The sequence below is a fragment of the Bradyrhizobium sp. WSM2793 genome (assembly GCF_000379585.1).
Lineage (GTDB): Bacteria > Pseudomonadota > Alphaproteobacteria > Rhizobiales > Xanthobacteraceae > Bradyrhizobium.
In genome coordinates this window covers 1-113,448 of the sequence record NZ_KB902789.1, presented here as the reverse complement: position 1 = coordinate 113,448, position 113,448 = coordinate 1, and the positions used below count along the sequence as shown (strand labels likewise).

Annotated in this window: 106 protein-coding genes and 1 tRNA gene (1 of these 107 only partly in view); 37 read left to right on the top strand and 70 right to left on the bottom strand. The window is 64.3% G+C overall.

Features of this window, described 5'->3' with window-relative positions; all coding sequences use genetic code 11:
- The 4 genes in view from mmsB to A3AS_RS0122830 are tightly spaced (at most 22 nt apart) and all read right to left on the bottom strand, a layout consistent with a single transcriptional unit that may run on beyond the window.
- Nucleotides 1–700, bottom strand: the 5' portion of a protein-coding gene (mmsB, locus tag A3AS_RS0122845; protein WP_304489545.1) for a 3-hydroxyisobutyrate dehydrogenase. 209 nt of this gene lie to the left of the window's left edge; 700 of the gene's 909 nt are visible here — the first part of the coding sequence; its start codon is at nt 698–700; its stop codon lies beyond the left edge, outside the window.
- Between the two features lie 6 nt (nt 701–706).
- Nucleotides 707–1,774 (bottom strand): enoyl-CoA hydratase/isomerase family protein, encoded by a 1,068-nt coding sequence (locus A3AS_RS0122840; protein WP_018319882.1) that lies wholly within the window; start codon nt 1,772–1,774, stop codon nt 707–709.
- Nucleotides 1,771–2,916 (bottom strand): isobutyryl-CoA dehydrogenase, encoded by a 1,146-nt coding sequence (locus A3AS_RS0122835; RefSeq protein ID WP_018319881.1) that lies wholly within the window; start codon nt 2,914–2,916, stop codon nt 1,771–1,773. Before A3AS_RS0122835 ends, A3AS_RS0122840 begins: the two co-directional genes overlap by 4 nt.
- A 22-nt stretch (nt 2,917–2,938) precedes the next feature.
- Nucleotides 2,939–4,435: a CoA-acylating methylmalonate-semialdehyde dehydrogenase gene (locus tag A3AS_RS0122830; protein ID WP_018319880.1), complete on the bottom strand. Its 1,497-nt coding sequence runs from the start codon at nt 4,433–4,435 to the stop codon at nt 2,939–2,941.
- 102 nt (nt 4,436–4,537) lie between these two features.
- Here A3AS_RS0122830 and A3AS_RS0122825 point away from each other — a divergent pair, with 102 nt between their 5' ends.
- Nucleotides 4,538–5,446 carry a LysR family transcriptional regulator gene (locus A3AS_RS0122825; RefSeq protein ID WP_018319879.1) on the top strand — a complete coding sequence of 303 codons (909 nt, stop codon included), beginning with the start codon at nt 4,538–4,540 and terminating at the stop codon, nt 5,444–5,446.
- A 110-nt stretch (nt 5,447–5,556) separates the two neighbouring features.
- Here the strand turns inward: A3AS_RS0122825 and A3AS_RS0122820 are convergent, their stop codons facing one another.
- Together A3AS_RS0122820 and A3AS_RS0122815 are read right to left on the bottom strand one after the other, a co-directional pair.
- Nucleotides 5,557–6,174, bottom strand: a complete 618-nt coding sequence (locus A3AS_RS0122820; protein ID WP_018319878.1) for a TetR/AcrR family transcriptional regulator — start codon at nt 6,172–6,174, stop codon at nt 5,557–5,559.
- A gap of 64 nt (nt 6,175–6,238) precedes the next feature.
- Complete coding sequence (locus tag A3AS_RS0122815) at nt 6,239–6,772, bottom strand: PaaI family thioesterase (protein WP_018319877.1); 534 nt, start codon at nt 6,770–6,772, stop codon at nt 6,239–6,241.
- 152 nt (nt 6,773–6,924) lie between these two features.
- Between A3AS_RS0122815 and A3AS_RS0122810 the strand changes: the two genes are divergently transcribed.
- The 3 genes from A3AS_RS0122810 (at nt 6,925) to A3AS_RS0122800 (ending at nt 10,619) form a co-directional block, all read left to right on the top strand.
- Nucleotides 6,925–7,695, top strand: coding sequence for an enoyl-CoA hydratase (locus A3AS_RS0122810; RefSeq protein ID WP_018319876.1), 771 nt, complete (start codon nt 6,925–6,927; stop codon nt 7,693–7,695).
- Between the two features lie 318 nt (nt 7,696–8,013).
- Nucleotides 8,014–9,210 (top strand): acetyl-CoA C-acyltransferase, encoded by a 1,197-nt coding sequence (locus A3AS_RS0122805; protein WP_018319875.1) that lies wholly within the window; start codon nt 8,014–8,016, stop codon nt 9,208–9,210.
- Nucleotides 9,211–9,323: 113 nt separating this feature from the next.
- A complete protein-coding gene (locus tag A3AS_RS0122800) occupies nt 9,324–10,619 on the top strand; it encodes an MFS transporter (protein WP_018319874.1) in 1,296 nt (431 codons plus the stop codon).
- Here the strand turns inward: A3AS_RS0122800 and A3AS_RS0122795 are convergent.
- The 3 genes from A3AS_RS0122795 to A3AS_RS0122785 all read right to left on the bottom strand — a co-directional run bounded on the left by A3AS_RS0122795 (nt 10,616) and on the right by A3AS_RS0122785 (nt 13,922).
- A complete protein-coding gene (locus tag A3AS_RS0122795; protein WP_049814954.1) occupies nt 10,616–11,962 on the bottom strand; it encodes a carbohydrate porin in 1,347 nt (448 codons plus the stop codon). The genes A3AS_RS0122800 and A3AS_RS0122795 overlap by 4 nt on opposite strands.
- A gap of 54 nt (nt 11,963–12,016) precedes the next feature.
- Nucleotides 12,017–13,033, bottom strand: a complete 1,017-nt coding sequence (locus tag A3AS_RS0122790; RefSeq protein WP_020508724.1) for a transporter — start codon at nt 13,031–13,033, stop codon at nt 12,017–12,019.
- Between the two features lie 109 nt (nt 13,034–13,142).
- Nucleotides 13,143–13,922, bottom strand: coding sequence for an acetoacetate decarboxylase (locus A3AS_RS0122785; protein ID WP_018319871.1), 780 nt, complete (start codon nt 13,920–13,922; stop codon nt 13,143–13,145).
- 198 nt (nt 13,923–14,120) lie between these two features.
- Between A3AS_RS0122785 and A3AS_RS0122780 the strand changes: the two genes are divergently transcribed.
- Entirely contained in the window at nt 14,121–15,296 is a 1,176-nt protein-coding gene (locus tag A3AS_RS0122780) for a patatin-like phospholipase family protein (RefSeq protein ID WP_018319870.1), read from the top strand.
- Nucleotides 15,297–15,904: 608 nt separating this feature from the next.
- Here the strand turns inward: A3AS_RS0122780 and A3AS_RS47510 are convergent.
- Nucleotides 15,905–16,171: a hypothetical protein gene (locus A3AS_RS47510; RefSeq protein ID WP_157644352.1), complete on the bottom strand. Its 267-nt coding sequence runs from the start codon at nt 16,169–16,171 to the stop codon at nt 15,905–15,907.
- 184 nt (nt 16,172–16,355) lie between these two features.
- On the opposite strand from A3AS_RS47510, the gene A3AS_RS0122770 reads away from it, so the two are divergent.
- Entirely contained in the window at nt 16,356–16,781 is a 426-nt protein-coding gene (locus A3AS_RS0122770; RefSeq protein ID WP_026202266.1) for a DUF4440 domain-containing protein, read from the top strand.
- A gap of 156 nt (nt 16,782–16,937) precedes the next feature.
- Nucleotides 16,938–17,213 (top strand): DUF3303 domain-containing protein, encoded by a 276-nt coding sequence (locus tag A3AS_RS0122765; RefSeq protein WP_018319867.1) that lies wholly within the window; start codon nt 16,938–16,940, stop codon nt 17,211–17,213.
- A 293-nt stretch (nt 17,214–17,506) separates the two neighbouring features.
- Here the strand turns inward: A3AS_RS0122765 and A3AS_RS0122760 are convergent, their stop codons facing one another.
- Nucleotides 17,507–18,301: an IclR family transcriptional regulator gene (locus A3AS_RS0122760; RefSeq protein WP_018319866.1), complete on the bottom strand. Its 795-nt coding sequence runs from the start codon at nt 18,299–18,301 to the stop codon at nt 17,507–17,509.
- A 240-nt stretch (nt 18,302–18,541) separates the two neighbouring features.
- On the opposite strand from A3AS_RS0122760, the gene A3AS_RS0122750 reads away from it, so the two are divergent.
- The 5 genes from A3AS_RS0122750 to A3AS_RS0122730 all read left to right on the top strand — a co-directional run bounded on the left by A3AS_RS0122750 (nt 18,542) and on the right by A3AS_RS0122730 (nt 22,977).
- Complete coding sequence (locus A3AS_RS0122750; RefSeq protein ID WP_026202265.1) at nt 18,542–19,702, top strand: aminotransferase class V-fold PLP-dependent enzyme; 1,161 nt, start codon at nt 18,542–18,544, stop codon at nt 19,700–19,702.
- 29 nt (nt 19,703–19,731) lie between these two features.
- The gene (locus tag A3AS_RS0122745) at nt 19,732–20,640 is read left to right on the top strand and encodes an amino acid ABC transporter substrate-binding protein (RefSeq protein ID WP_018319864.1); all 909 of its coding nucleotides are present in this window, start codon (nt 19,732–19,734) and stop codon (nt 20,638–20,640) included.
- 62 nt (nt 20,641–20,702) lie between these two features.
- Entirely contained in the window at nt 20,703–21,497 is a 795-nt protein-coding gene (locus A3AS_RS0122740) for an amino acid ABC transporter permease (RefSeq protein ID WP_018319863.1), read from the top strand.
- Nucleotides 21,494–22,186, top strand: coding sequence for an amino acid ABC transporter permease (locus tag A3AS_RS0122735; protein WP_018319862.1), 693 nt, complete (start codon nt 21,494–21,496; stop codon nt 22,184–22,186). Before A3AS_RS0122740 ends, A3AS_RS0122735 begins: the two co-directional genes overlap by 4 nt.
- Before the next feature lie 23 nt (nt 22,187–22,209).
- The gene (locus A3AS_RS0122730) at nt 22,210–22,977 is read left to right on the top strand and encodes an amino acid ABC transporter ATP-binding protein (protein ID WP_018319861.1); all 768 of its coding nucleotides are present in this window, start codon (nt 22,210–22,212) and stop codon (nt 22,975–22,977) included.
- A gap of 52 nt (nt 22,978–23,029) precedes the next feature.
- On the opposite strand, the gene A3AS_RS0122725 is transcribed toward A3AS_RS0122730, so the two are convergent.
- The 6 genes from A3AS_RS0122725 to A3AS_RS43710 all read right to left on the bottom strand — a co-directional run bounded on the left by A3AS_RS0122725 (nt 23,030) and on the right by A3AS_RS43710 (nt 28,025).
- The gene (locus A3AS_RS0122725) at nt 23,030–23,524 is read right to left on the bottom strand and encodes a hypothetical protein (protein ID WP_018319860.1); all 495 of its coding nucleotides are present in this window, start codon (nt 23,522–23,524) and stop codon (nt 23,030–23,032) included.
- 357 nt (nt 23,525–23,881) lie between these two features.
- On the bottom strand, nt 23,882–24,628 hold the full coding sequence (locus tag A3AS_RS0122720; protein WP_018319859.1) for a CoA-transferase: 747 nt from the start codon (nt 24,626–24,628) through the stop codon (nt 23,882–23,884).
- Nucleotides 24,625–25,431: a CoA transferase subunit A gene (locus tag A3AS_RS0122715; protein WP_026202264.1), complete on the bottom strand. Its 807-nt coding sequence runs from the start codon at nt 25,429–25,431 to the stop codon at nt 24,625–24,627. Before A3AS_RS0122715 ends, A3AS_RS0122720 begins: the two co-directional genes overlap by 4 nt.
- A 56-nt stretch (nt 25,432–25,487) precedes the next feature.
- Nucleotides 25,488–26,702, bottom strand: a complete 1,215-nt coding sequence (acdA, locus tag A3AS_RS0122710) for a 3-sulfinopropanoyl-CoA desulfinase (protein WP_018319857.1) — start codon at nt 26,700–26,702, stop codon at nt 25,488–25,490.
- 56 nt (nt 26,703–26,758) lie between these two features.
- On the bottom strand, nt 26,759–27,334 hold the full coding sequence (locus A3AS_RS0122705) for a peroxidase-related enzyme (RefSeq protein ID WP_018319856.1): 576 nt from the start codon (nt 27,332–27,334) through the stop codon (nt 26,759–26,761).
- A 4-nt stretch (nt 27,335–27,338) separates the two neighbouring features.
- A complete protein-coding gene (locus tag A3AS_RS43710; protein ID WP_018319855.1) occupies nt 27,339–28,025 on the bottom strand; it encodes a TetR/AcrR family transcriptional regulator in 687 nt (228 codons plus the stop codon).
- A 191-nt stretch (nt 28,026–28,216) separates the two neighbouring features.
- Between A3AS_RS43710 and A3AS_RS0122695 the strand changes: the two genes are divergently transcribed.
- Nucleotides 28,217–29,692, top strand: a complete 1,476-nt coding sequence (locus tag A3AS_RS0122695; protein WP_018319854.1) for an FAD-binding oxidoreductase — start codon at nt 28,217–28,219, stop codon at nt 29,690–29,692.
- 998 nt (nt 29,693–30,690) lie between these two features.
- Here A3AS_RS0122695 and A3AS_RS0122685 read toward each other — a convergent pair.
- The 3 genes from A3AS_RS0122685 to A3AS_RS0122675 all read right to left on the bottom strand — a co-directional run bounded on the left by A3AS_RS0122685 (nt 30,691) and on the right by A3AS_RS0122675 (nt 34,947).
- The gene (locus A3AS_RS0122685) at nt 30,691–32,388 is read right to left on the bottom strand and encodes a GMC family oxidoreductase (protein ID WP_018319853.1); all 1,698 of its coding nucleotides are present in this window, start codon (nt 32,386–32,388) and stop codon (nt 30,691–30,693) included.
- A gap of 107 nt (nt 32,389–32,495) precedes the next feature.
- The gene (locus A3AS_RS0122680) at nt 32,496–34,055 is read right to left on the bottom strand and encodes an acyl-CoA carboxylase subunit beta (protein ID WP_018319852.1); all 1,560 of its coding nucleotides are present in this window, start codon (nt 34,053–34,055) and stop codon (nt 32,496–32,498) included.
- Nucleotides 33,985–34,947, bottom strand: coding sequence for an IclR family transcriptional regulator (locus tag A3AS_RS0122675; protein ID WP_026202263.1), 963 nt, complete (start codon nt 34,945–34,947; stop codon nt 33,985–33,987). Before A3AS_RS0122675 ends, A3AS_RS0122680 begins: the two co-directional genes overlap by 71 nt.
- Nucleotides 34,948–35,041: 94 nt before the next feature.
- Between A3AS_RS0122675 and A3AS_RS0122670 the strand changes: the two genes are divergently transcribed.
- The 4 genes from A3AS_RS0122670 to glsA all read left to right on the top strand — a co-directional run bounded on the left by A3AS_RS0122670 (nt 35,042) and on the right by glsA (nt 40,783).
- Nucleotides 35,042–35,263, top strand: coding sequence for an acetyl-CoA carboxylase biotin carboxyl carrier protein subunit (locus A3AS_RS0122670; RefSeq protein WP_018319850.1), 222 nt, complete (start codon nt 35,042–35,044; stop codon nt 35,261–35,263).
- Between the two features lie 168 nt (nt 35,264–35,431).
- Complete coding sequence (locus A3AS_RS0122665) at nt 35,432–36,598, top strand: TAXI family TRAP transporter solute-binding subunit (protein WP_018319849.1); 1,167 nt, start codon at nt 35,432–35,434, stop codon at nt 36,596–36,598.
- Nucleotides 36,599–36,838: 240 nt separating this feature from the next.
- Complete coding sequence (locus tag A3AS_RS0122660) at nt 36,839–38,914, top strand: TRAP transporter permease (protein ID WP_018319848.1); 2,076 nt, start codon at nt 36,839–36,841, stop codon at nt 38,912–38,914.
- A gap of 21 nt (nt 38,915–38,935) precedes the next feature.
- Nucleotides 38,936–40,783: a glutaminase A gene (gene glsA, locus A3AS_RS0122655; protein ID WP_018319847.1), complete on the top strand. Its 1,848-nt coding sequence runs from the start codon at nt 38,936–38,938 to the stop codon at nt 40,781–40,783.
- A 6-nt stretch (nt 40,784–40,789) separates the two neighbouring features.
- Here the strand turns inward: glsA and A3AS_RS0122650 are convergent, their stop codons facing one another.
- The 14 genes from A3AS_RS0122650 to A3AS_RS0122580 all read right to left on the bottom strand — a co-directional run bounded on the left by A3AS_RS0122650 (nt 40,790) and on the right by A3AS_RS0122580 (nt 53,627).
- Nucleotides 40,790–41,092 carry a nucleoside triphosphate pyrophosphohydrolase family protein gene (locus tag A3AS_RS0122650; protein ID WP_018319846.1) on the bottom strand — a complete coding sequence of 101 codons (303 nt, stop codon included), beginning with the start codon at nt 41,090–41,092 and terminating at the stop codon, nt 40,790–40,792.
- Between the two features lie 26 nt (nt 41,093–41,118).
- On the bottom strand, nt 41,119–41,646 hold the full coding sequence (locus A3AS_RS0122645) for a carboxymuconolactone decarboxylase family protein (protein ID WP_018319845.1): 528 nt from the start codon (nt 41,644–41,646) through the stop codon (nt 41,119–41,121).
- Between the two features lie 481 nt (nt 41,647–42,127).
- On the bottom strand, nt 42,128–42,487 hold the full coding sequence (locus tag A3AS_RS0122635; RefSeq protein ID WP_018319843.1) for a Zn-ribbon domain-containing OB-fold protein: 360 nt from the start codon (nt 42,485–42,487) through the stop codon (nt 42,128–42,130).
- A complete protein-coding gene (locus A3AS_RS0122630) occupies nt 42,484–43,620 on the bottom strand; it encodes a thiolase family protein (RefSeq protein ID WP_018319842.1) in 1,137 nt (378 codons plus the stop codon). Before A3AS_RS0122630 ends, A3AS_RS0122635 begins: the two co-directional genes overlap by 4 nt.
- Before the next feature lie 10 nt (nt 43,621–43,630).
- A complete protein-coding gene (locus tag A3AS_RS0122625; RefSeq protein ID WP_026202262.1) occupies nt 43,631–44,830 on the bottom strand; it encodes a CaiB/BaiF CoA-transferase family protein in 1,200 nt (399 codons plus the stop codon).
- A 126-nt stretch (nt 44,831–44,956) separates the two neighbouring features.
- Nucleotides 44,957–45,163 carry a hypothetical protein gene (locus A3AS_RS0122620; protein WP_018319840.1) on the bottom strand — a complete coding sequence of 69 codons (207 nt, stop codon included), beginning with the start codon at nt 45,161–45,163 and terminating at the stop codon, nt 44,957–44,959.
- A gap of 123 nt (nt 45,164–45,286) precedes the next feature.
- Nucleotides 45,287–46,456: an acetyl-CoA acetyltransferase gene (locus A3AS_RS0122615; RefSeq protein ID WP_026202261.1), complete on the bottom strand. Its 1,170-nt coding sequence runs from the start codon at nt 46,454–46,456 to the stop codon at nt 45,287–45,289.
- Nucleotides 46,457–46,517: 61 nt separating this feature from the next.
- Entirely contained in the window at nt 46,518–47,168 is a 651-nt protein-coding gene (eda, locus tag A3AS_RS0122610) for a bifunctional 4-hydroxy-2-oxoglutarate aldolase/2-dehydro-3-deoxy-phosphogluconate aldolase (protein ID WP_018319838.1), read from the bottom strand.
- 26 nt (nt 47,169–47,194) lie between these two features.
- Nucleotides 47,195–48,169 carry a sugar kinase gene (locus tag A3AS_RS0122605; RefSeq protein WP_018319837.1) on the bottom strand — a complete coding sequence of 325 codons (975 nt, stop codon included), beginning with the start codon at nt 48,167–48,169 and terminating at the stop codon, nt 47,195–47,197.
- A 24-nt stretch (nt 48,170–48,193) separates the two neighbouring features.
- Nucleotides 48,194–49,180, bottom strand: coding sequence for a D-erythronate dehydrogenase (gene denD / locus A3AS_RS0122600; RefSeq protein WP_018319836.1), 987 nt, complete (start codon nt 49,178–49,180; stop codon nt 48,194–48,196).
- 67 nt (nt 49,181–49,247) lie between these two features.
- The gene (locus tag A3AS_RS0122595) at nt 49,248–50,183 is read right to left on the bottom strand and encodes a carbohydrate ABC transporter permease (RefSeq protein ID WP_018319835.1); all 936 of its coding nucleotides are present in this window, start codon (nt 50,181–50,183) and stop codon (nt 49,248–49,250) included.
- Complete coding sequence (locus A3AS_RS0122590) at nt 50,176–51,093, bottom strand: ABC transporter permease subunit (protein WP_018319834.1); 918 nt, start codon at nt 51,091–51,093, stop codon at nt 50,176–50,178. The genes A3AS_RS0122595 and A3AS_RS0122590 overlap by 8 nt, the downstream gene beginning before the upstream one ends.
- Nucleotides 51,094–51,193: 100 nt before the next feature.
- Nucleotides 51,194–52,513 carry an ABC transporter substrate-binding protein gene (locus tag A3AS_RS0122585; protein WP_018319833.1) on the bottom strand — a complete coding sequence of 440 codons (1,320 nt, stop codon included), beginning with the start codon at nt 52,511–52,513 and terminating at the stop codon, nt 51,194–51,196.
- 46 nt (nt 52,514–52,559) lie between these two features.
- Nucleotides 52,560–53,627 carry an ABC transporter ATP-binding protein gene (locus A3AS_RS0122580; protein ID WP_018319832.1) on the bottom strand — a complete coding sequence of 356 codons (1,068 nt, stop codon included), beginning with the start codon at nt 53,625–53,627 and terminating at the stop codon, nt 52,560–52,562.
- A 202-nt stretch (nt 53,628–53,829) separates the two neighbouring features.
- On the opposite strand from A3AS_RS0122580, the gene A3AS_RS0122575 reads away from it, so the two are divergent.
- The 5 genes from A3AS_RS0122575 (at nt 53,830) to A3AS_RS0122555 (ending at nt 58,913) form a co-directional block, all read left to right on the top strand.
- Entirely contained in the window at nt 53,830–54,930 is a 1,101-nt protein-coding gene (locus A3AS_RS0122575) for a LacI family DNA-binding transcriptional regulator (protein WP_018319831.1), read from the top strand.
- A gap of 122 nt (nt 54,931–55,052) precedes the next feature.
- Entirely contained in the window at nt 55,053–56,882 is a 1,830-nt protein-coding gene (locus A3AS_RS0122570) for an IlvD/Edd family dehydratase (protein ID WP_018319830.1), read from the top strand.
- A 135-nt stretch (nt 56,883–57,017) separates the two neighbouring features.
- On the top strand, nt 57,018–57,749 hold the full coding sequence (locus A3AS_RS0122565) for an SDR family oxidoreductase (RefSeq protein WP_018319829.1): 732 nt from the start codon (nt 57,018–57,020) through the stop codon (nt 57,747–57,749).
- A gap of 17 nt (nt 57,750–57,766) precedes the next feature.
- Entirely contained in the window at nt 57,767–58,513 is a 747-nt protein-coding gene (locus tag A3AS_RS0122560; RefSeq protein WP_018319828.1) for an SDR family NAD(P)-dependent oxidoreductase, read from the top strand.
- A 7-nt stretch (nt 58,514–58,520) separates the two neighbouring features.
- Nucleotides 58,521–58,913 carry a GFA family protein gene (locus tag A3AS_RS0122555; RefSeq protein ID WP_018319827.1) on the top strand — a complete coding sequence of 131 codons (393 nt, stop codon included), beginning with the start codon at nt 58,521–58,523 and terminating at the stop codon, nt 58,911–58,913.
- A 2-nt stretch (nt 58,914–58,915) separates the two neighbouring features.
- Here A3AS_RS0122555 and A3AS_RS0122550 read toward each other — a convergent pair whose 3' ends face one another.
- Complete coding sequence (locus tag A3AS_RS0122550; RefSeq protein ID WP_049814956.1) at nt 58,916–59,827, bottom strand: DMT family transporter; 912 nt, start codon at nt 59,825–59,827, stop codon at nt 58,916–58,918.
- Nucleotides 59,828–59,917: 90 nt separating this feature from the next.
- Between A3AS_RS0122550 and A3AS_RS0122545 the strand changes: the two genes are divergently transcribed.
- The 3 genes from A3AS_RS0122545 to A3AS_RS0122535 all read left to right on the top strand — a co-directional run bounded on the left by A3AS_RS0122545 (nt 59,918) and on the right by A3AS_RS0122535 (nt 62,024).
- On the top strand, nt 59,918–60,781 hold the full coding sequence (locus tag A3AS_RS0122545; RefSeq protein ID WP_018319825.1) for a LysR family transcriptional regulator: 864 nt from the start codon (nt 59,918–59,920) through the stop codon (nt 60,779–60,781).
- A 75-nt stretch (nt 60,782–60,856) separates the two neighbouring features.
- A complete protein-coding gene (locus A3AS_RS0122540; RefSeq protein WP_026202259.1) occupies nt 60,857–61,537 on the top strand; it encodes a site-2 protease family protein in 681 nt (226 codons plus the stop codon).
- A gap of 64 nt (nt 61,538–61,601) precedes the next feature.
- Nucleotides 61,602–62,024, top strand: coding sequence for a hypothetical protein (locus A3AS_RS0122535; RefSeq protein ID WP_026202258.1), 423 nt, complete (start codon nt 61,602–61,604; stop codon nt 62,022–62,024).
- Here the strand turns inward: A3AS_RS0122535 and A3AS_RS0122530 are convergent.
- From A3AS_RS0122530 to A3AS_RS0122505, 6 genes are all read right to left on the bottom strand, one after another.
- Entirely contained in the window at nt 62,012–62,824 is an 813-nt protein-coding gene (locus A3AS_RS0122530) for an energy transducer TonB (RefSeq protein WP_018319822.1), read from the bottom strand. The genes A3AS_RS0122535 and A3AS_RS0122530 overlap by 13 nt on opposite strands.
- Before the next feature lie 9 nt (nt 62,825–62,833).
- Nucleotides 62,834–63,292 carry a TonB system transport protein ExbD gene (gene exbD, locus A3AS_RS0122525; RefSeq protein WP_018319821.1) on the bottom strand — a complete coding sequence of 153 codons (459 nt, stop codon included), beginning with the start codon at nt 63,290–63,292 and terminating at the stop codon, nt 62,834–62,836.
- A 3-nt stretch (nt 63,293–63,295) separates the two neighbouring features.
- Entirely contained in the window at nt 63,296–64,285 is a 990-nt protein-coding gene (gene exbB, locus A3AS_RS0122520) for a tonB-system energizer ExbB (RefSeq protein ID WP_018319820.1), read from the bottom strand.
- Nucleotides 64,282–64,971 carry a Fe2+-dependent dioxygenase gene (locus A3AS_RS0122515; RefSeq protein ID WP_018319819.1) on the bottom strand — a complete coding sequence of 230 codons (690 nt, stop codon included), beginning with the start codon at nt 64,969–64,971 and terminating at the stop codon, nt 64,282–64,284. The genes exbB and A3AS_RS0122515 overlap by 4 nt, the downstream gene beginning before the upstream one ends.
- Before the next feature lie 2 nt (nt 64,972–64,973).
- A complete protein-coding gene (locus tag A3AS_RS0122510; protein WP_018319818.1) occupies nt 64,974–67,373 on the bottom strand; it encodes a TonB-dependent siderophore receptor in 2,400 nt (799 codons plus the stop codon).
- 226 nt (nt 67,374–67,599) lie between these two features.
- Nucleotides 67,600–67,839, bottom strand: a complete 240-nt coding sequence (locus tag A3AS_RS0122505) for a hypothetical protein (protein WP_018319817.1) — start codon at nt 67,837–67,839, stop codon at nt 67,600–67,602.
- Between the two features lie 378 nt (nt 67,840–68,217).
- On the opposite strand from A3AS_RS0122505, the gene A3AS_RS0122500 reads away from it, so the two are divergent.
- From A3AS_RS0122500 to A3AS_RS0122490, 3 genes are all read left to right on the top strand, one after another.
- Entirely contained in the window at nt 68,218–69,399 is a 1,182-nt protein-coding gene (locus A3AS_RS0122500) for an efflux RND transporter periplasmic adaptor subunit (RefSeq protein ID WP_018319816.1), read from the top strand.
- Nucleotides 69,396–72,542, top strand: coding sequence for a multidrug efflux RND transporter permease subunit (locus A3AS_RS0122495; protein WP_018319815.1), 3,147 nt, complete (start codon nt 69,396–69,398; stop codon nt 72,540–72,542). Before A3AS_RS0122500 ends, A3AS_RS0122495 begins: the two co-directional genes overlap by 4 nt.
- A 65-nt stretch (nt 72,543–72,607) precedes the next feature.
- Nucleotides 72,608–73,174, top strand: a complete 567-nt coding sequence (locus A3AS_RS0122490; RefSeq protein ID WP_018319814.1) for an invasion associated locus B family protein — start codon at nt 72,608–72,610, stop codon at nt 73,172–73,174.
- A 210-nt stretch (nt 73,175–73,384) separates the two neighbouring features.
- Here the strand turns inward: A3AS_RS0122490 and A3AS_RS0122480 are convergent, their stop codons facing one another.
- From A3AS_RS0122480 to A3AS_RS0122440, 9 genes are all read right to left on the bottom strand, one after another.
- The gene (locus tag A3AS_RS0122480; protein WP_026202257.1) at nt 73,385–73,747 is read right to left on the bottom strand and encodes a DUF1428 domain-containing protein; all 363 of its coding nucleotides are present in this window, start codon (nt 73,745–73,747) and stop codon (nt 73,385–73,387) included.
- Nucleotides 73,748–73,915: 168 nt separating this feature from the next.
- Nucleotides 73,916–73,989, bottom strand: a tRNA-Gln gene (locus tag A3AS_RS0122475).
- A gap of 176 nt (nt 73,990–74,165) precedes the next feature.
- The gene (locus A3AS_RS0122470; RefSeq protein ID WP_084674888.1) at nt 74,166–75,299 is read right to left on the bottom strand and encodes an acyltransferase; all 1,134 of its coding nucleotides are present in this window, start codon (nt 75,297–75,299) and stop codon (nt 74,166–74,168) included.
- 16 nt (nt 75,300–75,315) lie between these two features.
- Nucleotides 75,316–76,287: a tripartite tricarboxylate transporter substrate binding protein gene (locus A3AS_RS0122465; RefSeq protein ID WP_049814951.1), complete on the bottom strand. Its 972-nt coding sequence runs from the start codon at nt 76,285–76,287 to the stop codon at nt 75,316–75,318.
- Nucleotides 76,288–76,347: 60 nt separating this feature from the next.
- Complete coding sequence (locus A3AS_RS0122460) at nt 76,348–77,535, bottom strand: iron-containing alcohol dehydrogenase (RefSeq protein WP_018319810.1); 1,188 nt, start codon at nt 77,533–77,535, stop codon at nt 76,348–76,350.
- Nucleotides 77,492–78,529 carry a 4-hydroxythreonine-4-phosphate dehydrogenase PdxA gene (pdxA, locus tag A3AS_RS0122455; protein ID WP_018319809.1) on the bottom strand — a complete coding sequence of 346 codons (1,038 nt, stop codon included), beginning with the start codon at nt 78,527–78,529 and terminating at the stop codon, nt 77,492–77,494. Before pdxA ends, A3AS_RS0122460 begins: the two co-directional genes overlap by 44 nt.
- Nucleotides 78,526–79,632 carry a four-carbon acid sugar kinase family protein gene (locus tag A3AS_RS0122450; protein ID WP_018319808.1) on the bottom strand — a complete coding sequence of 369 codons (1,107 nt, stop codon included), beginning with the start codon at nt 79,630–79,632 and terminating at the stop codon, nt 78,526–78,528. Before A3AS_RS0122450 ends, pdxA begins: the two co-directional genes overlap by 4 nt.
- A 2-nt stretch (nt 79,633–79,634) precedes the next feature.
- On the bottom strand, nt 79,635–81,074 hold the full coding sequence (locus A3AS_RS0122445) for an FAD-binding oxidoreductase (RefSeq protein WP_018319807.1): 1,440 nt from the start codon (nt 81,072–81,074) through the stop codon (nt 79,635–79,637).
- 24 nt (nt 81,075–81,098) lie between these two features.
- Nucleotides 81,099–82,019 (bottom strand): dihydrodipicolinate synthase family protein, encoded by a 921-nt coding sequence (locus tag A3AS_RS0122440; RefSeq protein ID WP_026202255.1) that lies wholly within the window; start codon nt 82,017–82,019, stop codon nt 81,099–81,101.
- A 103-nt stretch (nt 82,020–82,122) separates the two neighbouring features.
- On the opposite strand from A3AS_RS0122440, the gene A3AS_RS0122435 reads away from it, so the two are divergent.
- Together A3AS_RS0122435 and A3AS_RS0122430 are read left to right on the top strand one after the other, a co-directional pair.
- The gene (locus A3AS_RS0122435) at nt 82,123–82,974 is read left to right on the top strand and encodes an IclR family transcriptional regulator (protein ID WP_245283258.1); all 852 of its coding nucleotides are present in this window, start codon (nt 82,123–82,125) and stop codon (nt 82,972–82,974) included.
- Nucleotides 82,975–83,108: 134 nt separating this feature from the next.
- A complete protein-coding gene (locus tag A3AS_RS0122430) occupies nt 83,109–83,840 on the top strand; it encodes a DUF3750 domain-containing protein (protein WP_018319804.1) in 732 nt (243 codons plus the stop codon).
- Nucleotides 83,841–83,882: 42 nt separating this feature from the next.
- Here the strand turns inward: A3AS_RS0122430 and rnz are convergent, their stop codons facing one another.
- From rnz to A3AS_RS0122410, 4 genes are read right to left on the bottom strand one after another with little or no spacing between them, the layout of a single operon-like run.
- Nucleotides 83,883–84,788, bottom strand: coding sequence for a ribonuclease Z (rnz, locus tag A3AS_RS0122425; protein WP_026202254.1), 906 nt, complete (start codon nt 84,786–84,788; stop codon nt 83,883–83,885).
- Nucleotides 84,789–84,839: 51 nt separating this feature from the next.
- Nucleotides 84,840–85,823, bottom strand: coding sequence for an antibiotic biosynthesis monooxygenase (locus A3AS_RS0122420; RefSeq protein WP_026202253.1), 984 nt, complete (start codon nt 85,821–85,823; stop codon nt 84,840–84,842).
- Between the two features lie 14 nt (nt 85,824–85,837).
- A complete protein-coding gene (gene guaD / locus A3AS_RS0122415; RefSeq protein ID WP_018319801.1) occupies nt 85,838–87,235 on the bottom strand; it encodes a guanine deaminase in 1,398 nt (465 codons plus the stop codon).
- A 15-nt stretch (nt 87,236–87,250) separates the two neighbouring features.
- Nucleotides 87,251–88,468, bottom strand: a complete 1,218-nt coding sequence (locus A3AS_RS0122410; RefSeq protein ID WP_026202252.1) for a multidrug effflux MFS transporter — start codon at nt 88,466–88,468, stop codon at nt 87,251–87,253.
- A gap of 520 nt (nt 88,469–88,988) precedes the next feature.
- Here A3AS_RS0122410 and A3AS_RS0122405 point away from each other — a divergent pair.
- Nucleotides 88,989–90,470, top strand: coding sequence for an amidase (locus A3AS_RS0122405; RefSeq protein ID WP_049814955.1), 1,482 nt, complete (start codon nt 88,989–88,991; stop codon nt 90,468–90,470).
- A gap of 33 nt (nt 90,471–90,503) precedes the next feature.
- Here the strand turns inward: A3AS_RS0122405 and A3AS_RS0122400 are convergent, their stop codons facing one another.
- Nucleotides 90,504–91,109 (bottom strand): TetR/AcrR family transcriptional regulator, encoded by a 606-nt coding sequence (locus A3AS_RS0122400; protein WP_018319798.1) that lies wholly within the window; start codon nt 91,107–91,109, stop codon nt 90,504–90,506.
- Between the two features lie 198 nt (nt 91,110–91,307).
- On the opposite strand from A3AS_RS0122400, the gene A3AS_RS0122395 reads away from it, so the two are divergent.
- Complete coding sequence (locus A3AS_RS0122395; protein WP_018319797.1) at nt 91,308–92,549, top strand: efflux RND transporter periplasmic adaptor subunit; 1,242 nt, start codon at nt 91,308–91,310, stop codon at nt 92,547–92,549.
- Between the two features lie 166 nt (nt 92,550–92,715).
- Entirely contained in the window at nt 92,716–95,916 is a 3,201-nt protein-coding gene (locus tag A3AS_RS0122390; protein WP_018319796.1) for an efflux RND transporter permease subunit, read from the top strand.
- Here A3AS_RS0122390 and A3AS_RS0122385 read toward each other — a convergent pair.
- From A3AS_RS0122385 to A3AS_RS0122310, 15 genes are all read right to left on the bottom strand, one after another.
- Nucleotides 95,913–96,641 carry a sulfite exporter TauE/SafE family protein gene (locus tag A3AS_RS0122385; protein WP_018319795.1) on the bottom strand — a complete coding sequence of 243 codons (729 nt, stop codon included), beginning with the start codon at nt 96,639–96,641 and terminating at the stop codon, nt 95,913–95,915. The two genes, A3AS_RS0122390 and A3AS_RS0122385, sit on opposite strands and share 4 nt — an antisense overlap.
- Nucleotides 96,642–96,655: 14 nt before the next feature.
- Nucleotides 96,656–96,901, bottom strand: a complete 246-nt coding sequence (locus A3AS_RS0122380; RefSeq protein ID WP_245283257.1) for a hypothetical protein — start codon at nt 96,899–96,901, stop codon at nt 96,656–96,658.
- Nucleotides 96,828–97,064, bottom strand: coding sequence for a hypothetical protein (locus A3AS_RS0122375; RefSeq protein ID WP_245283256.1), 237 nt, complete (start codon nt 97,062–97,064; stop codon nt 96,828–96,830). Before A3AS_RS0122375 ends, A3AS_RS0122380 begins: the two co-directional genes overlap by 74 nt.
- Nucleotides 97,065–97,317: 253 nt before the next feature.
- Nucleotides 97,318–98,436 carry a helix-turn-helix transcriptional regulator gene (locus A3AS_RS0122370; protein WP_018319792.1) on the bottom strand — a complete coding sequence of 373 codons (1,119 nt, stop codon included), beginning with the start codon at nt 98,434–98,436 and terminating at the stop codon, nt 97,318–97,320.
- Between the two features lie 104 nt (nt 98,437–98,540).
- Nucleotides 98,541–99,659 carry a helix-turn-helix transcriptional regulator gene (locus A3AS_RS0122365; RefSeq protein ID WP_018319791.1) on the bottom strand — a complete coding sequence of 373 codons (1,119 nt, stop codon included), beginning with the start codon at nt 99,657–99,659 and terminating at the stop codon, nt 98,541–98,543.
- Between the two features lie 332 nt (nt 99,660–99,991).
- A complete protein-coding gene (locus A3AS_RS0122360; protein WP_018319790.1) occupies nt 99,992–100,240 on the bottom strand; it encodes a hypothetical protein in 249 nt (82 codons plus the stop codon).
- A gap of 119 nt (nt 100,241–100,359) precedes the next feature.
- Nucleotides 100,360–101,325 (bottom strand): AraC family transcriptional regulator, encoded by a 966-nt coding sequence (locus tag A3AS_RS0122355; protein ID WP_018319789.1) that lies wholly within the window; start codon nt 101,323–101,325, stop codon nt 100,360–100,362.
- Nucleotides 101,326–101,562: 237 nt separating this feature from the next.
- On the bottom strand, nt 101,563–102,714 hold the full coding sequence (locus tag A3AS_RS0122350) for a LuxR C-terminal-related transcriptional regulator (protein WP_018319788.1): 1,152 nt from the start codon (nt 102,712–102,714) through the stop codon (nt 101,563–101,565).
- A 304-nt stretch (nt 102,715–103,018) separates the two neighbouring features.
- Entirely contained in the window at nt 103,019–103,519 is a 501-nt protein-coding gene (locus A3AS_RS0122345; RefSeq protein WP_018319787.1) for a hypothetical protein, read from the bottom strand.
- Between the two features lie 90 nt (nt 103,520–103,609).
- Complete coding sequence (locus A3AS_RS0122340; RefSeq protein ID WP_018319786.1) at nt 103,610–104,056, bottom strand: MaoC family dehydratase; 447 nt, start codon at nt 104,054–104,056, stop codon at nt 103,610–103,612.
- Nucleotides 104,057–104,443: 387 nt separating this feature from the next.
- Nucleotides 104,444–104,866 (bottom strand): hypothetical protein, encoded by a 423-nt coding sequence (locus A3AS_RS0122330; protein WP_018319784.1) that lies wholly within the window; start codon nt 104,864–104,866, stop codon nt 104,444–104,446.
- A gap of 12 nt (nt 104,867–104,878) precedes the next feature.
- Entirely contained in the window at nt 104,879–105,100 is a 222-nt protein-coding gene (locus A3AS_RS0122325; RefSeq protein WP_018319783.1) for a hypothetical protein, read from the bottom strand.
- 141 nt (nt 105,101–105,241) lie between these two features.
- Nucleotides 105,242–106,060, bottom strand: coding sequence for a lytic transglycosylase domain-containing protein (locus A3AS_RS0122320; protein ID WP_018319782.1), 819 nt, complete (start codon nt 106,058–106,060; stop codon nt 105,242–105,244).
- 114 nt (nt 106,061–106,174) lie between these two features.
- Nucleotides 106,175–106,981, bottom strand: coding sequence for a shikimate dehydrogenase (locus tag A3AS_RS0122315; protein ID WP_018319781.1), 807 nt, complete (start codon nt 106,979–106,981; stop codon nt 106,175–106,177).
- A 5-nt stretch (nt 106,982–106,986) separates the two neighbouring features.
- Entirely contained in the window at nt 106,987–108,846 is a 1,860-nt protein-coding gene (locus tag A3AS_RS0122310) for an NAD(P)/FAD-dependent oxidoreductase (protein WP_018319780.1), read from the bottom strand.
- 176 nt (nt 108,847–109,022) lie between these two features.
- Between A3AS_RS0122310 and A3AS_RS0122305 the strand changes: the two genes are divergently transcribed.
- The 4 genes from A3AS_RS0122305 to A3AS_RS43705 form a co-directional block, all read left to right on the top strand.
- On the top strand, nt 109,023–110,648 hold the full coding sequence (locus tag A3AS_RS0122305; RefSeq protein WP_026202249.1) for a long-chain fatty acid--CoA ligase: 1,626 nt from the start codon (nt 109,023–109,025) through the stop codon (nt 110,646–110,648).
- Between the two features lie 106 nt (nt 110,649–110,754).
- Entirely contained in the window at nt 110,755–111,867 is a 1,113-nt protein-coding gene (locus tag A3AS_RS0122300; RefSeq protein WP_018319778.1) for a glycoside hydrolase family 172 protein, read from the top strand.
- Between the two features lie 31 nt (nt 111,868–111,898).
- Nucleotides 111,899–113,110, top strand: a complete 1,212-nt coding sequence (locus tag A3AS_RS0122295; RefSeq protein WP_018319777.1) for an acyl-CoA dehydrogenase family protein — start codon at nt 111,899–111,901, stop codon at nt 113,108–113,110.
- Between the two features lie 111 nt (nt 113,111–113,221).
- A partial coding sequence (locus tag A3AS_RS43705; protein WP_198293717.1) for a transposase occupies nt 113,222–113,448 on the top strand: 227 nt, incomplete at its 3' end.

Sequence of the window (113,448 nt, the reverse complement as noted above, 5' to 3'; positions counted from 1 at the left end):
GCGAGGTAGGCACCGGACCCGGCACCGGGCAATAGGTCGTCAGCGACCAGCACTGGCCCGACGAGGTCGAGGCGACGTCGAACAGCGCCTGGTGCGAGAGGCCGAGCTTCTCGCCGAGCGCGAAAGCTTCGCTCACCGCGATCATGGAAATGCCGAGGATCATGTTGTTGCAGATCTTGGCCGCCTGCCCTGCGCCGGCGCCGCCGCAATGCACGATCTTCTTGCCCATGTTCTCCAGCACGGGCTTTGCCGCCGCGAATGCGCTCTCCTCGCCGCCGCACATGAAGGTGAGCGTCGCGCCCTTGGCGCCGCCGGTGCCGCCGGAGACCGGCGCATCCACCGAGAGCACGCCGTGCTTGCCGGCGAGCGCATGCGCCTGCCGCGCACTCTCGACGTCGATGGTGGAGCTGTCGATGACCAGCGCGCCCTTGGTCATTGCGGGAAGGATTTCATTCCAGACGCCGAGCACATGCTTGCCGGCCGGCAACATGGTGACGACGACATCGGCGCCCTTCACTGCACCCGCGGCGCTGTCGGCGATGCCGGCGCCGTCGGCCTTGGCCTGATTGCGCGAGGCTTCGACGAGGTCGAACGCGACGACCTTGTGGCCGGCCTTGACGAGGTTGGCCGCCATAGGGCCGCCCATGTTGCCGAGACCGATGAATGCGATCGTGGCCATTGTCGTTTCCTCCGCTTCAATCGTTGATTAGTTGAACTTCAGCTCGTCGGCGCCGATCTCGGCGAGATACGGTGCAAGCATTTGCGGCGTCACATCCTCAATTCGTGGCGGCGACCAGATCGGGTTGCGGTCTTTGTCGATCACGGCCGCGCGCACGCCCTCGCGAAAATCATCGCTGCGGAACACCTCCAGCGCGGCGCGGTATTCGCGCACCAGGCATTCCTCCAGGCTCGACGCGGTGCGCGCCAGTCGCAACAGTTTCAGCGTCACCACCATGCCGCGCGGCGATTTCTCATTGAGCGTCTTCAGCGTCGCCAGCGCGAATTCGGAGCCGTCGCGTTTCAGGGCAGCAAAGATATCTTCCATGCGGTCGAAGCCGAACAATGCGTCGATAGCAGGCTCTTTTGCAGCGACCGGGCCCGCACTCTCACCGGTTGCAAAACTGTTGATGAGCTTGGTCACCTCAGCCGCGGTCACGCCCTGACGGAGCATGGTCAGCGTCTCGCGCAGCGCCGGCCATTTCGCCGCCGGCACCACGGCGTCGGCGAATTTCGCGTGGATCGCGTCGGGCCCGTTCATGGTCTGGCCGGTCAGGCCGAAGTAAGTGCCGACCTCGCCCGGCGAGCGCGACAACAGATAGGTGCCGCCGACGTCGGGGAAGAAGCCGAGCCCGACCTCGGGCATCGCCAGCTTCGTGCGATCGGTGACGATGCGATGGCTGGCATGGGCGGAGAGTCCGACGCCGCCCCCCATCACGATGCCGTCCATGAAGGCGATATATGGTTTTGGGAATTTCTTGATCCGGGCGTTGAGGATGTATTCCTCGCGCCAGAGGATCTTGCCGAGGTCGCCGTTGACCTTCGAGCTCTCCCAGAGCGTGCGGATGTCGCCGCCGGCACAGAGGCCGCGCTCGCCGGAGCCTTCCAGCACGATCACGGCAACGGCGGGATCGGCCTCGAAGCGGTCGAGTGCCTTGTCGATGTCGCGAAACATCTCCAGCGTGACGGCGTTGATGGCCTTCGGACGATTGAGCCTGATGATTCCGGCTGCGCCCTCGACGCGGGCAACGAGATCGCCCTCTTCCACTGAACTCATCGCGCGCCCTCGATCAGTTTGCGCGCCACGATGAGCCGCATGATTTCATTGGTGCCTTCGAGGATCTGATGCACACGCAGATCGCGCACGATCTTCTCAATGCCGTATTCGCTGAGGTACCCGTAGCCACCGTGAAGCTGCAGCGCATGGTTGGCGACCTCGAAGCCGACGTCGGTGCCGAAGCGTTTTGCCATCGCACACAGCATGGTGGCATCAGGGTCCTTGCGGTCCAGCGCCGCAGCGGCGCGCCACAGGAAGGTACGCGCGGCTTCCAGCTCGATCGCCATGTCGGCGAGGCGAAACTGCAGCGCCTGGAATTCGTCGAGACGCTTTCCGAACGCCTTGCGCTCCTTCATGTAGGCCCGCGCCTTGTCGAGCGCGGTCTGCGCACCACCCAGCGAGCACGCGGTGATGTTGAGGCGGCCGCCATCGAGACCGGCCATCGCAATCTTGAAGCCGATGCCCTCCTCGCCGAGGCGATTGGCCACCGGCACGCGCGCGTTCTCGAACATCACGGCGCGGGTCGGCTGCGCGTTCCACCCCATCTTGCGCTCATTGGCGCCGAAGGAGACGCCCGGCGTCTTGCCGTCGATGACGAGGGTCGAGATGCCGCCCGGGCCATCGCCGCCGGTGCGCACCATCGCGACCAGGAGATCGGTGCCGCCGGCGCCGGAGATGAACTGCTTCTGGCCGTTGAGAACGTAATGATCGCCATCGCGCACGGCGCGCGTACGCAGCGCCGCGGCATCCGAGCCCGCGCCCGGCTCGGTCAGGCAGTAGCTGGCGATCAGCTCCATGGTGCAGAGTTTTGGCAGCCATGTGTGGCGCTGGGTGTCGCTGCCGAAGGCATCGATCATCCAGCTCGCCATGTTGTGGATGGAGATGAAGGCCGAAGTGGTCGGACAGCCCGTCGCCAGCGCCTCAAAGATCAGTGCCGCGTCGAACCGCGTCATCGCGGATCCGCCGACATCGTCGCGGATGTAGATGCCGCCCATGCCAAGCGTCGCGGCTTCGCGCATCACGTCGACGGGGAAATGCTTCTCCTCGTCCCAGCGCAGCGCATGCGGCGCGATCTTCTCCGCCGCAAACGCCAACGCCATGTCGCGAACCGCGATCTGATCCTCGTTCAGAGCGAACTGCATATGAGCCTCGCTCTCAAGGGGATCACTTCATCAGCGGGATCGAGAACTCCGCGCCTTCCTTGACGCCGGACGGCCAGCGCGAGGTCACCGTCTTGGTTTTGGTGTAGAAGCGGACCGAGTCCGGACCGTGCTGGTTGAGATCGCCAAAACCCGACTTCTTCCAGCCGCCAAAGGTGTAATAGGCGATCGGCACCGGGATCGGCACGTTGATGCCGACCATGCCGACATTGACCTTGGCCGCGAAGTCGCGGGCGGCGTCGCCGTCGCGGGTGAAGATCGCAACGCCGTTGCCGTAGTCGTGATCCGACGGCAGCGCCAGCGCCTCCTTGTAGTCGTGCGCACGCACGACCGAGAGCACGGGGCCGAAGATCTCTTCCTTGTAGATCCGCATGTCCTTGGTGACGTTGTCGAACAGCGAGCCGCCGAGATAAAAGCCGTTCTCGTAGCCCTGCATCTTGAAGCCGCGGCCATCGACTGCGAGCGTCGCGCCTTCCTTGATGCCGATGTCGATGTAGCCCTTGACCTTCTCGACCGCCTCGCGCGTGACCAGCGGGCCGTAATCGGCGGACGGATCGATCGAGGTGCCGATCTTGAGGCTCTCGACCCGCGGGATCAGCTTTTCCATGAGACGGTCGGCGGTGGACTTGCCGACGGGGACCGCGACCGAGACGGCCATGCAGCGCTCGCCCGCCGAGCCATAGCCCGCACCGATCAGCGCGTCGACCGCCTGGTCCATGTCGGCATCCGGCATGATGATGGCGTGGTTCTTGGCGCCGCCAAAGCACTGGCAGCGCTTGCCGGTTTGGGCGGCGCGCTCATAGATGTACTGCGCGATCGGCGTGGAGCCGACGAAGCCGACGGCCTTGATATCGGGATCGTCCAGGATGGCGTCGACCGCCTCCTTGTCGCCGTTGACGACGTTGAGGATGCCGGCCGGCAGGCCTGCCTCGATCATGAGCTCGGCGAGCAGCATCGGCACGCCGGGATCGCGCTCCGACGGCTTGAGGATGAAGGCGTTGCCGCAGGCGATCGCGGGCGCGAACTTCCACATCGGGATCATCGCCGGGAAATTGAACGGCGTGATGCCGGCGACGACACCGAGCGCCTGGCGCATCGAATAGATGTCGATGCCGGGGCCGGCGCCTTCGGTGTATTCGCCCTTCATCAGATGCGGGATGCCGCAGGCGAACTCGGCGACCTCGAGGCCGCGCTGGATGTCGCCCTTGGCGTCCGGCACGGTCTTGCCGTGCTCGCGGGCCAGCAGCTCGGCCAGCTTGTCGTAGTCGCGCTGCACCAGCTCGACGAATCTCATCATGACGCGGGCGCGGCGCTGCGGGTTGGTCGCGGCCCATTCGGGCTGTGCCGCGCGGGCGTTCTCGACGGCGGCGCGGACCTCCGCCTTGGACGCCAGCGCCACCTTGGCCTGGACGTCACCGGTCATCGGCTCGAAAACGTCGGCGGTGCGGCCAGAGGTGCCCTTTACTTCCTTGCCACCGATGAAATGTCCGACTGAACGCATGGAATGATCTCCTTGAGGCCGAGCTTGATCGCTTTGACAAATCCTATCGACCTGCATTTTATAGGATTCAAGTCTGAGATAATGCACCATAGATGTGCGAAAATGCTGGATCAAGGCGCTATCGATTGGGACGACTTTCGCTTCGTGCTGGCCATCGTGCGGGGCGGCTCGGTCTCGGCTGCGGCAAAACAGCTCGGAGTGGACCATGCCACGGTGATCCGCCGCGTCGACCGGCTGGAAAAGCACCTCTCGGCTAAGCTGTTCGACCGGCGCAAGACCGGCTACCTCCTCACCGAGGCCGGCCAGCGCGTCGCCGACAGCGCGGAAGCGATGGAATCGACCATCGTCGCCAACCAGGAGCAGGTCGGCGGCTCCGTGGCGCGTCTGACGGGGACGGTGCGGATCGGCGCGCCCGACGGGTTCGGCACGGCCTTCCTGGCACCGCGGCTGGCCCCCTTCGCCGACCGGTATCCCGATCTCGATCTGCAACTTGTGGCCACCGCGCGGCTGTTCAGTCTCTCCAAGCGCGAGGCCGACATCGCCATCAGCCTGACCATGCCGAAGGAAGGCCGCATCGTCGGCCGCAAGCTGCTCGACTACCGCCTCGGCCTCTACGCCGCACCCGCCTATCTCGACCGCTTCCCTGCGATCACCTCGCGGCAGGATCTGCCGCAGCACCGCTTCGTCGGCTACATCGAAGAGCTCTTGTTCACGCCGGAACTCGATTATCTGCCGCAGGTGTCGCCGCGGATCTCCGCGCGCTTCCGCAGCGCCAATCTGATCGCGCAGCTCAATGCTACGCTCTCGGGCTTCGGCATCGCGGTGCTGCCGCACTTCATGGCGAGCGATTATCCGCAACTCGTTCCGGTGCTGCCCGAGGAGATCTCGATCACGCGGACATTCTGGATGCTGATGCACGCCGACAGCAAGGATCTGGCGCGGATCAGAGCGGTGGCGGATTACATCGGCGAGATCGTCGAGCGCGAACGGGCGCTGTTTGCGGGGCGGTAGCGACGATCCCGTAGGGTGGGCAAAGGCGCAAAGCGCCGTGCCCATCATCTCTCTTCGATAGCGACGAAGTCGTGGGCACGCTTCGCTTTGCCCACCCTACGGCACCTCGCCTAGGTCTTCACCTTCTTCACCGCCGCCGCCTTCGGCTCGCGCTTCGTGCCCTCCAGCGCACTGTCCCGGCCCACCTTCAACACCTCGTCGGACAGCTCGCTCGACCCGGCAATGCGGGCCAGCAGCATGGTGCCGGCCATCGTCGCCAGCGTCGCGACCGCCTGCTTGCGTGCGGCCTTGCGCGGCATGTTCGGAATGTTGTCCGCCAGCTGCTCGATCATCTCGTCGAGCTTGCCGGCAAATGCCTTTCGCGCCTTCGGGCTCTCGCGGGCGATCTCGGCACCGAGAGCGGGAATCGAGCAGCCATGGCCGGGATTGTCGCGATGCAGCGCCGACAGGTAGGCCTCCGCGATCATCGCCAGCCGCTTGTCCGGCGAAACCTCGTCGGTGATCTTGCGCCAGTGCTCCATCGAGCGGTCCATCGCATAACCGAACGCCTCGATCACCAGCGCCTCGCGGGAATCGAAATGCGCGTAGAAGCCGCCATGGGTCAGGCCTGCCTCCTTCATGAGGTCGGCGACGCCGATGCCATGGGCGCCCTTTTCGCGCAGCCGCACGGAGGCCTTCCTCACGATGCGGTCGTGGGTTTCCTGCTTGTGTTCCCGGGAGTAGCGCATGCGGTTCTCATTGAATGTCGATGGTCATCTCATAACACGCAAATGACGAAAAGGGTGCATTAATTCATGTTAAGTTGCTTCCGATCATGGAAAACGTTGCAGTTGCGTGCACCGCAAGGGCGCCCTTGCCGTCCCGGACGAAGCCTTCGGTGTAGCTGGTCTGCCGCCCCAGCTTGATCACCCTGCCTTCGGCCGAGATCAGACCCGAGCGAACCGAGAGCGGACGCAGGAAGGTCATTTTCAGGTCGAGCGTCACGGAGCTCTGCCCGGCTTCCAACCGGGTCGAGATCGCGCATCCCATCGCGGTATCGAGCAGCGCAGCTGCGGTCGCGCCGTGGATGAGGCCGATCGTGTTTTCGAGATCCTCGCGCGGCTCCAGTTCCATGACGATCCGACCCGGCTCGACCACCCCCACATTGAAGCCGATCAGTTTTGCAAAAGGCGGCGGCGGCAGCCGGCCGTCGCGAATGCCCAGCATGGCGTCCATGCCCGACAGGCCCATCGCGACTTTCGCGACCGGCGCCGGCACCTGCCAGTCCACCACGCGCTCGCGCCGCTGCGCGGGCGAAAACAGTTCGAGTTGGTCGGCTTCAGTCATGGGATCCCTTTTGTATGATATATGTCATACTATGCGACGGACTTCGCACTTGCAACTCGCCCCGCCCCGCTTGACAACAAGGACGTTTCGGCCCGGAAGTGGCACCGACCCGCGCGCCTCGCGCCGGTCCACGAAACCTTCGAGATGCCACGATGGAAATGCTCAACCACCACTGCGGCGTGACGCGCGATACGCGCGGGGTCGTTCATGTCGCGATCTGCAACGCCGGCCCGCTCAATATTCTCGGCTCGCCGGTGACCGACGCCGTGCGCGAAGGCCTGCAGCGGCTTGCATCCGACCGCAGCATCCGCGTCGTGGTGCTGCGCGGCCAGAGCGAGAAGAGCATGATCGGCGGCGCCGACATCAAGGAGATGGCCAAGCTCGAACAGAAATCGGCGGAGGCTTTCATCAGCCGCCTGCGCGATCTCTGCGAAGCGGTGCGCCAATTCCCGGCACCGGTGATCGCCCGCATGCCCGGCTGGTGCCTCGGCGGCGGCCTCGAAGTGGCGGCCGCCTGCGATTTCCGGATTGCCGCGCATGATGCGCATTTCGGCATGCCGGAGGTGCGCGTCGGCATCCCCTCGGTGATCCACGCAGCGCTCTTGCCGCGCCTGATCGGCTGGGCCCGGGCGCGCTGGCTGGTGATGACGGCGGAGAACATCGACGCAGCCACCGCGCTCGCCTGGGGGCTGGTCGACAAGGTGGCACTTGAGGGCGGACTGGATGCCGAGATCGAGCATCTCGTGAACGCACTGCTCGCATGCGGCCCCGAAGCGCTGCGCTCGCAGAAGGCGCTGCTGCGACAGTGGGAGGAACTGCCGCTGACGGAGTCCGTGAATCTGAGTGTCAAGGTGTTCGGCGAGTCGTTCCTCACGGACGAGCCGACGCGGCTGATGCAGGCGTTCGTCAACCGGAAGCGGTAGGCGCGCTGTGATGGGTTAGACTCTCTCCATTTCAAAGGCGTCATGCCCCGGCTTGACCGGGGCATCCAGTACGCCGCAGCCTCTCGGCTCAATCATAGCCGCCTCTGGAATACTGGATCGCCCNGTCAAGCCGGGCGATGACAGCGGTGTGTGTGGAACGACCAAGCTTCATCCGCACCCGGCCCAACCTCCCTGCCCGTCTCACACGACCAAATCTCATGCGAACCGCAAGTTTTCTCATCCCTGGCGCGGTTGCATTTTTTGCGGCGCATCATATGATGATCATAATCCTACACATCATCGCCAGGGAGTCCCATCATGGCCGAAGCCGCCGATCCCGTCGTCATCGTCTCCGCCGCCCGCACCCCGCTCGGCCGCTTCATGGGCGAGCTCTCGCCGCTTCCCGCGCACAAACTCGGATCGCACGTGATCGGCGCTGCGCTGGAGCGCGCAAGACTCGCGCCCGAGAAAGTCGACGAGGTCTTCATGGGCTGCGTGCTGCCGGCCGGACAGGGCCAGGCACCCGCGCGGCAGGCGGCGCGCGCGGCCGGGCTGCCCGACGCCACCGGCGCGACCACGGTCAACAAGGTCTGCGGTTCCGGCATGAAGGCAACCATGCTGGCGCACGACATCATTCGCGCCGGCTCGGCCGACATCGTCGTCTCCGGCGGCATGGAGAGCATGAGCAACGCGCCCTATCTCCTCGCCAAGGCGCGCGGCGGCTACCGCGTCGGCCACGACCGCATCATCGACCACATGATGATGGATGGCCTTGAGGACGCCTACGAAACCGGCCGTTCCATGGGCGATTTCGGCGAGGCCACCGCGGAGACGTACCAGTTCACCCGCAAGGACCAGGACGCCTATGCGATGGAGACGCTGAGCCGCGCCCGCAAGGCGGTCGAGGGCGGCGCGTTCAAGGCTGAGATTGCGCCGATCACGCTCGCGGAAAAGGCCGGTCCCCGCATCGTCGCCAATGATGAGCATCCGCTGAAGGTCGATCCGGCCAAGATCCCAGGCCTGAAGCCGGCGTTCCGCGCCAACGGCACCATCACGCCGGCCGCCTCCTCCGCCAATGCTGACGGCGCCGCGGCGCTGGTGCTGGCGAAGCGCTCGCTCGCCGACCGGGGCGGCCTTCCCGTTCTCGCGGAGATCAAGGGCCACGCCACCCACAGCCAGGAGCCGCAATGGTTCACCACGGCGCCGATCCCCGCGATCCGCAAGCTGCTCGACAAGGTCGGTTGGGCTGCCTCCGACGTCGATCTGTTCGAGATCAACGAGGCCTTTGCCGTGGTGGCGATGGCGGCACAGCGCGATCTCGGCATTCCCCGAGATAAGCTGAACATCAATGGCGGCGCCTGCGCGCTCGGGCATCCCATCGGCGCCACCGGCGCGCGGCTGATCGTGACGCTGCTGCATGCGCTCGAGGCGAACAACCTCAAGCGCGGTATCGCCGCGCTCTGCATCGGCGGCGGCGAAGCCACGGCGATCGCGGTGGAGCGGCTGGCGCGCTGACGCGCGGGTGTCCGAAATAGAGGGAAGTCTGTCATTTCAGACTTCCCTTCCCCGTGCCAGACTGGAACCATGACGCGAGTCCCACCGGGCTCGCCAAACCACATTGAGGCCCAATGATCTCGAACTGGCTCGCGGCAGCATTGTCCCGCCGCAACATTCATTACGGCTGGGTGATGGTCGGCGTGACCTTCCTCGCCGCGCTGATCAGCGCCGGCACGGTCGGCGCGCCCGGGGTGTTCATCGTTCCGCTTCAAAAGGAGTTCGGCTGGAGCACGGCGCAGATCTCCTCCGCACTGTCGATCCGTTTCATTCTGTTCGGACTGATGGCGCCATTCGCGGCCGCCCTGCTCAACCGCTACGGCCTGCGCAACGTCACGCTGGCGGCACAGCTCATCGTCGTCTCGGCGCTCGTGCTCTCGCTCGGCATGACCGAGGTCTGGCAGCTCGTCGCGCTGTGGGGCGTGGTGATCGGCATCGGCAGCGGCATGACCGCTCTGGTGCTCGGCGCAACCATTGCCACGCGCTGGTTCGCAGCAAGACGCGGCCTCGTCGTCGGCATCATGACCGCGAGCGTCGCCACCGGCCAGCTCGTGTTCCTGCCGCTGCTCGCAAGCCTCACCGAACGCTATGGCTGGCGGCTCGCGCTCGGGTTCGTCTGCATCATGCTTGGGGTCTCCGCGCTGGCCGTCCTGCTCGCGATGCGCGATCGGCCGAGCGATGTCGGCCTGCGTCCGTTCGGCGATGAGGGCACCGAGCCCCTGCCCGCCCCGCCCGTGAGCCACGGCTCGATCACGGGCGTGGCGCTCGGCACGCTGCGCGACGCCTCGAAGTCGACTGCATTCTGGATCCTGTTTGCGACCTTCTTCGTCTGTGGCGCCTCGACCAATGGTCTCGTCCAGGTGCACCTGATCCCGATGTGCCTCGATTTCGGCATCCCGCAGGTGCAGGCCGCGAGCCTGCTTGCGGCCATGGGCATCTTCGACTTCTTCGGCACCATCATGTCGGGCTGGCTGTCGGACCGCTATGACAATCGCTATCTCCTGTTCTGGTATTACGGCCTGCGCGGGCTCTCGCTGATCTTCCTGCCCTTCAGCGACTTCTCGTTCTACGGCCTGTCAATCTTCGCGATGTTCTACGGCCTCGACTGGATCGCAACCGTGCCGCCGACGGTGCGCCTCACCGCGCAAAAGTTCGGGCCCGAGCGCGCCAATCTGGTGTTCGGCTGGATCTTTGCGGGCCACCAGCTCGGCGCCGGGACCGCCGCCTTCGGCGCTGGTCTCTCGCGGACGGTCTATGAGAGCTACCTCCCCGCGTTCTTCATCGCCGGCGCGCTCTGCGTGTTCGCCTCGCTGATCGTGCTGGCGCTGTCGCGGCAGCCGAAACTACAGCCGGCGGCGGCCTCGGCCTAGTACCGGAGCGTGGAGGTGACGCCGAACACCGCGGCGTCACCGATCCGCGAAACGCCGCTGGGATCGTTCGGGTTCTGAATTCCGCCCGAGGGGCGGAACACATATTGGAAATATGGCGCGATCAGCCAGCCCGGCTTGACGTGCGCCTCGTAGATCATCTCGATCAGTGTCTCGTTGCTGCGCACCGGGCTGCGGATGCCGGTGAAGGCCTGCGTATCGAAGTCGAGATTGCGCGCGGTGTTCGAGATCCGCATGTAGGCCATCGCCACGCCGAAGCGGTCGAGCGGACGGCCCGGCGTGAAGCCGACGAAGCCGATACCGCCGTCCATATAGAGATCGATCAGATTGCGATCCGGCGGGCTGTAGGCGATGCGGCCGAACGCGGTGATGCCGGGGAGCGAGGCCGACGTGCTGGTCTCGGTGACCTCGGGCGGGCGATAGAGCACCTGTTCGATCACGGCGAAGATGCCGTAATTGCCTTTGAGCCTTGCAGGAATACCGCTGCCGCCGGCATCGGCGATCGACATCCCCTCCGCCGTCAAGCGCTGGCTGTCGAACGAGCCGTAATGCTTCCACGCGCCCGGCGTGAAATTGCCGGCGAGCGGGCGGCCGCCGATATCGATGGCGTAGTTGAAGCGGACCTGCCCGATCACCCATGGCGGATCGTTGATGCGAAATGCCAGGCCATGATGGTCGCGCAGTTGCGGATCGACATCGCCGGGCCCTGACGGATCGCCGTTGAACACCGCACCATACGCGGTGATCTTGTCGGTTAGCGCAGCCTTGATGCGAATGCCGGGTACGGCGATCGGCGGCGCCGGGCCGCCGGCCGGAAGGTTGCTGGCCTTGATCGCCGGCCAGCCGAAGGTGCCGTTGACGAAGAGATCGTCGGTCTGGCTGTCGAAGAACTCGACATCGGCGGCCTGCTGGCCGGCCCGGATGTTCAGGCGGTCATTGAAAAAGCTCTGCTCGAAATAGGCATTGTAGAGCCGCTGGTCCGGCAGCGCCTCGATCTCGCTGATGGTGGCGAGGTTCATCACGTAGTTGCGGGAAAGGCCCTGGCCGTAGATGATGAAGGCATTGGCGTAAAAGCGGCCACCGGTCCAGCCGACCAGCTTGTCGAGGTCGGCATCGACCGACAGATCGAGCCGGCCGAAATGGATGGCGCCGCGCTTCACGCCGCCGGCGGCATTGGCGATATTGTCTGCGATATAGGTGGCGCCGAAATTCAGGCCCTTGCCGGCAAGGCCGTCATGCCACGCGTTGAACCATTTGGGAAACAGCCATGCGGCCGCGCTCTCGTCCTTGGCGCCGGCGCGCGCGCTCGTCGCCGTGCAGGCCATCGCAATCGCGGCCGCTACGGATATTTGGGTCGCCCAACTCACGATCGACACACGCTACTTGAAGATACCAGTGCGCCTCATGAAGAGATAGGCCGCAGCAACCGAGGAGGCCATCAGCACCGCTGCCCAGATGAATCCGCTCTCGACGTCGGTCAACGGCAGGCCCTTGGTGTTCATGCCGAAGATGCCGGTGATCAGCGTCGGCGGCAGCAACAGCGAGGTCACGATCGAGAGGGTGTGGAGATGGCGATTGCTCTCCTCCTCGTTCTTGAACCGCAGCTCCTCCTCGAGCAGGCGGCTGCGTTCGCGCAGCTCGACGATGTCGTGATCGAGGCCATCGAGCCGCTGCGCGAGCTTGCCGGCCTGGATCCGCAACGCCGGCGACAAATGATCGGTGTTCTTCTGATCGAGACGGTGAAACAGCGTGCGCAATCCCGTGAGCTGCCGATGCAGCCGCACGCAGGTGCGGCGCAGACGGCCGAGGTTGCGGCGCATCTCGGGCCTGGCGTCATCGGCGAGGATGCGCTCCTCGATATCGTCGATCTCCTGGCCGAGCTTGTCGGCCATCCGGTCCAGCGTGTCGGCGACCTCGTCGACGATCTTTTCGAGCAGATGGGCGACGTTGTCGACGCGGTAGCCGCCTTCGAGCACCCGCCGCGTGGCGTCCGCCGAGCACAGCGCCTGGTGGCGGCCGGAGACCAGCAGCCGCTCGGTCATGGCAAAGCGGAGGAACGCGGTCTCCTCCGTCGCGCTGTCGATCTCGCGCACGAGATCGGAAAATACGCCGTAGACGCAGTGGTCGATGACGTGAAGCTGCTGGAAGGTGTCGCTCGACAGCAGCAGCTCGCGCGCCAGCGGCGGCAGCTGCGACGCTCCGATCCAGGGCCGTGCCCGCGCGTCAGTCAGGTTGAAATGCAGCCAGAGCCGGCCGTCATGGCTGAACTCGATCGGCTGGTCGATCGGCAGCGCCTCGGCACTGCCGTCGCTGTGCAGGCGAAAGGCCCATACCAGGCCGGGAATGGCGGGATCAGTGCTCGATAAGGCGCTGACAAGCTTTGCCGGCTCAGCCATGGCCAACCCCAACCATCAGCAACTGCCCCATTCCGGACGATGGCTGACGGCATCTTCCGGACCCAGGCGGTACTCAATTACGCCAGTGTTACAGTTTGATGATGCCGCCCTATTCCGCCGCCAGCCCGGTCGCGGCCGCCTCGGCTTGCCTGATGTAGTCGTGCACGACGCGGCCGAACGGCAGCGTCAGATCGGCGATGTAGTGATGCGCGCCGAGGCAGCGGCGCACCGGGAAATCCGCGACCGGCGCGTTGACATGCGGCACCAGATGCAGCCGGCCCGGCCCCATCCAGGAGCCCTTCGGCACGATGTCGACGAGGTTGATCGCGACCAGCTGGCAGACCTCGAGACGGCCGTCGACGCCCGGGATCATCTTCAGATTGATCTGCGTCTTCGACAGCGTGGCGCGGGTGAGATCGCCGTTGCCGGCCATGCTCTCGTGCTTGTAGCCCATGGTGCCCATGGCGACGAGCTGGCCGGCATATTCCAGCGTGCCCGTCAGCGTGTCCTTGACGATCTCGAGCTTGGGATGTGCGTACTTCTTGGGAAAGCCCCAGATCTCGCGGCCGGCGGCGATCGGCGGATCGTCGTCCAGATACATCTGCGAGACGAAGTTGACGTCCTCGCCGTTGAGGCGCGCGGGGATGACGAGGCCGGATTCGGTGTAGCTGCCGAAGCCGGAGGAGTCAGGCATTTTGATCCATTCGTAATGCACGATCGGCTGGTCGATCGGCTGCAGCGGCTCGGGCAGGCCGGCGCGGATCAGCTCCGGATCGGTCTCGTAGGTGATGACAAGGAATTCGCGGTTGACGAACCGATACGGCCCGGCCGGATAGCTCGGCCCCGCCGCCGGCATTGACGGAAGTCTCAGCACGTCTTCGCTACGCATCGCAGGTCTCCTGTGATCCTGATCGGCGGCAATTGCTAGCGATCCTCATTGACTGCGATGTGAAGCTTTTCCGTCAGCCGCACGACCCCTGCCGTTGCAGCGTGGTCGGTCTGCGTTGCCGGCGCTGCATCGGTGCCGGCTTGTCATCACGCCGTCACCACGGGACGCAATCGTCTGGCGCAAGCAGGAGGCATCGCCATGGACGCCCGCACGTCGCAACCGACATATCAGACACATCAGGCGCCCTCGCGGGGCTGGCGGCCCGAGCGCTGCGATCGCGTCGCGCTGGTGCTGCAGGGCGGCGGCGCGCTCGGCGCCTACCAGGCCGGCGTCTATCAGGCGCTGCACGAGGCGGGCATCGAGCCCGACTGGGTCTGCGGCGTCTCGATCGGCGCGATCAACTCCGCCATCATCGCCGGCAACAAGCCGGAGAAGCGGCTCGAGGCGCTGCGCATCTTCTGGGAGCGCATCACCAACCGCAAGATCTGGCACTACACCCCTGACGGCGACGTCTTCCGCCAGTGGCGCAATCTCACGAGCGCCTGGATGACCTCGGCGATGGGCCAGCCCGGCTTCTTCACCCCGCACCAGGTCAATCCCTGGTTCAGTCCGGTCGGCGCGCGCACCGCGACCAGCTATTACGACACGATGCCGCTGAAGGAGAGCTTGCTTGAGCTGGTCGACTTCGATCTCATCAACGAGAAAAGGGTTCGCTTCGCGGTCGGCGCAGTCAACGTGCTCTCGGGCAATTTCATCTATTTCGACAATTCCCATGACGAGATCGAGCCGGAGCACATCATGGCCTCCGGCGCCCTGCCCCCGGCGCTGCCGATGGTGCGGATCGGCACCGATCATTTCTGGGACGGCGGCATCGTCTCCAACACACCGCTGCAGCATCTGCTCGACCAGGAGGATGCGCTCAACTCGCTGGTGTTCCAGGTCGACCTGTTCAGCGCGCGCGGCGTGCTGCCGCGCTCGATCCAGGACGTGATGGCCCGCCACAAGGACATCATGTATTCCTCGCGCACGCGCCACAACACGGACGTCTATCGCCGCACCCACAATCTCAAGGTCCTGCTCCACAAGGCGCTGGCGAAGCTGCCGGACGAGCAGCTGTCCGACGAGGAGCGCAAGCTGAAGGCGAGCCTGTGCCATATGCCGGAGATCGCGATCCTGCATCTGATCTACCAGCAGAAGGCCTATGAGGGCGACGCCAAGGACCACGAATTCTCGGGCACCTCGATGCGAGAGCACTGGACCAGCGGCTACGAGGACACCAAGCGCACCCTGAAGCGCCGCGACTGGATCAAGATGCCGGAGGAAGGCATGGGCCTCGTGGTGCACGACGTGCACCGGGAGACGGAGAGCGCGTAGGAGCGCTCGTGTCCCGGACGCGCTGCAATGCGTAGCATTGCTGCGCAGAGCCGGGACCCAGACACTGCGCGGTCCGTCGCAACATAGGCCTCGGCTCTGCAGCCGCATCGTCCTTCTGGACGATGCTTTGCATCGCCAGGGGGACGCCGCGCTACGTCCGGGGCACGAGACTGCCCATAAAACATGATCCATTCAGAAGACACACCGTCGCATTCTCGCGGCTCATTTCGCCCGAGTTTTGACTCTCTTTGTTGCCCTTCTTGTTCAGAAAGGGCGCAGGGAAGGCCGGGCGCCGGCTGGCACCCGCGGTCCCGTGTGCAAGCAAGACGCGCACGGGGTGGACTACAGGTGTAGCCGGGCCACCGGCCTTCCCTGCGCGAATGGCTTTACGGCTTATGTCGCGCTCTCCCCGGGGAGCGATGCACTATTGCCCCCGTCGCCTTGCGGATGACTGATGTACGAACCCGGTTGGGCCGCAACATCACCGCAACACTTGACGCACAGACCCCGGGCGTCAGGACCACACGATTTTGCCGTCCGCGCACATCCCCGTTCCTGTCCCCGATGGCTTGCGTGCGCTCACCATCGAGGCCGAACCGAGGACGCCGTCAGCGCCGTGTCGTATCGCGCGTGCTGCTGCTCACGGGATTCCCGCCCTGCAGCCAGCCCAGCGCGCCGACGCCGTCGCGGCCACCGCCTCCCGGCCCGCGTCTCGTGACGATCGCGAAACGCCCCTTGTGGCGGGCGGGATGGGCCATTGATACGACATATCCGAAATTCGGTAAATAGGAATGTTTTTGCGTCGAGGGATTGACAGGGTGTTTTGCCCGACGGGCGGCGGGCGCGCGCCTGGTCAAGCGTTCGAGCCGCGACATGGAGTGCTCGTCAGGTCAATTGCCCGTCAATTTCCACTGCGCAGCTTCGTCAATGGGGCTGACGGTAATTCTCCGGAATTGCCGTTGCGCCTGCCCCGGTCTGGGATGGGCCATTCAATGCATCCACTTCGAGACAACACGACTGCCCCTGTATCTGTATCGTACATTGAGTCTGGAGATGATCATGCGCAACATTGCATCGGCGATTGCAATCGTGATCGCGTTGAGCGCGCCGGCTTTGGCTCAGAAGGCCGAGATCGAAGCAAACAACGCGAAATGGATAGAGATGTTCAACAAGGGAGATTTTTCCGGGATTGCGTCCCTCTACAGCGCCGATGCGACCGCGCTCCCGCCCGGCTCCGCGATGGTGCAGGGCCGACCAGCCATCGAGGTCATGTGGAAAAGCATGGCTGAACAAGTGAGCGATCCGAAGCTCACAACGGTGGATGTCAAGCCACTCGGTTCTTCCGCGGCCCGTGAGATCGGCACGTTCGTCCTGAAGACCAAGGGATCGACACCGCAGGAAGTGACCGGAAAGTATGTCGTCGTCTGGGAGAAGGTCGGAGACGACTGGAAGCTCGCCACCGACATCTGGAACGACGGCAAGTAGCCGTCTTACCTCCAAACCAGCGCTTGGGCAGGAAGCAGGAGCAATCAAACCGACGCGCGTGTTCATTCGGCGTTGTCATTCGATACGCAGGCGCTATCGTGCGCATGCGGCGCAGCCGCGACATTCATCCGATAATTCTAGTCATGGGAGAATCGCATGAAATTCATAACCACCTGGAGCGTACCTCAAGGCACCTTCAATGCAGCCGTCGCCCGCTTTCTCGAGACCGGTGGCGCACCACCCGAGGGCGTCAAGATGCTGGGTCGCTGGCATGGCATGAACGGACAGGGATTTGCGATCTCTGAATCGAGTGATCCAAAAGCCATGTATCGTTGGCTCGCGCAATGGTCTGACCTGCTCCCGTTGACCGTCACGCCCTGCCTTGAGGACGGAGACGCGGGCGAGGTGATGGCGTCGCTCCCCAAGCGTTGATCATCAATACTCACGTCGCTGCCGCCGCTGAAACCGGCGGTGGTGACGTGCTCGACCGTGGTGATGTCGCCGCTAAAGCGCGATGCGATTAGGATGAATCGTCATCGCGCTTTAGGTTGTTGTTTGAGCATGATCTTTTCGGAAAACCGCTGCGCACTTTTCCGGCTCATGCTTTAGCGCTCAGACAGGGGCCGAATCTCCCGTTGCTCGAGGCGGTCGATTGGCGCGCGGCCGTTCGTGCTGGCCCAGCCATCATGAGGAGAACCAGCGCGCCAGCGAGACCGCTGATACCATCATTGGGCACTTGCGCCATCATCGTCCTCAACCTGCAGAATGGTCTCCGACAGCAGGGCGGCTGCCTTTTGAAGCGGCGCGATGAACCGGTCCAGTTCGACGAAGCTCACGCGCGCCACCGGCACTGAGACGCCCAGGCAAGCGATCAATTCTCGATCGGGTGACAGAATGGGGACGGCGCACCCCACAACGCCCTTGACGTATTCTTCGTTTGTCTTGGCCCAGCCCTTCTGCCGCGTATCCTCGAGGGTCTTCATCAGTCCGTGGACATCGACGATCGTCGTGTCCGTGTATCTGGTCAGAGGGAGTGCGCGGCACAAATTCGCCCTCGTCCGCTCAGGCAGTCTGCTCATGTAGATCTTTCCGGTCGACGTGCAGTGTAGCGGCGCCGCTTCTCCCGGATTGAACTGAAGGCCTTGCGGCTCCGAAACGCGAACGCTGTCGACATAGGCAACGACATTGTCGCGGACGACGCCAATCTCGCACTGTTCGCCGATCTCTCCCGCAACCGCCCGAAGCACCGCGTGCCGTCGCGCGGTGCGGAAGGCCGCTCCGATGACGGTCGCGGACAGTGTGACGAGCTGGTTTCCGACAACGTAACGCTTGGTCCCCAACGCCTTCTGAAGCAGTCCGCGGCCCTCGAGATTTCCGATCAACCTGTGCGCTGTCGGCAGCGGCAGCGAGAGAGCCTTTGCGATCTCTGCCGCCGAGACGGCTTTGCGTTGGTCGGCAACGTGCCGAACGATCGCGAAGGCACGATCCAATGGCCCGTCCTTCTGAATGCGCTTCGTCATTCTCCCCCTCCCGGCCAAATTCGCTTGCGAGATCAAGATCAACGCCACATATTATCATTTTTCGGAATAAAACATATTGAAAAACGACAAATATGTTTGTCGAAACTCCTAAAGCTCATATTCTCGGCGCGGCCGGTGACTGACCAGAAATTGTGCAACGCAGTCTCGCCGTTCCCAGAATCTCGCTCCGCCGCTTGGTCGAGAGCCAAGTCGCTGGCGGGGCGCCAACAGGAGATGTGCATGTCTCGTCACTACGACGTGGACGCCGTGAGGAAGGAATTCCCCGCTGTCGAGCGGATGGTCTATCTGGACTCCGGGTTTCAAACCCCGCTTGCACGCCCGGTGAAGGCCGCCATCGAGCTCTTCCTTCGCGAGGGCTTCGAGACGGCCGGACCGAAGAGCGTCTGGCTCGACCGGGTGGAGCAGACCCGCGCCAAGGTCGCTCGCTTCCTCGGCGTGACGGCGGATGAAATCGCCTTCACGAAAAACACATCGGAAAGCATGAACGTCGCGGCAAACGCACTGCCGCTTCGGGCCGGTGACAATGTCCTGATGATCCACGGCGATCATCCGAACAACGCCTACGCATTCCTCCATCTGCAACGGAAGGGCGTCGAGGTCCGCTTCATCCCGATGACTGACGTCGTCGATGCCGACAGCTTTGCGCCTTTCATCGACGAGAACACGCGTGCGATCTCGATGTCGCACGTGACCTTCCACGCCGGTCACCGCTTTGACATCGAGAGCGTCGGCGCGATGTGCACCAGGAAGAAGCTCTACTTCGTGGTGGACGTGATGCAGGCAATCGGCGTGGTGCCGGTCAACGCGACGGCGATTGGCGCCAGCTTCATCGGCTCCGGCAGCCACAAGGGGTTGCTGGTTCCGCAAGGACTCGGGCTTCTCTATTGGGACAAGACGCTCAAAGAGCTGGAGCCGGCCTATCTGGCGGCCGCGAGCCTCGCCGAGGTCCCTGATGATCTCATCGCGCGTGCCGACAGAATGGCGCCCTCGCCCGCCGCCAGGCGCTTTGAGCTCGGCAACTTCAATCTGCCCGCGGTCCATGCGCTGAGTGCTTCGCTCGACATGATCGAGCAGATCGGGGTCCAGAACATCCAGAACCACTGCTTCGACCTCGGCGATCACCTGATCACGCGCCTGGACGAGATGGGCGTCGGCCTCGTTGGCCCGCGCGAGCGCAAGCATCGCGCTCCGCACATCTACGTCATCGCCCTGCCGGCATCGGACTGGCTTGGCCATTTCGAGGAGAACGGTGTGCGCGTGTCGCCCGAACGGGATGGCATTCGCGTCTCACTCGGCATGTTCAACACCGCCACCGACATCGATCGCCTGATCGACGTCATCCGCCGGCGAGGGCTCGGACGCCCGTCCGCCGCAGCTTGACCTCGAGAACCGATGGGAAGGGAAAAACCATGAAGACGCTTGTTCAGATGCTCGGACGCCTCTCAGGACTCCTGGCCGTACTCCTGGCCGTCAGCCCAAGTCCCTCCACGGCAGCCGACAGCCCGACGCTCGATAAGATCAAATCCAGCGGCGCAATCACGATCGGCCACCGCGAGGCTTCCATACCGTTCTCGTACCTCGGGCCCGATCAGAAGCCCATCGGCTTCTCGCTCGATCTCTGCGCGGCGATCGTCGATCGCATCAAGGAGGAGCTGAAGTTGCCCAACCTCAAAGTCAACTACACGCCAGTGAACTCCTCGAACCGGATTCCGCTGATCCAGAGCGGGACCGTCGACATCGAGTGCGGCGGAACCGCGAACGACAAGAAGCGGCAGGAACAGGTCTCGTTTTCGGTCGCGACGTTCGTCAGCCAACCGCGATGGCTCGTCAAGGCCACCAGCGGCGTGAAGACCGCCGGCGACCTGAAAGGCAAGACGATTGTCGTCACCCAAGGCTCCAACGCAGTCGGTTTCGCGCAGAGCGTCAACGCTAGGGAGCAACTCGGCCTCAACATCGTCCAGGCCAAGGACCATGCGGAATCCTTCCTGATGTTGAACACCGGCCGTGCGGCCGCCTTCATGGAGGACGATATCCTCCTCGCCGGGCTCAAGGCTGCCGCGCCAAATCCGGACGCGCTCCTGTTCCTTCCCGAGGGCTACGCAAAGATCTACTATGGATTGATGTTCACGAAGGGTGATGCCGGCTTCAAGGGCCTCGTCGACGACGTCCTCTCCAAGCAAATGGCATCCGGCCAGTTCGAGAAGACCTACGCGAAATGGTTCACCAAGCCGATTCCGCCCAAGGGTGAGAACCTCGCATTCCCGCTCACGGACGAATTGATGGCGCGGATCGCGCATCCCAGCGATGCTGTCGACTGATTGACGGAGCTGACCGTCCCGCACGGAAATCCTCGTTCGCACCTGCAACCTGAGGGCTCGCGATGTTCGGAGTGCTTTTTGAACAGACGGCGGACGGCCAGCGCTATATCGACTGGCTTCTGTCGGGTCTCGGTTGGACGTTGGCCCTGGCCTTCTTCGGTTGGTGCATCGCCTTCGGCATCGGTGTAATCGTCGGCGTGGGCCGCACGGTGCAGAATCGCTTCTTCTCCGTCCCGGCCCGGCTCTATGTCGAGATATTCCGGAACATCCCTGTCCTGGTGCAGATGTTCCTCTGGTACTTCGTCTTCCCGGAGGTCGTGCCCAGCGCGCTGGGCGATGCCATCAAGCAGATCCCGCCACCCTGGGCGTCGTTTTTCCCGGCGCTCCTCTGCCTCGGACTCTACACGGCGTCCCGAATAGCCGAGCAGGTCCGGGCGGGCATCGAAGCGCTCCCAAGGGGACAGATCGAAGCGGCCAACGCTCTCGGCCTCAATGGCTATCTCACTTATCGATACGTCATCGTGCCGCAGGCCTTGCGCCTCATCGTGCCGAGCCTCACCAGCGAGGTGATGGGCATCTACAAGAACACCTCCGTCGCCCTCACGATCGGCTTGATGGAGCTGACCGCCCAGGCGCGCCAGATCAGCGAGGCCACGTTCCAGACATTTACGGCATTTGGCGCAGCGACGATCATCTACCTTTGTCTGGCGCTGGTTGCCTATCAGGCCATGACCCTCATCGACAAAGCCGTCCGCATTCCGGGCAGCGCTCCCGTCAAGCCCGGGACTGACGAGGATCTGGCCTCTGAGATGCGGCAAGGCGGCACCCTGTCCAACGCCATGGAGGTCGTGAAATGAACACCCTCGATTTCTCGATTGTAACGCAATCGTGGCCCTATCTCTGGTCGGGCCTGCTCTTCTCGCTTGCGCTCACGGCCGCCGCATTCGTCATCGGCATGGTTCTCGGAACCTGCCTGGCGCTCGTTCAGCATTTCGAGATTCCAGTGTTCGCCCAGATCATCCGCGGCTACGTTGCGGTCATCCGATCGATTCCGCTGATCCTCGTCCTGTTCTGGTTCTTCTTCCTGGTGCCGATCGTGCTTGGGCACCTCAGCGGCAACGGCCGCCCGATTCCGATCGGCGCCACCTATACGGCCTTCATCACCTTCGGCCTGTTCGAGGCCGCCTACTACTCCGAGATCATCCGTGTCGGGCTGCGAGCGGTGAACAAGGGCCAGTTCGAGGCCTGCCAGGCGCTCGCGCTGTCCACCTACGACACCTACCGCCATATCGTCCTCCCGCAGGTCCTGCGCGTGGCCAGTCCGATCATCCTCAGCCAGACGATCATCCTCTTTCAGGACACCTCGCTCGTTTACGTCCTTTCGCTGACGGATCTTCTGGGCGCCGCTTCCAAGCTTGCGCAGCTCAATGGCCGCCTCGTCGAAATGTACCTCGTCGTCGCAGTGGCCTATCTCGCCATCAGTTCGGCAGCTTCCCAGTGTGTCGCTGTCCTTCGCAAACGATACGCGCTCGCCACATCGCGATAACGCCTCTAGTCCGGGAGACGAACATGCATCGAGAGACCTCCAGCAATGCCGCACAGCCCGGTGCAATCGTCGTCGTCGAGAGCTTGGTGAAGCGGTTCGGCGCATTCACCGCGCTGAACGACGTCAATCTCAGGGTCGGCAAAGGCGAGAAGATCGTGCTGTGCGGACCTTCGGGCTCCGGCAAGTCGACGCTGATCCGCTGCATCAACCATATCGAGAAGCACGACGGAGGCCGGATCATCGTGGACGGCACCGAACTGAGCAACCGCCTCGCCGACATCAACAGCGTGCGCTGCGAAACCGGGATGGTGTTTCAGAGTTTCAACCTGTTTCCGCACCTCACGGTCGCCGAGAACTGCATGCTGGCCCCGATGAAGGTTCGCGGCGTTTCGCAAGCAGAAGCCCGCGATCGCGCACTGGGCTTGCTGCGGAAGGTTCGCATTCAGGATCAGGCGGACAAATATCCTGCACAATTGTCAGGCGGCCAGCAGCAACGCGTTGCCATCGCCCGAGCGCTGTGCATGCAGCCCAAGATCATGCTGTTCGACGAACCGACATCCGCGCTCGATCCCGAGATGGTCAAGGAAGTGCTGGACACCATGGTCGAGTTGGCGCGGGACGGAATGACCATGGTCTGCGTGACACACGAGATGGGCTTCGCCCGCGAGGTTGCCGACCGTGTGGTCTTCATGGATCGCGGAAGCATCGTCGAGGAGGCAGATCCGGAAACCTTCTTTCGGGCCCCTCGCACGGAACGAGCGAAGGGCTTTCTGAACCAGATCATCCACTAAAGGCGCGATGAGATCAGGATGAATCGTCATCGCGCTTTGATTTAGTGTTTGGCTACTTCACATCCTTGTTCAATTCGATCGCGACTTCCGCCATCCAGGAGCCCGGTGCCTCCATCAGGAAGGACTGATGGTTGCTCCTGGTCTGGATCGTCACCAGCGCGGCCACCGTATTTCCCTCTATTCGAGCCTCGATGAGGCCGTCCTTGTTGGTGCCGTAGACCTTGCCGCCCTGCCGGTACTCGCTCTCGAACCAGTTGCCGGAAAGCTCCGTCCCGCTCTGCTCGATGTTCGCGGACAGGACCATCTTGTACGCATCGCTCGCGCAGCGCAGGTCGAGTGTCAACGACCGCCCCGGCCTGGTCACGTTGTACGCCACCTTGCAGCGAACCTTCTCACGCGGACCGTCCGACGGCTTCATGGTGCCGATGCCCGACCAGGCACCGGCCAGGCTGTCGAACACCGGCTCTGCGCACAATGGGCTGACGCCGCCAAGCACGAGGCAGGCCACGCCGATGCCCGTGCGCGCCGCCGAAAACTTCAATCGCATTCCATCAATCCCGATCTGAAAAGTCCGAGCGCGTTCTACGCCCGAACAGTCGCGGGAAGTTGTCGAAGATGTATAGAAACGTTGCAGAGATTGTCCGAACGTTGCCGCAATCGGCATTTTGGTACTTGGCGACCTGAGCGCGCGCCTCGCCCTTCGAGACGACCGCTTTCAGCGGTCTCCTCAGGATGAGGCTAAGCGGCATCGGAGCCCGTTGAGAGTGCTGCCGCACACTCCGTCCTCATCCTGAGGGCCCGCCAACGGCGGGCGTCTCGAAGGATGGCCACAGAGAAGTCGCCAAAGGCGCTTGCCCTGCCTGCAAGCGGGAGAGAGTCGCGGCAGATCGGAGCGAAACCCGCCTCACCCCGGACCGGGCATATTGCCCGCGAACTGCGGATAGCACTCCCGCAGCTCCTCGCGAATTCGGCCCCGGATCAAGGACAACGTCGCCTCGTCCGGCAAGGGCGTCGTGACCTCGCATTGCTCGTTGTCATACGAGAAGCCCGTCGTGCCTCGAATGTCGCGCCAACCATATCCCGGATGGCTGCTCTCAAGGCGAAAACGTCCCGCCTCCCGGTCAAAGGAAAACAGCGCCGCATTGGTCAGCAGCGCATGAGGACCGCCTCGCCGATAGACCGTCTCGTCGGTAACGCCAGGCGCAGAGACGAAGTCCACGCGCTCCACCAGGGATCGCAGGCTGTGCTCCTCACGGAACAGAATGACCCGCGGCACCAGGAAATACAGATAGGCGGAGCCGAATGAGCCGGGCCATCTGACCGGATTGTTCGGATAGTCGCCGGTGCCGACAAGGTTGACGTTGCCCCGGCCGTCGATCTGGCCGCCACCGAGAAAGAAGGCGTCGAGACGTCCCTGCGCGGCGCAATCGAACAGCTCCTCGGCACCGCCGGTGAAGGAATTGTGCTTGACCGACCCGAGGATCGAGACCTGCACGCGCTCCAGCCCGTCACGCTGGTTGAGCGCACGCAACAGCATCGCTCCCGCCGCCGGTATCGGCGAGGATTGACCGACCGCAACATGCCGCACGCCTTTCAGCAACCGCGAGATCGTATAGATCATCAACTCACGGCTGGTGCACGCCTCGCTCATGCCGCGCTCCCTAGGCCCCGAATGTAGGCGTGGAAGCCCTCCGGCGAGCGCGCCGCGCGCGCGTATTTCTCGATTTCCTGCCCGTCCCTGGGATATTCGGCGTAGAGCCCGGTCGGCCATCCACCCTTCTCGAGCTGGGCCACCGCGCTCACGTAGATTGCGGGCAGCACGCCCGCGGCCATGTTCTCGTCGTCGAGCAGCGACACTTCGGAGATTCGCTCGACGGTCACGAAGGCCTTCTTCGACGCGTGGGCCAGCAGCATTGTTTCGCGCCGGCGCCCAAGCCTGACGTTGCCGAACCGGTCCGCTTCAGGCGCGTGAAACAAGGCGATGTCGGGCTGGATCGCCGAGACCACGACGATCTTCTCAGCGTCATCGAACGGATTGGACGTCACCTTCCAATCGTCGCGCTTCTCCAGGACGTCGCTGCCGATGATGCCGCGGATCGGCATGAACGGCACCCCCTTCTCCGCGGCCGTTAACCCTGCGAACACCGCCGGACAAGTGGCATCACGCAGGCGAATGGATCCGTCGCGCACAGCCCGGCTGAAACAAGGCGCGCCGCCCGCTTCGCCGAGACTGACGGCGCTCGTCTCCAGCGTCGCCACGGCGCCGGCGCCGATCAGCATATCGACCTGCATGCCGCCGATCGGTGCGCAGACCACATGGAGATCGCGAATGCCGCGATCGATCAGCATCCGAACCAATCCGGGGGCCGCGGCGTAATCGTCCGGCGCCAGGCCGAGCTTGCACCCGGAGGGTATCATCTCCGCCATCTCTCGCGGCGTTACGAAGTCTGTCATGTATTCACCTCTTCCTCGGGTTCCCATCAACACGCCGCGTCGCGCACGATAGCGCCCTAGTCCTTTGCCGCAAGGTCCCTTGATACGACGTAGCCATCGCGCGTCTGCGGCAGCTTCCAGCCCAGGACCTTGCTGGCAACCAAGGTGCGCAGCACCTGGGCCGTGCCGCCGCCGATCGTGAACATGCGGACATCGCGCGCCATCCGTTCGAGCGGAAAGTCGCGCGAATAGCCGCGGGCTCCGAACACCTGCAGCGCGTCGTTGACGATCTTGATGGCGGCTTCCGAGGCGAAGATCTTCGCCTGAGCGGCAAGCATGGGATCGGGGAATGCGCTGCCGCCCGGCCCCCGTGAAGCCGCCGCCGCGTGCAGCATCAGGCGCGATGCGGTCAGTTGCGTCTGCATATCGGCGAGCATCCAGTGCAGCCCCTGAAATTCGCCGATCGGCCGGCCGAACTGCTCGCGCGTCTTGGCCCATGCGATGGCGTGCTCCAGTGCGCCGGCCGCAATCCCCATGGCAACCGTGCCGGCGCCGACGCGCTGGCTGTTGTAGGCATTGATGAGGTCGGCGAAGCCGCGCTTGAAGCCCGACGGCGGCAGCAGCACCATGTCCGGCGTGATCTCGAGGTCCTCGAACACGAGCTCGCCTTCGGGCATGCCGCACAGCCCCATCGTCGTCTCGCGCTTGCTGACGCGGAGCCCTTCCGCCTCGCCGCGCACCGCCAGGAAGCCGCCGACGCCCAGCTCCTCTCCGCTCTCGTCGAACACGCGCGCAAAGATCAAATGGAGACGAGACACTCCGGCGCCGGTGATCCAGTGCTTCTTGCCGTTGAGCACATAGCGGTTGCCGCGCTTGTCGGCTCGCGTCGTCATTCCGCTCGCGTCACTCCCCGCGTCGGGCTCGGTGATGCAGATGGCCGGCTTGTCGCCATCCAGGACGAGATCGGCAGCGCGCTTTTTCTGCGCGTCGGTGCCGTAGGCCATCACGGTCGAGATGGCGCCCATGTTGGCCTCGACCACGATGCGCGCAGACACGGTGCAGGACCGGGCGATCTCCTCGATGACCAGCACCGTGTCGAGGAAGCTCCGACCCTGGCCGCCATAGTCCGGCGGAATGGTCATTCCCATGAAGCGCTCGGCCTTCAGCGCCTCGACGACGTCCCATGGATATTCACGCGACCGGTCGATGTCGGCGGCACGTTTGCGGATCGTCTCGTTGGAGAGCGCAGCAGCCCTCTCCTTCAGCGCCAGCTGCTGGGATGAGAGCTCCATGTCCGTTCTCCATGTCCGCGGACGAGCGTACTTGCCGAACAGGTCAGTCAGCCCGATCAGCCGCGTCCCATGTTATAGAATTCCGGGTTCGGACGCATGCTGGTGACGTTGGCAAGCCGGTTGGAGAGGCCGAAGAAGGCCGAGATCGCGGCGATGTCCCAGATGTCGTCTTCCGTGAACCCGTGCGATTTCAGCGTGGCGAAATCGGATTCGGAAACCTTGTAGGCCTCGGTCGAGACGCGCACGGCGAAGTCGAGCATCGCCTTCTGCCGGTCCGTGATATCCGCCTTGCGGTAATTGACCGCGACCTGATCGGCAATCAGCGGATCCTTGGCGCGGATGCGCAGGATCGCGCCATGCGCGATAACGCAATACTGGCATTGATTGAGGTTGCTGGTCGCAACCACGATCATTTCCCGCTCGGCCTTGCTGAGGTTGCCGGGCTTGTCCATCAGCGCGTCGTGATAGGCAAAGAACGCGCGAAACTCGTCCGGCCGGTGCGCCAGCACGAGAAAGACGTTCGGAATGAAGCCGGACTTCTCCTGGACGGCGACGATGCGGGCGCGGATGTCGTCTGGCACGTCGGCCAGATCAGGGACAGGGAAGCGGCTGACTGCAAGTGCCTGGGTCATGGCGTTATCCTCGGTACTCGTCGATGGAAGTTGGTACGATCACGCGTTCCTTGGCCTGGATCATCGCGAGAAATCCTCGCGCGAAGACGTCGAGTGCGTCGGGGCGTCTTTCCAGCTTCGCCCGCAGCACCGCGCCCTCCCAGCCGATCCAGAAGAAATGCGCGAGGCTGTCGCAATCGGCGTCTTTCGGAATGTGGCCCGCCTGCTGCGCCGCGCGGAGGCAGCGGGCGGTCCGGGCTTCCCAATCCCTGAGAACGGCAGCGAGGCGCTTTCGGAACGGCTCCGGCAGCGCCCCCATCTCCTGCCCGAGATTGCCGACGAGACAGCCACGCCGATAACCGTAGCGAGCCATGCCCGACCGCGCGTCCGCGATGAAATCGCGCAGGCGGTCCAGCGGAGCCCGCGCTGCATCGTCGAACCATCGATCCAGCTTGCGGGCGAAATAGGCGGCGTAAGCATCGATCAGCTCGAGGCCGAAAGCCTCCTTGCTGCCGAAGTAGTGATAGAACGAACCCTTCGGCACGTCCGCGGAGTCCAGGATCTCCTCGACGCCGACGGCGCTGAATCCCTTCTCGGTCAGAATCGCAACGCCCGTGCGCAACAGACGCGCGCGCGGCGCGTTCGGCTGCGACTGGTCCCTGGGAGGACGGCCCCGCCGGCGCGGCTCTGAAACCGAGGCTGCTCTGTTCATGAAGGTTTATTAGACCGATCGTCTTGTCAAATCAACCCTCTTCCTCGCAAGGCTCAGATCTCCCGCGGACCGCCTTCGTCACCGGCTGCAGTTCGAGACATCTTGCCGTTAGACTCCCTGCGCCAAACGTGGACAATACCCGGGCACGTCACGTGCGCAGTGCACACCAAGATGCGCCAGGGGAAACGAAAATGCCGACTGCCTTCCCGTCGTCCGAACCCGCTATTCCAACCGCTCCCTTGACTGCCGAGATGCGCGATGCGTTGCGCGCCATCGTGGGTGACAAGGGCCTCATCGAAGATGAGCACGGCAAGCAACCGTTCGTGACGGATTGGCGGGGATTGCTGGTTGGCGGTGCCGGCGCCGTCGTCCGTCCTGGCAGCACCGAGGAGGTCGCGAAAGTGGTCCGGCTTTGCCATGAGCACGGCGTCGCCATCGTGCCGCAGGGCGGCAACACCGGCCTGATGGGTGGGGCGACGCCCTGGCCTGCGCACACCGGCATCGTGTTGTCGCTCGGCCGCATGAACCGCGTGCTGGACGTCGATCCCGTCGGCTACGCGATGACGGTCGAGGCCGGCTGCGTGCTGCAGACGCTTCAGGAGACGGCAAGCCGGCACGACAGGTTCTTGCCGCTCAGCCTCGGCGCCCAGGGCTCGTGCATGATCGGCGGCAATCTGTCGACCAACGCCGGCGGCGTGCAGGTGCTGCGCTATGGCAATGCCCGCAATCTCGTGTTGGGGCTTGAAGTCGTCCTGGCAAACGGCGAGGTCTGGGACGGATTGCGCGCGCTCAAGAAGGACAACACCGGCTATGACCTCAAGCACCTCTTCATGGGCGCCGAAGGCACGCTTGGCATCATCACCAAGGCCGTGCTCAAGCTGTGGCCGGCGCCGAAGGACGTCTCTACATCATGGCTGGCGATCCGCGATCCACGCGCGGCCCTTGAGATCCTGTCGGAAGCGCACGCGGCATCCGGAGACAATGTCGGCTCTTGCGAGCTGATGAGCCGCAGCGCGATCGACATGGTGCTGCGTCATATTCCCGGCACCCAGGATCCTCTCAAGGCCGACACGCCGTGGTACCTGCTGCTGGAATGGTCGTCCTCGCGGGCGCGCCAGGACGGCACTGAGGGCATGTCCGGGAAAATGGAGCGGTTTCTCGCCGATCAACTCGAGGCCGGCCGCGTGCTCGATGCGGTGATCTCCCACACGGTCAGTCAATCGCGCAACATGTGGCGCATCCGCGAAAGTGTCGCCGAGGCCTCCCGGGCCGAAGGTCCGGGGCTCAGCTTCGATGTGTCGGTGGCGATCTCAGGGATTCCGGAGTTCATCGCCAAGGGCACCACGGCGGTGCTCGACATTCTCCCGACCATCCGGCCCTATCCTTTGGGACACATCGGCGATGGCAATCTGCATTTTTCGTTCATGGGGCCGACCGGCATGGATCAGCAGACGCTGACCCAATACAAGGGCGCCATCACTCGGGCCGTGAACGATCTCGTCACCTCGATGGGCGGCTCGATCTCGGCGGAACACGGCATCGGCATCGACAAGCTCGACGAGCTCAGCCATTACCGCTCGAAGACCGAGCTCGACATCATGCGAACCATCAAGCGCGCGCTCGATCCGCAGAACATCATGAATCCCGGCAAGGTGCTGCGGCTGTGACCGACGCTGCGCCCCGCGTCAACGATCGATCGAGCGTGGGCAGGTCGCAACGAAGTTGCGACCTGTCCGCGGTCTTGTCGAGAGTGGTGTCCGCGACCCTCAAGCCGCCGAACCGCCGCGCGGATTCACGATCGCGTACCCTCGCAATGAACGTGCGTGGATTCGCGTAGCGTGTCCGCCCGAGTTGGCGTCATAGGCCATCCAGACATCGCCTCCGAGGTGCTGCTCCAGAACGAAAACGTGTCCTCGGCGCGCAGCAACCATTCCCGGCGCGGGTGATGTCCGCGGAAAGCGCAGCCAATTGGCCGCAAGATTCAATTCCGGCACGATACGACCGAACACGCGCAGAGCCGCGCCGCAGCCGCAGAAGGACGAAGGGCAGCCTGCCGGACGACCGCCGACAACGCGAGCCCCGGAAACACCGGAGACGGTCGCCGGCGTGGCGGCGCCCCCTGCGTCAGTCACTGTCAGCTGCGTCGAGCGGTACGCTTGCAGTGACGGCGTGGAATTCAGTGAGGATCTGGAAGCTAGTGAGTATCTGGAAGTTAGTGAGGACCTGGAAGTCCGCTCGCGCTGCATCTGCGAATACGAGAAGTCGCAGGGCATGGTGACATTGCATTCGGAAGCATGATGAATGCGATAAGGTCGCGCTTCCGAAGGGATAGAGCTCAAGGCAACGAAGAGGTACGCAGAAATTACTAGCCTGTACATTGCAGGACTCCAAAATAGAGTGGTCCTGCCCCAGGCAACGAGAAACCAATAACAGTTTGGCTGAAATGGGCCTAAAGAGCGGCTGAAAATGGCTGCATCTGCGCGACGCTGTCTGCAATCATCATAGCCTACAAATAGCGCCCGAAATGATTAACTCGCAGAGAACGAATGAACGCTCGGCGGGTCCAACGCACCGCATGCAATCAAGTCCGGTTCGTATTCGTCGTGGATTTTGCGGCAAGCTCTCCTCGTCACTGCGCTGCCCCTGATCGGCGCGACGCCGCTATTCACTGCATCATCGCTGCTGCGATCTTCTCCGCCGACATCAACACGGGAAAGTTGGTGTTGGCGCATGGCACCACCGGAAAGATCGAGGCGTCGACGACGCGCAGGCCCTGGATGCCCTTGACGCGGCCCTGATTGTCGACCACCGCCATCGGATCGTCGGCGCGGCCCATGCGGCATGAGCAGGAGGCGTGCCACACGCCGATCGTCGCCTTGCGCACGAAGGCCTCCAGCGCGTCGTCGTCGTTCATCACCTGATCGAAGGTGAAACCTTCGACCACGAAATTGTCGATCATGTAGTGGCGCAGCGCCGCCGGCCCGTCCATCAGCGTCGCGGCGATCTTGGTCAAGATCCTGTTCTTGGTGTTGACCACGCCGATCTTGCGGACCTTGTCCGTATAGGCGGCCGGGAACGGCTTGTCCGTCACCGCCTTGACCACGTCGCTCATCTGCACCGCCGCCATCTTGCGGAAGCCGCTCATCAGGCGATCGAGATCGCGCCGGTCGGACAACAGGTTGAACTCGACGATCGGCTCTGCCGACGGATCGCGCGAGGCGAGCTTGACCTGTCCGGTCTCGGAATAGGTCTTGTTGACGAAGGTCAGCAGCGAGCCGATCTGCTCGCCGACCGCATGCCAGGCCGACTTGGAGAGCAGGACGACGAACATGTCGCCCTTCGGCACGCCTGCGAGATCGGAGGAATAGCGCAGGCCCAGCTGCATGTGGCGCCTGGTGTGCTCGTTCATGCGCGCGCCGCGGCGGACAAAGGACGACAGCGAGATCGAGGGATGATCCATCAGGCGCTGGCCGACGCCCGGCAGTCCCATCAGCACAGGAATGCCGAGATCCTTGAGGTGGCCGACCGGCCCGATCCCGGCGCGCAACAGATGCGCCGGCGAATGGATGGCGCCGCTGGACAGAATGATCTCGCGTCCGCGGAATTCCTGCTCGCGTCCGTCAACCATCGCTTTGACGCCGACGCAGCGCGTGCCCTCGAACAGCAGCTCGCGCACTTGCGTGTTGGTGGAGATGGTGAGATTGGCGCGCTGGCGCGTGTCGCGATCGAGATAGCCCATCGCGGCGGAGACGCGTTGTTCGGCCTGGTTCGAATGCGTCACCGGGAAGAAGCCGTCGACGAACTCGCCGTTCTGGTCCGGCAGGAATCGGTGGCCGGCCTGCTGGAAAGCATCGGCGAACGCCTGCGAATGCCGCGTCCAGTGCTCCCTGGGGATGCGGCGGACCGGGATCCGGCCATCCTTGCCATGGTACGGTCCGTCGAAATCGAGGTCGCGCTCGACTTTCTTAAAGAAGGGCAGCACGTCGTTCCAGGTCCACCCTTCGGCGCCGCGCGCGTCCCATTCGTCGTAATCGGTGGGGGCGCCGCGGTTGGCCATCTGGCCGTTGATCGACGAGCCGCCGCCGAGCACGCGCGCTTGCTCGTATTTGCGCAAGGGAGGCCGGCCCACGTGTGGGTTGTTGTGGCTGACGACCTGCGTCGTGACCTTGAGCTCGGTCCAGTGGAAGCGCGGATCGAAATAGGCCGTGCCCGGATAGCTGTCCCTGATCTCGGCCGGCTCGTTACCGGGCGGCGTGTCCTGGCCGGCTTCGCACAGCAGGACCTTGTTGGCACTCTTCGCGGAGAGCCGGTGGGCCAGCACGGACCCCGCCGAGCCGCCGCCCACGATAATGAAGTCATACACGATTGGCGCGTCCTCTTGTTCTTGTTCGGGGAACGTAGCGCGTAATTGTTTTGAGGTCACGCCATCGCAGCCGCGACAGGATTGTCGCGCGGCAGCGATGGCCAATATCAAGGCCTGATCGAAAAGTTCTCCGGCGGCCCCGGCTTTCGCAGCGGCTCGGCGAGGCGCGCGAACTCGCACAGCAGCGACCTCGTCTTCCGGGGATCGATGATCTCCTCGACCCAGAACTTTTCGGCCGAGCGGAACGGAGAGCGCAGCTTGTTGAGGCGCGCCTCGATCTCCTTCAGCTTCTCCGCCTTGTCCTCGGCCGCGTCGATGTCGGCGCGATAGGCGGCCTCGATGCCGCCTTCGAGCGGCAGCGAGCCCCAATAGGCCGACGGCCAAGCGTAGCGGATCGAGAAGCGGTCGGCCGGCTGATGCACGACACCCGCAACACCAAACGCGTTGCGCAGGATCACGGTACACCAGGGCACGGTGGTCTGGTTCACCGCAGCCATGGCGCGAACGCCGTGGCGGATCGTGGCCGCCTTCTCGGCATCGAGACCGATCATGAAGCCCGGGCAATCCATGAGATAGACGACCGGCAGATGGAAGGTCTCGGCGAAGTCGACCCAGCGCACCACCTTCTGGCAGGCATCCGCCGTCCAGGAGCCGCCATAGTGAAAGCTGTCGCTGGCAAGCAGCAGCACCGCCCTGCCCTCCAGCCGCGCAAGGCCGACGATGACAGGCTTGCCGAAATTCTTGCCGATCTCAAAGAACGAGCCCTTGTCCACGACGGACTCGATAATGGGGCGCATCTTGTAGACCTGCTTGCGGTTGCGCGGCACCGCATTCATCAGCGCCTCTTCGCTCCGCTCCGGATTGTCGGTGCAGGGCAAGGTCGGCGGCAGCTCGTAGACCGACGACGGCAGATAAGACAGGAAACGCCGCGCGCAGGCAAAGGCCTCTTCTTCCGTGTCGACGGCATGATCGACCGCGCCGGCGCGGGTCTGGATGTCGGCGCCGCCGAGCTCCTCCTTCGAGAGGTCCTGCCCCAGCGCCTTCACCACCGGCGGCCCCGCGACGAACATCGCGGACTTCCGGGTCATGATGGAATAGTGGCTGGCGGCAAGCCGCGCGGCGCCAAGGCCTGCGACCGAGCCGAGGCCGAGTGCGACCACCGGCACGCGCGACAAATTCTCCGTCGTGAACCGATACCAGCGCGTGCCGCCGATGCCTCCAGGCAGATTCGCCGCGCCCTTGGTCTCGATGGTCTTGACCGAGCCGCCGCCGCCGGAGCCTTCGATGATGCGGACGATGGGCAGACGGAAATCGTGCGCCATCTCCTCCGCCATCAACGGCTTTGCCGAGATCGACGCATCAGCCGAACCGCCGCGCACCGTGAAATCATCGCCGACCACGACCACGGTGCGGCCGTCGACGCGCGCACGGCCGAACACGCAATTCGCCGGCGTGAGCTTTTTCAAATCGCCGCTGGAATCGTACTCGCCGATGCCGGAGACGGTACCGATCTCGTGAAAGCTGCCTTTGTCGATCAGCTTGTCGATACGCTCCCGAACAGTCAGCCGGCCCTGGTCATGCTGTCGCTTGACCTTGTCAACGCCGCCCATCTCCCGCGCGAAGGCTTCGCGCCGGGCGAGCTCGTCGAGTTCCGGCTTCCAGTTCATTCACTCCCTCCGAATGGATCGGCTTGTTATTGTTATGCACGGCCATTGCGACCGGTTTACGCGGGAAGGCATCGCCCTCGGAGCCTTCCATCAGGCTGCCGAGCGAGCGACCGAGCGTAAGCATCAGCGGCGCGACTTCGTCATGCAGACGCTGCTCGTCATACATCGCCGAGAGCAGGCCGATCGTGATGACCACGAAGGTCTGGTACTGCGGCGACCAGATCGGCACCGCGAGGCCGTTGATGTGCGGGCTCCACAAGCCGCAGGCCACGACATAGCCGCGCTCTCGCAACATCTGCCGGTTGGCCTCGATGCGGGGCTTCAGGATCTTCGCGGCCTCGGGCGCCTCCCGTTCGAAGTCCGCGATGAAGGCATCGCCGATCTCCGGCGCCAGCGCTGCGGTGTAGGCCGCGCCCGCGGCGGTCGAGGCCATCGAGATGCGACTGCCGGTGCCCTCATGCAGGCCCAGCGCAGAGGGCGAGCGTGCGAACTGGAGATAGACCAGATGAAAGCGGTCGGGCACGACGAATCCCACCGTGCCCGGCAGCTGCTCGGCGACTTCCTGGAGCCGCTGGCGGATCATGCTGCGCAGCTGCGCGCCCTTCATCATCGAAGCGCTCATCGCAACCGCGCTCGGGCCGATGCGATATTTCTGATCGCGCGGCAGATAGACGAGCTGGCCCATCCGCGTCAGCGTATGCGTGAGCCGCGACACCGTCGAGCGCGGCAGGCCGCAGCGATTTGAAATCTCGAGATTGCCGAGCCTTGCCTCGTGGCCCTCGAAGCATCGCAACACGTCGAACGCGCGCGAGACCACCTGGATGACATCACCCTCACCGGCATCGCCAGCGAGCACGCCTTGCCTACTCAACCGCTCCGATCGTCGTCCCATGTGTTCCCTACCGTTGTTCCGCTCTGCGGAATTAAATTCCACTTGCAGACGACGCTACCTCAGGCATTTTGCGACGACAACAAAAAGGGATGGCATGCCAGAAATTAAGATCGTCACGGAGGTCGCCGGGCGCGTCTGCGCAACTCCCGTGCAAGTTGGAGGAACCATTGCGGATGGCGATGAAATTGTAATCGTCGAAGCAATGAAGATGGAATTACCGGTGCTCTCGCCTGCAAGCGGCACGATCACATCGCTTCTCGTCAAGCTCGACGACGTCGTTGCGGAGGGACAGGCGGTCGCGATTGTCGCGTGCTGACGGCGTTATCCGTCGCTTCCGCGGCAATCTGTCAGTCTCGTTCCCGCATGCGCGGTACGGCGTTGCCATCGCCCGACGCGGGTGACATGATCCGTCGCAAACAAAACTCTGTTTCAAACAAAGAACGAAAATCTTCGCGGCAAACGCGAAAGATCATTGGAGGGAAACATGCTTCGTGGGCTGCTCGTGCTCGCGCCTGCCTTGGTGGCGGGCATCTCTTTTGCGTCTACACGCTATTCGTTCGCCGAAGACATCAAGCTGCCGGCGACGTTGACGTTCACCGCCTATGACACCGGAACCGCCGGCTTCAACATCGCGGTCGGCGTCGGCAAGATGATGAAGGACAAATACGGCACCGACGTGCGCGTGCTGCCCGCAGGCAACGACGTTGCCCGTCTCGCGCCGCTGCGCGCCCAGCGCGCGGCATCCTCGGCGATGGGATCCGGCACCTACTTCGCGCAGGAAGGCGTGTTCGAGTTCGGCGCGAAGGAATGGGGTCCGCAGCCGCTTCAGATCCTGCTTTCGAGCGTCGACTGCAATTGCGGTTCGCTCGGCGTCGCCGCCGACACCGGCGTGAAGGAGCTGAAGGACCTCAAGGGCAAGCGTGTCGGCTTCGTGGTCGGCTCACCCGCGCTGAACCAGAACTCGCTCGCCGTGCTCGCTTTCGCCGGGCTGACGCAAAAAGACATCAAGGCCGTCGAATTCGCAAGCTACGGCGCGATGTGGAAAGGGCTGATCAACAACGACGTCGATGCCGCATTCGGCACCACCATCACCGGCCCCGCCAAGGAAGCCGAGACCTCGCCGCGCGGCCTGATCTGGCCGCCGCTGCCTGCCAAGGACAAGGAAGGCTGGGCGCGAATGCAGAAGGTCGGATCGTTCTTCTTCCCGCAAGTGGCGACCTGCGGGGCCGGCATCTCGCCGGACAAGCCGGTCGAGCTCGGCAACTACCCCTACCCGATCTTCGTCGCCTATGCCTCGCAGCCGGCCGACCAGGTCTATGCGATCACCAAGGCGATGATCACGAACTACGACGCTTACAAGGATTCGGCGCCCGGTGCCGGCGGGCTCGCGGCCGACCGCCAGACCAAGAACTGGGTGGTGCCGGTGCATCCCGGCTCGGTGAAGGCACTGAAGGAAGCCGGACAGTGGAGCGACGCGCAGGAGGCGCACAACAACAAGCTGATCAAGCGGCAGGAGGTGCTGGCAGCCGCGTGGGCCGATTACGGCAAGTCCAACCCGCCGTCGGACGACAAGGCGTTCCTCGATGGCTGGATGAAGGCGCGCGCAACAGCGCTTGCGAAAGCCGACATGCCGAACGGGTTCGAGGATTAGCGCACGATGTTGTTGGGCTTGATGGCCGCCGCGCGAGAAGTGCGCTCCCTCTCCCGCTTGCGGGAGAGGGTTGGGGAGAGGGTATCTCCGCAGTGGGATTCCCCCAGAGGAGACAGCCCTCACCCGGCGCTGCGCGCCGACCTCTCCCGCAAGCGGGAGAGGTTGAGGAGCCCGCGGCTTGATCGATTCAACCAACGGCCATTCGCTTAGTTAGTTACCAGCCCACACGCGGGATCGACGATGTCTTCTGTTTCCACCTCCACTGCCCCGCAAGACGAGACCAAGCGGATCGTGTTCGACGATCCCCATGGCGCGGCCGGCAACATGCAGGAGGCCGAAGTCACGCGCGTGCGCACCTTGCGCGGCGCCTGGCGCTGGACGCTGGTCGCAGCGACCGCGGCGACGATCCTGCTCTGCATCAACCAGCAGTTCTCGCTGCGCTTCTTCATCGGCTACACCCAGCTCAACACGGAGTATTTCTATCTCCTGATCGCGTTGATGCTGCCCTTCACCTTCCTGATCTTTCCCGGCACGGAGCGCGCGCCGCTCGACCGGATCCCCTGGTACGACCTCGTCTTGTTCGTCGCGACTTTCGCCGCAGCGCTGCTGCTGATGTCGAACGTGCGCAAGGCGGCGGAGGCCGGCTGGGAGTTCGGCGGCGCGCCGAACAACGTGATCGCGGCGGGGCTCGTGATGTGGGCGATGCTGATGGAGGCGTTGCGGCGCACCGGCGGCTGGAGCCTGCTGTTGAGCGTGCTCCCCTTCACGGTCTATCCGCTATTCGCCGAATCCAGCTGGCTCGGCCCGTTCCGCGGCACGCAATCGACGCTGGAGCAGGCGACCGCCTATCACGTGCTGTCGGGCGAGAGCCTGCTCGGCATTCCGATCCAGGCCTTCGCCGACACCGTGATCGGCTTCCTCGTGTTCGGCACCGCGCTGATGATGACCGGCGCCGGAAAATTCTTCATCAACCTTGCCTTCGCGCTGTGCGGCACCTTCCGCGGCGGCGCGGCCAAGGTCTGCATCTTCGCCAGCGGCCTGCTCGGCATGATGTCGGGCTCGATTATCTCCAACGTGCTGACCGCCGGCACCATGACCATTCCCGTGATGAAGAAGAGCGGCTTTCGCGCCTCCTATGCCGGCGCGATCGAGGCCTGCGCCTCGACCGGTGCGGTGCTGGCGCCGCCGGTGATGGGCGCGACCGCCTTCGTGATCGCGCAGTTCCTCAATGTCAGCTACGCCGAGGTCGCGGTCGCCGCGATCATCCCGGCCGTGCTTTATTATGTCGGCCTGTTCATGCAGGTCGACTCCTACGCCGCGCGCCACGGGCTGAAGGGAATTCCGCGCGCCGAGCTGCCGCGGATCATGGATACGATCAAGGACGGCTGGTACTACGTCTTCGTCATCGCCCTGCTGATCGTGATGCTGCTCTACTTCAAGCGCGAGAGCCATGCGCCATTCTACGCGACCGCGCTGCTGCTGGTGCTCAACCAGTTCTTCTCCAAGGACACGCGCTGGACCTTTGCGACGATCGGCAAATTCCTGGAGGTCAACGGCCGCACCTTCGTCGAGCTGGTCGGCATCCTCGCCGGCTGCGGTCTCCTGATCGGCGCGTTCTCGATGACAGGCGTGGTGTCGAGCCTCGCCAACGACCTCCTGCATATTGCCGGAGACAATCCCTTCCTGCTGCTCGGCATGTGTGCGCTCACCAGCCTCATCCTCGGCCTCGGGCTGACGACGACGGCCTGCTACATCTTCCTCGCCATCCTGGTCGCGCCCGCGCTGGAGAAGCTCGGGCTGAACAAGATGGCCGTGCACATGTTCATCTTCTATTGGGGCATGCTGTCGTCGATCACCCCGCCGGTCGCGATCGCGTCCTTCGCGGCCGCCGGCATTGCCGGCTCGCCGGCGATGAAGACGGGCTGGGAATCGATGTGGGTCGGCAGCATCATCTATTTCATCCCGTTCTTCTTCGTGCTCAATCCGGCGCTGGTGCTGCAAGGGCCGAGCCCGTATCTCGCCGGTCTCGGCCTGATGGGACTTGCGGCGTTCGGCACGCTGTTCATCTGCGGTGGCATCCAGGGCTATCAGCCCTTCGTCGGTGACCTCCGCCGCGCCGGCGCGCTGGAATGGCCGATCCGCGTGCTGCTGGTGATCGGCGGCTTCGTGGTGGCGACACCGGGCGGCGGGATCATGCCGCTGTCGCAGATGCAGGTGACGCTGCTGGGCCTTGCCATCCTTGTGCCCACGGCGTTGCTCGCCCTCCTGCTGGTCCGGCGGCAGACCGTGGTTCCGAACGGGTTGCGCGTGCCCTGATTGCGTTGCACAAGAGAGGCGATGACCCCGCTCTCGCCTCTCGCCGCCGCCTGGACCCGCTCGAAGCCGCCCTTGCTGCGGTTTCTGGACAATTGCCTCAACGAATTCTCCGCCGAAACCTCGGGCAGCGTCGCCAACTACATTCCCGAGCTGAGCAAGGCTGATCCTGCCTATTTTGGCATCAGCCTCGCGACACTGGATGGCCACGTCTACGAGGTCGGCGACTCCAGGGTGCCCTTCACCATCCAGTCGATGTCAAAACCGTTCGTGTTCGCGCTGGCGCTGGACCTTCTGGGCGCAGGCCGCGTCGAGAGCGCGATCGGCGTCGAACCGTCGGGCGATCCCTTCAACTCGATCCGGCTTAATTCCGAGAACCACCCGTTCAACCCGATGGTCAATGCCGGCGCGATCGCCTGCACCGGGCTGATTTACGACAGCAAGGGCGCAGATGCCTTCGAGCAGATTCGGCTCGCGCTGAGCCGCTTCGCGGGCCGCGATCTCGCCGTCGACGAGGCCGTCTACGGCTCGGAGAGCCAGACCGGCGACCGCAACCGCGCGATCGGTTATCTGCTCAAGACCAACGCGGTGATCTCCGACAACGTTGCAGCCGTGCTCGACGTCTATTTCCGGCAATGCGCGGTGCTGGTCACCGCGCGGGACATCGCGGTGATGGCGGCGACCCTCGCCAATCGCGGAGTCAATCCGGTCACGGGCGAGCAGGTGCTGACGCCTTACGCCATCTCCCGCACGCTGTCGGTGATGACCTCCTCGGGCATGTACGACTATGCCGGCGAATGGATCTACCGGATCGGCATTCCCGCCAAGAGCGGCGTCGGTGGCGGCATCCTCGCCGCGCTCCCCGCCCGCCTCGGGCTCGGCAGCTATTCGCCGAAACTCGACAAGCACGGCAACAGCGTGCGCGGCATCAAGGTCTGCGAGGCGCTGTCCTCGCACTACGATCTGCACATGCTCAACCGCAGCGACGATGCCCGCAACGCCGTCATCGCCGACTACGATATCGGCAAGAGCCCGTCACGCCGCGTGCGCCGGCCGCAGGAGCGCGAGATTCTCGCCGCGCATGAGCAGGAAGTGCGGATCATCGAGCTGGTCGGCACGCTGTCGCTGTCCGCGGTCGACTACGTCTCCCGGCGGCTCGCTGCCCGGCCCCGCCCCCAATTCGTGATCTTCGATCTGCACCGCGTCACCTCCACCACGCGCGCCGGCGCGCGGCTTGTCGCCGAAGCGTTCGCGGAGCTCGCCGCACTGAATGTCACGGTGGTGCTGTCGGGCGTCAGGCGCGCATCCAGGGAGTGGGACACGTTGCGGGAATGGACGGCCGAGCTGAAGAACGTCCGCGACTTCTACCTGCTCGACACCGCGATCGAATGGGCCGAAGACCAGATCGTCTACCGCTACGGCGGCTCGATCGACTTTCATGAGACCACCGAGCTTGCCGAGCAGCCGCTGCTCGAGGGCCTCGGCGAGGACGAGCTGGCGGATCTCGCCTCGATCTGCACCATCCGCACCTATCAGTCCGGCGCCAAGATTCTCACCACCGGCGATCGCACCGATTCCCTGTTCTTCCTGCGCAGCGGCGCCGTGCACGTCACGCTGCCTGACGGCGTGCGGCTCGCGACGCTGACCGCGGGCATGGCGTTCGGCGAGATGGCGCTGCTGGAGTCCACGCGCTCGGCCGACGTCTTCGCCGACATGGCGGCGACCGCCTATGAGGCTCCGCTGCAGGAATTCGAACGCTTCCGCCAGCAGCACCCGCACGCCAGCGAGCGCATCATGCGCAATCTCGCCCAGCTCCTCGCCGATCGCCTGATCGTGGCGAACGCGAAGGTGGATATTTTGACGTCGACGTGAGCGAGCCTACCGGCTCGCCGCCTCGCTCAGCCGCCGCTTGATCTTTGCCGCGCTCCTTTCGAGCAGCTCGGACGGTTTCTGGCCGGTCGTCGCGCAGAGGCAGGCCCAGTAATAGATGACGTCGCCGAGCTCATCGACGAGGCCAGCCTTGTCGAGCCAGTCATCGCGCAACAGCTTCTTGATGTGCTCGGCGACCTCGCCGGCTTCACCTGCGAGGCCGAGACCGAGATAGGACAGCCGCTCGTTGGACGGATGTTCATCGACTTTCGCAACGCTCGCGGCCCAAACCGCATATTCATCGATCGTCATTGGCATCCCTCGCCGCGGTGCTTCGATCAGCCCACCACTTCGGTAACGGGCTGGAGATCGATCTCGAACGTCTCCAGGAATTTCGAGGTCATGATGTAGAAGCCGACCGAGAGCTGGAGCTCGACCAGCGCGGCCGGCGTCAGCTTCGCTGCGATCGCCTTGAAGGTCGCATCCGTCGGCTTCCTGAGCTTCACGATCTCGTCGGTGAAGGCGAGCGCGGCGCGCTGCACCTCGTTGAAGCACGTCGCCGCCTGCCAGTTTTCGAGCGCCTCGTTCTGCGCGTCGGTGACGCCGACATTCTTGCCGATCCGCTTGTGCGCGACGATCTCGTACGGCGCCTCGCACAAGATTCCGGTGCGGGTGATCGCAAGCTCGCGCACGACCGGATCGAGCTCGCCCTTGTGACGGATGGCGCCCCCCAAGCGGCAGTACTGCTCGAAATAGCTCGGCGAGTGCGCCATCATGCGGAAGATGTTGGCGTTGCGGTTCTTGTCGAGAATTTCGCGGGTGCGGTCGGATGCCTTGGACGGGTCGCTGTAGCTGATGCGGGCCATGATTTTCCTGAAGTTTTCCCTGATTTTTTGATGCTTTTTGTCGTCGTCCGCGCAAGTTCCCAAAGACTCTATTCGCGCGAGGACGCAGGAGCAACATTATCGAGTCAAATTGCCGCCGCATTGCTGATCGACCCTGACACAGTCGATATTCGCCGCGTGGGGACAAATCGCGGTGAGTACTCGCAAATGGGGTGTTCCGAGTCAAACAATTGGCCATCGGGTGCGCTAGCCGCACAACGATGAGTCACGCCCAAGTCTAGGGAGAAAAAGGCATGAAGGAAGCCACCAAGGGGGCGGCCTCGGGAGCGCTCGCGCATATGCTGGCGGTGACGGCGATGCTCGTCATCGCCAGCATCTTGTTCTACGGGCGTTAGTTGGAGTTTTAGAGTTTTCGTCATTCCGGGGTGGCCCCTCGCACAGGCCAGGCCCAGAATACCCGTTCCAGGCTCGGTCCATGACCGCCCCCGAATGACGAATCCCGTTACATTTCCTTCGTGAAGAACGGCACGAGCTCCCCGGCGAACGGTTTGAAGCTCGCAACGACCGAGTCGCCGATGGCGAGTCCGTTGTCGCCATGCGCCATCATGCGAAAGCCCTCGGCGCAATCGACCAGCAGGATGTTGTAGGGCACGTGTGCGCGCGTCTCGGGTGTGGCGGCGCGGCAGACCAGCGAGGTGGCATAGACCCTGCCCTTGCCGCTGGCGCGCTGTTCGTGCGGATCCGATTCGCCACAAGCCGCGCAGAAGGCGCGGTGGAAATACTGCACATGCCCGCATGAGTTGCAGGTCTGAAAGGTGATGGCCGCTTCGCCCTTGGTCCAGTCTGCCAGACGCCCGCTCATCGCACTCGCTCCAGGAACATGCTCACATGCGACGACAGCACGCCGCCGTCGCCATGGAGCAGCGCAATCGAGGCGTCGCGCACCTGGCGGCTCGCCGCCCGCCCCGTCATCTGCAAATGCGCCTCGACCAGATGCGCCATGGCGCCGCCGACGCCGCAATGGCCGTAACTGAGCAGGCCGCCATGTGTGTTCAGCGGCATCGCGCCGTCGCGGCTGAAATGGCCTGATCGCACGCGGGCTGCGGCCTCACCGCGGCCGGCAAGGCCGAGGTCTTCCAGCAGCATCGCGAGTGTGATGGTAAAACTGTCGTAGATCGCGGCGTAGCGCACGTCGGAGATCGCAAGGCCCGTGGCCTTCTTGGCGCGGGCGATGGAGATCTCGGCGCCGAGTTCACTGAGCGCGGGCGCGGCCGTGACATGCTGATGGGTATGCGCCTGCGCGCAGCCGCGGATGCGCACGCCCGCCTCCCCGGTCCGCTCGCGGCTGATGACGAAGGCGGCGCCGCCGTCGGACACCGGGCAGCAGTCGAGCAGCTTGAGCGGCATCGCCACCGGCTTCGAGGCCATGACGTCGGCGACGGTAATGGGGTCGTGGAATTGCGCACCGGGATGGGTGCAGGCGTGGGCGCGCATCAGCACCGCGAATTCGGCGAGATCCTCTTCGGTCACGCCATATTCGTGCATGTACCTGCTGGCGACGAGGCCGTAATAGGCGGGAATGGTCGGCCCCAGCGGCACCTCGTAGTCGGGATGGCCGACCTGCGCCAGCGCCTGGATCGAGGCATCACGGCTCTGCCCGGTGAGCCGGTTCTCGCCGGCGACGACGAGCACGTTGCGCGCGACGCCCGAGGTGACGAGGTGATGCGCCAGCATCGTCATCGCCAGCCCCGTGGCGCCGCCGACCTGCACGGCGTGGGCGTAAGCGGGGCGGATGCCAAAGTGCTCGGCGAACACGGTCGCCAGCATGATGTGCGGCGAGACGGTGGAATAGCCGCAGAGGATGCCGTCGATGTCCGCACGCGTCAGCCCGGCATCGTCGAGCGCGGCTTGTGCCGCCTGGCTCATCAGGTCGAGCGAGGACGAGCCTTCGTGCTTGCCGAAGGGCGTGAGGCCGACGCCGGTGATGAAGCTCATGGTGCCTCCCCTACTCCGGCACCGACCGCGTAACACCGTCTCGCACCATGGCGGCGATGTCGTCGGCGGAGTATCCGATCCCGCGAAGAATCTCCGCGCCGTGCTCGTTGAGCCGCGGGGCCAGCCGCACCGGCTCGGCCTCCGTCTCCGACCAGGTCGCCGTCACCTTCATGCTGCGGATCGGCCCCTCGGTCGGATGGGTCACGACGGGGAAGAAATTCGTCGCCGCCAGATGCTCGTCGTGCAGGATCGAGGCGAGGTCGTGCATCGGCATCACGGGGACATCGGCCTTGGTCAGCAGCTCGATCCATTCGGCGGTCGTGCGCGTCTCGAAGATGCGCGCGAGCTCGGCATAGACCACATCGATATTGGCGGCACGGCCGGCGAAGGTCGCAAATCTGGGATCGGCGCGGAGGTCGTCGCGCGCGGTCGCCTTGAAGAAATTGTCCCACTGCTTGTCGTTGTAGACGATGACGCTGAGATAGCCGTCCGAGGTCTTGTAGGGCCTGCGGTCGCGCGAGAGGTGGCGGGCATAGCCGCCCTTGTCGAGCGGCGGCTCATAGGTGAGACCGCCCATGTGATCGCCCATGACGAAGCCGGCCATGGTCTCGAACATCGGGATATCGACCCGCTGGCCGCGTCCGGTGCGGTCGCGATGCACGAGACTGGCGCAGATCGCGCCGACGGCGGTAAGGCCGACGATACGGTCGACCAGCGCGTTCGGCACATAGCGCGGCACGCCGTCCCCGGTCTGCGCCATCAGCGCCGGCAGCGCGGTGGCGCCCTGGATCAGATCGTCATAGGCGGGCTTTGCGGCATACGGGCCATCCTGGCCAAAGCCGAACACGCCGGCATAGACGAGGCGCGGGTTGATTTTCGAGACGACGTCGTAGCCGAGCTGAAGCCGCGCCATCGCCTGCGGGCGGACGTTGTAGACGAGAACGTCGGCGTCCTTCAGCAGTCGCAACACGGCCTCGCGGCCCGCCGGCTTTTTCAGATCGAGGCAGATCGAGCGCTTGCTGCGGTTGGTGTTGAGGAACACCGGGCCCATGCCGGCGTGGCGCATCGGGCCGATCAGGCGGGTGACGTCGCCATCGAGCGATTCCACCTTGATGACGTCGGCGCCGTAATCGCCGAGCATCTGGGTCGCATAAGGCCCCATCAGCACGGTGGTCATGTCGATGACCTTGATGCCCTTCAGCGGCCCCATCATTCGCTCCCGATTGCGCGGGGGCCAGGCGCGGCCCCGCGATTTCGGTCCAGCTAAAGGCAGCAAAGCCGCGCGCACAAGGGCGGCCGGCGTATGGCCGCATGCGCCGCGCGGTGATATCGGCGGCTATTTCTTCTGGCGGGATTCGCGGATCTTGAGGAGCCGGTCGAGCTCTTCGTTCTGCTGGTTGATCCGGTCGGCGATGCGCGACTCGTTCTGCTCGCCTGAAGCGGCCGCGGCCTGCTCGATGAGCTGCCGTATATTGTCCTCGAGGATCGCAATTCGACCGTTGAGTGCGTCCATCGACAGCGAGTCTTCGTAGTCAGTGCTCATGATGCTCTTCCGCCAATCAATCAGGAGCCATAGGGTGGGCCAGGCGAAGCGGGCCCACCATGATCTAACGCAAGGAAGATGATGGGCACGGCGCCTTCGCGCCTTTGCCCACCCTACGAGAGCCTACTTCAGCGGCTCCAGCACCGAGACGTAGTTGGCGACAGCGGCGCCGCCCATGTTGAAGATGCCGCCGAGCTTGGCGTTCTTGAGCTGCATGCCCTCGGGCGCCTGGCCTGCGAGCTGCATCGCGGTCATCACGTGCATGGAGACGCCGGTGGCGCCGATCGGATGGCCCTTGGCCTTGAGGCCGCCGGACGGATTGACCGGCAGCTTGCCGTCCTTCAGCGTCCAGCCTTCCTTGATGGCGCGGGCGCCCTGCCCCCGCGGCGTCAGGCCCATCGCTTCGTATTCGATCAGCTCGGCCACGGTGAAGCAGTCATGGGTCTCGACGAAGGAGAGATCGGACAGCGTGACCCCCGCCTTTTCCAGCGCGCGCTGCCAGGCGACGGTGCAGCCCTCGAACTGGAGGATGTCGCGCTTGCTCATGGGCAGGAAGTCCTGGGCGTGCGCGGTGGCGCGGAAGCCGATCGACTTGGCCATGCCCTTGGCGGTCTCGGCGTCGGCCAGCACCAGCGCGGCGGCGCCGTCGGAGACCAGCGAGCAGTCGGTGCGCTTCAGGGGGCCGGCGACGTAGGGATTCTTCTCGCTCTCGGCGCGGCAAAAGTCGAAGCCGAAATCCTTGCGCATCTGGGCGAAGGGATTGGCGACGCCGTTCTTGTGGTTCTTGGCCGCGATCAGCGCCAGCGCGTCGGACTGGTCGCCGTATTTCTGGAAGTAGGAGCTGGCGATCTTGCCGAACACGCCGGCAAAGCCGCCGACGGTGTCACCGTCCTCGGGCAGGTAGGATGCCTTCAGCAGGTTCTTGCCGATCTCGGGCCCCGGGGTGCGCGTCATCTGCTCGACGCCGACGACCAGGACGATCTTGGCGGCGCCTGCGGCAATCGCGCGCAGGCCCTGGTGCACGGCGGCAGAACCGGTGGCGCAGGCGTTCTCGACCCGGGTCGCCGGCTTGAAGCGCAGCTTCGGGTCGGCCTGGAGCACCAGCGAGGCGGTAAAATCCTGCGGCGAGAAGCCCGCGTTGAAATGGCCGAGCACGATCTCGTCGACATCGCCGGCCGAAATGCCGGCATCGGCCATCGCCTCATTGGCGACGCGGGTGACGAGGCTTTCGACGGTTTCGGTGTCGAACTTGCCGAACGGCGTATGCGCCCATCCGACGATGCTGGCGGTCATGGTCATGTCTCCCTGAGGTCTCTCTTCCTGAGCTAAGTCTTAGCGCAGGGATGGCAAGACTTCACGCGGGTTTCAGGGCCTTGAGGGTGCGCTGGCAGATGGCAGTTATGCCGGCCCAGTTCCCGGCCTTGATCTCGGCCGTCGGGCACAGCCAGGAACCGCCGACTGCGACCACGTTGGGCTCGGCGAGCCAGCTCGCCGCATTGGCCTCACCGATGCCGCCCGTCGGGCAGAACCGCACGTTCGGGAACGGGCCGGCGAGCGAACGCAGGCCCTTGATGCCGCCGGCTTGCTCGGCCGGGAAGAATTTTGCAACGTCGAGGCCGTGCGAAAGCGCCAGCATCAGTTCGGACGCCGTGGCGATGCCCGGCGCGAACGGCAGCGAGCTGTGGGCTGCGGCCTTCAGGAGATCGGGGGTCAGGCCCGGGCTGATGCCGAAGGCGACGCCGAGCTTCTCGACACGGGTGAAGTCGGTGGGATTGAGGATCGTGCCGATGCCGACGACCGCCTCCGGCACTTCGGCCATCATCGCCCGCGCCGCCTCGATCGCAACCGGGGTGCGCATGGTCACCTCCAGCGTGCGGACGCCGCCGGCGACCAGCGCGCGCGCCAACGGCACGGCATCCTGGATGCGCTCGATGGTGAGCACGGGAATGACGGTCGCCGCCTTGAACAGCGCGGCGAGATGGTTCTGTTGGGCAGTCGTGGTCATAGGTCTCGATCTTTACTTGGTCGCTTCTACTTGGTCGCCTGGCGGGAGGTCGCCGGCCGGTGTCGTTTCTTCGGCGGCATGGCATAGCCCGGAATAATGGCGCCGGAATAGCAGATCACGAGGCTGGCGAGGCGATGCCCGGCCCGGGCGGCCTCGACCGGATCGGAACCGGCGAGCCGGGCCGCGATATAGGCCGCGGCAAAGCTGTCTCCGGCCGCCGTGGTGTCGACGACGGGGCTGGTCATGGGTTCGGCACGGACCTCGCTCGTTCCGCCGGGGAAGCGCAGCAGGCTCACGGGCTCGGCGAGCCGGAACACCAGCTCGGGCGTCGGGATACGTGCCATCAGCTGATCGTTGCTCTCGCCGGGATAGAGCGCGAGCAGATCCTCGGTGGAGGTCAGCACGATGTCGGCGGCGGTGAAAGCAGCCGCAAATACCTCGCGCGCGACGTCGCGGTCCGGCCACCCCCGCGCGCGAAAATTGGTGTCGAACACGAAGCGGGTGCCGAGCAGGCGTGCGCGCTTGATTGCAGCGAACAGGCGCTCGCGGCCGGGCGCATCGTAGATCGAGAGCGTGATCGCGGAGAGATAGACGATGTCGTAGCTCATCAGCGAGTTGAGGAGTTCATCGGTCTCTGGCAGGCTCATCAGCTGCCGCGCCGCCGCGCTGTCGCGCCAGTGAAAGAACTGGCGCTCGCCCTTCGCATCCAGCTGGATCATGTAGAGGCCGGGCAGCTTGCCGGCCAGCCGCACGACACGCCTCGTGCCGACATTCTCCGCGTTCCAGGCCGCGATCATCTCGTCGCTGAGGCCGTCATCGCCGAGCGCGGTGAAATAATCGACCTTGACCTCGAGCCGCGCCAGATAGACGGCGGTGTTGAGGGTATCACCGCCGAAGCCGCGCGAATACAGCCCGCCGCCCTGCCCTTGCCCGGCAGACGCGCCGCCTTGCGCCTGCCTGAGCTCGACCATGCACTCGCCGATGCAAGCAACGCTCGCCATCACCAGGGCCCGCTCAGTCAGAGATCATGCGACGAAGTTGCCGCCGAGCTCGTCTTCGATGTGAATGCGGATGATGTCGTCGAAGGTCTTCTCGGCAGTGGTGAAGCCGAGCTCGAGCGACCGCTTCGCATTGAAATTGCGCGGCCAGCCGCCGACGATGCCGACGATGAAGGGATCAGGCTCGCGCTTGATGCGCGCCGCGACCTTCTCGCCCGCAACCCGCTTCAACGCGGCGATCTGCTCGCCGACCGTCGCCGACAGGCCCGGCATGGTCAGATTGCGGCGCGGGCCCACCGCGGCGAGATCCATGGTGCCGGCGTGCAGCAGGAATCCGACCGCCGAGCGCGGCGTGGCGTGCCAGTGGCGGACATCCTCGGAAACCGGGAGCACCGCTTCCTTGCCGGCCAGCGGCTCGCGCAGGATATTGGAGAAGAAGCCGGATGCCGCCTTGTTGGGCAGGCCGGGCCGGATGCAGATGGTCGGCAGCCGGATGCCGATGCCGTCGAGGAAGCCGCGGCGCGAATAGTCGGCCAGCAGCAATTCGCCGATCGCCTTCTGAGCGCCGTAGCTGAGCAGCGGGGTGTGGAAGAACTCGTCGCCGATCGCATCCGGGAACGGCGCGCCGAACACCGCGATCGAGGACGTGAACACCACGCGCGGCTTGTAGCCGCCACCGACCAACCGAATGGCATCGAGCAGCATTCGCGTGCCATCGAGATTGATGCGGTAACCCTTGTCGAAATCGAGCTCGGCCTCGCCCGAGACGATCGCGGCGAGATGGAAGATCACGTCCGGGCGGCCGGCGATCAGCTTTTCGGCAGCGCCCGGCACGGCGAAATCGCCCGACACCGTCTCGACGGGGAAACCAGCCTTCTCGGGCTTCTTCGGCTCGACCACGTCATGCATGGTGAGCTTGGTGATGTCGCTCTTGCCGAGCCGGCCGTCACGCAACAGCCGTTCACACAATTTGCGGCCGACCATGCCGGCGGCGCCCAGAACCAGAACGTGCAAGAGCTTAACTCCTTGGTTATTGGCCGGAGCGCGCAGCCTCCGGCGCGCTCCGTGGCAGACCCCGCGATTATTCCTTCACGGCGCCGGTCATCGCGGACACATAATGCTCCACGAAGAAGGCGTAAAGGATGACGAGCGGCAGCGAGCCGGCCAAGGCTCCGGCCATCAGCGAACCCCAGCGGTAGATGTCACCGTCCACGAACTCGTTGACGATCGCGACCGGCACCGTCTTGTTGCTGGTCGACTGCAGGAAGGTCAACGCGTAGATGAACTCGTTCCAGCATAGCGTGAAGCAGAAGATGAAGGCCGAGATCAGGCCGGGGATTGCGAGCGGCAGAACGATCTTGACCAGGATCTGCCAGCGGCTCGCCCCGTCGATCAACGCGCATTCCTCGAGCTCGAACGGGATGGTCTTGAAATAGCCCATCAGCAGCCAGGTCGAGAACGGGATCAGGATGGTCGGATAGGTCAGGATCAACGCCAGCGGCGAGTCGAACAGCCCGTACTGGAACACGACGGTGGCGAGCGGGATGAACAGGATCGACGGCGGCACCAGATAAGCAAGGAAGATCAGCCCGCCGACGAGATTGGCGCCCTTGTAGCGCAAGCGCACGATGGCGTAGGCAGCCAGCACCGACGCGATGATCGAAAGCACCGTCGCGCAGACGGCCACGTACATCGTGTTCCAGAGCCAGTACGGGTAGTAGCTCTCGAACAGCAGCTTGTGGAAATGCTTGAAGGTCGGATTCCAGGTCCAGAACGGGTTGTACCTGTCGAGATCGAGCAATTGCTCGTCCGGCTTCACCGAGGTCAGCGCCATCCAGTAGAACGGGAACAGCAGAACGATGACGATGATCGCGAGCGGCAGGTACAGCGTCACCATCCGGCGCGGCACCGACTGCAGATAGCTCATGCCCTCGCTGTGATCGTCCTTCGCCACCGTCGGAGAGGATCCCGATAGCACGGCCTTGAGATCAACGGACCTGGTGGGCAGATCAGTCATTGTTCTCTCCCTGCTGCCATTTCCTGCGCTGGAGGCCGAACCACGAGACCATGATTGCGGCGAGCAGGAACGGGATCATGGCGCTCGAGATCGCGGCGCCCTCGCCCAGCTGCCCGGCGATGATCGCGCGCTGGTAGGACAGCGTCGCCATCAGATGGGTGGCGTTAACCGGTCCGCCGCGCGTCATCGCCCAGATCAGCTGGAAGTCGGTGAAGGTGAACAGCACCGAGAAGGTCATCACGACGGCGATGATCGGCGTCAGCAGCGGATAGGTGATGAAGCGGAAATTCTGCCAGCGCGTGGCGCCGTCGAGCGTTGCGGCTTCATAGAGCGAGGGCGACACCGTCTGCAGGCCGGCCAGCAGCGTGATCGCGACGAACGGCACGCCGCGCCAGATATTGGCGAAGATCACGCAAATGCGTGCCCAGGTCGTGTCGCCGAGGAAGTTGATGTTCTGGTCGATCAGGCCGAGATGCCTCAGCGACCAGGAGATGATGGAGAATTGCGAATCGAAGATCCACCAGAACGCCAGCGCCGAGAGCACCGTCGGCACGATGAAGGGGATCAGGACCATCGCGCGCAGCATCGCCTTGAACGGCATGTTCTCGTTCAGCAGCAACGCGAGATAAAGCCCGATCGCGAATTTGAGGGCGCTGGCGACGAAGGTGTAGAGCAGCGTGTTGAACACCGACAGCCAAAAGATGGAATCGTCCCACAGCCACTCATAGTTCTCGGTAGCGACGAAATGCCCGACCCTGCCGATGCGGGTGTCGGTGAAGGACAACCAGATGCCTAGGCCCAGCGGATAAGCCAGGAAAAAGATCAGGAAGGCCATGGCCGGCACCATGAACCAGAAGCCGAGCCAGTTGCGATTGTGTTTGAGCTGGGTCCAGGCGCTGTCCTCGCTCATCTGAGGCTTGGCCCGGGGAATTGCGACATCAGCCATGCCCGATATCCCTGATCGAAATGTTGACGAGCGGGCGGCCGAATGGCCGCCCGCCCCGTGACGCTCAGCGGTAGATGCGCTTCAGCTGGCGCTCGGCTTCCGCCATCGCGCCCTTCGCATCCTTGGTGCCGGTGCAGTAGTTGGCGAACATGTCGACGACGATGAAGTCGGCGATGGCCGTCGCCGCCTTTTCGCCGACCGAACCGATACCGGCCGCCGGCAAAGTGCGCTTGGAGGCCTGCGAGAACACGGCATTCTTGGGATCCGCCGTCCAGATCGGCGCCGACTCATAAGCGTTCAAGGTCTGCGTCAGATAGCCCTGCGCGCCGTCCAGCCACTTCTCGTAGTTCTCCTTCTCCAGCATGAAGGCGACGAAGGCCTTCGCCGCATTCGGATATTTGGTGAAGTTGAAGGCGAGGATCGGCAGCGCAAGCTGCAGCTCGGTCGGCTTGCCCACCGGCCCGACCGGCCAGAGCGCGTGATAGGTGTCCTCGGCGAGCTCCTTCTTGCTCGCATCGGTCTTGGCGGCGACGTAGATCGAGATGCCGTTCGCCGTGCAATAGAGCTCGCCGGCGAGGAACGCCTTGTTGTTGGAGGAATCGTTCCAGGACGCGGTGCCCGGGATGAAGGCATCGTACAGCGACTTGCAATATTCAAGCGCCTTTGCCGTCTCCGGCGAATTGATGATGATCTTGTCGTTCTGGTCGACCGTGTAGGCGCCGTGGCCCCACAGCACCCAGTGCAGCCACGAATTGCCGTCGCCCGAGGCGTGCCCGAGAGCGAAGCCGGCCGGCGTGTTGTTCGCCTTCAGCGCCTTGCACATCTCGAGGAAGCTGGGGAAGTCCTTCGGGAATTCCTTGAACCCCGCCTTGTCGAGCGCCGACTTGCGGTACGTCATGTAACCGCCGTTGGTGGCGACGGGAATACCGAGCCAGTCGTTGCCCTGCTTGCAGGTCTTGGCGGCCGCATCGGTCCAGCCGCCGTATTTCTTGCCGAGATAATCGGCGACGTCGTTCATCTTCAGCACTTTGGTGGGGAACAGCTGCGGCAGCGTGTGCAGGCCCCAGGCGAGATCGAGCCCTGAGCCGGTATTGGCCGCAACCGAAGCCTTCGGCTGCACGTCCTCGAAGGATTCGCTGAACACGTTCATCTCGGTGCCGGTGGCAGCCTTGAACGCCGCGACCATCGCGTTGAACGCATCGTCCTCAGCCGGCACGAAGCGCTTCCACCGCATCACGGTCAGCTTGGCGCCAGGCTCCGCCTTCCAGGGCGCGCTCTGCGCCCAGGCCTTGGCGAAATCGAACAGTGCCGGCCCGGTCAGCATGCCGGTCGCAGCCAGTGCCGTTCCGCCTTGAAGCAGAGTCCGGCGGGTAAAGTCTTGCATGTCGTCCTCCCTGTGATGCTTTTTATTGTCTTGACTTAAACTTACGCTACGCGTTCAGGCGCTTTCCCGTCGCCTCATCGAACAGATGCACCAGTGACGGGTCCGGCTTCAGCCGGACCTTGTCGCCCGGGTTGAACTGGTGGCGTTCGCGGAAGACCGCGACGACCTGCTCGCCGCCGATCTTGGCAAACACCTGCGTCTCCGAGCCGGTCGGCTCGACCACGATGATCTCGGCTTCGGCGCCGTCGTCGGCAATGGTGAAATGTTCGGGCCGCACGCCGTAGACTGCGGGACGGCCGTCGGACGCCGCGGGCGCGGTCTTGAGCGGCAGCTTGACGCCGTTCGGTCCCTCGAAGGTCGCAACGCCGTTGACGCGCACATGCCCCTTCAGGAAGTTCATCGCGGGCGAGCCGATGAAGCCGGCAACGAACTGGTTGTCGGGCTTGTCATAGAGCTCGAGCGGCGTGCCCATCTGCTCGACGATGCCGTCATGCATGACGACGATCTTGTCGGCCATGGTCATGGCTTCGATCTGGTCGTGGGTGACGTAGACGGTCGTCGTCTTCAGCCGCTGGTGCAGCTCCTTGATCTCGGTGCGCATGGCGACGCGCAGCTTGGCGTCGAGGTTGGACAAGGGCTCGTCGAACAGGAAGACCTGCGGGTCGCGCACGATGGCGCGGCCCATCGCGACGCGCTGACGCTGGCCGCCGGAGAGCTGGCGCGGATAGCGATCGAGCAGCGGCGACAGCGCGAGGATCTCGGCGGCGCGCTTGACGCGCTTGTTAATCTCGTCGGCACCCGCATTCCGCAGCTTCAGCGAGAAGCCCATGTTGTCGGCGACACTCATGTGCGGATAGAGCGCGTAGTTCTGGAACACCATCGCAATGTCCCGCTCCTTGGGCTGGACATTGTTGACGACGCGGTCGCCGATCGAGATCGTGCCGGAGGTGATGTTCTCGAGACCGGCGAGCATGCGCAGAAGCGTCGACTTGCCGCAGCCGGAGGGGCCGACCAGAACGACGAACTGGCCGTCCTCAATCGGTACAGTCACGCCGTGCAGGACTTCAAAATTGCCGAACGATTTCCGCACGTCGCGGATTTGCACAGACGACATCTAGCTCCCTCCTCGAAAGTCCACGGCGCCTCTAGCGCCGCGACCGTCTTGTTTTTTCAGACTTCACCGAACTCGGCCCGATCTTAGCGGGCAACATTGTCGGCAGTTTGTGCGGTTTTGGCAATTTGTCTTTGGTTAGTCGTTGCTGGTAGCGCTGTCAACGTTCCTTTGTTTGCGGGACTGACTGTGTTAAGAGCAGCAAATGGGTCGAAAACGCACCAAGTCAGGCAAGATCCGGCTGGCGGAAGTCGCCGAGCTTGCCGGCGTCAGCCCGATTACGGCGTCCCGCTTCTTCCGTAATCCGGAGGCCCTCTCGGTTGCCAAGCGGACACGGGTCGAGAGCGCCGCCAAGGAGCTCGGCTATGTGCCGAACCTTGCGGCCCGCGCGCTGGCCTCGCAACGCACCGAGGTGATCGGTGTCTTGATCCCCTCCCTCACCAACAACGTGTTCTCGGACGTGCTGCGCGGCATCTACGACGCGTCCGAAGGCAGCCGTTACTCGATCCAGCTGTCCAACACGCGCTACAGCATCCTCCAGGAAGAGAAGCTGCTGCGACTGTTTCTGGCGCAGAAGCCGGCCGGGCTGATCGTCACCGGCATCGACCAGACCACGGAATCGCGCGCCATGCTGGAGGCCGCCGATTGCCCGATCGTGCAGATCATGGAGATCGGCCCCGACCCGGTCGACATGATGATTGGCTTTTCGCACTATGATGCAGCCCGCGCAGCGGTTGCACACCTGTTCGAGCAGGGCCGCCGCAAGATCGGCTTCGTCGGCGCGCGCATGGACCCGCGGGTGCAGCGGCGGCTGGACGGATATGTCTCGGCGATGAAGGATGCCGCACTGTTCGAGCAGCGCCTCGTCGTCACCACGGCGACACCGACCTCGGTGACGCTGGGCGGCGCGCTGTTCACCGATCTCCTGGCGCGCGAGCCGAATCTCGATGCGGTGTTCTGCGCCAATGACGACCTTGCGCTCGGCGTGCTGTTCGAATGCCGGCGCCGGGAGATCGCTGTCCCCGAGCAGATCGCGATCGTCGGCTTCAACGACCTCGAATTCATGGCCTCCGCCGTCCCCACCCTTACCAGCGTGCGCACCAACCGCTACGAGATGGGCAAAACGGCCGCCACCATGCTGATCGAGGCGATCGACGGACGGCGCCCGGAGCAGCCGGTGCTCGATCTCGGCTTCCGGGTGATCGAGCGGCAAAGCTCGTCGCCGCGCCATTCAGACAGCCGGCCGACCGTCTCGGGCGTGGGCGCGGCGAACAAAATGGTAGCGTTACCAAGTAGCCATGACTAGTATCGCATTTGTGAGGAAACGACCCGCCAGCGGGCCAGCGATCCGTCATTCGCGCGGTTGGGCATCGCACAAGCCGACACCCTAGGACGGACGCCAGTGCGTTTGCATTGCAGGAGAAACCAATGACAAAAAAACCGACCAATGGGCATGCGCCCGCCGGCAACGGCTCCCGACGCCATCTTCGTTCCCAGGAATGGTTCAACAACCCGCATAATCCGGGCATGACGGCGCTCTACATGGAGCGCTACCTCAATTACGGCCTCACCCGTGCCGAGCTGCAATCCGGCAAGCCGATCATCGGAATCGCCCAGACCGGCAACGACCTCTCTCCCTGCAACCGCCATCATATCGAGCTGGCCCACCGCGTCCGCGAGGGCATCCGCGAGGCCGGCGGCATTGCGATGGAATTCCCGACCCATCCGATCCAGGAGACCGGCAAGCGCCCGACCGCCGCGCTCGACCGCAACCTCGCCTATCTCGGCCTGGTCGAGATCCTCTACGGCTATCCGCTCGACGGCGTCGTGCTCACCACCGGCTGCGACAAGACCACGCCGGCCTGCATGATGGCGGCTGCGACCGTCAACCTGCCCGCGATCGTGCTGTCGGGCGGCCCGATGCTCAACGGCTGGCATGCCGGCGAGCGCACCGGTTCGGGCACCATCGTCTGGAAGTCGCGCGAGCGGCTCGCCGCGGGCGAGATCGACTATGAAGAGTTCATGGAGATCGTGGCCTCGTCGGCGCCGTCGGTCGGCCATTGCAACACCATGGGCACCGCCTCGACCATGAACGGTCTTGCCGAAGCGCTCGGCTTCTCGCTGCCGGGCTGCGCGGCGATCCCCGCGCCCTACCGCGAGCGCGGCCAGATCGCCTACGAGACCGGCAAGCGCGCCGTCGAGATGGTCTGGGAAGACCTCAAGCCCTCGGACATCCTGACCCGCAAGGCGTTCGAGAACTGCATCGTGATCAATTCGGCGATCGGCGGCTCGACCAACGCGCCGATCCACATCAACGCGCTGGCCCGCCACATCGGCGTCGAGCTCACCATCGAGGACTGGCAGAAGGTCGGCCATGACGTGCCGCTCCTGGTCAACATGCAGCCGGCCGGCTTCTATCTCGGCGAGGAATTCCACCGCGCCGGCGGCGTGCCTGCGGTGGTGCGCGAGTTGATGAAGCACAAGCGCATCCATGAGGACGCCGTCACCGTCAACGGCCGCGGCATCGGCGAGAACTGCAAGGACGCGCCGGTCCCCGACAACGACGTGATCTGGGCCTACGACAAGCCGCTGGTGAAGGACGCCGGCTTCCTGGTGCTGAAGGGCAATCTGTTCGATTCCGCGATCATGAAGACCTCAGTGATCTCCAAGGAATTCCGCGATCGCTATCTCAGCAATCCGAAAGACCCCAACGCATTCGAGGGCCGCGCCATCGTGTTCGAGGGTCCGGAGGACTATCACGAGCGGATCGACGACGCCTCGCTCGATATCGACGAGCACTGCGTGTTGTTCATCCGCGGCACCGGGCCGATCGGCTATCCTGGTGGAGCCGAGGTCGTGAACATGCAGCCCCCGGCAGCGCTGATCAAACGCGGTATCCTGTCCCTGCCCTGCATCGGCGACGGCCGCCAGTCCGGCACCTCGGGCTCGCCCTCGATCCTGAACGCCTCGCCGGAAGCTGCCGCCAATGGCGGGCTTGCGGTCCTCAAGACCGGCGACAAGGTCCGCGTCGACCTCAACAAGGGCAGCGCCAACATCCTGATCTCGGACGAGGAGCTGAAGAAGCGTCACGCCGAGCTCAAGGCCAATGGCGGCTTCAAGCATCCGCAGAACCAGACGCCGTGGCAGGAGATCTATCGCAACACCGTCGGCCAGCAATCGACCGGCGCCTGCATGGAGCTCGCCACGCGCTACCAGAACGTCGCCGGCACCTTTGGTGTGGCGCGGGATAATCACTGAACTGGGCACCCGTAGCCCGGATGGAGCGTAGCGAAATCCGGGTTCACCATCCGCGAACGCAGGATCCCGGATTACGCTGGCGCTCCATCCGGGCTACGGCGTCACGGCAATGAGGAAATCGAGGAGAACAAGAAAATGGCAGACCGCCTCAAGGGCAAACGCGCCGTCGTCACGGCTGCAGCCGCCGGCATCGGGCGCGCATGCGCCCTCGCATTCGCGCGTGAAGGCGCAACCGTCATCGCCACCGACATCAATGAAGCCGGCATCGCCGGCCTGACCAAGGAAGGCATCGCCGAGGTCGCAAAGCTCGACGTCCGCAACACCGCCGACGTCAACGCCTTCGCCAAGCGTATCGGCAAAATCGACATCCTGCTCAACGCGGCCGGCTTCGTGCACCACGGCACCATCCTGGAATGCTCGGAAGAGGATTTCGATTTCTCGTTCGACCTCAACGTCAAGTCGATGCACCGGACCATCAGGGCCTTCCTGCCCGACATGATCGCGGGCGGCGGCGGCAGCATCGTCAACATCTCCTCCTGCGCGGCCTTGAGGCCGCCGGCGAACCGCTACGTCTACAGCTCGTCGAAGGCGGCAGTGTCGCTGCTATCGCGTGCGGTCGCGCTCGATTTCATCACCAAGGGCATCCGCTGTAACTCGATTTGCCCCGGCACCGTCGAGACGCCCTCGATGCTCGACCGCGCCGCCGCGCAGGGGCCGCAAGGCAAGGAGATGTTCATCTCCCGCCAGAAGATGGGCCGGCTCGGCACCGCCGACGAGATCGCATCCATGGCGGTCTATCTCGGCAGCGACGAGAGCGCCTTCACCACCGGCGTCGACCTCGTCGTCGACGGCGGCTACATGCTCTGATCCCAGAGGCACCCGGCATGAACAAGATCGACCTCAACGGCCGCGTCGCCATCGTCACCGGCGGCGCGCAGGGTTTTGGCCGCGCTATCACCGAGCGCCTCACCGCCTCCGGCGCCAAGGTCGCGATCTGGGATTTTGATTCCGTGCTGGCCGAGAAGACGGCGAAAGAGATTGGCGGCGAGACCAAGGTCTTCAAGGTCGACGTCACCGACACCGCGGCCGTCGAGCAGGCGCGCGATGCGACGCTCGCCGCGTTCGGCAAGATCGACATCCTCGTCAACAATGCCGGCATCGCCGGCGTCAACAAGCCGGTCTGGGAAACCGACCTCGATGAATGGCGCAAGGTGCTGCGCATCAACCTCGACGGTCCCTTCATCGTCTGCAAGGCGATCGTGCCCGCGATGCTCGAGCAGAAATACGGGCGCATCGTGAACATCGCCTCGATCGCCGGCAAGGAAGGCAACCCGAACGCCTCGCACTATTCGGCGTCCAAGGCCGGCCTGATCGCGCTGACAAAGTCGCTCGGCAAGGAGCTCGCCGCGCATGACATCCTCGTCAACGCGGTGACGCCGGCCGCGGCCAAGACCGCGATCTTCGACCAGATGACGCAGCAGCATATCGACTTCATGCTGTCGAAAATTCCAAAGGGACGCTTCGTGCTGGTCGAAGAGCTCGCCGCGATGGTGGCCTGGCTCGCGTCCGAGGACTGCGCCTTCTCGACCGGCGCGGTGTTCGACATCTCGGGCGGACGCGCAACCTATTGAGGGCAGCATGATCCGGGAAGGCGGATGCCTGTGCGGCGCGGTCCGGTTCAAGGCGGAGGGCGAGCCGCTCAACGTTCGCGTCTGCCATTGCCGCAACTGTCAGAAGGCGATGGGCTCGCCCTTCTTCGCCCGCGCGCAGTTCGACCAGCGCGCGCTGAGCGTCGAAGGCGAGACGGAGCGCTATGCGTCGTCGGAGAACATCGACCGCGTGTTCTGCAAACGCTGCGGCACCCGCCTGTTCGCCTGGCGGCGCAACGGCACGCTGGCGGGCGTCGCCCTCTCCGTTTTCGACGACCGCAATGCCTTTGCGCCGACAGAGCACATCTGGGTCTCGGAAAAGCCCGCCTGGCTGAAGCTCGACGACGGCCTGCCACAACATCCGGGAACGATCCCGGCGTGATGTCAGGCTTGGCCTGACGCAGACGCGCTTGCCGCCGGCGCCCGCCGGCCCGTTGTCGTCGCGATCCAGATCCCGCCAAACACCGCGACGATGCCGGCCGCCAGATTCCAGCGCAACGGCTCGTTCAGCAGCCAAGCGCCGATCAGCGACGCCGTGATCGGGTTGACCGTCACCGAGATCGCGACACGCGTCGGCGTCGTCCGCTCCAGCGCGAAAGCCCAGAGATAGAAGGTCAGCGCCGCGCCGAATGCACCGAGATAGAGAGCCGCCAGCCATTGCGGCGCGCCGAAGCCCGCGACCGGCGCAAAGCTGCCGCGGATCCAGGAGAGCAAGATGAGGCAGGCAGCGCCCGCCGCCATGCTCATGGTGGTGAAGGCGATCGGGCTGGAGCGCCGGATCAGTGGCTTCGACCAGATACCATACAGTGCCATGCACAGTGCGGCCGCCATCATCAGGAGGTCACCGCGCCAGGCGCCCGGCGGTGCCGAGGTCAGGTCGGAGAGAAGCGCTACAGCAACACCCAATGTCGCAATCACCACGCCGATCGATTTTCGCCAGGTCAGCGCTTCGGCACCGAGCGCGGCGCCGATCACGAGGGACAACAGCGGCAGCGTGGATAAGGCGAGCGCCCCGCGCGCGGCAGTCGTGAAGATCAACGATGCATTGAACAGGATCGGAAACAAAGCGAAGAACAGCATGCCGAGCCCGATTGCGGCGGCCCAGTCCCCTCGCAGTGGCCAGCGATCTGCGCGCAGCAGCGTCAGTGGTAACAGCAGGAGAAAGCCGATGCCGAAGCGGAACGAACCGATCGCCAGCGGATCGAGGTTGCTCACGAGATAGCGCGTGGCGCCGATCGAGGTGCCGCCAAGACCGCTCGACAGCACGGCCGCCAGAACGCCGGAGATTTCGCCCACGCTTCCTCCCGTCGATACTTCGGAAGGCAGCATACGAGGCACGCCGAAACAGGGAATGGAATTTCCGTGATGCTGGGATAAGTTTTCGTCATGAGCGCACCCGATCTCGATCCCGAGCTGCTGAAGGCGTTTCTCGCGGTCGACGAGCATCGTTCGTTCACGCGCGCGGCCGATGTGCTCAATCGCACGCAATCGGCGGTGAGCGTCCAGATCAGGCGGCTGGAGGAGCGGCTTGGCACCAAGCTGTTTCAGCGCACCAGGGCTGGGGTCGTGCCGAGCGCGACGGGCGAAGAGTTGCGCGCTTATGCGCGGCGCATTCTCGCACTCAACGCGGAGGCCGTCGGGGCGCTCCGCGCACGCAAGGCCGACGCCGTCGTCCGTCTCGGCGTGATGGACGATTACGGCACCATCGTCATTCCGCCGCTGCTGGCGAGCTTTGCCAGGCACCATCCTCTGGTCCGGGTCGAGATCGAGACGGGACTGACCGCGACGATGCCGGCGCGGCTCGGCGATGCCTACGACCTCGTCATCGCCATGCATCCGCAAGGATGCGGCGATGGCGAGTTATTGAGGCGCGAACAGGCGGTCTGGGCCGCCGCCCCATCCTATCGGACCGCGGCGCAGTGTCCCCTTCCCATGGCGCTCTACCCGCCGGGCTGTCTGTTTCGCCAGTGGGCTGCGGAAGCGCTCGACGCCGCGGACCTGCCCTGGCGTCTCGCCTATGTCAGCCGGACGCTCGCTGCGGTCGAGACGATCGCGGCTCAAGGTCTCGCAGTGACGGTGGTAAAGGCCGGGACCTTGCCGCCGAGCCTTCGTGCGCTGTCCGATCGTGACGGCATGCCGCCGTTGCCGGCGGCGGAGATCCGCCTCCACCGCGCGAACGACCTGTCGACCGCAGGCGCCCACCTGGCGGATCATTTGCACCGGGCAATTTCGGAATTGGGCGCCATATAACGCTAGATCGTGATGGATTGTGGCCCTATACGGCCTGCTTTGCGAAGCGCGCAGGCAAACCAGGACGGACGAGCCGTGAACATTTCTTTTTATGACCTTTCCGTCTGGGTGCTGCCGCTGGTGCTCGCCATCACCTTCCACGAGGCCGCGCACGCCTTCGTCGCCGACCGGCTTGGCGACAACACAGCCGCACAGCTCGGCCGCGTCAGCTTCAACCCCATCAGGCATATTGACCCGTTCGGCACCCTGATCCTACCGGCGATGCTACTGTTCGCGCACTCGCCGTTCCTGTTCGGCTATGCCAAGCCGGTGCCGGTCAACTTCCGCAAGCTGAACAACCCCAAACTGGACATGGTCTGGGTGGCATTGGCGGGGCCTGTCACCAACATCCTGCTGGCGCTTGCAGTGGCCCTCGCCTTCCACGCCCTGCCCCTTGTCCCCGCAAGCTCGGCGAAATGGGTCGCCGACAACCTCAAGAATGCGCTCATCATCAACGCCATCCTCGCGGTCTTCAACATGATGCCGATCCCGCCGCTCGATGGCGGGCGCGTTGCGGTCGGGCTGTTGCCGCGCCCGCTCGCCATGCCGCTGGCCCGGCTCGAGCCGTTCGGGATGCTGATCCTGATCGGCCTGTTGATCCTGCTGCCCCTTGCAGGTTCCCAGTTCGGTCTAAATCTTGATGTTATTTCAGTAATACTGCGAACGTTGACCGGTTATGTGATTCAGGCTGTTCTGTTCCTGACCGGCAATGCGTAGTTGAACAACCGCACCCGAACTTTAAGCCGAAGGGCCAGAGGCCGACTTGGTCAAAGCTGCCGATATGCTGATCGCGCGACGCGCGGACACCCGCGCCCGCGCCGATTTTGCCACCTGGAAGATGATGGCCAAGCTCAATGGGGCGTCCGCGCTCCCACCGGAGGCCCAGGAGTTTCTGGCGAGCTACCAGAACCTGCTGGCGCAGATGAGCGAGGGCGAGGCCACCGAGGCGACCATCGGTGCGATCTACAAGGCCTATTATGCCGAGATGGGCGGCGCGGGAACGGCACCCGACGTCCGCCCTCGCCCGCCTGAAGCAGTGGCGGACAATGTTACCGCTTTCCGCCGCCCGGCACCGAAGCCAAAGACGACCAGCTTTTTCGGGGCTGGCGCGGCAGCTGGAACCCAGAAACGGCCGCTCCCGGTGGCGCTGATCTTCGCCTGCCTCGTCGTCGTCTATGTCGGGATCCGGCTCTACTGGCGCTGAGCCGTCTTCTTCTTTTTCGCGTCGGCCGGCGTGAAGATGATATCGACGGTCCGCTCGAACCGATCCTCGGTCAGCCCAGCAGGCGGCTGCGGGATCGGATCGGACTTGCGGACAATCGAGACCGCGGCCGCGTCGTAGGCTGAATCCCCGGATGACTCCACGACATCCACCGACAGCACGTTGCCCTTCCGGTTGATCGCGAAGCTCACCTTGACCTTCTGGTTATTGGGCTGCTTGCCTTCCGGATTGATCTTGTGCAGCGACAAATGCGCGCTGATCTTGCGGTTCCAGTCGGCGGTCAGCCTCAGGATGTCCTTGCCGATGCCGATGACGGGCGCCAGCGCCTTCTCGGCCTCGCGCGCGTCCTCCTCGAGCGTCTGCCGTGCCGTCGCAACCGATTTCGGCGAGGCCTCGGCGGCCGGCGTTTCGACCGCCTGAATCTTCGGATCGTCTTCCGTCGGCTTCTTCGCGTTGTTCTCGGTCACGACGCGATCGGGATCCTCGACCTGCTGCGACTGGTCCTTTGGAAGCTCCGTCTCCTTGGTCTCGGCCTTTTGCTCGGGAAGCGCCTGCTGCTCCTGCATCGCTTCGCTGTCGGGCCCGGGCGGCAGATCGGTTTCGGGCGCCTTGGGCGATGCCATCTCCACGGCGAATTCCGCACCGTTCGCACCTAGGCCGTCGCCGTCCTCGTCAGCACGCAAATGAGCCAGCGCGAGCGCAGCACCGCCCAGATGGAGCACGAGCGCGGCCACCGCCGCCAGGATCCAGAGCTTCCGGGATGGTCTGTGTTCGTCCGACATAGCGGGCCTCTAAGGCTGAGCGGCGCCTGCCGCAGGCGCTCCCGGTGCGCCTTCCAGCGCCACCAGTTTCACCCGCGTATAGCCGCCTGAGCGCAGGAGCTCCATGACGCCCATCAACTCCCCGTACGGCACCGAACGATCGGCGCGCAGGAAGACGTACTTGTCCTTGCTCATGTCGGACAGTCCGTCGAGCGTCCCGATCAGCTCGGCCCGGTGAACGGGGTTCTCCCCGAGGGCAAGCGTCAGATCGGGCTTGATGCTGAGATAGGTCGGCTTGTCCGGCTTCTTCTGCGGCGTCGCGCTCGACGTCGGCAGATCGATCGGCAGGTCGACCGTGGAGAGCGGAGCTGCGACCATGAAGATGATCAGCAGCACCAGGATAACGTCGATGAACGGCGTGACGTTGATGTCATGCGTTTCCGAGAAATCGTCGTCGTCGCCGTCGTTGTCTGCGAGCGAAACGCCCATGGCTCACTCCGCTGCGCGCGAATGCACGCTGCCGTGGCTGCGGTCGAGATCGCGCGAGAGCAGCCGCGCCGCTGCACCCGAGGCGCGGCTGACGAGCTCGAGATAGCCCTTCGTCACGCGCGAGAAGTGATTGTAGATGATGACGGCGGGAATGGCGGCGACGAGGCCGATCGCGGTGGCGAGCAGCGCTTCGGCGATGCCGGGCGCGACGACGGCGAGGTTCGTGGTCTGCGACTTCGAGATGCCGATGAAGCTGTTCATGATACCCCAGACCGTGCCGAACAGGCCGACGAAGGGCGAGGTCGAGCCGATGGTCGCGAGCACGCCCATGCCGATCCGGATCCGCCGCGCCTCGGCGCGCACGATCTCGGAGAAGCTGGAGGCTGCGCGCTCCTTGATGCCGGCGTCGCTGGACAGGCCGGCCGACATCCGCGCCTCGCGCAGGGCCGCCGTCAGGAACGACGGCAGGATACCTTCCTTGGCTCCGAGCGCCATCTGCGCTTCGGCGAGGGAGCGCGTCTCCGCAACCTTCTTCAGCGCCGAACGAAGCTTGGAGGATGCGACCGACAGCTCGATCGACTTGGCGATGAAGACGGTCCATGTCATCAGCGATGCGAAGGCGAGCCCGATCATCACCGCCTTCACGATGACGTCCGCCGACATGAACATCACCCAGGGCGACAATTCCTTCATCGCCGGCGCGATGCCGGCCGCCGCGTCGGACCTGGCATCAGGCTTGGCGGTGGTCGAAACGGCGGCCGCGGAGGGCGCCGTCGGAGCAACCGGGGTGGCTGCCGTCGAAGCCGAAGGCGCCGGGGCCGCTGGCGTGGTGGCCGCGGGCGCCGCCGGAGCCGGAGCGACCGGGGCCGGCTGAGCCGTCGACTGCGTCGTTGCCGAGGGGGGTTGTGTCTGGGCGGAAACGGGGGATGCGAGCCAGGCGGCCGCCAGCATCAAGGCTGCGGCAAGGCTTGCTTGGAAGGTCATGGTCTTCATACTTCGGCCCAGTAGCGAATGAGGTTGTGATAGATACCCGTCAATTTGACCGTTTCGGGATCGTCACGCCCGAGCCGGTCCACCAGCGCCTGAATCGCGGTGTCGAGGTCGAAGATCATGCTCCGGGCTTGATCGTCCCGTATCATGCTCTGCAGCCAGAAGAAAGACGCAACCCGTGTTCCCCTGGTCACCGGCGTGACGAGGTGGAGGCTGGTCGAGGGGTAGAGCACGCAGTCGCCGGCTGGCAACTTGACTTCGTGCGAGCCGTAAGTGTCCTCGATCACAAGTTCGCCACCGTCGTACTCTTCCGGCTCGGCGAGGAACAGCGTCACCGAGAGGTCCGTGCGGATGCGAAGGCCGGTCAGACGGTCGCCGCGGATCGCATTGTCGACATGCAGGCCGAAATGGTGGCCGCTATCCGCCGCATAGCGGTTGAACAGCGGCGGGAAGATCTGGAGCGGTATAGCCGCCGCGATGAAGCGCGGGTTCGATGTCAGCGCCGAGATGATGCGGTTGCCGAGTTTTCGCGCGACTTCGCTATCGGGCGGCAATTGCTCGTTGCGCTTGACCATCGCCGACTGCGCGCCGGCGGTGGACCGGCCATCCTCCCATTCGCTGGCGTCCATGATGCGGCGGAAATCCGCCACATCATCCTTGCTGAGAACGCCTGGCAGGCACGTCAACATGATCAGAACTTCGCTGTCGTCACGACATAGAACGCGCGCCCGGGCGCGACCGCTACGAACGGTACGTTGCTGCGATAGAACGAGTCGTAATAGAGCTTGTTGGTCAGGTTCTGCGCGTAGAACTTCATGGTCCAGTTCTTGTCGATCTTCTTCTCGACGAAGGCATCGAAGCGCCAATAGCTCGGCAGCTCGTTGGTGTTGGCCGCGAACGTGCCGCCGTAAACCTTCGAGCGGTACACCGCCTGCCCGCCGAGCTCCCAGCCGTCATCGAACTTGTACTTGGTCAGCATGCTGAACGACTGGTGGGCAATGTTGGCGAGCTGCAGGCCGAGATTGGAGGCAACCCCGCTCTGGGTGACCTTGGACTGCATCAGCACCAGGCCGCCGAAGATGCTCCAACGATCGGTGATCTTGCCCTCGGCTTCGATGTCGATGCCCTGGATCCTGTAGGCAGCGCCCGAGGTCAGCAGGCCGTTGACGGTCTCGCGCGCGTTGTCCTTGGTGGTCTGGAACAGCGCGCCGGTCACCAGCAGGTGGCGGTCGGCGAGTTCCCATTTGGTGCCGACCTCGATCGCCTTGTTGCGCTCGGGCCCGAGCAACAGGGTCGAGTTGGGCGGAACGCCGCCGTAATCGGTGCCGGTCGCGTCAAGCTCCGAGCCGAACGGATTGGCCGAGGTCGCATAGGCTGCATAGATGCTGCCGATCGACATCGGCTTGTAGACCAGGCCGACGTTGTAGTTCACGAGATCCGCGTTCTGCTTCACGAAGCTCGAATTGTTCGACGCGCTCTGGCTGTAGCCGTCGTAGCGCACGCCGCCATTGACGATGATCGTGTCCTGCCAGTTCGCGGTGTCCATGACATAGACGCTGCTGGTGTTGACGCCGTAGCGCGTCGGGTTTCCGAGGAGTGACGGAATGCCGAAGGGAATGTTGGTGTATTGCGGGGAGTAGAGATTGACCCCTGTCACGGCACCGTTGCTCGTGAAGGGCGAGCCGGACAGCTCCGACGCGAGGCCGGCGTAGCGGTCGATCGAGATGTTCTCGTTCGAATATTCGACGCCGAACACGGCGGTGTGCTTGACCCCGCCGGTGTCGAGCTTGAACGTGGCCTCGTTCTGGTTGGCCCACACGTCCACGGTCTGGTAGCGGCTCTGCGCGCTCGCCGTCGTGGTCCAGAGCAGCGGATTGGGGCTGGTCGTATTCGGATTCTGCGGCAGCGTGCCGATATAGTTGAGCACCGAGTGCTCGCCGCGCACCTTGCTGGTCAGCGTGATGGCCTCGTTGACCTTGTACTCGATCGTGCCGGTACCGAAATCCTGCCGCGCCGTCTGGAAGTCGCGATTAAGGAAGCCGTACCAATTGCCGCGCGGAATGCCGGCCGAGGTCACCGGCACATTGCCCTGCTTGTAATAGGGCACGCCGAAATCCGGTAGGCCGCTGAGGTCGGTGTGGACGTAGTTCGTGGTGATCTTGATGTCGTTGGTCGGGGTGTACTTGGTCGAGATGAAGGTGCCCCAGCGATTGTCGGTCACGTAGTCGCGGCCGGCGACGTTGGCATCCTGGAACAGGCCGCCGGTGCGCACCGAGAAGGTCGGGTCGATGACCTGGTTGACGTCGAGCGTGACGCGCTTGGTCTGATCGGTGCCGAACTCGGAGTCCATGCGCTTGAAGTTGACGTCGCCAGCCTGCTTGGTGACGATGTTGATGGCACCGCCGGCAGTGCCGCGGCCGGCGTAGGAGGATGCCGGCCCGCGCAGGATCTCGATTTGCTCGGTGAAGAAGTTCTCGCGGATGGAAACCGCGGGATCACGGATGCCGTCGATGAACACGTCGTTGCGCGCATCGAAGCCGCGGATGAAGAAACGGTCGCCGAACGCGTTGCCGCCCTCGCCCGAGCCGAGCGTCACGCCCGCGGTCGAGCGCCCGATTTCCTTCAGCGTCGTCGCGTTCTTGTCTTCGAGCACTTCCTTGCTGAGCACCGTGATCGACTTGGGCGTGTTCAGCATCTTCTCGGGAAACTTGCCGCTGGCCTGGACGTGGTCGACCTTGTAGGGCGCGGCCGGATCGGCATAGGGATTGCCGTCGGGAGCGCCTGACGGCGTGGTCGGCGCCGTCTGCTGTGCCGCCTGCTCGCGCTGCGCGGCGCGACGAATCGCATTGCGGGCGCGGACCTGTTCCGGCGAAGGCTTCGACGACGTTGGACGCGGACGTTCGACGGGAGCATCGACCGTTACCGGCGGCAGGTTGGACTGCTGCGCCTGCGCGCCACTCGACACCGACGCCACCGCGATCAAGCTCGCAACTGCCGAGACCTTCTTGCCGGAAACACCTGCGAACTTTTCATCCACCAGACCGAATGCTGCGACCGAACGCAACGACTTCGGTGCGACCACCTGCCCCATTACCAAACGCCCCATCTTCCTGTTCGCTCATTCACTTTGACGAACGATGAGTTGTTGGTATCGGCCGCAAAATAGCGGGTCAATGCGAGCGCCTCGCAAGAACCCTTGAATCGGTCCAGTTCAAAACAATTCTAAACTACAGTTTGAAATCGTTCTAAACTGATATTGGACTCGTTCTAAAAGACCGCGCGCCGAATGCCAGGCAATCGATGGCTCGCTCACAGCATCAATCGCTGCTCGGCGGCTTCATCAGCGAAAACAATTCGTCGACGGTTTTCAGCGCAACAGCGCGCACGCGATCGGTTGAGTCCATGCCGGCGATGTTGACGCCGTTCACGACCGCTTTGATCTCGTCCCGGAAGTCGGTGAGGAAGCGCAAGGGATCCCGCTGCTCATTGGCGACACGCGCGATCAATCCCGTGATCAGAATCTGACACGCGATCAGCTTGCCGTTCAGCTCGTCCATCCTGCGCTCCCGTTGTGGCGGCGCCGATATGGACGATGCTGAAATTCCTGACAACCGAAACAGCTTCCGCCCGACTTAGAACCATTCTTGTTACCGATACCGACCGGCGGCTCGACCCAGGCGCCATTCGGCCCGAGCACACCGTCCGGGAGTGCTGCTTGAGGTGTGTTCGCCGATCGCGCCTGCCGGGAAAATGCAGCACTGCACACCGCCGCGCCAGACCACTGCCCAGACAGTGCAAAGCTTTCCAATTGTTTAGGATTCTCAACTGATAGTGCTGTTTACACTGGAACTTGGCGTGTATTATACAAACGCTCTGGAACCCTACGATTGCCCCATAATTCGTAGCTGAGGGCACAAGAGCCGACACGAGACGATATGAAAAAGTCCCGGCCGATCCTCTGGATTCTGATCATCGCGGCCGTGGCCTCCGCGGGTTACTATGGTTGGCAGAAATTCGACGCCTCCCAGGCTGGAAAAACCCAGACCGCCCAGAAGGGTTCACCGCGCCCGCCTGCCGTCCCCGTCAGCGTTGCCCCGGTTCAGAAGGTCGATTTCCCGGTCTATCTGACCGGTCTCGGCACGGTTCAGGGGTTCAACACCGTGCAAGTCCGCACCCGCGTGGATGGCCAGATCGACAAGCTCGCCTTCCGCGAAGGCCAGATCGTCCAGCAGGGCGAGCTTCTGGTCTCGATCGATCCCCGTCCCTATCAAGCCACGCTCGACCAAGCCAAGGCCAAGAAGGCGCAGGACGAGGCTAGTCTGGCCAACGCCAATCTCGAACTTCAGCGCGCCACGAAGCTCGGCGAATTCGCGACCGCCCAGCGGGTCGACACCCAGCGCACGACCGTCGCCCAGCTCACCGCCCAGATCGCCGCCGATGACGCCGCGATCGCCAACGCCCAGACCCAGCTCGACTACACCCAGGTCAAGGCGCCGATCACCGGCGTCGCCGGCCTGCGCCAGGTCGACATCGGCAACATCGTCAACGCCTCGACGCAGACGGGCATCGTCACGATCTCGCAGGTCGAACCGATCTCCGTGATCTTCACCGCGCCGGAAGACCAGCTGCCCTATATCACCGAAGGGCAGAAGAGCGGCGCGCTCAAGGTGATCGCCTTCACCACCGACGGCAAGAAGACGCTGGCCGAGGGCAAGCTTGCGGTCATCAACAACCAGGTCGATACCAGCAGCGGAACGATCCGGCTTAAGGCGGTGTTCGACAACAAGGACCACACGCTGTGGCCGGGCCAGTCGGTCTCGACGCGGCTTCTGGTGCGGACGCTGAAGGATGCGACCGTGGTTCCGGATGACGCGGTCCAGCATTCGACCAACGGCCTCTACGCTTATACCGTCAATCAGGACAACAAGGCCGAGGTGCACAAGGTCAAGGTCACCTACGCTATCGATGGACATTCGGTCATCGAAGAAGGGCTGAGCCCCGGTCAGCAGGTGATCACCGGCGGCCAGTTCAAGGTGCAGCCCGGCAGCCTCGTCTCGACGGCGGTGGCGAGTTCGAACCCGGCCCAGAACGCCCAGAACAAGGTACGACAGGAATGACCGAGGGCGGGATTTCGGCACCTTTCATCCGTTATCCCATCGGCACCTCGCTGCTGATGGCCGGCATCCTCTTCGTCGGTCTCGTCGCCTATCCCCTGCTCCCGGTCGCACCGCTGCCGCAGGTCGACTTCCCGACCATCCAGATCACCGCCAATTTGCCGGGCGGCAGTCCCGAGACGATGGCTTCGTCGGTGGCGCAGCCGTTGGAGCGGCAGTTCGCCCAGATTCCCGGCATCGCGCAGATGACCTCGACGAGCTATCTGGGCACCGCGTCGATCACCATCCAGTTCGATCTCAACCGCAGCATCGATGGCGCTGCCAATGACGTGCAGGGTGCCATCAACGCCGCCAGCGGCCAGTTGCCGAAGAATCTTCCCTCGCCGCCGACCTACCGCAAGGTCAACCCGGCCGATGCGCCGATCCTGCTGCTGTCGGCGACATCGGAGACGTTGCCTCTGACCAGCGTCAGCGACGCGGTCGACGCCCAGCTCGCCCAGCAGATCAGCCAGCTCTCCGGCGTCGCCCAGGTCTTCATCGGCGGCCAGCAGAAACCCTCCATCCGCGTCCAGGTCGATCCCGCGAAGCTGGTCGCCAAGGGCCTGTCGATGGAGGACGTACGCAGCCAGATCGCGATCACCACGGTCGACAGTCCGAAGGGCAATATCGACGGCGAGAAGCGCGCCTACACGATCTACGCCAACGACCAGCTCACGCACGCGAAGGACTGGAACGACGTCATCATCGCCTATCGCAACGGCGCTCCGTTGCGAATCCGCGACATCGGCCAGGCGGTCAGCGCCGCTGAAGACGCCAAGCAGGCGGCCTGGGCCAACGGCAAGCGCGGCGTATTCCTGGTGATCTTCAAGCAGCCGGGCGCCAACGTCATCGAGACCGTCGATCGGATCAAGGCGACCCTGCCCCGCCTCGTGGCGGCGATCCCGCCCGCCATCAAGATCGAGCTCATCAGCGACCGTACCACGACCATCCGCGCCGCGGTCGAGGACGTCCAGTTCACGTTGCTGCTGACCATCGCGCTCGTGGTCATGGTCATCTTCATCTTCCTGCGCAGCTTCTGGGCCACCGTCATTCCCGCCATCACGGTTCCACTGGCGCTGCTCGGCGCCTGCGCGCTGATGTGGGTCGTCGGCTATTCACTCGACAATCTATCGCTGATGGCGCTCACCATCGCGGTCGGATTCGTCGTCGACGATGCCATCGTGATGCTCGAGAACATCACGCGATACATCGAGGAAGGCGAACCGCCGATGGCGGCCGCCTTCCGCGGCTCGAAGGAAATCGGCTTCACCATCGTGTCGATCAGCATCTCGCTGGTCGCGGTGCTGATTCCGCTGCTCTTGATGGGCGGCATCATCGGGCGCCTGTTCCGCGAATTCGCCGTCGTGCTGGCGATGACCATCTTCGTCTCGATGTTCGTGTCGCTGACCCTGACGCCGATGATGGCTTCGCGCTTTCTGCGCGCCCATGGCGAGGTGCGCCACGGCCGCTTCTATCAATGGAGCGAGCGCGCCTTCGACGCGATGCTGCGCGGCTACGAATACATTCTCGATCACGCCCTGGCCTGGCGGCGCACCACGCTGGCGATCTTCTTCGCCACGCTCGGACTGTCGATCTATTTGTTCGTCCTGATCCCGAAGGGTTTCTTCCCGCAGCAGGATGTCGGCCTGATCACGGCGACTTCCGAAGCCTCGCAGGACATTTCGTTCAAGGAGATGACCCGGCGTCAGGAACAGCTCGGCAAGATCATCCTCGCCGATCCCGATGTTGCCAGTGTCGCCATGTCGATCGGCGGCAGCGGCCGCGCCGGCAACAACGGCAACATATTCATCACGCTCAAGGCTCGCGACAAGCGCGATGCCTCGGCTCAGCAGATCATCGCGCGACTGCGTCCGCAGTTCGACAAGGTCGAGGGCGCCCGCGTCTACATGCAGGCGGCCCAGGACGTCCGGCTCGGCGGGCGGCCGACGCGCACCCAATTCGAGTTCACCTTGCAGGACGCCGACCTCGCCGAGCTCAACGAGTGGGCGCCGAAAATCCTCGCCAAGATGCAGACGCTGCCGGAGCTGCGCGACGTCGCGACCGACCAGCAGACCCAGGGCACCACGGTCCAGCTCAAGATCAACCGCGACACCGCCGCGCGCTACGGCATCCAGCCGCAGCTGATCGACGACACGCTGTATGATGCCTTCGGACAACGACAGGTCACGCAGTATTTCACCCAGCTCAACACCTACAAGGTGATCCTGGAGATCCTGCCGGAGATGCAGGGCAATCTCGACAGCCTGAACAAGCTCTATCTGAAGTCGCCGCTGACCGGCGACCAGGTGCCGCTGTCGACCTTCGCGACCTGGACCACCGATCCGGTCCGTCCGCTTTCGATCAGCCACCAGGGCCAATTCCCGGCGATCACCATCAGCTTCAACCTCGGCCAGGGCGTCGCGCTTGGCCAGGCGACGGAAGCCGTGCAGAAGGCGATGGCCGAGCTCGGCGCGCCGCCGACGCTGAACTCGAGCTTCCAGGGCACGGCGCAGGCGTTCCAGCAATCGCTCGGCACCGTGCCGCTGCTGATCCTTGCCGCGCTCGTCGTGGTCTACCTGATCCTCGGCATCCTCTACGAGAGCTATATCCATCCGATCACGATTCTGTCGACGCTGCCCTCGGCTGGCGTCGGCGCGCTCGCGATCCTGATGGCGGCCGGGTTCGACTTCAGCCTCATTGCCTTGATCGGAATCATTCTCCTGATCGGCATCGTGAAGAAGAACGGCATCATGATGGTCGACTTCGCCATCGCCGCCGAGCGCGACGAGCACAAGACGCCGGCGGAATCGATCCGCCAGGCCGCCCTGCTCCGCTTCCGCCCGATCATGATGACGACGATGGCCGCGCTGCTCGGCGGCGTGCCGCTGATGCTCGGTCACGGCACCGGCGCCGAGATCCGCCAGCCGCTCGGCTACGCCATGGTCGGCGGCCTGATCGTCAGCCAGGCGCTGACGCTGTTCACCACGCCGGTGGTCTATCTCTATCTCGACGAGCTCAACAACTGGTTCTCGGGCTGGGGCCGTTCGGGTGACGGCGAAGGCGGTGAGGCGGTGGAGCACGGCACCGTTAAGGAAGCTGCCGAGTAGCGGCTTGCACGGCGCTTCCGGCGACGCTACAGCGAGGCCCCGGTTCACGCCAACGCGGTTTCGCCATGCTCATGCAATCCAGACTTGTCGCCCTCGCCGCAGCTGTCCTGTTGCCCTTGGGCGCCGCGTATGCCCAACAGGCCGCCAAGAAGAACGCCCCCGCTCCGGCGGCGCAGCCGGCACCGGCTCCGACGCAGCCACAGGCTGACGGCGCGCCGGCGCAACAGCCCGGCTGGATCGTGCGCTGCACCAGCGCCAGCCGTGACGCGCCGCTCGAATGTGCGATGGAGCAGAACGCGGTGCTGACCAAGACCGGCCAGACCATCGTGCTGATCAACATCCGCATCGCGCCCGACACCCGCACGCCGGTGGCGCTGCTGCAATTGCCGCTCGGCCTCAACCTTCCCATCGGCGCCAAGCTCCAGGTCGACGAGGGCAAGACGGTCGATCTCCAGATCCAGACCTGCGAGAACCGCGGCTGCTACGCCTCGGCGCCGATCGCGCCGGATCTGCTCGCCGCGTTGCGGTCGGGCAAGCAGCTCAAGGTCTCCTTCCAGAACATGGCCAAGGAGACGATCGCGATTCCGATGCCGCTGGGCGATTTCGCTTCCGCTTACGACAAGATCAAGTAACGCAAGTCCCCGTTACTGCCCCGCCATCTGCGCGTTGCCGACGGCATCGCCGTCGAGCCGCTGGTCATTGTGATGGTGACGGCGTGCAGCAGCCCCGTCGATCAGCAGCGTGTATTCGGTGATGGAGGCGCGGCTCGCCGGCTGCCTGTTGCTGCTGCTGCAGGCCGAAGTCGACCGCGCGCCTCCGAGATAGGCTTTCTCCCCCGCCTCTCAGCTGACGACGTCGCTCGCCCGGAGCAAGGTCGTGAACCCGCCATAGATCATGCGCTTGCCGTCGAACGGCATGCCCTCCATCTTCAGCCGCGGGTCCTCCATCACCTTCTTGTTGACGGCATCGCGGGTCTCCCGGTCGCGGTAGACGATCCAGGCGAACACCACGACCTCGTCCTCCTTCGCCATCACCGCGCGCGGAAACGAGGTGAGCTCGCCATAGGGGACATCGTCAGCGACGCATTCGACATAATCGAGCGCGCCGTGCTCCATCCAGAGCGCGCAGGCGGTCGTCGACAGCGTCTTGTAGGCCTCGATCTTGTCCTTCGGCACGGCCAGAACGAAACCATCGACATAGGGCATCAGGAATCTCCTTGAGTTGTGTGACCCAAGGACGATGCAGAGCACGGCGATCCGACCGGGGAAATGCGATTTCAGATGAGGCAAACGGTCGCGACCGGCGGCGCGGCCCATGGACCGTCACTGTCACCGAAGGACCTGAAGCTCTGGACCTTTGGGCATGCCCGGAACTGGCTGGGGAACCTGGATTCGAACCAAGACAAACAGAGTCAGAGTCTGTTGTGCTACCGTTACACCATTCCCCACCGAAGCGCTTGAAATCGCTAAGCTTTCTTCGGAAGTTCTGCGAGGGCGGGCTGACAGCTTTGCAAATCAGCGGCTCGCAGGCCGCTCATATAGCCGCGCTGACCTTCGCGGTCCAGCCCTTCTGTGAACATCTCGGCTTGTTCTGGCTGCGTTCGCACCGACAGGACGGACTATCTCAAGCCTTCCCGAAGGAATCCTGCGGCCCTTTGCGGTTGTAGAACAGCGATCGGCGCGCCCGATCGATCCATCGCTGCACCGTGAACTCGAAGGCGAGCGCGACGACCGTGGATGCGAGCAGGATGCCCAAGGTCTGAAACAGAATTCGCCAATGGCTCACAATGTGCGGATTGGTCAGCGTGATCGGATCAAAGACCTGCAGATTGATCGCTATCTGGATGAAGAGAAAATGCGAGAGATAGACGCCATAGGAGGCATCGCCCAACGCGGTCGACAGCGGTCCGTTGATCCTTGAGAAGAGCGTCGGAATCACGATGCAGGTTGCGATAACCAGCGGCACGCCCTGAACGATGCCCCCGTGATAGTCGACGTCGGCATAGACGTCGGCGAGGAGATAGAGGCAGTAGAGGGCCGCGAGCCAGTAGCCCGCACGCGTCGACCATGTCAGGCGATCTCGCAACGAGAAGAGCACAACGCCGGTGCCGAAATAGCCGATCTGGCTGTAAAACGGGAAGTAAGCCCATTTCCATTCGTAGACGTGCAGAATGGTCATCTTGATCGCGAAGGCGGCGGCCACCAACCCGGCGAGCCATTTTCTGTTCAGCAGAAGCAAGGCAGGCAGCAACGCGTAGAAGACGATCTCCGCGCTGATCGACCACGCCTGCGGAACCAGGAGATACGTGGTGCTGTGCATCGCCGAATAGAGATCGAGACCCAGCAGCGACAGGTTGATCACATAGGGCCGCTCTTCCGTTCGGAGGGAATTGAAGATGCCGCTCTCGTTCGCCGGGTTCCACAGATGTAGCGCGAACGTAGCTACCAGGACAGCGAGGTAGAACGGATAAAGCCTCGCGAAGCGGCTGGCGAAGAATGCAGCAGGCCGTCCCGGATAGTGCCGCTCATAGGCGGCGGCCATGTAGAATCCACTGATGATGTAGAAGACTTCTACAGCGGCCAAACCTCCGATTGTCTGGTGAATGACGCCAAATTGGCAATGAAATCCAACGACGATCGCCGCCAGCAGAAAACGAACAGTCCCCATCAGCCCCGCACCCGTTGGCTGATGCGAACTTAGACCGACGACCGGCGCTGAACAAGCGGCCGCCCCATCTGCATGCGGCGGCCGGCTCATCTCTTCGCGTGCCGCCCTACTCCAGCTTGATGTTGGCGGCCTCGATCACCTTCTTCCAGCGCGCCGTCTCGGCGTTGATGTAGGCCGCGAACGGTTCGGAATCCACGGCGACAGCGGTGGCACCGAGTTCGGCCATCTTCTGCACCGTCTCCGGCTGCGCCATGAAGGCGCGAATCTCGGCCGAGAGCTTTTCGACGATCGGCTTGGGCGTGCCCGCGGGCACAATGAAACCGTGCCAGGCCACCGCCTCGAAGCCGGGCAGGAATTCGGCCACGGCCGGCGCCTCCGGATCGAAGGCGGCGCGCTTCGGCGTTGCGGTCGCGAGCAGCGCGAGCTGGCCGGTCTTCACCTGCGGCAGCAGCAGCGGGACGTTGTCGAAGGCGAGATCGATCTGTCCGCTCAGCAGATCCGTCAGCATCTGGCTGGAGCCCTTGTAGGGCACGTGCACCATCTTGGTGCCCGTCATCTGCTGGAATAGCTCGCTGGCAAGGTGCTGCGAGGTGCCGACGCCGGCCGAGCCGAACGAGACCTTGTCCGGATTCGCCTTCAGATAGGCAATCAGCTCCGGCACGGTACGCGCCTTGATCTTGTTGGGATTGACGACGAGAACATTGGGCACGACGCTGATCTGGGCGACCGGCACCAGATCCTTATCCGGCTGGTAGCTGAGCTTCGGCCCGTAGAGCGACGGGTTGATCGCAAGCGCGGACGTGCTGGCAAGGCCGAGCGTGATGCCATCCGGCGCCGATTTCGCCACCCGCGTCACGCCGAGGATCGAGCCGGCACCGCCGACATTCTCGACCACGAAGGGCTTGCCGAACTTCGCCTGCAAATGGTTGGAGACCATCCGCGCGAAGATGTCCGCGGTGCCGCCGGCGGCGAAGGGAACGACCACCGTCACCTGCTTGGACGGATAGCCGTCCTGCGCCTTTGCGGGTGAGGCCGCCAGCACCAAGGCTGAGGCAAGGACAAGCCACATCGATCTCATAGAAGTTTCCTCTGTTTTCCGTGTTGTTGATTGGTTGCCGCGCGCGAGCCGCGGAGACGGTCAGAACGCGACCTCGTACATGTTCAGGATCGCATCCCGGCCGAGGTCGCGCGGATTGTTGTCGAGCAGGCGGCGAATGGCGTGCGCCTCGTCGGCCATCACGCCGAAATCGTCCCGAGGCACGCCGAGCGCGGACAGCCGCATCTCGATGCCGAGATCGCTGCAGAACTTGTAGCTTGCCTCGAACGCGAGCTTAGGATCGCCCTGCTCCGGCAGGCCGAGCGCCTGGAGCACCGCGATCGTCTTCGCTTCCACCGCCGGCATGTTGAATGCCAGCGTATGCGGGAAGATCACCGCGCAGGCGAGGCCATGTGCCACGTGGTGCCGCGTGCCGAGCGGATACGCCACCGCGTGGCCGGCTGTCGTGTTCACCGGTCCCAGGCAATAGCCGCCATAGAGCGAGGCCAGCGCGAGGCCCGCACGCGCCTCGCGATCGCCGCCATCGGCCACCGCGCGTTTGAGATAACGTCCGACCAGCCGCGCGCCTTCGAGCGCGTAGAGGTCGATCGTCGGATGCGCCTTGCGGCTGGTATAGGCCTCGACGCAATGCGCCAGCGCATCGACCCCGGTCGCCGCGGTGACCTCCTTCGGCACGGTCATCGTCAGGTCCGGATCGACGATGGCGATGTCGGCCAGCATGAAGCGGCTCTGCACCGCCTGCTTGTTCTGGCTGACGGGATCGGTCACGAGCGCGCGGGTGCCGGCCTCGCTGCCGGTGCCCGACGTGGTCGGAATCTGCATCAGCGCGACGCTGCGGCCGGCCACCTTCTCCGGCCCGACGATGTCGGCAAAGGGCACGTCGTTCGTGCACATCACCGCGACCAGCTTGGCGAGATCCATCGCGCTGCCGCCGCCGAAGCCGACGACGAGATCGGGCTTGACGTCCTTCGCCATCGCCACCGCCTTCTCGAGATTAGGCAGGTCCGGCTCGGGCTTGACGTCACCGAACACCTTCACCGTACCCGGCAGCGCCAGCATGTCGACGCGGCGTGCGTTGAACGGATCCGAGATCACCAGCGGCCGCCTGGCGCCGATCCACTCGGCGTAGCGCGCTGCCGCGCCGATCGTGCCGTTGCCGAACTCGAGGATGGTGGGACGCTGGATTTCGATAGGCGTGAAGGCGTTGGTCATCGTGCGTTCGAACTCATGATTTGGATACGGAGGCGCCAGCGGCGAGCCGCTCGGCATAGTCGATGGCCTCGATCAGGCTGTGCTCGTTGGCAATGCCCTTGCCCGCAATGTCGAAGGCGGTGCCGTGATCGACGGAGGTGCGGATGATCGGCAGGCCCAGCGTGATGTTGACGCCGGACAGCTCCTGCCAGCGGCCGGTCGCGGGATCGACCTGGAAGCCGAGCAGCTTGACCGGAATGTGCCCCTGGTCGTGATACATCGCGACCGCGGCATCGTACTGGCCGGCGCGCAGCTTGACGAAGATGGTATCGCCGGGCACGGGCCCGACGACGTCGAGGCCGTCGGCGACGGCTTTCGCAATCGTCGGCGCGGACACGTCGATGTCCTGCCGGCCGAACAGGCCACCCTCGCCGGCATGCGGATTGAGCGCCGCGATCGCGATCTTCGGTTTGGCGATTCCGAGCCGCAGCAGGGCATCGTTGGTGAGGTCGATCACCATGCGCAGACGCTCCGGCGTCAGGCGCTTCGGCACGTCCTCCAGCGCCACATGGGTCGAAACATGGCTGACACGCATGTTGCCATGGGCGAGCAGCATCACCGAGCCGCGCACGCCGGTGAGATGCGCCAGCATCTCGGTATGACCAGGGAAATGATAGCCGGCCTTGTTGAGCGCTTCCTTGTTGAGCGGCGCCGTGACGATCGCCGCGGTCCGGCCCGCCTGCGTCAGGCGCACGCCCTGCTCGATCGCCTTGTAGGCAAAGCGGCCGCCATCGGCGCTGAGCACGCCGGGCTTGATCGGGTCGCCCTCGATGTCGGCCTGAAGGAAGCAGAGGTTCGGCCAGTCACGATCCTCGCTGCGCACTTCGGGAATCGCAATGCCGGCACCGAGCGCGGCTTTCGCGCCATCGAGCGCCGCGCCGTTGCCGATGATGAGGATCCGCAGATCGCCTTTCGCGATCCGGTCCTTCAGCCCGACGCAGGCCTTGACGATGATCTCCGGCCCGATCCCGGCGGGATCGCCCATGGTGATGGCAAGATGACGAGAGGTCATGTCGGACTCCCCTTGCTGAGCAAATGATTATCCCGAAGCAGGTCGCGCCACAGCTCGCTGGGACCGAATGCGCCGGACTTCGAGATGACATCGACGCCGGCCCAGCGGCCGCCCTGCAAGGTCGAGCGCGGCAATCCTGGCACGATACGTCCTGTCACCTCGAGCGCATGCGCGCCAAGGGCAACGCAAGCGGCCTTCAGTGTTTCTCCACCGGCAACAACCAGCGTGCCCGGTGGTTCGAGTGCTGTGATCAGCTGCGTCATCTCGTGCGCGATCCGCCGCGCCGCCTCGGCCCGCGTCAAGCCGTCAGCGAGGGCGAATTTGACCAGCGCCACGCCGTCGTCGGCCAGCTTGCGCCGAACGCCCGCGCCACCCTCCCCCTCGGCCAGCGCGATGGTGGCGTGACCACATGCCGCGAGCTGGGATGCGGTGGCAGCCTGGTCGGAGCCGAACAGCCCCAGCACCGGCCGCTTCAGTTGCGACGGCGCAGCGGCGCCCTGACCGCGGGCAAGCGAACCGGCTAGGCCGCCGCTGCCACACCACAACACGGGCCCCGGCATGCGCCGCGCCATTTCGACGACGCGATCGAGGTCGAGGTCGCTCTCGGCATCGAACACCTGAACGCCGCCTTGCGAGAGCGTTTCGGCCGTGCCCTGTCGTGCTTCGATGCCGTCTTGCCGCAACTGATCCAGCAAATTGTCGCCGACCCTGTGCCAATCGCCATGCACGGTGCGGGCGAATTGCTGGCCACCGACGGTGCGGCGTCCCTGATAATCGAACGCCGGCGCGACCACGCAAGAAGCCCAATGGCCGCTGCGCAGGCAGGCGTCGAGCTCAGCCGCCCACGCGCCCCGAAGGAGGCTATCGACCTTCTTGTAGGCGATCGTCCCGTCCTGAAGCTGCGGCGCCAGTCGCCCCACGATCTCGACGCTCTCGGCCTTCGACCGCTCGCGGGTGCCGCTATCGATCGCCAGGCTCCCGGACTCCAGCGGCGCAAGCGCGCCCGACCAGACGACATCGAACGGACCGCACAGGCCGACGAATTCCGCCGCGGTGTCGAGCGCACCGGTGAGATCGTCGGCAAGCAGGCGGACGCTCGTCATGGTTATGCCGCTCCCGCACCAAAAATCTTGCCGGGATTCATCAAGCCCTTCGGATCGAGCAATTTCTTGATATCGCGCATCAGCTCGATGTCGAGAGGATCGGCCACACGGGCAAGCCGGCCGCGATTGGTGATGCCGATGCCGTGCTCGGCACTGATCGCACCGCCCTGCGCTGCGGTCTCGTCGTCAACGATCTCGTTGATTTCCGCCACCAGCGCCGCCGTCGCCGCCGGATCCTGGCAACGCGCGCGGTCGATCAGGGCGATGACGTGGATGTTGCCGTCGCCGATATGGCCGTGCATCACGACCCGCGCGTGCGGTACCGCGGCGTTGATCCGGGCCTCGACATTGGTGACGAAGGCGGCCTGGCGCTCCAGCGGAACGACACTGTCGTGCGAGACGACAAAGCCGCTACGCTTGTTGCCTTCGGACACGCTGTGCCTGACAGCCCAGATCGCCTTCGCCTGCGCGAGGTTGGAGGCCAGGATCACGTCCTCGGCAAGGTGGGCCTCCATCGCATCCGCCAGCACCGTGGCGAGCGGCTCATCGAGGTCGACGCCGGCGAGCGTGTCGGTCAGTTCGACGATCAGATACCACGGCGTCGTCAGCTCGAAGGGGATCGTGACATGCGGCACGGACTCTGCGATCGCCTCGATCTGCGCGCGCGACATGATCTCGAGGCTGCCGAGCCGGTCGCCGACCGCGCCGCGCAGGCGCTGCATGATCTCAAGCGCCTGCTCCACACCCTGCAATTTCAGCAGCGCCAGCGCCGAGCTGCGCGGCGGCGCGAACAGCTTCAACACCGCCGCGGTGACGATGCCGAGCGTCCCCTCCGCCCCGATGAACAGCTGCTTGAGCGCGTAGCCGGTATTGTCCTTACGCAGTGCGCGCAGGCCGTTGAAGATTCGCCCGTCGGGCAGCACGACCTCCAGCCCGAGCACGAGATCGCGCGTCGGCCCGTAGCGCAGCACCGCTGTGCCGCCGGCATTGGTCGAGATGTTGCCGCCGATCTGGCAGGAACCTTCGGCGCCCAGGCTCAAGGGAAAGTAGCGATCGACCTCGCGCGCCGCATTCTGCACCTCCGCGAGGATGCAGCCGGCCTCGACTGTGATCGTGTTCGCGAGCGGGCTGACGTCGCGCACGGCCCGCATCCGGTCGAGCCGGATCACGATATTGCCCGTGCGATCGTCCGGCGTTGCCGCCCCGCACATGCCGGTGTTGCCGCCCTGCGGCACGATCGCGAGCCGCCGGGCCGCGCAGAATCTGACGACGGCGGCGACCTCGGCGGTGGAGCCGGGCTTCACCACCGCAACCGCGCGGCCGTGATAACGCCCGCGCCAGTCCACCACATAAGGCTCCTGGTCGGGTCCGGACGCGATGATTTGCTTGTCCCCGACGATCGCGGCAAGCCCGGAAAGCGCGCCCTGGAAGGAGTCCGACATCTGATCGCCTCGTCGTCGCGCCGGCTACAAAGCGGCTGCGAATGCCGCAGCATTCGCGAGCAGCTCTTTCACCTGCTCGGGCGGCAACGACTCCAGCGGCGGTCGCAGGCGCTGCCATCCGGCGTGGCCAGTGCGCTCTGCCACCAATGTCTTCAGCGAGGCCATCTGCGGGAAGCGCGAGACCAGCTCGCGCGCTTTCACGATGCGCGCCTGCGCCGTCTTGAGCGCAGCGTCGTCGTCGCTATCGCGAAAATGCTTGTAGACATAGGCAAGGTCCCGCGCGACCAGATTGGAGGTCGCCGTGATGCAGCCGGCGCCGCCCTTGCGCAGCAGCGGCAGCAGCAACGGATCGGCTCCGACCAGGACCGAAAAGCCGGGGAAGCGCTCGACCATCGCGGTCATGTTCGCGAAGTCGCCGGAGGAATCCTTGATACCCACGAACGTTGCCGGATAAGCCGTTCGCAGCCGCTCGATCAGCGCATGCGAGATCGGCTGCGCCGACATCTGCGGGATGTGATAGAGCACGACCTTGAGCCTGGCATCGCCAATGCGCTGCACGATTTCGCTATAGGACGCGTAAACGCCGTCGTCCGTGACACCCTTGTAATAGAACGGCGGCAGCATCACGACGGTGTCGACGCCGACCGAGAGTGCGTGGCGCGTCAGGGCGATGGTCTCGCTGAGCGCGGCCACGCCGGTGCCCGGCAGAAGACGTTGCGGCGCGATGCCGGCAGCCACCACCGCCTCGAGCAGCGCCATGCGCTCCGCCGCGGAGAAGGAGTTCGCCTCGCCCGTCGTGCCCAGCAGCGCGATACCGTCGCAGCCCTCATCGAGGAGATAGCGGCAATGCGCGATGAAGCGCGCATGATCGGGAGCGAGCTGGGAGTCGAGCGGGGTCAGCGCGGCGGAAAACACGCCATGAGGGTGCAGCGATGGTGTCGACAAACTTCCTCCGATCCTCAAATCAGTTGTTCGGAATGCGAACATTTGTTATTGGCTTGACCAGTCGTAAAATCAGCTTGCCGCCGCGTCAAGGGCGGTGGCTGTCATGGCAAGGCATTCGGGCATGGCCAAGGTCGAAAAGAAGGCCACAAAGCGCAAATCAGAATCGCCCCCGAAAAACCCCAAGAATCATGTGGCGTCCGTCGGCAAGGCCTTTGCCGTGCTCAAGAGCTTCAGCAGCGAGGCCTTCGAGCTCACCCTGAGTGAGATTGCCGCACGGGCCGATCTCGATCGCGGAACGGCGTTCCGGTTGATTCAGACCCTGACCGAGATCGGCTATCTCCAGGCCGTGCCGCAGAGCCGCCGGTTCCGCCTCGGCGTTGCCTGCCTCGACCTCGGTTACACCGTGCTATCGCATGGGTCGTTGCGCCCAATGGTCGAGCCGTTGCTGCGCGATCTCGTGCCCGATGTCGGCGATGCGGCTTCGCTCGGCATCCTCGACGGCGGCGACGTGGTCTATCTCGCGCGCGTCGGCGCGGGCCTCGACCGCCACAAGATGGATCGCCGGCCCGGCACGCGCATTCCCGCCTACAGCGCCGCGCTCGGTCACGTCATGCTGGCGCATCTGGCGCGGGACGAGCAGATCGAGCGACTGGAATCGCGCCCTCGCGTCAAACTGTCGGAGCGGACGCTGACCGATCTCGATGCCTTGCTCGCCCGGCTCGATCAGGTGAAGAGAAAAGGCCATGCCGTCTCCGACGGCGAGAACGCCTACGGCCTGCGCACGCTGGCAACGCCGATCTTCGACGCCCAGGGCTCGGTGATCGGGGGATTGAGCATCACGGTCGATGCCATGCGCATGGACATGGCGGCCTTCCGCGACCAGGCACTGCCGCGGCTGATGGAGTTGACCAGCCAGGTACAGGATCTCGCGATCAAGTCGGGATTGACGAGCTGAGCGATCTCTTCGCGGACGTGTCCCGTGCGACGTCACAGCTGACGATCTGCATTCGAAGATCATTGTGAAAACGCTTTCGCGACCTATATCGTCAAGGCTTCCTTCCGAAACCCGATTTCCCCTTGCGAAGAGCCGTGCTCATTTTCTTCCTGCTCCTGTTCGTGCCGATCGGCCTATCGGCCGCGCGGTACTATTGGCTTGGAGATGGCCGCGGCAATTGGCAGACGGCTGACCGTTCCAGCGCAGGCCTGCTGCCGCCGGCTTCTTCCCATCCCGATGCCCTGATCCGGGTTTATGCGGCCCGAACGGTCCGGTGGCGAAGCATCTTCGCCGTCCACACGTGGATCGTCGTCAAGGAAAAGGATGCGACCAGCTACAGCCGATACGACTACACCGCGTGGGGCGAACCGATCCGGAGCAACGGCTTCGCTCCCGATGGAAGGTGGTTCGGCGCCCTGCCGGAAACCGTCGTCGCCGTAGATGGGTCACGGGCCGAGCTCCTCATTCCCAGGATTAGGACTGTGATCGAGACCTACAAGTTTCGAACCTACGGCGACTACAGCGCCTGGCCGGGACCGAATTCAAACACCTTCGTTCAAGCCGCTCTTGATGCCGTGCCGGAACTTCGCGCGGTTCTGCCGCCGACCGCGATCGGCAAGGATTATCCCTATTCCGGGGAATGGATTGGGCTGACCGCCTCGCGCACCGGCTTCTATGCCTCGCTCTTCGGCTATCTCGGCCTGACCCTCGGCTGGGTCGAAGGCCTCGAGATCAACTTCTTCGGCGCCGTGCTCGGCCTCGACATCCGCCGGCCCGCCGTCAAGCTGCCGGGCATCGGCCGCCTCGGTGTTGCCGCCGGTCTGTAGCGCCGGACGAGACCGCGCCTGGCGATGTTTCGTCGCGGACGGCTAGACCACGACGTGATCGAAGTCGGCGGCGATCCGGGTGTTCGGAAAGATCCTCGCCGCCTCGGCGAGAATCTCTTCGTCCTCATAGCGTCCCGACATATGGGTCAGCACGAGCTGCTTCACATTGCTCGCTGCCGCAAACGACGCCGCTTCTGCCGCGGTGAGATGGCCGTAATCCCGCGCGGTCGACGCGTCACGATCGAGGAACGTTGCCTCGATCACCAGCATGTCGGCGTCGACGACGTGTTGCGCCAGCCCCTCGGTGGTTTCGGTGTCGCCGATCACGACAAGTTTCCTGCCGCCGCTCGGTGGTCCCAGGACATCTTCCGGATCGATCGTTCGATCGCCGTCGATCACGACCGCCCGGCCTGCGGCCAACTCGCCGCGCAAGGGACCGTCGGGAACGCCCAGCGCCGCCAGCAGATTTGGCTGAAGGTGGCGGCGAGCGGGGCTTTGGAAGACGAATCCAAAACTGTCGGTGTCGCGATGGCGGACCGGAAAACAGTCGATGGTGAAGTCGCCGGCGTCGACGAACCGTCCTGCGGCCAAGGGAGCGAATTCCACCGGAAGCGGCGCCCTGCCCGCACCCCACAACCCGGCCAGCATCTGGATGACCGTCTCGAGCGTCGCTGGACCGCCATGAACCATCATCACCTCGGCGCTCTGCCGCAAGCGCAGCGTCGAGAACAGGCCGGGGATGCCGAGCACATGATCGAGATGCGCATGCGTCAGCAGAATGCGGTCGAGCCGTCGAAAACCTGCGCCACTGCGCAGCAACTGGCGCTGCGTGCCCTCGCCGCAATCGACCAGCATGCGCTGTCCGGCGGCCTCGATCAGCAGGGCCGGATGGTTGCGTTCCGCGGAAGGAACGCTCGCCGAGGTGCCGAGGAATGTCAGGGCAAACATGGTCATCGATATCCGGCGACCGCCCCTCTCCGCGACGGAGAGTGGACGGTCTCACCGTCCCCAATGCCACGCGAGCAACAGCGCGTACAGCCCCATCGACGCGGCGTAGAGTGCGGCAAGAAGTGCGTAGCCCGCGATCTGGCGACTGATCGCGGCCTTCGGCGCGACCCACCAGTCGAGTGCCTTGAAGGCGGCGGGCACCAGCCACCAGCCGAGCAATTGGGTGCTGACGAGATTGCCGACGAACAGCGACAGCCAGATCGGCACGCCATGACTGTCGATCAGCGGTCGGCTGATGAAAGTGCCCCAGAGATAGACCACGGGATAGAGCACCAGGAGGACGATGAGGTTGCTCTTCCAGATCAGGGCTGGGCCCTGCTCGGGAGCTCCCCTCTTGCCGGCCGGGAACCAGAAATTGAAGCCGTAGCTCGCGCGCTTCACGTTCATGCCGGCGTTGAAGCGCTCGCCCTCCTTCAGCAGGGTCTGCCGGACGGGCGAGCCCAGCCATGCATTGAGGTTGGCATCGCTGTCGAACGACAGGATGACGATCCATTCGTCGCGCAAGCCCGGAATCGGCCGCTCGATCTTGTGGCGCAAGAACCCCTTGAACTCGGCCTCGGCAGCCTGGATGCGCTGCTGCCATTTCAGAAACGCGTCCTCGAGTCCATCCGGCACCTTGAAGGAGATGACGGCCGACACCGCGCTGTCACGCTGAACGCCGGTGTCGGGCAGGATATGAACATCCTCCGAACCGACGAAGAAGCGCTGCACCTCCCCAATCAGCCGCGCCCGCACCTCGCTCTGGAGCCAGGCGCGCGCCGCGGCCGGGCTGGCGAAACGCAAAATCGTCACCCAGTCGACATGCGCCGGCGGCTGCGGCGGCACCACCTCCTGCCCCAGGAAACCGGGCCAGGCCTTGAGCGCCTCGCCCACCTCGCCGTTCCACCGCGCGAACGCGGCAAAGCCGTCATCAGCGATGCGGCGCTGGATGACGAGGGCGACCGGCTTGCCGGCTGTATCCGGAGACGTGCTCATCATCGCGGTCCGCTTCAGCTCTTCTTGTAGAGCCGCTTGCCCATCACCCAGGTCTCGTCGACGCAGCGATCGTCGCCGACCATCATCACCGCGAACAGCATGCTCGCGGCCTCGTCCATCGTGCGCGGGCCGGCGCCCTCGGCGATCAGCGATTGATGCCACGCTTGGGCGATCTGCCCGCCGTTCGGATCAAGCGCGACGAAATCAGCTTCCTTGCCGGGCTCGAAATTGCCGAGCTTGTCGTCGATGTAGAGGCCCTCGGCGCCGCCGAGCGTGATCGACCAGAAACCGCGATAGGGCGAGAGCTTGTTGCGCTCGGCCTCCGCGAGGTCCTTCCGCGTGGGATCGATGCTGCCGTCGAGCAGCGTGTTGTTGCACATGCCGACCTTGTAGGCGTCGTCGAGCACGGAGATCATCGAGAAGCGGTTGCCGCCGCCGACGTCGGTGCCGAACGACATCTTCACGCGATGCTCGGGATCGGTGGCGCGGCCGAGGCGGAACAGACCGCTGCCGAGGAACAGGTTAGAGCACGGGCAGAACACCACCGCCGCGCCCTTCTTCGACATGCGCCGGAATTCGTTGTTCGAGAGATAGACGCCGTGACCGCCTGAGAACTTCGGCCCGACAAGGTCGAACTTCTCGTAGACGCCAAGATAGTCCTGGCAGTCCGGGTGCTCGACCAGCACGCCACTGCATTCAGCCGGATTCTCGGAGATGTGGGTGTTGACCCAGCAATCCGGATGCTCGTGCTTGAGGCGCTGGCACGCCTTGAGCAATTCCGGCGAGGCGCCGAAGGCGAAGCGCGGCGTGATGGCGTAGAGGTTACGGCCCTTGTTGTGATACTCTGCGATCAGCCGCTTGCTGTCGCGATAGAAATTCTCCGGCGTATCGATGAAATCGGCTGGCGCGTTGCGATCGATGCCGGTGAGGCCTGCGATCACGCGCATGTTGCGGCGGGCCGCTTCCTCGAACAGTTCCTCGGTTGAAACTGGCGAGGAGCTCGTGAAGGCCTGGCAGGTGGTGGTGCCGGAGGCCAGCAGCGCGTCGAGGAAACGCTTGACGCCCTCGCGCGCGTAGTTGCGATCCCGGTATTTGAGCTCTTCCGGATAGACCCATTTCTGCAGCCACGGCAACAGCTGCTCGCCATAGGCCCCGAGCACGCGGGTCTGCGGCAGATGGATGTGGCCGTCGATGAAGCCGGGGACGATGATGCGGTCCTTGATACGGGTGATCTCAACGCCCGGATGGCGGGCGGCGATCGTCTCGTAAGGACCGAATGCCTTGATGACGCCGTCCGTGACGATCATGAGGCCGTCGTGATGAAAGCGCGCGGCGGCCTGCTCGTTGCCGACGTGCTTCCAGGGATCGTCGACGAAGTCGAAGAACGTGCCGCGAATACCGACCGTGGTCATGATTGGGTCCCTTCCTTAAGACTGTGTAGCTTGGCGCACTGACGGCAGCGAGATCGCGAGCAGCGTGCCCGCGATGGCGCAGAGGCCGAGATAGAGCCACCCGATCGGCGCCTGCGTTGCTTCAGGCAACACCGCCGCGATCGCCATGGCGCCGCTCACGGCGAGATAGCAGAGCGCGCTGATGAGGCCGCCGATCAGGCCGTGGTCGCGTTCGAACAGGCCGAGCGCCATGCCGTACATCATAGGACACAGCACGCCGCAGCCGCCGAGCACCAGCGCGCCGCCGATCGTGATCGACGCGAAATCGAGACCGACGACCATGCCTGTCACGGTCAGCACCGCGGAGCCGGCGAGAAACAGCGCGAAGGCGCCGAAGCCCAGCATGCGGGCCGGCATGACGCGCGCAAAATGCGCACAGCCGAGCTCGCCGGCGAGGTTGACCCCGCCAAGGCCGAGCGCGACGAGGCCGTAGATCGCCGCCGAGTAACCGAGGCCGGTCTGGTAGAAGAACGGTGCGACGACGCCGAATGCCAGCTGCGCGCTCGCGGCCGCAGCGAACACCAGCACGAAAGCCAGGAAGCCCGGGCGGACCACCGCCTCGCGCAAGATGCCGGCGGTGCGGCGCGGATCGAACGGCGCGCGCCGCTCGGCCGGCAATGTCTCGGGCAGAAGAAACACGACGATCGCAGCGACGATCGCCGCGGCGATCGCAATGATGACGAAAACACCACGCCATGACGTCAGCTCGACGATGAAGCCGCCGGCCGCGGGCGCTAGCACCGGCGCGAGCCCCCAGGCAGCGCCCAGCAGGCCGGAGATCGCCGTGAGCTCACGGCCGCGATAGCAATCGGCCGCAACCGCATAGGCGACGACGAGGCAGGTGCAGCCGCCGATCCCTTGCAGGAAACGCAAGCCGAGCAGGAGCGAGGCGCTGGTGGCGAGCGCGCAGGCGATGCTCATCGCGATCAGCACCGACAGGCCTGCGAGCAGGACGTTGCGGCGGCCCAGCGTGTCGGAGGCGATGCCGACCGGCACCAGCGCCAGACTCATGCCGAGCATGTAGGCGGTGACGGTGTTCTGCATCGCCGCGGGATCGGCGGCGAGATCCACCACCATCTGCGGCAGGCCGGGCGTATAGGCATCGAGCGGAATTTGGCTGAACGGCACGACGCACAGCAGGATCGGCACGATCCCCCGCTTCGCGCAACCGGCGTCCGAAGCAAATGCGGTCATGAGCAACGCCCCTTTGATCTCCGCGGGCCCCATCTTTTCGTGCGCGCAATGAGACGCGACGATGCAGATTGCGGAACTTGACGCGCGGGAGCGTGCCAGAACTGTGTGTAAGAATTCTTAGGAGCGCCCGTATCGATACGGCCTTTGACGGCTGATGCCCTGGCCCGGGGGACGCCCAAACAAAAAACGCGAAAACAACCCCATGCAAAGTACAAATCATTGAAGAATTTCGCGCCGCACGCCGCCAAGGCCTGCCGCCGCGGACGTTTGACACGTCGGGCAAAGCAGGCGCGGAGTCGGATCATGGCCGATTGGGAATCCCGCCAGCGCGCCGGTCCGTTAACGGGTCGGAAGGCATAGCTGCTTCGAAGCCCGGCCTCCGCATCGGTGCCCCCGGCAAGCAGATCTGATGTCCGTTGCGCCGCCTCCTCATCCCCCTCTCAAAATCGCAAGTTCGGTGCCCCGAGCGATCTGCAGCGGGGTAGCGTCGACACCGCAATGAGATACATTGGAGTTCGTGATGACCGCAGATGCTGCTGACTTGAACTACGGCTCGATCAGAGCACTGGCGAGCGCCCTGCACGCCCGCAAGATATCTGCCTCGGAATTGCTCGAGCACACGATCGCGCGCATCGAGGAACTGGACGGGCGGATCAACGCGGTCATCGTGCGCGATTTCGATCGCGCGAGAGCGGCCGCGCGCGCCGCCGATGCCGCACTGGGCCGCGACGAGCAACGGCCATTGCTCGGCATCCCCGTGACCTTGAAAGAGCCCTTCAACGTCGCGGGCCTGCCGACGAATTGGGGCTTTCCGCATTTCAGGGACTTCCAGCCGGTGGAGGATGCCCTCGTCGTCTCGCGGTTGAAGGCGGCCGGCGCCATGGTCATCGGCAAGACCAACATCCCGATCGGCCTCAGGGATTTCCAGAGCTACAATGAGATCTATGGGACGACCAACAACCCGTGGGACCTCGGCCGGTCGCCCGGCGGCTCCTCGGGCGGATCGGGCGCGGCACTGGCTGCTGGCTTCGGTCCACTCTCGATCGGCTCGGATATCGGCGGCTCGATCCGGGTCCCCTCGCATTTCTGCGGCGTGTTCGGCCACAAGCCGAGCCTCGGCCTGGTCCCGCTCCGCGGATACGGCCTGCCGCCGGCACCGCCCGTCCCCGGCCAGGGCGATCTCGCGGTCGTTGGGCCGATGGCGCGTACAGCTTCGGACCTTGCACTGGCACTCGACGTGATCGCCGGCCCGGACGAGACGCGCGACGGGATCGGCTATCGGCTTGCGCTGCCCGCCCCGCGCCATGATCATCTCGGGGATTTCAGGATCCTCGTGGTCGACACGCACCCGTTGATGCCGACGGGCGAGGCCGTGCGTTCAGCAATTGGACGATTGGCCGAGCGGCTCGGCAGATCGGGCGCACAGGTGGCGCGCTCGAGCACGCTGCTGCCCGATCTCGCCGAGTCTGCGCGGCTCTACATGAAGCTGCTCAACGCCGCGCGAAGCCCGCGCCTGACACCGGCCGCCCTCGCCGAGGCGCAAGAAGCTGCCGCCGCACTCTCCCCCGACGACCGCAGCCTGCAGGCCGAGCGCGCCCGCGGCTGGGGCATGATCCATCGCGAATGGCTCGCGACCGATGCGGCGCGCTTGCAGCTGCAACGACGGTGGCAGCAGCTATTCCGTGAGTTCGACGCCGTGATCTACCCGGCCGCCGCCGTGCCGGCCTTTCCGCATGACCATTCCGAACCGTTCGACGCACGGCAGCTCGACATCGATGGCAAGCTCTATAATTACCCCGATGCGTGCTTCATCTGGGCCGACCCCGCGTCGACCTGCGGTTTGCCGGCAACCGCCGTTCCGATCGAGCGCACAGCGACGGGTCTCCCGGTCGGCGTCCAGATCATCGGGCCCTATCTGGAGGATCGTACGACGATCGAGCTGGCCGACCTGATCGAACGCGAGTTCGGCGGCTTCGTGCCGCCGCCGGCGCTGTCTGCATAAGCTGCGGGATGACGCGGGCGGCGCTTACGGCCATCACGTTCGGTCGGCCGACTGCGCTTCGACCGCCTGCACGGCGACGCTCGCCACCTGCCGCAGCGCTTCGCGATCTGCGCCGGAGGATGCCATCACGCCCATGCCGACCGCGACGGCCGAGACGTAGCGCGCGAGCGCGGCGGGGTCGGCGCTCTCCTTGAGATCGCCATCGGCCTTGGCACGGACAAAACGATCGCGGAGCTGGTCCTCGTTCTGGGCGCGGCGGGCGGCGAGCTCGAAGGGGACGTTTTCGGAGCCGGTGCCGCAGGCGATGCCGCCCTGCACGAGCAGGCAGCCGGGCGGATTGGCGGGATCGGTCTGCTTCTCCGCAATGCCCATCAGCATCCGCTCCGCGACCCCGCGGGCGGTGGGGGCCGCGACCACCTCGTCCATCCAGACGCCGCGCAGCTTGGTGTAGCGATCGAGCGCAGCCTTCAGCAGACCTTCCTTGTTGCCGAAACAGGCATAGAGGCTCGGCGGATTGATGCCCATGGCCTCGGTCAGCTGCGCGATCGTGGCGCCCTCATAGCCATGGCGCCAAAACACTTCCATCGCCTGGTCCAACGCCGTTTCGGCGTTGAATTCGCGGGGGCGTCCCATGCGCATGTGCCTGTCTCCTCGGAATCGGCGGCCTGTATCAGCTTAACGCCGGTCCTATCTATTTGTTCTGGCTTTCTTTTTCTTGTGTCTTCCAATCGTCGCGGTATCGGCGTACATTTTTCTTAGTGAATGGTACATAAGTATCTTGCACTGCGACATCCAGCTCCACATCTGTAGTGAACACTACATATTTGGAGCGCGCAAATGCCCCCCTCCCAAAATACCTCCCGCGCCGGCCGCCTTGGCCGCCTTCTTGGCGGCGTCGCCATCGTCGGCGCCCTCGCCGTAGCCGGTACGATCGCGACCGGCCACTATCTTCGTTCCGCCCAGGCAACCGCAACCGCCGCCGCGGCTGAACAGGCGGTGCCCGTCACCGTCGCCATGATCGAGCCGCGGCAGACGGCGCTGTGGGACGACTTCTCCGGCCGGTTGGAAGCCATCAACCGTGTCGAGCTCCGCCCGCGCGTTGCCGGTGCGATCCTTTCCACCAACTTCACCGAAGGTGCGCTGGTGAAGGCTGGCGACGTGCTGTTCAAGATCGATCCGGCGCCTTACGCCGCCGAGGTCGACAAGGCCAACGCCCAGCTCGAGGCCGCAAAGGCGCGCGTGGTATTCACCACCAGCGAGGTCGAACGCGGCGCACAGCTGGTCGGCAACGCCGTCGTGACGCGCCGCGATTTCGACCAGCGCGAGAACGCCAACCGCGAAGCGATCGCCAGCGTGAAGGCGGCGGAGGCAACGCTCCAGACTGCAAAGCTCAATCTCGACTACACCGAGGTGCGCGCGCCCGTGGACGGTCGCGTCGGCAAGATCGAGATCACCGTCGGCAATCTCGTCGCTGCGGGCACCGCCTCCCCGGTGCTGACCTCGCTGGTCTCGGTCAATCCGATCTATGCGTCATTCGATGCGGACGAAGAGGTCGTGCTGCGTGCGCTGAACTCGATCGCGGACGCCAAGGGCGGACGCGGCAAGCTCGACCAGATCCCGGTTGAGATGGCGACCTCCGGCGGCCTCTCGGCAAAAGGCCACATCCAGCTCATCGACAACCAGGTCAACGGCCAGAGCGGCACCATCCGGGTGCGCGCGGTATTCCGGAACGAGGACGGGCGTTTGATCCCCGGCCAGTTCGCCCGCGTGCGCATGGGCCAGCCGAAGCAGCAGACGCTGGTGATGATCGACGAGCGCGCGATCGGGACCGATCAGGACAAGAAGTTCGTGATGGCGGTCGGCGACGACAGCCGCGCGGTCTACCGTCCGATCACGCTCGGCAGCGCCGTCGACGGGCTTCGCATCGTCACCTCGGGCCTGAAGTCCGGCGATCGCATCGTCGTCAACGGCCTGCAGCGCGTGCGTCCCGGCGCCCTCCTCAAGACGGAGGTCGCAGCGATGGGCGCGCGTGGCCAGCAGGCTTCGAACCACAGCAACCAGGACGTCGTGCAACGCTAGTGTTCTCTGTCATTCCGGGGCGCGCGTAGCGCGAACCCGGAATCGAGCAGTTTGGAAACTCCGATCCATCTCACCTCCGAATTCCGGGTTCGCGCGCTGAGCGCGCGCCTCGGAATGACGGGGTGAGTTGGCGGAGACACGCAGGATATTGCCCAGGGGCAAAGCCATGAATCTCTCAAAGTTCTTCATCGATCGTCCGATTTTTGCCGGCGTGCTGTCGGTCCTGATTTTCCTTGCCGGCCTGATCTCGCTGTTCGCAATGCCGATCTCGGAATATCCGGACGTGGTGCCGCCATCGGTCCTGGTGCGCGCCACCTATCCCGGCGCCAATCCCAAGGTGATCGCCGAGACGGTCGCGACCCCGATCGAGGAGCAGATCAACGGCGTCGAGAACATGCTTTACATGTCGAGCCAGGCGACCACCGACGGCGCGATGACGCTGACGGTGACGTTCCGGCTCGGCACCGACCCCGACAAGGCGACACAGCTGGTGCAGAACCGCGTGCAGCAGGCCGAGCCGCGCCTCCCGGCCGTGGTGCGCCAGCTCGGCATCGTCACCAAGAAGTCCTCGCCCGACCTCACCATGGTCGTGCATCTGTTGTCGCCGAACGGCCGCTACGACATGACGTACTTGCGCAACTACGCGGTGCTCAACGTCAAGGACCGGTTGGCGCGGATCGACGGCGTCGGCGACGTCCAGCTCTACGGCGCCGGCGACTATTCGATGCGGGTCTGGGTCGATCCGCAGAAGGCGGCCGAGCACGGCCTGACTGCGAGCGACATCGTCAAATCGATCCAGGCGCAGAACGTCGAGGCCGCCGCCGGAGTCGTCGGCTCCTCCCCGAACGTGCAGGGCATCGACCTGCAACTGTCCGTCAATGCGGAAGGCCGGCTGTCCAGCGAAGAGCAGTTCGGCGACATCGTGGTCAAGACCGGCACGCGCGGCGAGGTCGTTCGGCTGCGCGACGTCGCGCGGATCGAGCTCGGAGCCTCGCAATATGGCCTGCGCTCGCTGCTCGACAACAAGCAGGCGGTCGCGATTCCGATCTTCCAGGCGCCGGGCTCCAATGCGCTGCAGATTTCCGACAACGTCCGCGCCACCATGGCCGAAATCAAGAAGAACATGCCGGAAGGCGTGTCCTACCAGATCGTCTACGACCCCACCCAGTTCGTACGCTCCTCGATCGAGGCCGTCATCCACACGCTCCTCGAAGCGATCGCGCTGGTGGTGCTGGTGGTGATCCTGTTCCTCCAGACCTGGCGGGCCTCGATCATCCCGCTGCTGGCCGTGCCGGTGTCGATCGTCGGCACCTTCGCGGTGATGCACGTGTTCGGCTTCTCCATCAACGCGCTTAGCCTGTTCGGTCTCGTGCTCGCCATCGGCATCGTCGTCGACGACGCCATCGTCGTGGTCGAGAATGTCGAGCGCAACATCGAGGCCGGGCTGTCGCCGCGCGACGCCACCTATCAGGCCATGCGCGAGGTGTCGGGTCCGATCATCGCCATCGCCATGGTACTGATCGCGGTGTTCGTGCCGCTGGCCTTCATCTCCGGCCTCACCGGGCAGTTCTACAAGCAGTTCGCACTGACGATCGCGATCTCGACCGTGATCTCGGCGGTCAACTCGCTGACGCTGTCGCCGGCGCTGTCGGCGCTGCTGCTCAAGGGCCACAACGAGCCGAAGGACCGGCTGACGCTCATCATGGAAAAGAGCCTTGGCTGGTTCTTCCGCGGCTTCAACAAGGCCTTCACGCGCTCCTCGGACAATTACAGCGGCACCGTCACCAAGGTGATCTCGGGCAAGGCCGCGGTGATGGGGCTCTACGTGGTCCTGGTCGGCCTCACCGCCCTCTTGTTCCAGCAGGTGCCGAGCGGCTTCGTGCCGGGCCAGGACAAGCAATATCTGGTCGGCTTCGCACGCCTGCCCGATGGCGCAACGCTCGACCGCACCGAAGAGGTCATCCGCAAGATGAGCGACGTCGCGCTGACCCAGCCTGGCGTCGAGAGCTCCGTGGCCTTCCCCGGCCTGTCGATCTCCGGGTTCACCAACTCGTCCAATGCCGGCATCGTGTTCTCGACGCTGAAGCCATTCGACGAGCGCAAGGGCCCGGCCCTGAGCGGGAATGCCATCGCGGCCGACCTGAACAAGAAATACGCCGGCATCCAGGAGGCCTTCATCGCCATGTTCCCGCCGCCGCCGGTCAACGGCCTCGGCACCATCGGCGGCTTCAAGCTCCAGATCGAGGACCGCGCCGGCCTCGGCTATGAGGCGCTGAACGAAGCGACGAAAGCGTTCATGGCGGCGATGCAGAAGGCGCCGGAGATCGCCGGCGTGTTCTCGAGCTTCCAGGTCAACGTGCCCCAGCTTTTCGCCGACATCGACCGCACCAAGGCGCTGCAGCTTGGCGTGCCCGTCACTGAAGTCTTCAACACGCTCCAGATCTATCTCGGATCCTACTACGTCAACGACTTCAACAAGTTCGGCCGCACCTATTCGGTCTATGTGCAGGCCGACGCGCCGTTCCGCGCACGCGCCGACGACATCAGGCAGTTGAAGGTGCGCTCGTCCTCGGGCGACATGGTGCCGTTGTCGGCGCTGCTCAATATCCGCCAGAGCGCGGGACCGGAGCGCGCGATCCGCTACAACGGATTCCTGTCGTCCGACATCAACGCCGCCGCCGCGCCCGGCTTCTCGTCGGGCCAGGCGCAGGAGGCGGCAACCCGGATCGCGGCGGAGACGTTGCCACCCGGCTTTGCCTTCGAGTGGACCGACCTGACCTATCAGGAGTTCATCGCGGGCAATTCCGGTCTCTGGGTGTTTCCGCTGGCGATCCTGCTGGTGTTCCTGGTGCTGGCCGCGCTCTACGAGAGCCTGACCCTGCCGCTTTCGATCATCATGATCGTGCCGATGGGCCTGCTCGCCGCCATGTTCGGCGTCTGGATCTCCAAGGGCGACAACAACGTCTTCACCCAGATCGGCCTGATCGTTCTCGTGGGACTCTCGGCCAAGAACGCGATCCTGATCGTCGAGTTCGCGCGTGAGCTCGAATTCGCCGGGCGCGCGCCGATCCGCGCCGCGATCGAGGCGAGCCGCTTAAGGCTTCGCCCGATCCTGATGACGTCAATGGCCTTCATCATGGGCGTGCTGCCGCTGGTGCTGTCGACCGGCGCGGGCTCGGAGATGCGGCGAGCCATGGGCGTGGCCGTGTTCTCCGGCATGATCGGCGTCACCGTTTTCGGCCTGTTCCTGACGCCGGTGTTCTATGTGCTGCTGCGGACCGTGACCGGTAACAAGCCGCTGGTGCATCACGGTAGCGACATCAGCGCGGCGCCGGTCCAAGGACTTCACGAAGTCCAAGGACACTAAATCAGGGATATCCCCGACACGAGCAACAGAACGAGCACGGTCTTGCGAAAGACCGTCTCGTTGACCCGGTGGAAAGCGATCACGCCGAGCGCCGAGCCGGCGAACAACGCCGGCAGGCTGACGGCAAGGTCGACGAAGACCTTCGACGACAGGTCCTGATGCCCGACCAGCAGCGCGATGGCAAACAGCTGCATTGCCGCGATGAAGGGCTGCACCAGGCCGCGCTGCTCGCTCTTGGGCATGCCGCGCATGTCGCACCAGATCGTCGGGATCGCGCCCGGCATCGCGGTGAGCCCGCCGACGAGCCCTCCTCCGAATCCGATCAGCGCCACCCAGTGCCGGCCGACCGCCTCGCCTGCCGTCACCAGCGTCGGCCGCAGCAGCATATAGGCCGCATAGAGCGCGACGATGATGCCGAAGCCGCGCCTGAGCAGATGCGTATCCGCGCTCTGCAACAGCGACACCGCGATGGGCACACCGATCAATCCGCCGACGATCAGCAGCAGACTGCCCTCCCAGCGGATGCTGCGCCGGAGCGCCCACAGATTGGTCGCCTGCACGCCGATGCTGCACGCCATCATCAGCGGCACGGCTTCGAGCGGCTGAAACACCCGCAGCAGGATCGCGCCCGCGACGGCCGAAAACGCGAAACCCGAGAGTCCTGATACGAAGGCGCCGGCGAAGACGGCAACGCTAAGCAGAATCAGAGTCGTGACGTCAGGCACGGACCGTCCTCCGGTCAATCATAGGGGATCTGCGGAACGACAGCATCCGGGTTCTCGGTGCAGGCGGCGGCCTCGCGCGGAAACGACATTTGCATCGCATGGGCGTGGGATCGTTCCAGAAGCGCCAGCCCGACCAGCTGAAGAGCGACGAGCGCCGCGGTCAGCGCGATCGCGACGATGTTGAAATTACGCGCGCTCGTAGGCGGGCTCGCCGGCGGCGCGCTCGCGCGCATCAAATCCGTGGGCATTTCCTGAAACATCCTCTTGCTTGCTGACCGGAACGATTTCGTTCAAAGGCAATGTTTCGCCGGGCTGGGCCAGCAAGTGGTGATAGCGTTGCAATGCGCGTTGCGCGTCGATCTTGCGCTGCTCGCGAAACACGGCGCCGACGCGAGCGACGATGTCGCGGAACCTATCGGCCATCGCAAGTGACGTCCTTCGCATGACGACCTCCTCTCAACCTGTGCGCGAGAATGGTGAGATTCACTCCAGCCTGCTGTGAGTTGCTTCACAAAGAAGCCTGATACGTCGAACAAGAAATCGTGTGACGCGTCTGTAGAAGGAAACGCAAAAAAACGCGTCATTCGATCGAATGACGCGCGATAACTTTCTAATGATGTCTCTGTTTGAACCTATCCCCGTGCTGCCGCGAAGAGCGACGCGAGGCGCGTGCGCGTCAGTGCAGAAGCGGATTGGAAAATCCCGCCGCGAGCTTGACCAGATCGGCCTGACGGGACACGCCGGTCTTGGCAAAGACACGGTGCAGATGCGTCTTCACCGTGGTCTCGGCGATCCCGAGGGCGGCCGCGGTCTCCGGCACACCGCCGACCTCGACGATCGATTGCAGAACCCTCAGTTCCGCGGGCGTCAGTTCGAACGTGCGGTCGATCAGGCCGGCACATGAGCGGCTGTCGAGTTCCGCCTTCCAGACCAGCAAGGCTCCGACGGCCGAGGTGCGCTCGGTCGCACCATCGCGCAGCAGCGAGGGCAGCGCAATCACGTGCGCGACGTAGTGCGAACCGTCGTGCGACGTCAGAGGGATCTTTCGACCTTCGGCCGCAGCCAGAGCCACCTCTCCCGGATCACGGAAGATATTGCGGAGGGCCAGATTGGCCTCGGAGGATCTCGTCACCAGCCGGCCCGAGATAGAGCGCAGGACATCGTCTGCGGCCAGGATCGTCTCGGCCGCCGGATTGCTGTGGACGATCCGACAGGCCGCATCGAGCAGGATGACGCCGGCATTCAGGCGATCCACGACGTCGGCCAGTGCGGTCGCGCGTTGCTGCTTCCGCTCGATCGCGCGGTTGATCATCAGCGCCCGGCTCGCATGCGGGACCAGGAACTGCATTCGCGCGCGCTGCTCGGCATCGAGCATCTCCCTGCCCGGGATGACGGTCAGCAACATCGGGCACGGCGACTTCGATTGCTCCAGCACCACGTTGGCGACGTCGACGCAGCCCTGGGGCTGCAGCCATTCCTGGTAGAATCGCCCGCGGCGGTACTCGTCGAAATTCACGAGGTCCGGGATGTTGCGCACCTCGCCATATCCGGGAAGCCGGGCGAGCGGATCGTACCGGGAGTAGGTTTCTGAATAGAGCTGGATGTAGTGCGGATCGACCCCGCAATAATAATGGGTCGCGCCGGACTTGCTGACCGTATCCTTCGAAATCAGGCCGCAGGCCTGGCTGCCGATGAAGGCATTGAGCATGCCGACGACCTCGGTCCACAACTCAGGGTGGAGCCCGGCATCATAGATGCTCTCGATCAGTTCGGAATGTCTTGGAAGTCGGGGCATCGGAAGAGCCAATGGTCAAATTCGAAGATTTGCGGATTTCTTCGTGCCCGGCGGCTCCTGTGAGTCTGTCGCGGGAGAAAAAGGTTCAACGCCGACGGCGAGCTTCAGTGGACGAGCGGATTGGCAAAACCCGCGGCGAGCTTGACGAGATCGGCCTGCCGGGACACGCCGGTCTTGGCAAAGACGCGATGCAGATGCGTTTTCGCGGTCGTCTCTGCGATACCGAGCGCTGCCGCCGTCTCGGGGACGCCGCCGACCTCGACGATCGACAGGAACACGCGGAGCTCCGCCGGCGTCAGCTCGAAAGTCCGCGCGATCAATTCGCCACAGGACTGTCCGCCGAGCGACACCTTGCGCACAAGCAGCACACCGGCGGCATCGACCACGCGCTCGCTGCCATTGCGCAGCAGGGACGACAACGGCAGCATGTGAGCGACATAACGCTCGCCGGTGGCGGACGACAGCGGAATCGCATGACCGCTCGCCGCAAGCATTGCACCGTCGCGATGGTCCGCAAACGCCTTGCGCAGGGTCTGATTGGCTTCAGCGCTGCCGGTCACGAGTTGCCCGGCAACGGACCGGACCACGTCATCGGCCGCGAGCAGGACCTGACCGGCCGAATTCGCATGCACCAGGCGGCAGAGGCCGTCGAGCAGGAAGATCCCGACCGTCAAACTGTCGAGGACATCAGCCAGTGCGGTCGCCAGCGTCAGTTGCGCGGTCATGGCGCGGTTGATCAGCAGCGCGCGGCTGGCGTGCGGCACCAGCAGCGAGAGGCGCTGCTTCATGCCCCGATCGACCATGCGGCGGCCCGACAGCACGGTCATCATCACCGGGCAGCTCGCATTCGATATCTCGAGCACGACATTGGCCGCATCGCTGCACCCCTGCGGCTGCATCCATTCCTGGTAGAAGCGCCCGCGCCGGTATTCTTCGAAATTGACGAGATCCGGAATGCTCACAATCTTGCCGTGTGGCGGCAGCACCGTCAACGGATCGAACTTCGAATGGGTCTCGGCATAGAGCTGGATGTAGTGCGGGTCCGCTCCGCAATAGTGATGCGTGACACCGGATTTGCTGATCGAATCCTTCGAGAACAGCCCGCAGGCCTGGCCGCCGACGAAATCCCGGATGCCGGCCACCGCGTTATTCCACAGCGAGGGATCGAGCCCGGCATCGTAGATGGACTCGACGAGATCTGGCAGCTTTTGCGATCCGTGCATGGCTCAAAATGGCACTGAATGATCAATGCCGGCGAGCCTAACACAACCGTAGCATGCGACATCCTCCGATCGGAGGAGGCGCCGGCCGGGCGGATGGAGCCCGGCCGGCGGGCATCGCGTTCGAGCCGCCAGGGCTGATGCCGGCTCAGAACGCGACGCGAACGCCCCCTTGGCCGTGCCGGTGCGGCTCTGGTCGGACATCATCATGCCCTCGACCGCGCCGAACACGGACGAATTGGCCCCGGTGCGGTAGTCGAAGCCGAGGCCGGCCACCGCGCCGATGAATGCGCCTCGCGTCGAACTGGAGCAGAGTTGCTACACCGAAGCGGCGCTCACGCCTGGTCCCAGCCCTGCTTCTCCGCGCATTCCGACCAGACCGGGGCGCGATAGATTTCGCGGCCGCTGTTGTCCCTGACGCGGATCCAGGCGTCGCGGTCACGCAGATCATCACGCCAGACGAAGAGATGGCTTGCCATCTCGTTGGCCACCACGAATGTCGCTTCCGCACATTCGAACACCATGCCGCCCGGGTCGATCTTCACGATGTTGCCGACCAGGAGGTCGAAAAAGAAACGGCGCATTCAATACTCCGGCTGCGGATGCCGCACGCAACGCTTGGGTCATGGCTTCGCAATCAAGGATCACGGACCCCTGTCTGCTGGCTGAAATCGGCAGTTGGCTGCAATTCAGTCGCGCGCGGTCACGGCATTTCGCCGCTCCTGATGTCGCTCGGCGTCGCGTTATAGGTTCGCCGGAAACAGCGGTTGAAATAAGAGAGATCGCCGAAGCCGACATCGTAGGCGATCGAGCTCACCGTTCGCTCGGCGTATCCGGGCTCCCGCAGCATGCGATGCGCGCGCTTGACGCGTTGTTCGATTAGGAATGAGGAGAACGTCTTGCCGTCGGCCTCGAACAGGCGCTGGAGGTAGCGCGGCGTCACGCCGAGTTCCTGGGCGACCGAGGCCACCGACAGATCCTGCCGCCAGCAATTGTTGGCGATGGAGACTTTCGCCTTCTGGAGCCGCGCCGCCTTGACGCCACGCCGTCCGGCCAGCTCCCGCGCTTCACCGGTGGCACCGAGGACGAGCGCCAGCAGATCGTGCAGATGCCCGACCCCGAGCTGCCGCAGCACGGGCGTCACGAACGCGTTCTCCCGCACCAGCGTCACCGCGTAGTCGACCAGCAGCCTCAGTCCGGCGGAGCTTTCCGGCATGACGCGCATCACGGCATCATCGACGTCCACGATCATCGGCGCCAGCACGCGCCTCGGCACGCGCAGCGAGAAGCAGCTTCCCAGCGACAGCCGCTCGAACGTCGTGACGTCCTCCGCGCTCGTCAACACCGCCTCCCCTGCATGAAGCCTTAGATCGTGCCCCCGCTCGGATATGCCGAGAACACCGGACCTGTTCACGATCAGGGCGAGGCTGTCGTCGCCATCGGCGACCAGTTGCTTGGTGCGAAGGACCCGCGCGCCGCACAGGCCCCCGATCAACAACTGGGCTTCCGGCAAGACATGAGAGGTGAAGCTCGCCGCGGCCGGCTTTCCTTCCCTTGCCTCGACCTCCGCCTTCAGCACCCCGCGGCAGTAGAAATCGCGGAGCAACGGGATGCGCTCGTTTTCGGGAATTTCGTTCGTTGAAACATTGAGAACGGAAAAATCAACCATGCTGCTCACTGCAATCTCTCCAGCCGACGAGCAGACCGGCCACACGCTGTCGTTTCCTCAGACGCGCGTTCGGTGCCGTTGTGGCAAGCTTCGCGGCGCTCGCTGCTCTTCAATTATCAGAAGCGCGATATACGAAAGTCCCGAATGACTCGCGTCCTGCATTCGGATGACCCGCGAGCGCCGATCATCACAATGGATTGAGAACGCGGCACGCAACGTCGAGGCATGCGAAATGAATCACGCGGCGCCGTCATCGCCGCTCGTTCGCCGCGCGAACGGCACGGCAAAGCCGGCGGCGATCTTCACCAGATCAGCCTGCCTGCCGGCGCCCGTCTTCTCGAACAGGCGACCGAGATGCGTCTTCACCGTCGTCTCGGCGATGCCGAGTTTTGCGGCGATGTCGGGGACACCGCCGATCTCGATGATCGCCATCAGCACGCGCAATTCGGACGGCGTCAGCCTGAAGGCTGCGGCGATCGCGTCGGCTGCGAGCAGCGGCAGCATGGAAGCTCTTTGAACGAAGAGCATCGTGGCTGCAACGTCCCTTGGCAGGCTGCGATCCCGCTTCAGCGGAAAAGCATGGAGCAGATAATGCTGCCCGTCGGCCGACGTCGCAAGTTCGATCTGACGACGAGCCGCGGAATGTGTGCCTTCATCGAATTCGCACAGGCCGCGGAATATTTTGTCGGTTCGGGTGTTGCGGGCCACGATCCGGTCGCCGACGATCGCAAGCAGATTGGCATCGGCGAACAACTGACGGCATGCCGCGTTGGCATGGACGACCCGGCCGTCCGCGTCGAGCAGGCAGATCGCCGTGTTCAATCCGTCGAGGACGTCGGCAAGGTCGTCCACCGTGTGCGAGCGTGCCCTGATCTGCCGGCCCATGATCTGCGACCGATGGATGTGCGGAGCGAGCAGCCGCATGCGCTCGCGCATCGCCTCGTCAACGGTTCCGCGGGAGCGATGGCGCAGCACCTGCAGGATCGTGGTGCGCGCGGCCGTCTTCTCGAGCGCGACAGTCGCAAGGTCTATCGCCCCTTGTGGCTCCACCCACTCGCGGTGGAAGCTCGTCTCGAGGAAGTCCGCATGGGGCATGATGTCGGTCACGCCGATCGTCTGTTCGGGCGCGAGGGTGAGATGACGGTCGAGCAGAGGATCGAGCTCCACATACCGGTCGCGATAAAGCTGACGGAAGCGGGCGTCGGTTCCAAAATGCTGGTGAATCTCGATCGAAAGCCGTGCTGAATCCCTGGACAGGATCATCGCGGCGCAACCACCGACGAATTGCGAAACCTGCTCCAACGCGCCGCTGCGCAAGGCGGGGTCAACCGCCGCGTCGTAGATCTCGCCGATCAGAGACGAGAACCGGTTTGCCTGGTGGGTCGTCATCGGACGGGCGACGCCATCTGCGTGCGGCCCGTCCGGGACGGAGAGCCCGCGATCCGGGAACTGACGGAGAAGACGGGCCGGTCAATTGCCGCCTTCGACGAGGAAAAAACGTTGCAGCCAGATGCTGGAATATCGAACATCGTCCTTGCGTAACGTCAACCGCAGGGTGCGGCTTGGACTGTTTCGCCAAAGACTAGGATAAATGCGAACAGCGCGTGGACTGTGTGCGTTGAGTCACGCGCCGGTTCGCTGCCACCCACTTCGTTGCCGACGTCCTGCCGCTTTCACGGCCGGCAGCGGCAACTTATTTCCGGTTCTCCTCGCAGAACTTCAACGCCGCCAGCGCTTCGCCGGCACGCGGTATCTGCATCTCGATACTGTCGTCGTCATCGTCCTCGAAATCGAGCGTCAGGCGCCTCGCCTTCGACAGGCGGTCCATCATCGACTGGTCGTACTCGAAGATGCCACGCACGGTGGTCTTGTCCATGACCTCCCACTTCGCCTTCTTCATGATGTCCGCATCGTCAGTGCCGACATCGGCCCGAAGGATCTCGCCGACATTCTCCCATTCCCAGCCATCGTAGATCATCACGATCACGATCGCCTTCTCGGAATAGGTGATCACGATGACGTAGTCGCGGTTCTCGTCATCCTTGTCCTTGTAGCCGCGGCTTGCATTGCAATGCGTGTCCTGCGTGCGCTTTTCGATGGTCCAGTCGCCGACCCTGGATTGTTGCGCATGCGCCGGCCCGGCGCTTAAGGCGCCCGTCGCGATCAGCAAAGCGGCAAGAAGGAATCGTTTCATGTCAGCCTCCAGCGCGTTCCCCGGGCCGAGATGACCACCTCCGCGGGAGGGCCGCAAGGGCTTACCCCGGCAGAACGGCGGCGCTTGTGCCTATCCTCGCCGCGGCACGATCGCGATGGGGGTGAAGGTGTAAACCTCCTCGCCGCTCTGGTTGAACATGGTCCATTTCACCAGCGCGATACCCTGCGGCTTCGACTTCGAGGGCGTCAGGCTCATGACCTCCCCAACCAGATGCAGGCGGTCATTGGGCCGTACCGGCATCGTCCAGCGCAGGCCGTCGACGCCGGCGCCGATCAGCGGGTGCGGGCCGAATGGGCGGGTCTGGATCGCGAGGTTCATGGCAATCGCCGCGGTGTGCCATCCCGATGCAGCAAGGCCCTTGAACAGGGTCGCCTTGGCCGCCTCGTGGTCGAGATGCATCGGCTGGGGATCGAACTCGGCCGCGAAGCGCTTGATGTCGGCTTCGGTGACCACGACCTCGGGGGACCTAAACCGCATTCCGATCGCCAGATCATCGAACCATTCGACCTGCGCCATGATTTTGCCTCGCAATGTCTTGCGCCGCCTTCGAAGAGGCGGCCAAAGGGCTCCAGCAATAGCGGGACCGCAGCGCACAAAACCAGCCCCGAGGTTCCCCGCGAAACCCCTTTCCCGAGGCGACGAAACACCGCTGAAACAGATCGCCGCTTAAGTCGTTGTCAAAATAAATACAGGGACGGCTACCATGCAATTCCTTCTCGACCTGATCTACGACTATTCCTGCTGTCGCAACCTCGTTGCCCATTCACTACGGGAGGACGAGCTATGATCGAGCTGATCTCGGGCCTGCTCGCCCTTTGCAGCGCCGGTGTCTTCGCGGCGCACGCGCTGGACGCCTACCGCACCACGCACCACTAACCACCGTCCGCTTCGCCATTTCAGCCGCTAAAAAGGCCGCCGGTAGAAGTGCTCCGAATGCGTTGCCGGCGGAAACCGGTTGGCGAGAGAGAGCGCGCCTGTCTCATCCGTCTCGAGTGCGATCTTCTGCGCCAGCATGACGTCGCCCGGCACCAGGAAGCCTGACGGGACGAAGCACCATCCCATCGTCGCGCGGCCTTCGCCGTCGATTTCGTGGACATTGGCGGCGGTGCCGTAGTGAATGCGGTAGGTCTTGCCGGTGTCGCATCCGATGACGTCGAAATACCGGTGCTCTTCGAATTGGGCGCGCTGTGCGGGCGAGAGCCAATCGAAGAGCAGCCGGCGACCACGGGCATCCGGCGTGTTCTCGCCGAAGAAGCGCCGGTACAGTTCACGCAGCGCATGCAGACGCGCACGCGCCGGCGCGCGGAGCCAAACCGCCGTAATCATGAGCAGCTCAGATCAACCGCCGACCAGGCGGGGATAGAACAGCGTTTCCTGCGCGGTCGGGTCGAACGATCTGATACGAGTGACTTCGCCGGGTCCGTTGCGAAGGGCCGCGGTGAAGCCGGCTCCGGTCAGCTCCCGAAAGCGCCGTTCGGCTCGCGCCAGCGCTTCGGCATTGCCAGGATCAAACTCGTGGCGCGTATCGCCAGTCTGGTCCATCACGATCTGGGTTGCCATGTTGAGTCTCCTCATGCCCAGCCCTGAATCTGATCAAAGCAAACCTCGTGCCCTCGGTTCCTGATGGCAACAACTTTCTCATGCCGGCCCATCACGCCTTGCTGAGCAGGAGCGTTTTCGAGCGAAGTGGACGGGTTTTCGTCAGCGCGAGGCCGCCGCTCCGCCGCCCTCGTCGATCTGCCGGCCCATCAGCGCGATCGCCTTCTGATAAACACCGGCCGCATTCCAGGCCTCGATGGCGGCGAAATTCGGCTCGCCCGGCTGGTAACCGGCTCCTGCTTTCCAGCCATGACCTTTGAGGAAATTCGCCGTCGAGTTCAGCGCGTTGGCGGCCACCTCGAGGTTGCCGGTGCCATAGGCCAGGATGTTCTTGGGCATGAACTGGGTCTGGCCGACCTCGCCATGCATGGAGCCGCGGGTCGCCCCCGACAGCGTGCCGCGGTCGACCAGCTTCAAGGCCGCGTAGAGCTGGTCGGTGAAGAATTCAGGACGCCGGCAGTCATAGGCCAGGGTTGCGATCGACGACAGCATGTTCTGGTTGCCGCGCTGGCTGCCGAAACCGGTCTCCATGCCCCAGATCGCGATCAGCGGGCCGGGCGGGACGCCATAGCGCTGCTGGATGGAGGCGAACAAGGCAGCCTGCGACTGCTTGAGCTGGCGCCCCTTGGCGACGATAGTGGTGGCGCCGCGCTTGGCGAGAAACTGGTCGAGCGTCAGCGAAAAGCTGCGCTGGCCGCGGTCGGCCGCAATGGTGGCACTGGCGTAGTTGGTCTGCATCAGCGCCGAGAGCGCGGTCTGGCCGATGCCCTTGCCCTGCGCCTCCGCGCTGAACTCGCGCTTCCAGGCCTCGAACCCGCCCGGCCCGTTGCCGCAGGTGGCGGCCTCGGCGCGGGGCGCCAGAGAGAGCACCAGCGCTGTGGCGCCGATCATGGCCGTCGCAACGGTCCTGCCCTTGGTCATTCCTCTTATCCTCTCCTCAAATACGCGACCGGCTCGCGCGAGCGCATGATCCTACGTCGGCTTTGATCGCTCAAGCCCCGCGGAGCGCAACGGGCGCCTTGACATCCGGGCGGATCACCGCCCTTCGCCACGGCCGAGCAGGAAATCCACCATGATCCCCTGGTGCTGCTCGTACATGTCCGTGCCGGTCCCGGTCACGCAGCCGGCCTTTCGGGCCGCCGCGATGAAGGGCGAGATTTCGGGCTTGGTGATGACACAGCCGCAATAGGCCAAGGGCGCAAGCCGCGCCACATCGACCGGCAGCGGATCGCCTTCTTTCATCCCTGCCGGTGTCGCATTGGCGACAAATTCAAAACCGGTGGGATCCGTGCTGCCGGCCCGCACTAGCGCCTTGCCGAGCCCGTTGAGTTGCCCGATCAGCGCGTCGCGGCGCTCAGTTGCGCTATCGTGAATGGCGAGCTCGCTCACGCCGGCCTCCACCAGCGCGAGCGCGATGGCCGAGCCCGCGCCGCCAGCGCCGATGAGCAGCGCCCGCAGGCCCGCAGGGTTGACCCCTTTCGCCCGCGCCGCACCGACGAAGCCAAGGCCGTCGACCATGTCGCCATGCCATGCGCCGTCGGCGCGCCGGCGCATGAGGTTGACGCTGCGCAGGAAGTGAGCGCGCTCCGTCGCACTCGTGCAAGCCTGGTAGCAGGTGAATTTGTGCGGGATGGTCACGACGAGGCCGTCGAGATTCTTCAGGCGCGGTGCCAATGAGAGGAAATCCGGCAGATCCGCGACCGAGACCTGAACCGGAACGAGAATGCCGTCATGGCCGCGGGCCGCGAAGGCTGCGGTCACGCCTGCGGGCGAGCGCACCTGGGCGATGGGATCGCCGACGATGACATAGAGGCGCGTGGCGCCCGTGGGTGGCGGGATCATGCCGCTTAAGCCGACAACGCAGAGCCGCCTGCCTCCGCCGCGGTCCCATAGGTCAACTCCAGGCCGTCCAGATTGCCTTCCTTCCGCCATTTGTCGAGCAGCCGCAGGAACGCCACCGGTCCGCGCCAATATTGGCTGTTTCTCGCCGCGATCGGATCGAACACGCCCTCGTTGTTGTAGTAACCGGGCGTGCATTCGGCGAGATAGGTCTGGCGGCCGAGCGCGGCCTTGACGACCTCCTCGACCCAGGCGTTTTCCGCGGCCAGCGTCGGCTCCAGCGTTCGGGCTTTGCGCTTGCGCGCTTCGGCGATCACATAGGCGATGTGCTGTGACTGCTCGTCGATGATGTGCGGGAAGTTGGCGCTCTGGCCAGCCTGCACCGTAACGATCAGGAAGCAGTTCGGAAAGCCGCGGCTGTAGAACCCATGCATCGTCTTGACGCCGCCCTGCCAGCGCTCGGTCAGGCTCATGCCGTCGCGGCCGTAGACCTCGAAGCCCATGCGGCGGGCGTAATCGGTGCCGACCTCGAAGCCGCTGGCATAGATCAGGCAGTCGAGCTCGTAAGCCTTGCCGCCAGCCACGACGGCGTTCTCGGTGATGCGCTCGACGCCCTGCCCTTTGGTGTCGACGAGATGCACGTTGGGACGATTGAAGACATCGAGATATTCGTCGTGGAAGCACGGCCGCTTGCAGAACGCCTTGTACCAGGGCTTGAGCGCGTCCGCGGTCGCCGTGTCCTTGACCACCGCATCGACGCGGGCGCGGATCTCCTCCATCTTGCGGTAATCGGCCTGCTCGATGACTTTCAGCGTCTCTTCCATCGAGGTCACCGGCTGCGGCTGACGGCGCGGCGCCAGCAGGATCTCGCCGAGCAGACCGGTCCAGCCATCCTGCACCAGGTCCCGTTCGACCGGCTCGCCGGAGATCACGGCGGTGAAATTGTCCATGCGCTCGCGCTGCCAGCCGGGCCTGAGGCTCTGCGCCCAGTTTTGATCCGTCGACCGGTCGTCCCGCACGCCGATCGCTGACGGTGTGCGCTGGAAGACATAAAGCTCCTTCGCAGCGCGTCCGAGATGCGGCACGCATTGCACGGCGGTGGCGCCGGTGCCGATGATGCCGACGCGCTTGTCGGCAAGTCCGGTCAGACCACCATCCGCATTGCCGCCGGTGTAGCCGTAGTCCCACCGACTGGTATGGAAGCTGTGGCCCTTGAAGGTCTCGATGCCGGGAATGCCCGGCAGCTTCGGTCTGCTGAGCGGACCTCCGGCGAGAATGACGAAGCGCGCACGGATGCGATCGCCCCGATCGGTCTCGACCAGCCAACGCGCCTCCTGCTCCTGCCATGCCATCCGCGAGATGACGGTCTGAAACAGCGCGCGGTCGTAGAGGCCGAAATGGCGGCCGATGCGGCGGGAGTGCTCGTAGATCTCCGGCGCGCGCGCATATTTGCGCACCGGCATGTAGCCGGTCTCTTCCAGCAGCGGCAGATAGATGTAGCTCTCGGTATCGCAGGCGGCGCCAGGATAGCGATTCCAGTACCAGGTGCCGCCGAAGTCGGCCGCCTTTTCCACGATGCGGAAATCATCGATGCCGGCTTCGCGCAAACGCGCGGCACAGAGCAGCCCGCCAAAGCCGCCACCAACGACGAGCACTTCAGTCTCTTCACTGACAGCTGCGCGCGCAAATCCGGGATCGGCCCAGGGGTCGTCGAGGTAGCGGCCGAATTCCCCTATTACCTCGACATACTGGGCCTTGCCTTCGGCACGCAGACGGCGGTCGCGCTCGTCGCGATAGCGCGCGCGGAGGGCTGCAATATCGACGGTAGGTTCGCCGGCTGCACCGGTCTTGTGTCTTTCCGCTGACATGCATTTCCTCCAAGGAGAACGCTGCTTCGCCGGCAGCTCGGATCAGTTAGCCCTGAAAAAGTGACGCATGCAATCGCGTCCAATGTTTTTTGCGTGAACGCCGCGTGACGTTCCGCTAACCTCACGCGCAAATCACGAGCGCAACGCCACGCAACGACGTGGCCGTGGAGGAGACCATGCAGGGATTGATGATGGACATGCCGCTTCTGATTAGCGGCCTGATCCAGTATGCCGCGGACTATCACGGCGAGGCCGAGATCGTCGCGCGCGAGATCGAAGGCGACATCCATCGCTACACCTATGCCGACGCCCATCCGCGCATCAAGCGCATGGCGCTGGCGCTGAAGCGGCTCGGCATGAATCCCGGCGATCGCGTCGGCACGCTGGCCTGGAATACGCATCGTCATTTCGAGATGTTCTATGCCGCGCCGGGCATGGGCTATGTGCTGCACACCGTCAACCCGCGACTGTTTCCCGAGCAACTCATCTACATCATCAATCACGCCGAAGACCGCCTGCTGTTCATCGACCGCGCCACGCTGCCGATCGTCGAGGCGATCGCGCCGCAGCTCAAGACGATCGAAGCCTATGTCGTGATGTCGTCGCGCGAGCGGATGCCCGAGACCAAGCTCGCCAACGTTCATTGCTACGAGGAGCTTCTCGACAAGGAAAACGAGGCCGGCTTCACCTGGCCGGAGTTCGACGAAAAGTCCGCCTCCACCATCTGCTATACGTCGGGCACGACCGGCAATCCCAAGGGCGTGATCTATTCGCACCGCGCCGCGATCCTGCAGACCATGACGTGCTGCAATTTCGACTTCCTGCCGGGGCATGTCGAAGGCGTGCGCGAGGTGATGATGCCAATGGCGCCGCTGTTCCACGGCAATGGCTGGAACATGCCGTTCACTGCCCCCTATACCGGCTCGAAGCTGGTGCTGCCGGGCCGCAACTACGAGCCCGACAAGCTCTACGAATTGCTCGAAGGCGAGAAGGTGACGCTGTCGGCGGGCGTGCCGAGCTTCTGGCTGATCCTGCTCGACTGGCTCGGGCGCACCGGCAACAAATTCTCCACGCTGCGGGCAACGCTGTCGTCGGGCTCGGCGCCGCCGCGCGCGATGGTCGAGAAGCTGAAGCGCGACTACAATATCGACTACATCCAGGCCTGGGGCATGACCGAGGCCCTGGGCTGCTCCATGCCGGGCTTGCGACCGGGCTCGGAGCACCTCACCGACAAGGAGAAGTTCGACCGGCGCCAGGTGTCCGGCCGCGCCTGTTTCGGTACAACTCTTCGCATCGTCGACGACAGCGGCGTCGAGCTGCCACGCGACGGCAAGTCCGTCGGCCATTTGCGCGCCCGCGGTCCCTGGGTCGCCTCCGGCTACATGAAGTTGGAGGAAGGCCTCGACCGCGACGGGTGGCTGATCACCGGCGACATGGCGGTGATCGACCCGCAGGGCCACGTCACGCTCACCGACCGCTCCAAGGACGTGATCAAGTCCGGCGGCGAATGGATCTCCTCGATCCAGCTCGAGGACGTTGCCTTGTCTCACCCCGATGTGCTTCAGGCAGCCGTGGTCGCGATCAACCATGAGAAATGGCAGGAGCGTCCCCTGCTCCTCGTCGTCCGCAGGAAGGGCGCGACCGTCGACGGCAAGACGCTGCTCGACCACATGCGTCCGAAGGTCGCGAGCTGGTGGATGCCCGACGCCGTCGAATTCCTCGACGAGTTCCCGATGACGGGGACCGGCAAGGTGTTGAAATCGGCTCTGCGCGAGAAGTTCAGGGAGTATCGCGTCGCATGAACGGCACGCGATCACATGCGGGCCGTTCCGTATCCGATCGTCTTCACCTTTTGGTGGATTTGGGGGCGATATAGCGAAACGTTGCTAATCGCTCATCGAGGACATCATGGCGTTTTCCGGATTGGGCCTGCATCTCGGCAATCTGTCGCGCCTGTCGAACGCGCAGACGCGTTCGATCAGCCCCGAGAACTTCACCGGCGAGAAGGGCAAGGGCGGCATGTCCGTCGATGGCCCCGCCGCCCGCCAGGCGCGCGATCTCGGACAGGGCTGGAAGGTCTCGCCCTATGTCGTCATCGAACCGGGCACGACCTTCGCGCTCGGCGACGTCGCCGGGCAAGGCGCGATCCAGCAGATCTGGATGACGCTGGCGCGCGGACGGCTGCGGCATTCGATCCTGCGCATCTACTGGGACGATCAAACGCTGCCGAGCGTCGAGTGCCCGGTCGGCGATTTCTTCGCCTGCGGATGGGAGGAGTTCGCGCAGGTGTCCTCCCTCGCGGTCTGCGTCAATCCCGGCCGCGCCTTCAACTGCTATTGGGAGATGCCGTTTCGCAAGCGCGCGCGCGTCACGCTGGAGAACCGCAGCGAGGAGCAACTCACCGTCTACTACCAGATCAACTACACCCTGACCGACGTGCCGGAGGATTGCGCGTACTTCCATGCCCAGTTCCGCCGCACCAACCCGCTGCCTTACAAGGAGGTCTATACCATCCTCGACGGCATCAGCGGCGCGGGCCACTATGTCGGCACCTACATGGCCTGGGGCGTCAACAACAACGGCTGGTGGGGCGAAGGCGAAATCAAGTTCTTCATCGACGGCGACGGTGACTTCCCGACGATCTGCGGCACCGGCACCGAGGACTATTTCTGCGGTGCCTATAATTTCGATCCCTATGTCGCCCATTCCGGCCAGGGCCAGCAATCGCGCTATCAGGAATTCACCACGCCCTATGCCGGCCTGCCCCAGGTGATCCGCCCCGACGGCGTCTACAAATCGCAGCAACGCTTCGGCATGTATCGCTGGCACATCCCCGATCCCGTGCGCTTCCGCTCCGATCTGCGCGTGACGATCCAGGCGCTGGGCTGGTTGCCGGGCACCAAGGAGGCCAAATACCTTCCGCTGCAGGACGATATCGCCTCCGTCGCGTTCTGGTATCAGACCCTGCCGACGGCGCTTTTCACGAAACTGCCCGGCCCGGATTATCTCGAAATCGGCTGATCCTGCCGCCGATCAATCAAGGAGACCAGAGATGCTTTACCCGATGTCGCCAAAAGTCGTCGAGCTCAAGCGCAAGCTCGAGAGCTTCATGGACCGGCACATCTACCCGAACGAGGAGCGTTTCTATCGCGAGGCGGAAGAGCTGGGACCCTGGAAGGTCTATCCCGTCGTCGAGGAGTTGAAGCCGCTCGCGCGTGCGGAAGGTCTCTGGAATCTATTCCTCCCGGAGTCCGGCCATGGCGCAGGCCTGACCAATCTCGAATATGCCCCGCTCTGCGAGGTGATGGGCCGATCGCATCTGGCGCCCGAAGTGTTCAACTGCTCGGCACCCGATACCGGCAACATGGAGGTGCTGGAGCGCTACGGTTCGGAGAAGGACAAGGAGCGCTGGCTGAAGCCGCTGCTCGCAGGTGAAATCCGCTCCTGCTTCGCCATGACGGAGCCTGCGGTCGCCTCATCCGATGCGACCAACATCGAGAGTTCGATCCTGCGCGATGGCGACCATTACGTCATCAACGGCCGTAAATGGTATACGACCAATGCGACCGACCCGCGCTGCAAGATCTGCATCTTCATGGGTAAGACCGATCCTGACAATCCGGACCGCCACAAGCAGCAATCGATGATCCTGGTGCCGATGGACACGCCTGGCATCGAGGTGAAACGTCCCCTGCCCGTGTTCGGCTTCTACGGCGTGCCTGACCGGGCGTCGGAAGTCGTCTTCACCAATGTGCGGGTCCCCAAGGAGAACATGCTGCTCGGCGAAGGCCGTGGCTTCGAGATCGCACAGGGCCGCCTGGGGCCCGGCCGCATCCATCACTGCATGCGGCTGATCGGCCTTGCCGAACGCACGCTGGAAAAGATGTGCCGCCGCGTGCGCAGCCGCGTCGCCTTCGGCAAGCCGGTCTCCGAACAGACGGTGACGCAAGAGCGCATTGCAGAATCCCGCATCATGATCGAGCAGGCCCGGCTGCTCACGCTGAACGCGGCCTACGCGATGGACACGGTCGGCAACAAGGTCGCGAAGGCCGAGATCGCGATGATCAAGGTCGCCGTGCCCAACATGGCCTGCCAGATCATCGACTGGGCGATCCAGGCCCATGGCGGCGGCGGCACCTCGAACGATTTCGGCTTGACCCAGGCCTATGCCACCGCGCGTTTGCTGCGGCTTGCCGATGGACCGGATGAGGTCCACCGGAACCAGATCGCCCGGTTCGAGCTGAAGAAATATTCGAACGCGTGAAAGAAGACGGCTAGCTCACCGGGCGACGCTCTCTTTCTTCCTTCTCCCCTTGTGGGCCTGTTGCGTAATTCGCCAGTTGTGATTCCCTAGGGCAAAGCCTTGGAGGTATCGATGGCGGTGAAGCGGACAGGACAGCCGAGCTTTGTGGAAGCGCTGATGCCGAAGGGCGCCGGCGCCAATGCGGCGCTGGATCGGTTGGCTGGCCTGGTCAAGTGGTACCGGTTCGAGAAGCTGATCGGTCATTTGCGGGATGAAGGGAGCCCCGGTCGTCCAGGCTATCCGGTGCTTGTGCTGTTTCGCGCGGTACTGCTGCAGTCGCTCTACGGTCTTTCGGAGCG

Coding starts and splice junctions, on each gene's coding strand:
- A3AS_RS0122530 (WP_018319822.1), bottom strand. CDS start 62,824: ATGTCGGACGAACACAGACCATCCCGGAAGCTCTGGATCCTGGCGGCG.
- A3AS_RS0122800 (WP_018319874.1), top strand. CDS start 9,324: ATGATCTCGAACTGGCTCGCGGCAGCATTGTCCCGCCGCAACATTCAT.
- A3AS_RS0122405 (WP_049814955.1), top strand. CDS start 88,989: ATGACCGCAGATGCTGCTGACTTGAACTACGGCTCGATCAGAGCACTG.
- A3AS_RS0122810 (WP_018319876.1), top strand. CDS start 6,925: ATGGAAATGCTCAACCACCACTGCGGCGTGACGCGCGATACGCGCGGG.
- A3AS_RS0122560 (WP_018319828.1), top strand. CDS start 57,767: ATGAACAAGATCGACCTCAACGGCCGCGTCGCCATCGTCACCGGCGGC.
- A3AS_RS0122345 (WP_018319787.1), bottom strand. CDS start 103,519: ATGAAACGATTCCTTCTTGCCGCTTTGCTGATCGCGACGGGCGCCTTA.
- A3AS_RS0122350 (WP_018319788.1), bottom strand. CDS start 102,714: ATGACGACCCACCAGGCAAACCGGTTCTCGTCTCTGATCGGCGAGATC.
- exbB (WP_018319820.1), bottom strand. CDS start 64,285: ATGAAGACCATGACCTTCCAAGCAAGCCTTGCCGCAGCCTTGATGCTG.
- A3AS_RS0122460 (WP_018319810.1), bottom strand. CDS start 77,535: ATGCCGAGCGGCTCGCCGCTGGCGCCTCCGTATCCAAATCATGAGTTC.
- A3AS_RS0122565 (WP_018319829.1), top strand. CDS start 57,018: ATGGCAGACCGCCTCAAGGGCAAACGCGCCGTCGTCACGGCTGCAGCC.
- A3AS_RS0122765 (WP_018319867.1), top strand. CDS start 16,938: ATGAAATTCATAACCACCTGGAGCGTACCTCAAGGCACCTTCAATGCA.
- A3AS_RS0122745 (WP_018319864.1), top strand. CDS start 19,732: ATGAAGACGCTTGTTCAGATGCTCGGACGCCTCTCAGGACTCCTGGCC.
- A3AS_RS0122835 (WP_018319881.1), bottom strand. CDS start 2,916: ATGCAGTTCGCTCTGAACGAGGATCAGATCGCGGTTCGCGACATGGCG.
- A3AS_RS0122515 (WP_018319819.1), bottom strand. CDS start 64,971: ATGTTGACGTGCCTGCCAGGCGTTCTCAGCAAGGATGATGTGGCGGAT.
- A3AS_RS0122795 (WP_049814954.1), bottom strand. CDS start 11,962: ATGGCCTGCACGGCGACGAGCGCGCGCGCCGGCGCCAAGGACGAGAGC.
- pdxA (WP_018319809.1), bottom strand. CDS start 78,529: ATGACCTCTCGTCATCTTGCCATCACCATGGGCGATCCCGCCGGGATC.
- A3AS_RS0122805 (WP_018319875.1), top strand. CDS start 8,014: ATGGCCGAAGCCGCCGATCCCGTCGTCATCGTCTCCGCCGCCCGCACC.
- A3AS_RS0122315 (WP_018319781.1), bottom strand. CDS start 106,981: ATGATCCCGCCACCCACGGGCGCCACGCGCCTCTATGTCATCGTCGGC.
- A3AS_RS0122680 (WP_018319852.1), bottom strand. CDS start 34,055: ATGAACTGGAAGCCGGAACTCGACGAGCTCGCCCGGCGCGAAGCCTTC.
- A3AS_RS0122770 (WP_026202266.1), top strand. CDS start 16,356: ATGCGCAACATTGCATCGGCGATTGCAATCGTGATCGCGTTGAGCGCG.
- A3AS_RS0122620 (WP_018319840.1), bottom strand. CDS start 45,163: ATGAGCACTGACTACGAAGACTCGCTGTCGATGGACGCACTCAACGGT.
- A3AS_RS0122310 (WP_018319780.1), bottom strand. CDS start 108,846: ATGTCAGCGGAAAGACACAAGACCGGTGCAGCCGGCGAACCTACCGTC.
- A3AS_RS0122380 (WP_245283257.1), bottom strand. CDS start 96,901: ATGTTTCAGGAAATGCCCACGGATTTGATGCGCGCGAGCGCGCCGCCG.
- A3AS_RS47510 (WP_157644352.1), bottom strand. CDS start 16,171: ATGTCGCGGCTCGAACGCTTGACCAGGCGCGCGCCCGCCGCCCGTCGG.
- guaD (WP_018319801.1), bottom strand. CDS start 87,235: ATGACCACGGTCGGTATTCGCGGCACGTTCTTCGACTTCGTCGACGAT.
- A3AS_RS0122575 (WP_018319831.1), top strand. CDS start 53,830: ATGGGTCGAAAACGCACCAAGTCAGGCAAGATCCGGCTGGCGGAAGTC.
- A3AS_RS0122705 (WP_018319856.1), bottom strand. CDS start 27,334: ATGACCCAGGCACTTGCAGTCAGCCGCTTCCCTGTCCCTGATCTGGCC.
- A3AS_RS0122435 (WP_245283258.1), top strand. CDS start 82,123: ATGGCAAGGCATTCGGGCATGGCCAAGGTCGAAAAGAAGGCCACAAAG.
- A3AS_RS0122420 (WP_026202253.1), bottom strand. CDS start 85,823: ATGAGCACGTCTCCGGATACAGCCGGCAAGCCGGTCGCCCTCGTCATC.
- A3AS_RS0122830 (WP_018319880.1), bottom strand. CDS start 4,435: ATGCGTTCAGTCGGACATTTCATCGGTGGCAAGGAAGTAAAGGGCACC.
- A3AS_RS0122495 (WP_018319815.1), top strand. CDS start 69,396: ATGACCGAGGGCGGGATTTCGGCACCTTTCATCCGTTATCCCATCGGC.
- A3AS_RS0122785 (WP_018319871.1), bottom strand. CDS start 13,922: ATGCGTAGCGAAGACGTGCTGAGACTTCCGTCAATGCCGGCGGCGGGG.
- A3AS_RS0122635 (WP_018319843.1), bottom strand. CDS start 42,487: ATGAGCGGGCGTCTGGCAGACTGGACCAAGGGCGAAGCGGCCATCACC.
- A3AS_RS0122665 (WP_018319849.1), top strand. CDS start 35,432: ATGCTTCGTGGGCTGCTCGTGCTCGCGCCTGCCTTGGTGGCGGGCATC.
- A3AS_RS0122305 (WP_026202249.1), top strand. CDS start 109,023: ATGCAGGGATTGATGATGGACATGCCGCTTCTGATTAGCGGCCTGATC.
- A3AS_RS0122825 (WP_018319879.1), top strand. CDS start 4,538: ATGCTGGATCAAGGCGCTATCGATTGGGACGACTTTCGCTTCGTGCTG.
- A3AS_RS0122510 (WP_018319818.1), bottom strand. CDS start 67,373: ATGGGGCAGGTGGTCGCACCGAAGTCGTTGCGTTCGGTCGCAGCATTC.
- A3AS_RS0122615 (WP_026202261.1), bottom strand. CDS start 46,456: ATGACCGCCAGCATCGTCGGATGGGCGCATACGCCGTTCGGCAAGTTC.
- A3AS_RS0122660 (WP_018319848.1), top strand. CDS start 36,839: ATGTCTTCTGTTTCCACCTCCACTGCCCCGCAAGACGAGACCAAGCGG.
- A3AS_RS0122360 (WP_018319790.1), bottom strand. CDS start 100,240: ATGCGCCGTTTCTTTTTCGACCTCCTGGTCGGCAACATCGTGAAGATC.
- A3AS_RS0122790 (WP_020508724.1), bottom strand. CDS start 13,033: ATGGCTGAGCCGGCAAAGCTTGTCAGCGCCTTATCGAGCACTGATCCC.
- A3AS_RS0122410 (WP_026202252.1), bottom strand. CDS start 88,468: ATGACCGCATTTGCTTCGGACGCCGGTTGCGCGAAGCGGGGGATCGTG.
- A3AS_RS0122695 (WP_018319854.1), top strand. CDS start 28,217: ATGCCGACTGCCTTCCCGTCGTCCGAACCCGCTATTCCAACCGCTCCC.
- A3AS_RS0122340 (WP_018319786.1), bottom strand. CDS start 104,056: ATGGCGCAGGTCGAATGGTTCGATGATCTGGCGATCGGAATGCGGTTT.
- A3AS_RS0122355 (WP_018319789.1), bottom strand. CDS start 101,325: ATGGTTGATTTTTCCGTTCTCAATGTTTCAACGAACGAAATTCCCGAA.
- A3AS_RS0122595 (WP_018319835.1), bottom strand. CDS start 50,183: ATGACTGATCTGCCCACCAGGTCCGTTGATCTCAAGGCCGTGCTATCG.
- A3AS_RS0122730 (WP_018319861.1), top strand. CDS start 22,210: ATGCATCGAGAGACCTCCAGCAATGCCGCACAGCCCGGTGCAATCGTC.
- A3AS_RS0122580 (WP_018319832.1), bottom strand. CDS start 53,627: ATGTCGTCTGTGCAAATCCGCGACGTGCGGAAATCGTTCGGCAATTTT.
- A3AS_RS0122465 (WP_049814951.1), bottom strand. CDS start 76,287: ATGAGATCGATGTGGCTTGTCCTTGCCTCAGCCTTGGTGCTGGCGGCC.
- A3AS_RS0122545 (WP_018319825.1), top strand. CDS start 59,918: ATGAGCGCACCCGATCTCGATCCCGAGCTGCTGAAGGCGTTTCTCGCG.
- A3AS_RS0122295 (WP_018319777.1), top strand. CDS start 111,899: ATGCTTTACCCGATGTCGCCAAAAGTCGTCGAGCTCAAGCGCAAGCTC.
- A3AS_RS0122625 (WP_026202262.1), bottom strand. CDS start 44,830: ATGGGGCCGCTGAAGGGCATCAAGGTCATCGACATGACCACCGTGCTG.
- A3AS_RS0122720 (WP_018319859.1), bottom strand. CDS start 24,628: ATGAGCGAGGCGTGCACCAGCCGTGAGTTGATGATCTATACGATCTCG.
- A3AS_RS0122815 (WP_018319877.1), bottom strand. CDS start 6,772: ATGACTGAAGCCGACCAACTCGAACTGTTTTCGCCCGCGCAGCGGCGC.
- A3AS_RS0122450 (WP_018319808.1), bottom strand. CDS start 79,632: ATGACGAGCGTCCGCCTGCTTGCCGACGATCTCACCGGTGCGCTCGAC.
- A3AS_RS0122735 (WP_018319862.1), top strand. CDS start 21,494: ATGAACACCCTCGATTTCTCGATTGTAACGCAATCGTGGCCCTATCTC.
- A3AS_RS0122605 (WP_018319837.1), bottom strand. CDS start 48,169: ATGGCGAGCGTTGCTTGCATCGGCGAGTGCATGGTCGAGCTCAGGCAG.
- A3AS_RS0122445 (WP_018319807.1), bottom strand. CDS start 81,074: ATGTCGGACTCCTTCCAGGGCGCGCTTTCCGGGCTTGCCGCGATCGTC.
- A3AS_RS43710 (WP_018319855.1), bottom strand. CDS start 28,025: ATGAACAGAGCAGCCTCGGTTTCAGAGCCGCGCCGGCGGGGCCGTCCT.
- A3AS_RS0122650 (WP_018319846.1), bottom strand. CDS start 41,092: ATGACGATCGATGAATATGCGGTTTGGGCCGCGAGCGTTGCGAAAGTC.
- A3AS_RS0122320 (WP_018319782.1), bottom strand. CDS start 106,060: ATGACCAAGGGCAGGACCGTTGCGACGGCCATGATCGGCGCCACAGCG.
- A3AS_RS0122630 (WP_018319842.1), bottom strand. CDS start 43,620: ATGAGCTTCATCACCGGCGTCGGCCTCACGCCCTTCGGCAAGCACGAA.
- A3AS_RS0122490 (WP_018319814.1), top strand. CDS start 72,608: ATGCTCATGCAATCCAGACTTGTCGCCCTCGCCGCAGCTGTCCTGTTG.
- eda (WP_018319838.1), bottom strand. CDS start 47,168: ATGACCACGACTGCCCAACAGAACCATCTCGCCGCGCTGTTCAAGGCG.
- A3AS_RS0122480 (WP_026202257.1), bottom strand. CDS start 73,747: ATGCCCTATGTCGATGGTTTCGTTCTGGCCGTGCCGAAGGACAAGATC.
- A3AS_RS0122840 (WP_018319882.1), bottom strand. CDS start 1,774: ATGAGTTCAGTGGAAGAGGGCGATCTCGTTGCCCGCGTCGAGGGCGCA.
- A3AS_RS0122585 (WP_018319833.1), bottom strand. CDS start 52,513: ATGCAAGACTTTACCCGCCGGACTCTGCTTCAAGGCGGAACGGCACTG.
- A3AS_RS0122715 (WP_026202264.1), bottom strand. CDS start 25,431: ATGACAGACTTCGTAACGCCGCGAGAGATGGCGGAGATGATACCCTCC.
- A3AS_RS0122670 (WP_018319850.1), top strand. CDS start 35,042: ATGCCAGAAATTAAGATCGTCACGGAGGTCGCCGGGCGCGTCTGCGCA.
- A3AS_RS0122390 (WP_018319796.1), top strand. CDS start 92,716: ATGAATCTCTCAAAGTTCTTCATCGATCGTCCGATTTTTGCCGGCGTG.
- A3AS_RS0122570 (WP_018319830.1), top strand. CDS start 55,053: ATGACAAAAAAACCGACCAATGGGCATGCGCCCGCCGGCAACGGCTCC.
- A3AS_RS0122505 (WP_018319817.1), bottom strand. CDS start 67,839: ATGGACGAGCTGAACGGCAAGCTGATCGCGTGTCAGATTCTGATCACG.
- A3AS_RS0122725 (WP_018319860.1), bottom strand. CDS start 23,524: ATGCGATTGAAGTTTTCGGCGGCGCGCACGGGCATCGGCGTGGCCTGC.
- A3AS_RS0122535 (WP_026202258.1), top strand. CDS start 61,602: ATGCTGATCGCGCGACGCGCGGACACCCGCGCCCGCGCCGATTTTGCC.
- A3AS_RS0122330 (WP_018319784.1), bottom strand. CDS start 104,866: ATGATTACGGCGGTTTGGCTCCGCGCGCCGGCGCGTGCGCGTCTGCAT.
- A3AS_RS0122750 (WP_026202265.1), top strand. CDS start 18,542: ATGTCTCGTCACTACGACGTGGACGCCGTGAGGAAGGAATTCCCCGCT.
- A3AS_RS0122375 (WP_245283256.1), bottom strand. CDS start 97,064: ATGGCCGATAGGTTCCGCGACATCGTCGCTCGCGTCGGCGCCGTGTTT.
- A3AS_RS0122645 (WP_018319845.1), bottom strand. CDS start 41,646: ATGGCCCGCATCAGCTACAGCGACCCGTCCAAGGCATCCGACCGCACC.
- A3AS_RS0122780 (WP_018319870.1), top strand. CDS start 14,121: ATGGACGCCCGCACGTCGCAACCGACATATCAGACACATCAGGCGCCC.
- A3AS_RS0122675 (WP_026202263.1), bottom strand. CDS start 34,947: ATGGGACGACGATCGGAGCGGTTGAGTAGGCAAGGCGTGCTCGCTGGC.
- exbD (WP_018319821.1), bottom strand. CDS start 63,292: ATGGGCGTTTCGCTCGCAGACAACGACGGCGACGACGACGATTTCTCG.
- A3AS_RS0122300 (WP_018319778.1), top strand. CDS start 110,755: ATGGCGTTTTCCGGATTGGGCCTGCATCTCGGCAATCTGTCGCGCCTG.
- A3AS_RS0122325 (WP_018319783.1), bottom strand. CDS start 105,100: ATGGCAACCCAGATCGTGATGGACCAGACTGGCGATACGCGCCACGAG.
- rnz (WP_026202254.1), bottom strand. CDS start 84,788: ATGTTTGCCCTGACATTCCTCGGCACCTCGGCGAGCGTTCCTTCCGCG.
- A3AS_RS0122740 (WP_018319863.1), top strand. CDS start 20,703: ATGTTCGGAGTGCTTTTTGAACAGACGGCGGACGGCCAGCGCTATATC.
- A3AS_RS0122370 (WP_018319792.1), bottom strand. CDS start 98,436: ATGCCCCGACTTCCAAGACATTCCGAACTGATCGAGAGCATCTATGAT.
- A3AS_RS0122395 (WP_018319797.1), top strand. CDS start 91,308: ATGCCCCCCTCCCAAAATACCTCCCGCGCCGGCCGCCTTGGCCGCCTT.
- A3AS_RS0122820 (WP_018319878.1), bottom strand. CDS start 6,174: ATGCGCTACTCCCGGGAACACAAGCAGGAAACCCACGACCGCATCGTG.
- A3AS_RS0122590 (WP_018319834.1), bottom strand. CDS start 51,093: ATGAGCGAGGACAGCGCCTGGACCCAGCTCAAACACAATCGCAACTGG.
- A3AS_RS0122365 (WP_018319791.1), bottom strand. CDS start 99,659: ATGCACGGATCGCAAAAGCTGCCAGATCTCGTCGAGTCCATCTACGAT.
- A3AS_RS0122500 (WP_018319816.1), top strand. CDS start 68,218: ATGAAAAAGTCCCGGCCGATCCTCTGGATTCTGATCATCGCGGCCGTG.
- A3AS_RS0122760 (WP_018319866.1), bottom strand. CDS start 18,301: ATGACGAAGCGCATTCAGAAGGACGGGCCATTGGATCGTGCCTTCGCG.
- acdA (WP_018319857.1), bottom strand. CDS start 26,702: ATGGAGCTCTCATCCCAGCAGCTGGCGCTGAAGGAGAGGGCTGCTGCG.
- A3AS_RS0122555 (WP_018319827.1), top strand. CDS start 58,521: ATGATCCGGGAAGGCGGATGCCTGTGCGGCGCGGTCCGGTTCAAGGCG.
- glsA (WP_018319847.1), top strand. CDS start 38,936: ATGACCCCGCTCTCGCCTCTCGCCGCCGCCTGGACCCGCTCGAAGCCG.
- A3AS_RS0122470 (WP_084674888.1), bottom strand. CDS start 75,299: ATGAGCCGGCCGCCGCATGCAGATGGGGCGGCCGCTTGTTCAGCGCCG.
- A3AS_RS0122400 (WP_018319798.1), bottom strand. CDS start 91,109: ATGCGCATGGGACGCCCCCGCGAATTCAACGCCGAAACGGCGTTGGAC.